General features: G+C 49.8%; 106 protein-coding genes, 8 pseudogenes and 1 CRISPR repeat array (1 of these 115 only partly in view). Of the genes and pseudogenes, 55 read left to right on the forward strand and 59 right to left on the reverse strand.

The genetic code is table 11. The features are described 5' to 3' along the window. The 3 genes and pseudogenes from ACM1PF_RS28815 to ACM1PF_RS28825 form a co-directional block, all read left to right on the forward strand. Positions 1-137: the final stretch of a (2Fe-2S) ferredoxin domain-containing protein gene (locus tag ACM1PF_RS28815; protein WP_416669649.1), read on the forward strand. Its footprint begins 253 nt before the window's first position; the window shows 137 of its 390 coding nt (coding positions 254-390); the start codon falls outside the window, past its left edge; its stop codon occupies positions 135-137. A gap of 236 nt (positions 138-373) precedes the next feature. Continuing rightward, on the forward strand, positions 374-625 hold the full coding sequence (locus ACM1PF_RS28820; RefSeq protein WP_416669651.1) for a UPF0175 family protein: 252 nt from the start codon (positions 374-376) through the stop codon (positions 623-625). After that, a pseudogene (locus tag ACM1PF_RS28825) lies at positions 622-1,111 on the forward strand (DUF3368 domain-containing protein). The gene ACM1PF_RS28820 and the pseudogene ACM1PF_RS28825 overlap by 4 nt, the downstream one beginning before the upstream one ends. 163 nt (positions 1,112-1,274) lie before the next feature. Here the strand turns inward: ACM1PF_RS28825 and ACM1PF_RS28830 are convergent. The 3 genes from ACM1PF_RS28830 to ACM1PF_RS28840 form a co-directional block, all read right to left on the reverse strand. Further along, positions 1,275-1,655, reverse strand: a complete 381-nt coding sequence (locus tag ACM1PF_RS28830; protein WP_416669652.1) for a type II toxin-antitoxin system VapC family toxin — start codon at positions 1,653-1,655, stop codon at positions 1,275-1,277. Beyond that, the gene (locus ACM1PF_RS28835; RefSeq protein WP_416669654.1) at positions 1,655-1,927 is read right to left on the reverse strand and encodes a hypothetical protein; all 273 of its coding nucleotides are present in this window, start codon (positions 1,925-1,927) and stop codon (positions 1,655-1,657) included. The genes ACM1PF_RS28830 and ACM1PF_RS28835 overlap by 1 nt, the downstream gene beginning before the upstream one ends. A gap of 111 nt (positions 1,928-2,038) precedes the next feature. After that, positions 2,039-3,304 carry an MFS transporter gene (locus tag ACM1PF_RS28840; RefSeq protein ID WP_416669656.1) on the reverse strand — a complete coding sequence of 422 codons (1,266 nt, stop codon included), beginning with the start codon at positions 3,302-3,304 and terminating at the stop codon, positions 2,039-2,041. A 126-nt stretch (positions 3,305-3,430) separates the two neighbouring features. Here ACM1PF_RS28840 and pds point away from each other — a divergent pair, with 126 nt between their 5' ends. The 4 genes from pds (at position 3,431) to ACM1PF_RS28860 (ending at position 7,643) form a co-directional block, all read left to right on the forward strand. Next, entirely contained in the window at positions 3,431-4,861 is a 1,431-nt protein-coding gene (gene pds / locus ACM1PF_RS28845; protein WP_416669657.1) for a 15-cis-phytoene desaturase, read from the forward strand. Between the two features lie 210 nt (positions 4,862-5,071). Beyond that, positions 5,072-6,001: a 15-cis-phytoene synthase CrtB gene (gene crtB / locus ACM1PF_RS28850; protein WP_416669659.1), complete on the forward strand. Its 930-nt coding sequence runs from the start codon at positions 5,072-5,074 to the stop codon at positions 5,999-6,001. Between the two features lie 508 nt (positions 6,002-6,509). Further along, positions 6,510-7,217 carry a hypothetical protein gene (locus tag ACM1PF_RS28855; protein ID WP_416669660.1) on the forward strand — a complete coding sequence of 236 codons (708 nt, stop codon included), beginning with the start codon at positions 6,510-6,512 and terminating at the stop codon, positions 7,215-7,217. Between the two features lie 18 nt (positions 7,218-7,235). Then, a complete protein-coding gene (locus ACM1PF_RS28860) occupies positions 7,236-7,643 on the forward strand; it encodes a hypothetical protein (RefSeq protein WP_416669662.1) in 408 nt (135 codons plus the stop codon). Positions 7,644-7,680: 37 nt separating this feature from the next. Here ACM1PF_RS28860 and ACM1PF_RS28865 read toward each other — a convergent pair whose 3' ends face one another. The 4 genes from ACM1PF_RS28865 to ACM1PF_RS28880 all read right to left on the reverse strand — a co-directional run bounded on the left by ACM1PF_RS28865 (position 7,681) and on the right by ACM1PF_RS28880 (position 9,511). Beyond that, on the reverse strand, positions 7,681-8,610 hold the full coding sequence (locus ACM1PF_RS28865) for a DUF5996 family protein (protein ID WP_416669663.1): 930 nt from the start codon (positions 8,608-8,610) through the stop codon (positions 7,681-7,683). Positions 8,611-8,737: 127 nt separating this feature from the next. Continuing rightward, the gene (locus ACM1PF_RS28870; protein WP_416669665.1) at positions 8,738-8,983 is read right to left on the reverse strand and encodes a helix-turn-helix domain-containing protein; all 246 of its coding nucleotides are present in this window, start codon (positions 8,981-8,983) and stop codon (positions 8,738-8,740) included. A 24-nt stretch (positions 8,984-9,007) separates the two neighbouring features. After that, a complete protein-coding gene (locus ACM1PF_RS28875) occupies positions 9,008-9,238 on the reverse strand; it encodes a helix-turn-helix domain-containing protein (RefSeq protein WP_416669666.1) in 231 nt (76 codons plus the stop codon). A 21-nt stretch (positions 9,239-9,259) separates the two neighbouring features. Then, the gene (locus ACM1PF_RS28880) at positions 9,260-9,511 is read right to left on the reverse strand and encodes a helix-turn-helix domain-containing protein (RefSeq protein WP_416669668.1); all 252 of its coding nucleotides are present in this window, start codon (positions 9,509-9,511) and stop codon (positions 9,260-9,262) included. A 184-nt stretch (positions 9,512-9,695) separates the two neighbouring features. Here ACM1PF_RS28880 and ACM1PF_RS28885 point away from each other — a divergent pair, with 184 nt between their 5' ends. Beyond that, positions 9,696-9,956, forward strand: coding sequence for a hypothetical protein (locus ACM1PF_RS28885; protein ID WP_416669670.1), 261 nt, complete (start codon positions 9,696-9,698; stop codon positions 9,954-9,956). Between the two features lie 98 nt (positions 9,957-10,054). On the opposite strand, the gene ACM1PF_RS28890 is transcribed toward ACM1PF_RS28885, so the two are convergent. Then, positions 10,055-11,314, reverse strand: a complete 1,260-nt coding sequence (locus ACM1PF_RS28890; protein ID WP_416669671.1) for an aspartate aminotransferase family protein — start codon at positions 11,312-11,314, stop codon at positions 10,055-10,057. Between the two features lie 445 nt (positions 11,315-11,759). Beyond that, complete coding sequence (locus tag ACM1PF_RS28895) at positions 11,760-12,170, reverse strand: acyl-CoA thioesterase (RefSeq protein ID WP_416669673.1); 411 nt, start codon at positions 12,168-12,170, stop codon at positions 11,760-11,762. 337 nt (positions 12,171-12,507) lie between these two features. Here ACM1PF_RS28895 and ACM1PF_RS28900 point away from each other — a divergent pair, with 337 nt between their 5' ends. Continuing rightward, positions 12,508-13,797 carry a glutamyl-tRNA reductase gene (locus ACM1PF_RS28900; RefSeq protein WP_416669675.1) on the forward strand — a complete coding sequence of 430 codons (1,290 nt, stop codon included), beginning with the start codon at positions 12,508-12,510 and terminating at the stop codon, positions 13,795-13,797. Positions 13,798-13,829: 32 nt separating this feature from the next. On the opposite strand, the gene ACM1PF_RS28905 is transcribed toward ACM1PF_RS28900, so the two are convergent. Then, on the reverse strand, positions 13,830-14,900 hold the full coding sequence (locus ACM1PF_RS28905; RefSeq protein ID WP_416669677.1) for a fatty acid desaturase: 1,071 nt from the start codon (positions 14,898-14,900) through the stop codon (positions 13,830-13,832). 465 nt (positions 14,901-15,365) lie between these two features. Here ACM1PF_RS28905 and ACM1PF_RS28910 point away from each other — a divergent pair, with 465 nt between their 5' ends. Beyond that, complete coding sequence (locus tag ACM1PF_RS28910) at positions 15,366-17,891, forward strand: sigma 54-interacting transcriptional regulator (protein WP_416669679.1); 2,526 nt, start codon at positions 15,366-15,368, stop codon at positions 17,889-17,891. An 82-nt stretch (positions 17,892-17,973) separates the two neighbouring features. Here ACM1PF_RS28910 and ACM1PF_RS28915 read toward each other — a convergent pair whose 3' ends face one another. After that, entirely contained in the window at positions 17,974-18,531 is a 558-nt protein-coding gene (locus tag ACM1PF_RS28915) for a hypothetical protein (protein WP_416669681.1), read from the reverse strand. A 323-nt stretch (positions 18,532-18,854) separates the two neighbouring features. Here ACM1PF_RS28915 and ACM1PF_RS28920 point away from each other — a divergent pair, with 323 nt between their 5' ends. The 4 genes from ACM1PF_RS28920 (at position 18,855) to hisIE (ending at position 22,963) form a co-directional block, all read left to right on the forward strand. Next, positions 18,855-19,622 (forward strand): PspA/IM30 family protein, encoded by a 768-nt coding sequence (locus tag ACM1PF_RS28920; RefSeq protein ID WP_416669683.1) that lies wholly within the window; start codon positions 18,855-18,857, stop codon positions 19,620-19,622. 1,426 nt (positions 19,623-21,048) lie between these two features. Next, entirely contained in the window at positions 21,049-21,753 is a 705-nt protein-coding gene (locus ACM1PF_RS28925; protein ID WP_416669685.1) for an acyltransferase, read from the forward strand. A 166-nt stretch (positions 21,754-21,919) separates the two neighbouring features. Further along, positions 21,920-22,258, forward strand: coding sequence for a thioredoxin (gene trxA, locus ACM1PF_RS28930; RefSeq protein WP_416669687.1), 339 nt, complete (start codon positions 21,920-21,922; stop codon positions 22,256-22,258). Positions 22,259-22,312: 54 nt separating this feature from the next. Beyond that, positions 22,313-22,963: a bifunctional phosphoribosyl-AMP cyclohydrolase/phosphoribosyl-ATP diphosphatase HisIE gene (gene hisIE / locus ACM1PF_RS28935; RefSeq protein WP_416669689.1), complete on the forward strand. Its 651-nt coding sequence runs from the start codon at positions 22,313-22,315 to the stop codon at positions 22,961-22,963. Between the two features lie 12 nt (positions 22,964-22,975). On the opposite strand, the gene ACM1PF_RS28940 is transcribed toward hisIE, so the two are convergent. Further along, positions 22,976-24,007: an adenylate/guanylate cyclase domain-containing protein gene (locus ACM1PF_RS28940; protein ID WP_416669691.1), complete on the reverse strand. Its 1,032-nt coding sequence runs from the start codon at positions 24,005-24,007 to the stop codon at positions 22,976-22,978. A 340-nt stretch (positions 24,008-24,347) separates the two neighbouring features. After that, on the reverse strand, positions 24,348-25,022 hold the full coding sequence (locus tag ACM1PF_RS28945) for a DUF3120 domain-containing protein (protein ID WP_416676841.1): 675 nt from the start codon (positions 25,020-25,022) through the stop codon (positions 24,348-24,350). Between the two features lie 454 nt (positions 25,023-25,476). Here ACM1PF_RS28945 and ACM1PF_RS28950 point away from each other — a divergent pair. Then, a pseudogene (locus ACM1PF_RS28950) lies at positions 25,477-26,312 on the forward strand (undecaprenyl-diphosphate phosphatase). A 56-nt stretch (positions 26,313-26,368) separates the two neighbouring features. Here the strand turns inward: ACM1PF_RS28950 and ACM1PF_RS28955 are convergent. Together ACM1PF_RS28955 and ACM1PF_RS28960 are read right to left on the reverse strand one after the other, a co-directional pair. Continuing rightward, the gene (locus tag ACM1PF_RS28955; RefSeq protein ID WP_416669693.1) at positions 26,369-27,262 is read right to left on the reverse strand and encodes a succinate--CoA ligase subunit alpha; all 894 of its coding nucleotides are present in this window, start codon (positions 27,260-27,262) and stop codon (positions 26,369-26,371) included. 32 nt (positions 27,263-27,294) lie between these two features. Then, positions 27,295-28,536: an ATP-grasp domain-containing protein gene (locus ACM1PF_RS28960; RefSeq protein ID WP_416669695.1), complete on the reverse strand. Its 1,242-nt coding sequence runs from the start codon at positions 28,534-28,536 to the stop codon at positions 27,295-27,297. 422 nt (positions 28,537-28,958) lie between these two features. On the opposite strand from ACM1PF_RS28960, the gene ald reads away from it, so the two are divergent. Both ald and ACM1PF_RS28970 read left to right on the forward strand, forming a co-directional pair. Next, positions 28,959-30,044 (forward strand): alanine dehydrogenase, encoded by a 1,086-nt coding sequence (ald, locus tag ACM1PF_RS28965; RefSeq protein WP_416669697.1) that lies wholly within the window; start codon positions 28,959-28,961, stop codon positions 30,042-30,044. Positions 30,045-30,235: 191 nt separating this feature from the next. After that, a complete protein-coding gene (locus ACM1PF_RS28970) occupies positions 30,236-30,832 on the forward strand; it encodes a glycoside hydrolase family 24 protein (protein WP_416676843.1) in 597 nt (198 codons plus the stop codon). Positions 30,833-31,074: 242 nt separating this feature from the next. On the opposite strand, the gene bioD is transcribed toward ACM1PF_RS28970, so the two are convergent. From bioD to ACM1PF_RS28990, 4 genes are all read right to left on the reverse strand, one after another. Beyond that, the gene (gene bioD / locus ACM1PF_RS28975; protein ID WP_416669699.1) at positions 31,075-31,782 is read right to left on the reverse strand and encodes a dethiobiotin synthase; all 708 of its coding nucleotides are present in this window, start codon (positions 31,780-31,782) and stop codon (positions 31,075-31,077) included. Between the two features lie 189 nt (positions 31,783-31,971). Next, complete coding sequence (gene ftsZ / locus ACM1PF_RS28980) at positions 31,972-33,261, reverse strand: cell division protein FtsZ (protein ID WP_416669700.1); 1,290 nt, start codon at positions 33,259-33,261, stop codon at positions 31,972-31,974. A gap of 273 nt (positions 33,262-33,534) precedes the next feature. Then, positions 33,535-34,413, reverse strand: a complete 879-nt coding sequence (locus ACM1PF_RS28985) for a cell division protein FtsQ/DivIB (RefSeq protein WP_416669702.1) — start codon at positions 34,411-34,413, stop codon at positions 33,535-33,537. 343 nt (positions 34,414-34,756) lie between these two features. Next, on the reverse strand, positions 34,757-35,287 hold the full coding sequence (locus ACM1PF_RS28990; RefSeq protein WP_416669704.1) for a hypothetical protein: 531 nt from the start codon (positions 35,285-35,287) through the stop codon (positions 34,757-34,759). A gap of 72 nt (positions 35,288-35,359) precedes the next feature. Between ACM1PF_RS28990 and ACM1PF_RS28995 the strand changes: the two genes are divergently transcribed. From ACM1PF_RS28995 to ispD, 3 genes are all read left to right on the forward strand, one after another. Continuing rightward, positions 35,360-35,485 carry a hypothetical protein gene (locus ACM1PF_RS28995; protein WP_416669706.1) on the forward strand — a complete coding sequence of 42 codons (126 nt, stop codon included), beginning with the start codon at positions 35,360-35,362 and terminating at the stop codon, positions 35,483-35,485. Between the two features lie 396 nt (positions 35,486-35,881). Continuing rightward, complete coding sequence (gene cimA / locus ACM1PF_RS29000; RefSeq protein WP_416669708.1) at positions 35,882-37,504, forward strand: citramalate synthase; 1,623 nt, start codon at positions 35,882-35,884, stop codon at positions 37,502-37,504. Between the two features lie 202 nt (positions 37,505-37,706). Beyond that, complete coding sequence (gene ispD, locus ACM1PF_RS29005; RefSeq protein ID WP_416669710.1) at positions 37,707-38,399, forward strand: 2-C-methyl-D-erythritol 4-phosphate cytidylyltransferase; 693 nt, start codon at positions 37,707-37,709, stop codon at positions 38,397-38,399. Positions 38,400-38,480: 81 nt separating this feature from the next. On the opposite strand, the gene ACM1PF_RS29010 is transcribed toward ispD, so the two are convergent. Further along, positions 38,481-39,767 (reverse strand): PrsW family intramembrane metalloprotease, encoded by a 1,287-nt coding sequence (locus tag ACM1PF_RS29010; protein ID WP_416669712.1) that lies wholly within the window; start codon positions 39,765-39,767, stop codon positions 38,481-38,483. A 455-nt stretch (positions 39,768-40,222) separates the two neighbouring features. On the opposite strand from ACM1PF_RS29010, the gene ACM1PF_RS29015 reads away from it, so the two are divergent. Next, positions 40,223-40,570, forward strand: coding sequence for a hypothetical protein (locus tag ACM1PF_RS29015; protein ID WP_416669714.1), 348 nt, complete (start codon positions 40,223-40,225; stop codon positions 40,568-40,570). Positions 40,571-40,644: 74 nt separating this feature from the next. Here the strand turns inward: ACM1PF_RS29015 and ACM1PF_RS29020 are convergent, their stop codons facing one another. Both ACM1PF_RS29020 and ACM1PF_RS29025 read right to left on the reverse strand, forming a co-directional pair. Then, positions 40,645-41,376: an LmeA family phospholipid-binding protein gene (locus tag ACM1PF_RS29020; RefSeq protein WP_416669716.1), complete on the reverse strand. Its 732-nt coding sequence runs from the start codon at positions 41,374-41,376 to the stop codon at positions 40,645-40,647. Between the two features lie 227 nt (positions 41,377-41,603). Further along, positions 41,604-41,963, reverse strand: a complete 360-nt coding sequence (locus tag ACM1PF_RS29025; RefSeq protein WP_416669718.1) for a Lin0512 family protein — start codon at positions 41,961-41,963, stop codon at positions 41,604-41,606. A 110-nt stretch (positions 41,964-42,073) separates the two neighbouring features. Here ACM1PF_RS29025 and ACM1PF_RS29030 point away from each other — a divergent pair, with 110 nt between their 5' ends. Then, entirely contained in the window at positions 42,074-42,775 is a 702-nt protein-coding gene (locus ACM1PF_RS29030; protein WP_416669720.1) for a Uma2 family endonuclease, read from the forward strand. Positions 42,776-42,791: 16 nt separating this feature from the next. Here the strand turns inward: ACM1PF_RS29030 and purF are convergent, their stop codons facing one another. The 3 genes from purF to ACM1PF_RS29045 all read right to left on the reverse strand — a co-directional run bounded on the left by purF (position 42,792) and on the right by ACM1PF_RS29045 (position 47,407). Beyond that, positions 42,792-44,333 (reverse strand): amidophosphoribosyltransferase, encoded by a 1,542-nt coding sequence (gene purF / locus ACM1PF_RS29035; RefSeq protein WP_416669721.1) that lies wholly within the window; start codon positions 44,331-44,333, stop codon positions 42,792-42,794. Between the two features lie 239 nt (positions 44,334-44,572). Next, on the reverse strand, positions 44,573-46,972 hold the full coding sequence (gene purL, locus ACM1PF_RS29040; RefSeq protein WP_416669723.1) for a phosphoribosylformylglycinamidine synthase subunit PurL: 2,400 nt from the start codon (positions 46,970-46,972) through the stop codon (positions 44,573-44,575). A gap of 186 nt (positions 46,973-47,158) precedes the next feature. Continuing rightward, on the reverse strand, positions 47,159-47,407 hold the full coding sequence (locus ACM1PF_RS29045; protein ID WP_416669724.1) for a hypothetical protein: 249 nt from the start codon (positions 47,405-47,407) through the stop codon (positions 47,159-47,161). 318 nt (positions 47,408-47,725) lie between these two features. Between ACM1PF_RS29045 and ACM1PF_RS29050 the strand changes: the two genes are divergently transcribed. Continuing rightward, a complete protein-coding gene (locus ACM1PF_RS29050) occupies positions 47,726-48,733 on the forward strand; it encodes an Rpn family recombination-promoting nuclease/putative transposase (RefSeq protein ID WP_416669726.1) in 1,008 nt (335 codons plus the stop codon). 12 nt (positions 48,734-48,745) lie between these two features. On the opposite strand, the gene ACM1PF_RS29055 is transcribed toward ACM1PF_RS29050, so the two are convergent. Then, a complete protein-coding gene (locus ACM1PF_RS29055) occupies positions 48,746-48,979 on the reverse strand; it encodes a Pepco domain-containing protein (protein WP_416669727.1) in 234 nt (77 codons plus the stop codon). A 35-nt stretch (positions 48,980-49,014) separates the two neighbouring features. Between ACM1PF_RS29055 and ACM1PF_RS29060 the strand changes: the two genes are divergently transcribed. Continuing rightward, on the forward strand, positions 49,015-49,818 hold the full coding sequence (locus tag ACM1PF_RS29060; RefSeq protein WP_416669728.1) for an SDR family NAD(P)-dependent oxidoreductase: 804 nt from the start codon (positions 49,015-49,017) through the stop codon (positions 49,816-49,818). A 118-nt stretch (positions 49,819-49,936) separates the two neighbouring features. On the opposite strand, the gene ACM1PF_RS29065 is transcribed toward ACM1PF_RS29060, so the two are convergent. From ACM1PF_RS29065 to ACM1PF_RS29090, 6 genes are all read right to left on the reverse strand, one after another. After that, the gene (locus ACM1PF_RS29065) at positions 49,937-50,821 is read right to left on the reverse strand and encodes a M56 family metallopeptidase (protein WP_416669729.1); all 885 of its coding nucleotides are present in this window, start codon (positions 50,819-50,821) and stop codon (positions 49,937-49,939) included. After that, complete coding sequence (locus ACM1PF_RS29070) at positions 50,822-51,241, reverse strand: BlaI/MecI/CopY family transcriptional regulator (protein WP_416669731.1); 420 nt, start codon at positions 51,239-51,241, stop codon at positions 50,822-50,824. Positions 51,242-51,553: 312 nt separating this feature from the next. After that, positions 51,554-52,147 carry a protoporphyrinogen oxidase HemJ gene (hemJ, locus tag ACM1PF_RS29075; protein ID WP_416669733.1) on the reverse strand — a complete coding sequence of 198 codons (594 nt, stop codon included), beginning with the start codon at positions 52,145-52,147 and terminating at the stop codon, positions 51,554-51,556. A 403-nt stretch (positions 52,148-52,550) separates the two neighbouring features. Next, entirely contained in the window at positions 52,551-52,775 is a 225-nt protein-coding gene (locus tag ACM1PF_RS29080; RefSeq protein ID WP_416669735.1) for a DUF2811 domain-containing protein, read from the reverse strand. A 1,162-nt stretch (positions 52,776-53,937) separates the two neighbouring features. After that, positions 53,938-57,457: a CRISPR direct-repeat array (repeat unit 37 nt; unit sequence GTTTGAATCAACCAAAATCCTTATCAGGGATTGAAAC). Positions 57,458-57,595: 138 nt separating this feature from the next. After that, entirely contained in the window at positions 57,596-57,796 is a 201-nt protein-coding gene (locus tag ACM1PF_RS29085; protein ID WP_416669737.1) for a hypothetical protein, read from the reverse strand. A 413-nt stretch (positions 57,797-58,209) separates the two neighbouring features. Then, on the reverse strand, positions 58,210-59,082 hold the full coding sequence (locus tag ACM1PF_RS29090) for an inositol monophosphatase family protein (protein WP_416669739.1): 873 nt from the start codon (positions 59,080-59,082) through the stop codon (positions 58,210-58,212). A 169-nt stretch (positions 59,083-59,251) separates the two neighbouring features. Between ACM1PF_RS29090 and ACM1PF_RS29095 the strand changes: the two genes are divergently transcribed. The 4 genes from ACM1PF_RS29095 to ACM1PF_RS29110 all read left to right on the forward strand — a co-directional run bounded on the left by ACM1PF_RS29095 (position 59,252) and on the right by ACM1PF_RS29110 (position 63,011). Then, on the forward strand, positions 59,252-60,601 hold the full coding sequence (locus ACM1PF_RS29095) for an FAD-dependent oxidoreductase (protein ID WP_416669741.1): 1,350 nt from the start codon (positions 59,252-59,254) through the stop codon (positions 60,599-60,601). 183 nt (positions 60,602-60,784) lie between these two features. Continuing rightward, positions 60,785-61,753: a sodium-dependent bicarbonate transport family permease gene (locus tag ACM1PF_RS29100; RefSeq protein WP_416669743.1), complete on the forward strand. Its 969-nt coding sequence runs from the start codon at positions 60,785-60,787 to the stop codon at positions 61,751-61,753. 4 nt (positions 61,754-61,757) lie between these two features. Beyond that, positions 61,758-62,069: a P-II family nitrogen regulator gene (locus ACM1PF_RS29105; protein WP_416669744.1), complete on the forward strand. Its 312-nt coding sequence runs from the start codon at positions 61,758-61,760 to the stop codon at positions 62,067-62,069. 231 nt (positions 62,070-62,300) lie between these two features. Further along, positions 62,301-63,011, forward strand: a complete 711-nt coding sequence (locus ACM1PF_RS29110; protein WP_416669746.1) for a carbonic anhydrase — start codon at positions 62,301-62,303, stop codon at positions 63,009-63,011. A 155-nt stretch (positions 63,012-63,166) separates the two neighbouring features. On the opposite strand, the gene ACM1PF_RS29115 is transcribed toward ACM1PF_RS29110, so the two are convergent. Continuing rightward, on the reverse strand, positions 63,167-64,039 hold the full coding sequence (locus tag ACM1PF_RS29115; RefSeq protein ID WP_416669747.1) for a helix-turn-helix domain-containing protein: 873 nt from the start codon (positions 64,037-64,039) through the stop codon (positions 63,167-63,169). 188 nt (positions 64,040-64,227) lie between these two features. On the opposite strand from ACM1PF_RS29115, the gene ACM1PF_RS29120 reads away from it, so the two are divergent. The 4 genes and pseudogenes from ACM1PF_RS29120 to ACM1PF_RS29135 all read left to right on the forward strand — a co-directional run. Beyond that, complete coding sequence (locus tag ACM1PF_RS29120; RefSeq protein WP_416676845.1) at positions 64,228-64,617, forward strand: MAPEG family protein; 390 nt, start codon at positions 64,228-64,230, stop codon at positions 64,615-64,617. 587 nt (positions 64,618-65,204) lie between these two features. Next, positions 65,205-65,390 (forward strand): annotated as a pseudogene (locus ACM1PF_RS29125) (response regulator transcription factor); the annotation flags it as partial. 52 nt (positions 65,391-65,442) lie between these two features. Continuing rightward, a complete protein-coding gene (locus ACM1PF_RS29130) occupies positions 65,443-65,610 on the forward strand; it encodes a DUF1427 family protein (RefSeq protein ID WP_416669749.1) in 168 nt (55 codons plus the stop codon). A 134-nt stretch (positions 65,611-65,744) separates the two neighbouring features. Further along, positions 65,745-66,011, forward strand: a pseudogene (locus ACM1PF_RS29135) (transposase-like zinc-binding domain-containing protein); the annotation flags it as partial. 7 nt (positions 66,012-66,018) lie between these two features. Here ACM1PF_RS29135 and ACM1PF_RS29140 read toward each other — a convergent pair. Further along, the gene (locus tag ACM1PF_RS29140) at positions 66,019-67,188 is read right to left on the reverse strand and encodes an IS630 family transposase (RefSeq protein ID WP_416669750.1); all 1,170 of its coding nucleotides are present in this window, start codon (positions 67,186-67,188) and stop codon (positions 66,019-66,021) included. A gap of 37 nt (positions 67,189-67,225) precedes the next feature. Here ACM1PF_RS29140 and ACM1PF_RS29145 point away from each other — a divergent pair. Then, positions 67,226-67,650 (forward strand): annotated as a pseudogene (locus ACM1PF_RS29145) (IS1 family transposase); the annotation flags it as partial. Between the two features lie 73 nt (positions 67,651-67,723). Here the strand turns inward: ACM1PF_RS29145 and ACM1PF_RS29150 are convergent. From ACM1PF_RS29150 to ACM1PF_RS29225, 16 genes are all read right to left on the reverse strand, one after another. Next, on the reverse strand, positions 67,724-68,419 hold the full coding sequence (locus ACM1PF_RS29150; RefSeq protein ID WP_416669751.1) for a stage II sporulation protein M: 696 nt from the start codon (positions 68,417-68,419) through the stop codon (positions 67,724-67,726). A 658-nt stretch (positions 68,420-69,077) separates the two neighbouring features. Further along, positions 69,078-69,689 (reverse strand): hypothetical protein, encoded by a 612-nt coding sequence (locus ACM1PF_RS29155; RefSeq protein WP_416669753.1) that lies wholly within the window; start codon positions 69,687-69,689, stop codon positions 69,078-69,080. 123 nt (positions 69,690-69,812) lie between these two features. Further along, positions 69,813-70,190 (reverse strand): hypothetical protein, encoded by a 378-nt coding sequence (locus ACM1PF_RS29160; protein ID WP_416669754.1) that lies wholly within the window; start codon positions 70,188-70,190, stop codon positions 69,813-69,815. 20 nt (positions 70,191-70,210) lie between these two features. After that, a complete protein-coding gene (locus tag ACM1PF_RS29165) occupies positions 70,211-70,480 on the reverse strand; it encodes a hypothetical protein (RefSeq protein ID WP_416669756.1) in 270 nt (89 codons plus the stop codon). Positions 70,481-70,607: 127 nt separating this feature from the next. Continuing rightward, the gene (locus ACM1PF_RS29170; protein WP_416669758.1) at positions 70,608-71,363 is read right to left on the reverse strand and encodes an SDR family oxidoreductase; all 756 of its coding nucleotides are present in this window, start codon (positions 71,361-71,363) and stop codon (positions 70,608-70,610) included. A gap of 70 nt (positions 71,364-71,433) precedes the next feature. After that, positions 71,434-72,225 carry a CPBP family intramembrane glutamic endopeptidase gene (locus ACM1PF_RS29175; protein WP_416669759.1) on the reverse strand — a complete coding sequence of 264 codons (792 nt, stop codon included), beginning with the start codon at positions 72,223-72,225 and terminating at the stop codon, positions 71,434-71,436. A 28-nt stretch (positions 72,226-72,253) separates the two neighbouring features. Further along, the gene (locus ACM1PF_RS29180; protein ID WP_416669761.1) at positions 72,254-72,988 is read right to left on the reverse strand and encodes an SDR family oxidoreductase; all 735 of its coding nucleotides are present in this window, start codon (positions 72,986-72,988) and stop codon (positions 72,254-72,256) included. A gap of 68 nt (positions 72,989-73,056) precedes the next feature. Then, positions 73,057-73,695 (reverse strand): nuclear transport factor 2 family protein, encoded by a 639-nt coding sequence (locus ACM1PF_RS29185; RefSeq protein WP_416669762.1) that lies wholly within the window; start codon positions 73,693-73,695, stop codon positions 73,057-73,059. Positions 73,696-73,811: 116 nt separating this feature from the next. Further along, positions 73,812-74,720 (reverse strand): NmrA family NAD(P)-binding protein, encoded by a 909-nt coding sequence (locus tag ACM1PF_RS29190; RefSeq protein ID WP_416669764.1) that lies wholly within the window; start codon positions 74,718-74,720, stop codon positions 73,812-73,814. Positions 74,721-75,158: 438 nt separating this feature from the next. Beyond that, positions 75,159-76,100, reverse strand: coding sequence for an AraC family transcriptional regulator (locus ACM1PF_RS29195; RefSeq protein WP_416669766.1), 942 nt, complete (start codon positions 76,098-76,100; stop codon positions 75,159-75,161). Between the two features lie 68 nt (positions 76,101-76,168). Beyond that, positions 76,169-76,360, reverse strand: a complete 192-nt coding sequence (locus ACM1PF_RS29200; protein ID WP_416676944.1) for a hypothetical protein — start codon at positions 76,358-76,360, stop codon at positions 76,169-76,171. A gap of 76 nt (positions 76,361-76,436) precedes the next feature. Then, positions 76,437-77,996, reverse strand: coding sequence for an alpha/beta hydrolase (locus ACM1PF_RS29205; RefSeq protein ID WP_416669768.1), 1,560 nt, complete (start codon positions 77,994-77,996; stop codon positions 76,437-76,439). 166 nt (positions 77,997-78,162) lie between these two features. Further along, the gene (locus ACM1PF_RS29210; protein ID WP_416669769.1) at positions 78,163-78,903 is read right to left on the reverse strand and encodes a CPBP family intramembrane glutamic endopeptidase; all 741 of its coding nucleotides are present in this window, start codon (positions 78,901-78,903) and stop codon (positions 78,163-78,165) included. Between the two features lie 291 nt (positions 78,904-79,194). Then, positions 79,195-79,632, reverse strand: coding sequence for an RDD family protein (locus tag ACM1PF_RS29215; RefSeq protein WP_416669771.1), 438 nt, complete (start codon positions 79,630-79,632; stop codon positions 79,195-79,197). A gap of 134 nt (positions 79,633-79,766) precedes the next feature. Further along, positions 79,767-80,384, reverse strand: coding sequence for a TetR/AcrR family transcriptional regulator (locus ACM1PF_RS29220; protein WP_416669772.1), 618 nt, complete (start codon positions 80,382-80,384; stop codon positions 79,767-79,769). A 386-nt stretch (positions 80,385-80,770) separates the two neighbouring features. Further along, complete coding sequence (locus ACM1PF_RS29225; protein ID WP_416669774.1) at positions 80,771-80,890, reverse strand: helix-turn-helix domain-containing protein; 120 nt, start codon at positions 80,888-80,890, stop codon at positions 80,771-80,773. Here ACM1PF_RS29225 and ACM1PF_RS29230 point away from each other — a divergent pair. Beyond that, positions 80,859-81,035, forward strand: coding sequence for a hypothetical protein (locus ACM1PF_RS29230; RefSeq protein WP_416676945.1), 177 nt, complete (start codon positions 80,859-80,861; stop codon positions 81,033-81,035). The genes ACM1PF_RS29225 and ACM1PF_RS29230 overlap by 32 nt on opposite strands. Positions 81,036-81,147: 112 nt before the next feature. On the opposite strand, the pseudogene ACM1PF_RS29235 reads toward ACM1PF_RS29230, so the two are convergent. Beyond that, positions 81,148-81,480: pseudogene (locus ACM1PF_RS29235) on the reverse strand (SDR family oxidoreductase); the annotation flags it as partial. Positions 81,481-81,541: 61 nt separating this feature from the next. Between ACM1PF_RS29235 and ACM1PF_RS29240 the strand changes: the two are divergent. From ACM1PF_RS29240 to tnpC, 4 genes and pseudogenes are all read left to right on the forward strand, one after another. Continuing rightward, positions 81,542-82,072 (forward strand): transposase family protein, encoded by a 531-nt coding sequence (locus ACM1PF_RS29240; protein WP_416669776.1) that lies wholly within the window; start codon positions 81,542-81,544, stop codon positions 82,070-82,072. Next, entirely contained in the window at positions 82,045-82,317 is a 273-nt protein-coding gene (locus ACM1PF_RS29245) for an ISL3 family transposase (RefSeq protein ID WP_416676847.1), read from the forward strand. Before ACM1PF_RS29240 ends, ACM1PF_RS29245 begins: the two co-directional genes overlap by 28 nt. Next, entirely contained in the window at positions 82,314-82,685 is a 372-nt protein-coding gene (locus ACM1PF_RS29250) for an ISL3 family transposase (protein ID WP_416669778.1), read from the forward strand. Before ACM1PF_RS29245 ends, ACM1PF_RS29250 begins: the two co-directional genes overlap by 4 nt. Positions 82,686-82,879: 194 nt before the next feature. Then, a pseudogene (tnpC, locus tag ACM1PF_RS29255) lies at positions 82,880-84,375 on the forward strand (IS66 family transposase). Positions 84,376-84,563: 188 nt separating this feature from the next. Here tnpC and ACM1PF_RS29260 read toward each other — a convergent pair. The 4 genes from ACM1PF_RS29260 to ACM1PF_RS29275 all read right to left on the reverse strand — a co-directional run bounded on the left by ACM1PF_RS29260 (position 84,564) and on the right by ACM1PF_RS29275 (position 88,291). After that, positions 84,564-85,418, reverse strand: coding sequence for a DUF547 domain-containing protein (locus ACM1PF_RS29260; protein ID WP_416669780.1), 855 nt, complete (start codon positions 85,416-85,418; stop codon positions 84,564-84,566). Between the two features lie 107 nt (positions 85,419-85,525). After that, on the reverse strand, positions 85,526-86,911 hold the full coding sequence (locus ACM1PF_RS29265; protein ID WP_416669782.1) for a hypothetical protein: 1,386 nt from the start codon (positions 86,909-86,911) through the stop codon (positions 85,526-85,528). After that, entirely contained in the window at positions 86,908-87,660 is a 753-nt protein-coding gene (locus tag ACM1PF_RS29270; protein WP_416669783.1) for a glycosyltransferase family 2 protein, read from the reverse strand. The genes ACM1PF_RS29265 and ACM1PF_RS29270 overlap by 4 nt, the downstream gene beginning before the upstream one ends. Before the next feature lie 49 nt (positions 87,661-87,709). Continuing rightward, positions 87,710-88,291: an NADPH-dependent FMN reductase gene (locus ACM1PF_RS29275; protein ID WP_416669785.1), complete on the reverse strand. Its 582-nt coding sequence runs from the start codon at positions 88,289-88,291 to the stop codon at positions 87,710-87,712. A 1,523-nt stretch (positions 88,292-89,814) separates the two neighbouring features. Here ACM1PF_RS29275 and ACM1PF_RS29280 point away from each other — a divergent pair. Beyond that, on the forward strand, positions 89,815-90,015 hold the full coding sequence (locus ACM1PF_RS29280) for a hypothetical protein (RefSeq protein ID WP_416669787.1): 201 nt from the start codon (positions 89,815-89,817) through the stop codon (positions 90,013-90,015). Between the two features lie 133 nt (positions 90,016-90,148). On the opposite strand, the gene ACM1PF_RS29285 is transcribed toward ACM1PF_RS29280, so the two are convergent. Continuing rightward, positions 90,149-91,207 (reverse strand): potassium channel family protein, encoded by a 1,059-nt coding sequence (locus ACM1PF_RS29285; protein WP_416669788.1) that lies wholly within the window; start codon positions 91,205-91,207, stop codon positions 90,149-90,151. 336 nt (positions 91,208-91,543) lie between these two features. On the opposite strand from ACM1PF_RS29285, the gene ACM1PF_RS29290 reads away from it, so the two are divergent. Further along, positions 91,544-93,349 carry an ABC transporter ATP-binding protein gene (locus ACM1PF_RS29290; RefSeq protein WP_416669790.1) on the forward strand — a complete coding sequence of 602 codons (1,806 nt, stop codon included), beginning with the start codon at positions 91,544-91,546 and terminating at the stop codon, positions 93,347-93,349. Between the two features lie 109 nt (positions 93,350-93,458). On the opposite strand, the gene ACM1PF_RS29295 is transcribed toward ACM1PF_RS29290, so the two are convergent. Then, on the reverse strand, positions 93,459-94,919 hold the full coding sequence (locus ACM1PF_RS29295; protein WP_416669792.1) for an ABC transporter substrate-binding protein: 1,461 nt from the start codon (positions 94,917-94,919) through the stop codon (positions 93,459-93,461). 367 nt (positions 94,920-95,286) lie between these two features. Here ACM1PF_RS29295 and ACM1PF_RS29300 point away from each other — a divergent pair, with 367 nt between their 5' ends. The 4 genes from ACM1PF_RS29300 (at position 95,287) to ACM1PF_RS29315 (ending at position 101,669) form a co-directional block, all read left to right on the forward strand. After that, on the forward strand, positions 95,287-97,647 hold the full coding sequence (locus ACM1PF_RS29300; protein ID WP_416669794.1) for an NACHT domain-containing protein: 2,361 nt from the start codon (positions 95,287-95,289) through the stop codon (positions 97,645-97,647). A 26-nt stretch (positions 97,648-97,673) separates the two neighbouring features. Beyond that, a complete protein-coding gene (locus tag ACM1PF_RS29305) occupies positions 97,674-98,417 on the forward strand; it encodes a cupin domain-containing protein (RefSeq protein ID WP_416669796.1) in 744 nt (247 codons plus the stop codon). 548 nt (positions 98,418-98,965) lie between these two features. Beyond that, positions 98,966-101,083 (forward strand): metallophosphoesterase family protein, encoded by a 2,118-nt coding sequence (locus ACM1PF_RS29310; RefSeq protein ID WP_416669798.1) that lies wholly within the window; start codon positions 98,966-98,968, stop codon positions 101,081-101,083. A 160-nt stretch (positions 101,084-101,243) separates the two neighbouring features. After that, the gene (locus ACM1PF_RS29315; RefSeq protein WP_416669800.1) at positions 101,244-101,669 is read left to right on the forward strand and encodes a hypothetical protein; all 426 of its coding nucleotides are present in this window, start codon (positions 101,244-101,246) and stop codon (positions 101,667-101,669) included. Between the two features lie 39 nt (positions 101,670-101,708). On the opposite strand, the gene ACM1PF_RS29320 is transcribed toward ACM1PF_RS29315, so the two are convergent. Further along, complete coding sequence (locus ACM1PF_RS29320) at positions 101,709-101,891, reverse strand: DUF1328 domain-containing protein (RefSeq protein ID WP_416669801.1); 183 nt, start codon at positions 101,889-101,891, stop codon at positions 101,709-101,711. A gap of 264 nt (positions 101,892-102,155) precedes the next feature. On the opposite strand from ACM1PF_RS29320, the gene ACM1PF_RS29325 reads away from it, so the two are divergent. Then, complete coding sequence (locus ACM1PF_RS29325; RefSeq protein WP_416669803.1) at positions 102,156-102,632, forward strand: host attachment protein; 477 nt, start codon at positions 102,156-102,158, stop codon at positions 102,630-102,632. Here the strand turns inward: ACM1PF_RS29325 and ACM1PF_RS29330 are convergent. Next, a complete protein-coding gene (locus ACM1PF_RS29330) occupies positions 102,629-102,943 on the reverse strand; it encodes a carboxymuconolactone decarboxylase family protein (protein ID WP_416676849.1) in 315 nt (104 codons plus the stop codon). The two genes, ACM1PF_RS29325 and ACM1PF_RS29330, sit on opposite strands and share 4 nt — an antisense overlap. Before the next feature lie 549 nt (positions 102,944-103,492). On the opposite strand from ACM1PF_RS29330, the pseudogene acsA reads away from it, so the two are divergent. The 10 genes and pseudogenes from acsA (at position 103,493) to ACM1PF_RS29380 (ending at position 113,349) form a co-directional block, all read left to right on the forward strand. Beyond that, positions 103,493-105,243, forward strand: a pseudogene (acsA, locus tag ACM1PF_RS29335) (acetate--CoA ligase). Further along, on the forward strand, positions 105,244-106,257 hold the full coding sequence (pdhA, locus tag ACM1PF_RS29340; protein ID WP_416669805.1) for a pyruvate dehydrogenase (acetyl-transferring) E1 component subunit alpha: 1,014 nt from the start codon (positions 105,244-105,246) through the stop codon (positions 106,255-106,257). It begins immediately after the preceding pseudogene. Further along, the gene (locus tag ACM1PF_RS29345) at positions 106,254-107,264 is read left to right on the forward strand and encodes an alpha-ketoacid dehydrogenase subunit beta (RefSeq protein WP_416669807.1); all 1,011 of its coding nucleotides are present in this window, start codon (positions 106,254-106,256) and stop codon (positions 107,262-107,264) included. The genes pdhA and ACM1PF_RS29345 overlap by 4 nt, the downstream gene beginning before the upstream one ends. After that, a complete protein-coding gene (locus ACM1PF_RS29350) occupies positions 107,257-108,498 on the forward strand; it encodes a dihydrolipoamide acetyltransferase family protein (protein ID WP_416669809.1) in 1,242 nt (413 codons plus the stop codon). Before ACM1PF_RS29345 ends, ACM1PF_RS29350 begins: the two co-directional genes overlap by 8 nt. A 37-nt stretch (positions 108,499-108,535) precedes the next feature. After that, complete coding sequence (locus ACM1PF_RS29355; RefSeq protein ID WP_416669811.1) at positions 108,536-108,787, forward strand: acyl carrier protein; 252 nt, start codon at positions 108,536-108,538, stop codon at positions 108,785-108,787. A 47-nt stretch (positions 108,788-108,834) separates the two neighbouring features. After that, a complete protein-coding gene (locus tag ACM1PF_RS29360; protein ID WP_416669813.1) occupies positions 108,835-109,569 on the forward strand; it encodes a helix-turn-helix transcriptional regulator in 735 nt (244 codons plus the stop codon). Positions 109,570-109,766: 197 nt separating this feature from the next. Continuing rightward, the gene (locus tag ACM1PF_RS29365) at positions 109,767-110,744 is read left to right on the forward strand and encodes a C1 family peptidase (RefSeq protein WP_416669815.1); all 978 of its coding nucleotides are present in this window, start codon (positions 109,767-109,769) and stop codon (positions 110,742-110,744) included. A 220-nt stretch (positions 110,745-110,964) separates the two neighbouring features. Further along, the gene (locus ACM1PF_RS29370) at positions 110,965-111,282 is read left to right on the forward strand and encodes a protease inhibitor I42 family protein (protein ID WP_416669817.1); all 318 of its coding nucleotides are present in this window, start codon (positions 110,965-110,967) and stop codon (positions 111,280-111,282) included. Positions 111,283-111,405: 123 nt separating this feature from the next. After that, the gene (locus ACM1PF_RS29375; RefSeq protein WP_416669819.1) at positions 111,406-112,749 is read left to right on the forward strand and encodes an alpha-amylase family glycosyl hydrolase; all 1,344 of its coding nucleotides are present in this window, start codon (positions 111,406-111,408) and stop codon (positions 112,747-112,749) included. A gap of 18 nt (positions 112,750-112,767) precedes the next feature. Beyond that, positions 112,768-113,349: a hypothetical protein gene (locus tag ACM1PF_RS29380; RefSeq protein WP_416669821.1), complete on the forward strand. Its 582-nt coding sequence runs from the start codon at positions 112,768-112,770 to the stop codon at positions 113,347-113,349. Positions 113,350-113,351 lie beyond the last annotated feature (2 nt).

The raw sequence follows: 113,351 nt of genomic DNA on the forward strand, positions 1-113,351 counted from the left end.
TCGTCTACCCTGAAGGAACTTGGTATTGTCACGTTACACCGGAGGTTTGTGAACGCATTATTCAGGAGCATTTATTGGAAGGCAAACCCGTTAAAGAATTTATGTTTGCTTGCAACCCATTATTAAAAGCTCTGTAATCACATTTACTATACAGGCTAACAACCGCGCTGCACCGGAACTTGTCAACATGTCGGTTGAGTTGCAAAGGGTGTCTGCGTCCGGTGAGCGCGACCGTTAGCTGGCTCCGCTCAAAGTCTTGCACTTCTCCTTGAAAACTGTCGGCTGGGGAAAAATATGCTTGAGGGTAATCAGTAGGTAGACAACCTCAGCCGCCAAAACCTTAAAATTAAAGGTAAGTGCGTGAGGACAGCCAATGCAAATTACCCTAAACCTACCTGATAGCCTCAGCCAGTCCGAAAGCTTTAACCAAAGCGACTGGCTCCGGGAAATTGCCATTGCCTTGTTTCAGCAAGAACGGGTTTCTCTTAGCCGCGCCAGCAAAATTGCTGGAATAGAAATCATGGACTTTCAGAAGTTGCTGTCCGATCGCGGTATCTGTGTTCACTACGATGTGGAAGACTTTGAGCAGGATGTTCAGCACCTGCGCGATCGGGGCTGGCTGTGATCGTTGTCAGCGATACCTCCGCCCTTTCCAATCTTGCCCTTATCGATCATCTCTGGGTGCTAGAAGCCATTTACCAAACTGTAATAATTCCTGATGCTGTTGCCAGTGAATTAGCAGTCGCCAGCAATCCCACTATTTCAGCCATTCTCAAACTGGACTGGATTCAAACCCGATCCCTTAGTAGTTCTCAACTTGCTGACCAACTGCAACAAGAACGGGGCTTAGATGCTGGAGAAGCAAATGCTATAGCCTTGGCACTTGAGCTACAAGCTGATGATTTGCTCATTGATGAACGTTTGGGACGGCAAGAGGCTGTTCGACTTGGGCTATCTATCATTGGTAGTCTGGGTATTCTGCTCGTTGCCAAACAAAAAAGCCTTATCCTTCAAGTTCAACCTGTTATGGATGCGTATGATCAACCAAGCTGGTTTTCGCGTCAGCCCTCAGCTATATCAGCGTGTCTTAGTCCTTGCTCAAGAACCTTAGAAAAGGAACAGCCAAAACAGTCAGTGAAGAAATTCAGCGCCTCTTCAATCCCCTCTTGCTGTCTATGAATCTTAATACTCGTTGGTCATCTCCTGTAATTTCTATTTATCCTCCTAACCTCCACAACGCCGCTGGAGCCGCCAGAGAGACGATCGCTTCCGGTTCAGGCTTCTTCGTTTTGCAGATCGAGTGGATCATGCAATGACAAGCCAGAAATCCACTCAAGATCCTGGCGGTTGTGAGTCACCAATGTCAGGTTATTAACGATAACTGTACCAGCAATGAGAGAATCGCCTAATGTCATTCGACGTTGTTGCCGCAGTTCGACGGCTTGTATTGCAATCTCATCAGTAAGCGGAAGCATTTCAGATGTTTCAAAGAACTCAACAAAAAACTGTCGTGCCTCATCAGTCAGACGGTGATAACCCAACACTTCCACATAGCTAATAATTGATACAAAAGGTGCATTGTCCCGGATAAACTGACGAATTGCACCCTGGTTGGGATAGGCAGCATAGATGATGATGTTGCTGTCAAGTAGCATTATTCCCGTCCGGGCAGTGGCCGATCTTGACGGGTTTCTCTTTGCCACCCGATCGGATCAATGTCATTTAGAGCAATATCGATGAAAGGGTCGATCTGAGACAGCTTTTCTAGAGCCGCTGCCATGGCTTGTCCCCGTAAGGCTTTGCTCGAAGGTGATGAGGCAATGGTTATATAAACCTCAGTTTCAGAGGGAAGTTCGGGGGGAGGATCAAGCCAGGTGATCTGACAACCCTGAAGAATGGCACGATAGATTTGATGCTGAGTAGGCATAGGAATCCCTCTGAGCAGGACACGCTCCAACGTTGGTTTTATCGTAGCTTAGAGCAGATCTCGTCGGCGTGATTGGAACCAGTGGAGTGGAGTCTGAAGATAGAAAGCACACTACCGATCGCCCATCCTCCTAATCCCCGCAAACCGCCGAAACGCAAACCCACTCACCCCACAACCCACTCCCCCCAGCAGCGCAAAGATTGTGCTGAGCGGTAACACCTGAATCAACGGCTGCACGCCTGCCCCACCCAACGTCATACCCCCATCAAACCCCGCCAGGAAAAAGCTGTAGATTCTTCCCCGCAAAGCCGCTGGAGCCGCCAGAGAGACGATCGCCGACAGGACGGGAAACAGCGTGCCAAATCCCAAGCCGTAGATGATTGACCAGAAAATTAAATACTCCGGCAACTGCGACAGTCCAATCAGGGCACTGCCAGAGCAAAGAACACCCAGGCTAACAATCCAGCGTTGGGAAATCACATTGCCCCAGCGACCCAAACCAAACCGCACCAAAATCGCCACAAACGCATTCAGGCTGTAAAACTGGGCAGCATTGGGAATAAACAGGGGCAAAAAAGTCACCACTCCACCATGCAGGAAAGATCCAATAAAGAAAACGAAGGTCGCTTCCCGGACTGGAAAACTGAGAATATGCTTCCAGGGAAAATCAGTGGAAGGGCGGGTGAGCCTTGCCTCAGACGCTTGAATTTCAGAGGGTTGAATTGGGGAGGTTTGAGTTGCAGATAATTCACCCCTAGCGGACTGGACTTCAGATTGAGCCGATTGAGCCGATCGCACCATCAACCAGGGCAACGGCAAGCTGATCACAAACCCCACCACCGTCAAAATCAACTGCATCTGAACCACCGCCTCAAACCCACCCGTCGCAAACGCTGAAGAACCCATTAAAGGCCCCAACGAAAAGCCGATCGTATTCGACATCGCCAGATACCCCAGCATGGCAGTCCGACGATGGGGCGGAACCAGATCTACAAGCATCGTTTGGGAAGCCGTGGCCAGAGCTGCCTGACTGATGCCATGCAGGACTCGCACGCCCATCAGCCATAGAGGGTTAGGCGACCAGAGATACAGGGGCAAGATCCCCAGCATGATCAGTAGCCCCAACCACAGCACAGGTTTGCGACCCCAGCGATCGAGCAACATCCCAATCCAGGGACGAAAAAACAGGAGTCCTGCCGCCAATGCCCCCACCACCCATCCAACGGGAGCCGTTTCTCCCCACCGCTGGATTAAATACAGGGGTAAAACGGGAAATAACACGGTCACCTGGGTAAAAAACAGCAGCATTCCAGCGCAGATGCAGATGACCCAGAGGCGATTTTGCCAGGGGGGAGAAGAGAGGGGAACTAAGGGCATGGGATTTTGGTTAGATTAATGTTCTCCGCGCTGCATTCAAAAATTTATTCCTCGAAATGTAACAGAATGCAACATATAATATGAAGAACACATAAACAGTAAAAACTGCAAAGGGTAAAGCATTACATGCGAGTTGCGATCGCTGGAGCAGGACTGGCAGGACTTTCCTGCGCCAAATACTTAGTGGATGCCGGACATACGCCGATCGTCTTTGAACGGCGGGATGTGCTGGGCGGTAAAGTGGCAGCCTGGAAAGATGAGGATGGAGACTGGTACGAAACCGGACTACACATCTTTTTTGGGGCATATCCGAATATGCTGCAACTTTTCAAAGAGTTGGGAATTGAAGATCGGTTGCAGTGGAAAGATCACACCATGATCATGAACCAGCCGAACAATCCGGGGGTCTACTCTCGGTTTGATTTTCCTGACATTCCGGCTCCCTGGAACGGCATTGTGGCGATCCTGCGCAACAACAATATGCTGACCTGGGAAGAAAAAATTAAATTTGGCATGGGTCTGATTCCAGCGATGGTGCGGGGCCAGAGCTATGTCGAGGAAATGGATCAATACTCCTGGACAGAATGGCTGCAAAAGCACAGCATTCCAGAGCGGGTGAATGATGAAATTTTCATTGCCATGGCCAAGTCGCTCAACTTCATTGGGCCCGATGAAATTTCCTCAACGGTGATCCTGACGGCCATGAACCGCTTCTTGCAGGAGCGATATGGTTCCAAAATGGCGTTTCTGGACGGGTCGCCCACCGAGAGACTGTGCCAGCCGATCGTCGATCACATCACGGAGCGGGGCGGTGAAGTGCGGCTGAATGCGCCCCTGAAGGAAATTCTCCTCAACGAAGATGGTACCGTACGGGGATTTCTGCTGCGGGGGCTGAATGGGGCTGAGGATGAAGTCTTTACTGCCGATGCTTACGTCTCTGCCATGCCCGTCGATCCGTTCAAGGTGATGCTGCCTGCGCCCTGGCGAGAAATGGAGTACTTCAAAAAGCTGGACGGACTGGAAGGGGTTCCGGTAATCAACCTGCACCTGTGGTTCGATCGCAAGCTGACGGACATTGATCATCTGCTGTTCTCCCGCTCTCCCTTACTCAGCGTCTATGCTGACATGAGTAACACCTGCCGGGAATACGAAAACCCCGATCGCTCGATGCTGGAATTGGTTCTGGCTCCGGCAGCAGATTGGATCAATAAATCCGATGAGGAAATCGTCGCGGCCACCATGGAAGAGTTGAAAAAGCTGTTCCCAACTCATTTTGATACCGATCAGCCTGCGAACCTGCTGAAGTATAAAGTAGTGAAAACGCCGCGATCGGTTTACAAGGCCACTCCAGGACGGCAAGATTTTCGTCCTTCCCAGGTGACTCCGATTGATAATTTCTTCTTGACGGGAGATTACACCATGCAGCGATACCTGGCCAGCATGGAAGGAGCCGTATTGTCTGGTAAGCTGACAGCGCAGGCGATCGCTCGTTGGCAACCCGCCGTTCGATCGAATGCTCCAACTCTAGCTGAAGCACCTGAGGCCTTGGCTCATTAATCCCTGATGGATTAGTTGTGATTTGATAGTTATTTGCAAATGATTTAGGAGTTTTTTCGTGATCTATCCCTCTCCATAGGAGAATAACTAACAGGCAAATGGCTGTTCGCTGGTATGGCATCACCGTTCGCTTGCGTGGCATCGCCAATTGATCCCGATTGATCACTGCTGATAGCTAATTGCTCCCGTTCACCCTCAGCTTGCAATGTAATGCTGCAATTGCCTGAATCTCCCCGTATTTCTACTTTGATTCCCTTAGACGATTCCTACGAACGCTGCCGCCAGATTACGGCGGAGTATGCCAAGACGTTCTACCTAGGAACCCTGTTGATGCCCGAAGAAAAGCGTCGCGCTATCTGGGCAATTTATGTTTGGTGTCGGCGCACGGATGAGTTAGTGGATGGCCCCAAAGCCAAGACTACCACCGATGAAACGCTGGATCATTGGGAGCAAAATCTGGAGTCGATCTTTGCCGGGCACCCGATCGATGCGGTGGATGTGGCTCTGATCGATACTCTGGAACGTTTCCCCATCGACATCCAACCCTTTCGGGATATGATCGCGGGGCAGCGGATGGACTTGTACCGCAATCGCTATGAAACCTTTGAGGAGCTAGAGCTTTATTGCTATCGAGTAGCAGGAACGGTCGGGTTAATGTCTACTGCCGTGATGGGAGTTGATGACAGCAATCGATCGGCTCCCTGGAACCGCAACCAGCCCAGCCTCAATCCTGAACCAGAGGCGATCGCCCTCGGCATTGCCAACCAACTCACCAACATTCTGCGAGATGTAGGAGAAGATGCCCGTCGGGGTCGGATTTACTTACCCCTGGAAGATCTGGAGCGGTTTAAGTACAGCGAAAAGGATCTGTTCAATGGGGTCATCGACGATCGCTGGCGGGCCTTGATGCAGTTTCAGATTCAGCGGGCCCATGCCTTCTTTGCCGATGCTGAACGGGGAATTAAGCTCCTCAGCCCTGATGCCCGCTTCCCGGTCTGGTCTGCCCTGATGCTCTATCGCGGCATTCTCAATGTGATTGAGCGCAACAAATACGATGTGTTCAGCCAACGAGCCTATGTACCTGGCTGGCAGAAGTTCCTTTATTTGCCGCTGTCCAAGTTGAAGGCAGAGGTGTTGTAGGAGTGAGGAGTGAGGAGTGAGGAGTGAGGAGTGAGGGGAGAGGAGCCGTAGGGTGAGCAGCGCCCACCGCTCTTAGGAACGCGGATTAAATAAAATCGCAAATTTAATCTCCAGAAGGGGCGCACTGCTGTGCGCCGGTACAGAAAAAATCGGAGTTATTTAATTTGCGTCCCTTAGGTAGTCTCGTTCCAAGTTAGGCGTGTTATCAGGCTAGGCTACGAGCTACAAACCCTGTAGGGGTAAAGTGCCTGTATCCGGTGTCTTCAAGTTCATCAAGGCAAAACAGAAAACAGCATAGGGTGAAGTTTTCTCAAAGGAACCTGAGCTAATCCGGATTCAGCCCATGATCCCAGGTAGTCTATAGCTAGGGAAATTCAATAAACTGGATTTTTATGGGGAAGGCATCTGGCTCGCCCAGTCCGCGCAACAGAACCCTGATCGCAGAACCATTGTCCAGATTATTGCATCCAAAATTCCAGGATAAGTAGCTCTCACAGCCGATCGCCCAATGGATAACAAAGCAATATTTGACTACTGGCACGATCAGGTTCGGCTCAAAAACTATGACTTAATTGCCGCGCCTGGACATATTCAAACCCAAGAACTCCGACACGAATGCACTAATTACGACGCGCTTTGGCGGAGTTCTGCCGTTCAGCGGTTGGAGGAACCGGAGCGCAGCAAAATCATCGCCATCATCAAATACGAATGTACTGCCAGGGTTTTGCAGCATCGCGCAGGTCTGCTCCGCGATCGGGCCCATGAGCTGGAAGCGTCCTGCTATGAACGGGAGCAGCAAAAATCCAAATTAATCAGCATTATTCAGGCACTCCAGGAAAAACTGTTTGGCAAGGATAAAGAAATTCAGCGACTGGAAACCCGCATTGCCTCCCTGGAAGTGGAAAATGAAGCCCTGCGCGCTGAAGCAGAAAATGGTAAAGCGGAAGCTGAATTGCGGGTAGAACTGGAACAGCTCAAGAAGCAGTACGAGGCAGTTCAGAAGCGCAGGCAAGAATTAGCCAAAAACAACCAGAGTCTGGGGGGCAGAGTTGCCCACACGAAACGGTATAAGCAACAGCGGGATGAAGCCAGAGCGTTGGTCGAGCAGCAGCAGACTCAAATTGCTACTTTGACTCAAGAAAATCAATCCCTCCAGGCTGAGGTTGAACGTCTTTATCAGGAACTCATGCGATCGCAGAAATCACCAATGTCCTGATACAGGGCATTTAACCAGATGATGAAACTCCAGGAGCTAAAAGCTAAAGTCTACGAGCTTGCTGAAGTCAGTACCACTCTGCAACTCAAGGCAAAATACGAGGCGATTCAGACCCTTGATATGCGCCGAAAAGCCGCCTGGGAGCAAGCACTTGTCATTGTTCAAGAGCAGCAGGAACAGCAAAGTGAATTTGCCCAGTGGCTAGAGAACCCGCCCGAAGAATACAAAACCCTATTTGCAGAAATTACCGAAGCTTCGCAGAAATACGATCGGAAATCGGCAGAGACAAGACAGCTTGCCCAGGAGGTGCTGTCGATCGCCAATAATCTGGAAGAGTTGGCAGAAGACTGCCAGGATGAAGCCGAGCAATTGGAGCGAGAAGTGAGAAGAACCATTCAAATTTCAGAGCGAGCCAATCTCAACTGATCCCAATAATGGTTATTTATCAGACCATGCCTGAGTCCTACCTTTTGTACTCCAACGCAGCCCGATCCCAATTTGCCAGGTTCGCCGCTGCCTCATAACTGGTTTGCAGGAATGAAAGTAATGCAGCATTGGGATCATTTGCGGTTCTGACGGCTTCATAGGGTAGGACGAATTCCCCCAGCCCCTCATGGTAGTACGCTGCTGCTGGCTCGATCGCCGCTGTCGAGAACCCTTCCGGGGCTGGATAGGCATAGGCATAGAACGCAGCCTCACCCAATCCGGTTCCAGCCCAAAAGCCTGCACTCGATACCTCATGGGAATAGGCATCCTCCATCACTCGATCGGGGCAGTTGGGAATCCCGCCCGGATGCTTGGGAGCCGATCGTCCTGAGAAGCGGGTTACGGCTAGATCAAACGCGCCCCAGAAGAAGTGAACCGGGCTGACCTTGCCCAGATAGCTTGCCCGAAATTCTGTAAAGACGCGGTTCGCCTGCACCAGAGCCTGCCAGAATCGATTCATGGCATCGGCATCATAGCTGGCATGTTGAGTGTCCTGGGCAAAGGGAATGGCAACTTCGACCTCGACGGGTCGGGCAAAGATCTCAACCTGAATCCCTAATGCATCAAGGGCAGCCATGATCTTGCGGTAGAAGTCGGCAACGGACATGGGTTCCAACGGGAAGGACTGCTCGGTGGCTTGAGTGGTGGTGATGTGGAGGGTGTGGTTAATGAAATCAAAATCGATCGCAAAGGTATCGCTGCCGTAGGGAATGGGTGAGGTGGTCAATCCGCTGGTTGTCACGTAAAGGGCTGACCCCCAGGAGTGATTGATCCAGGGGCTAAGTTCTAACCGAATTTTGCCGACGATCTGAGTCCACAGGTGAACGGTGGTACAGGTATCCATCCAATCGGACAGCGGTGGCAAGGTGGGCCAGGCGTTGTCCGGTGTTGCGGTGCGATCGAGCATAATGTGCCCTTTTGTAGTGATAGAGGTTTGCCCAGTCCTGAATAATCTCAGCCTAGCGTATTGCCTGCAATATTCTACAAACGCTGTCTTAAATCACAAGTGGCAGCACTGGTGTTGCGATCGCCACTCATCCCCGATCATCATCCTTTCCTGCCCCGTAAAGATACATTTTGACAAATTCATCAGCAGCATCTGGATTCAGCTTTGCTAAACCCGCACGAATGTCTGGTACAGCTTCTGCTAGAGGATCACGTTCTCCGCTGACCCATCGACTGATGTTAGAGCGATCGATTCCCATCATGACTGCCAATCGATTTTGAGTGATGTTGTAATGCTCTAGAACTTGACGAAGCGCCCTGCCTGCCTTTCCCATACCACCCTATAAGCTCGCCTTTCCCTAAACATCAGGCGTGTAGAAAAATAACATTACAAAGGTTTCTGCCGCTTCGGGGTCGAGTTTTTCGAGGGCAGTTTTTATTGCAACCACTGCATCTCCTGAAGGATCGCGTGTTTCATTAACCCACCGATTAATGTTGGATGAGGTTGTCCCCATTGCAATAGCCAACTGGTTTTGGCTATTGCCATAGGTTTCTAGAACTCGCTTAAGTGCCCTACCTGCTTTACTCATTGCCAATCTTCCGATCGCCACTCACCCCCGATCGTCTTCTCCTACAACCTCAGACGTGTAAAGGTAGAGTTTCACAAAAGTTTCAGCCGCCTCAGAATCAAACTTTTCCAGGGCTGTCTTGATGTTGAAAATGGCATCTCCTGAAGGATCACGAGTTTCATTGACCCAGCGATTGACGTTTGACGAAGGAACTTTCATCTCGATCGCCAATCGAGTTTGGTTAATACCATAGGCTTCTAGAACCTGTTTCAATGCCCTACCTGCTTTACTCATGCCCTAAATCGTTTGAGGGGCTACGATGAATTTGCCGATCGGTATTGCCAATTGGCATTTTTGATATGAAAATAGAGTTATCAGTAACAACGTAATCAATAAACAAGCAAAAGCCAGTGCGTAGCAGCGACCAACTCCTCTGCACTGGCTCAATCCCCAATTTGCACTGGAGAATAGGACTATTATGACGTATCGAGAGCGAATTACGCCCTGGATGATCGTGCGTTTGTTGCCCAAAATGCAGCGCGTGGTGGTGGGACGGTTTCGTAGACGAGTGGATGCCGAGGGACATCTGCGATTTCTGCGGCAACATATCCCAGAGGGTGAATTTCGGATTGTGTTTGATTGCCCCTCCCCTGAATCCGATGAACTGGACGAGTGGGATCAGCGGGATGGGCCAAATGAACCGGATCTCAACCCAGAAATTCGGCTTTCAGGGTTTTGAATGATCAGGATGGTGAATACGTGAGCTGTGCGGTAGTTCTACTTTGCAGACAGGGCAGGCAAAATGCCCGCCCCACCCGTCGTCTCATCTGACCAGTTCTATGTCAGAGTAGCCAATCCCTGGCTTACCGCAGCTAAGGCCTGATCGATTTCTGCCTCACTAACCGTTAGAGGTGGCACGAAGCGAACGACCTTCGGGCCGGCTGGAACCAGTAGCACCCCTGCTTCGATCGCCGCCTTCACCACATCCGCAGAAGTCAACTCAGCCTCTGGACTCAGCACTAAGCCGTTGATCAGTCCCCAGCCCCGCACTTCTGCAATTAGCTTGGGATATTGCTCTGCCAAAGCCCGTAAGCCCGATCGCAACTGTTCGCCCCTTGCCTGCACATTGTCCAGCAAGTTCTCCTGCTCCAGGGTGCGACAAACCGCCAGGGCAACTCCCGTCGCAAAAGGATTGCCGCCGAAGGTGCTGGCATGATCACCAGGCTGGAAGACATCGCAGAAGGACTTACAGAGCATCGCCCCGATCGGAATACCGCCACCTAACCCTTTTGCTGAGGTAAAAATATCGGGTTCAATGCCCAGATTTTCGTAACCCCAATACTTCCCGGTGCGGCCCATGCCCACCTGCACCTCATCGGCAATCAGCAAAATTCCCTTCTCATTGCAAATTTCGCGGATGCGCTGGAAGTAGGCTACGTCTCCCGGACGGACTCCCCCCTCACCCTGAAGGGCTTCCAGCAGGATGGCAGCTACCTGCCGCTCATTTTGATCCAGAATACCGATCGCCTCTTCTAATGCCCCAATGTCGTTGTAGGGGACGTAGTAGAACCCCGGCATCAGGGGATTGAAGTTCTTCTGGTACTTTGGCTGTCCAGTGGCGGTAATGGTGGCCAGAGTTCGCCCATGGAAGCTGGCATGGGCCGTAATGATGACGGGACTCTGAATCCCCAGTACCGTGTGGGCATACTTCCGGGCCAGCTTAATGGCCCCTTCGTTGGCCTCTGCCCCAGAGTTACAGAAAAAGGCCCGATCGGCGCAGGAATGTTCCACCAGCCACTTCGCCAACTCGCCCTGTTCCTGGGTGTAGTAGAGATTAGACACATGGTGCAGCTTTTGAATCTGCTGGGTGACGGCTTCTACCATTGCCGGGTGAGCGTGACCCAGGGTGCAGGTAGCAATCCCAGCCACAAAGTCTAGATACTCTCGCCCATTGCTATCCCAAACTCGACAGCCTTCACCCCGATCGAGCGTAATGGCATAGCGTCCATAGGTGGACATCACGTAAGTGTCAAAGTCTGTCGGGCTAAATTCCGACGGTGATGTAGTCGGCAGTTGGACAAGGGTTTCTGGACTCACTAGCTACTCCTCCAAACAGGAAATGAAAGGTACTACTCTGGCAACGCCCCTAAACCAGTGCCCCGAAGTCAGGGTTTTAGAGCGCGTGGCAATGTCAAAAGTGGTTAAAACGGGTGAACAAAACAGGGTAGACAATCCTATTTTCTAATCTCTGATATCTCTAATGCCTCTAATTTCTAATTTCAATGTCCTTTTTTGATGTCCTGACTGGAACCCCAACTGGAACCCCCAGGATAACTGATTCTAAATCATGGTTCCCATGGGTTTACAGGAAGGTGGATCGTCAGACCCGCGATCGCCTGGAGAAGCCATTCTCTCATCAAGATATCCCCATCATAGAAAAATCTCAATTTCACGCAGACAAGTTTTGGAGAAATGTCAGGGTTTAATCATCAAGAACGGGCAAAGTTTTGGGTTCCTGGGGTTGGAGGGATCAGTCCGTCCATTATGTCGATCGCTGGAGCCAGCGCAAGATTTCTGGTGGGAAGGGGACGCGGGTGCGGGTCGTGGTGTCGATGCAGACGTGCAGAGTGGTGGCGGTGCAGGTCTGGTAATCAGGGTTTTCCAGAGCCGCGATCGTATAAGCAATTTGAAATTTACTGTCCGTGAGTTGAGTGGGCACAACCTGAATGGTGTACAGTTCCCCGCAAAACATCGGCTTCGTGAAGTCGATCGCTGCATGGACAATCGGCAGGGCGATCGATCGTTGACCAAAAAATTGCTTCAGGTTAATTCCGCTATCCGCCAGAGCCGCTTCATAGGCTTCATGGCACATGGACAGCCCATTAGCAAAGTACACCACCCCTGCGGCATCGGTATCGTGGAAGTAGATTGTGCGCTGATAAACGAATGCCATGAGAATTCCCCCTTACCCCGCAACCTCGGATGCTCATCTCGTTTTGGGAGTGATAGTCATCCATAGTTTACGCTCCTTCATTAACAAAAATTTACTGTGCAACACTAGAGGAGAGGCAGCTTAACGGTTTTTCAGGTTGCAATCCCTTGATAGACTTTTCATTGATTGACCATTGGCTGACTCTTAAGTCAGGGCTTTGTTAACGGATTGATTCGGATTGTGCAAACAATTGTGACATTTCAATTGATTTTTTATTCGCTCAATGATTAGCAGTTAATGGAAATTCTGATTCGCAGGAAACCTTAACTGATTCGTAAAACGCGCTTTGGGAGGAAGAATGAACGTAATTGTTGTGGGTCTGAGCCATAAAACCGCTCCGGTTGAAATTCGAGAAAAACTCAGCATTCCAACGCCACAGATGGAAGCGGCGATCGCCCACCTTCGCAGCTATCCCCACATCGAAGAAGCCACTATCCTCAGCACCTGTAACCGCTTAGAGGTCTATGTGGTGGTGAGTGAAACCGAGCCTGGGGTACGAGAAGTCACGCAGTTTTTAGCGGAACATGGCAAATTACCCATCCATCAACTCCGCCCCTACCTGTTCATCTTGCTCCACCAGGATGCGGTGATGCACCTGATGCGGGTGTCCGCAGGGCTGGATAGTCTGGTGCTGGGAGAGGGACAAATCCTGGCCCAGGTGAAGCACACCCATAAGGTCGGGCAGCAGTACAACGGCATTGGCCGAATTCTGAATCGGTTATTTAACCAGGCGATTACCGCTGGAAAACGGGTACGAACCGAAACCAGCATTGGTACGGGGGCAGTGTCCATCAGTTCAGCCGCAGTCGAGTTAGCCCAACTGAAGGTAGACAATTTAGCAACCTGTCAGATTGCGATCGTCGGAGCTGGGAAAATGTCCCGCCTGGTGGTACAACACTTGCTATCTAAAGGCGCACTCAAAATTTGCGTCATTAACCGATCGCTGGAAGGGGCAAAAGATCTGGCTGGACAGTTCAAAGACGCTAATCTCCAGCTTCATACCATGTCAGACATGATGCAAGTACTGGCAGACTGTGATCTGGTATTTACGGCAACAGCCGCCACTGAACCTCTGCTCGATCGCGCTAAGTTGGAGGCAACCCTGGCCCCTGGACAAAGCCTGAAGCTGTTTGATATTTCCGTACCCCGTAATGTTCATGCGGATGTGAATGATCTACCCGACATCCATTTGTTCAACGTGGATGACCTGAAGGCAGTGGTGGCCCAAAACCAGGAAAGCCGTAGACAAATGGCCCTGGAGGCAGAAGGAATTTTGGATCAGGAAGTGGAAGCCTTTGAACTGTGGTGGCGATCGCTGGAAACGGTTTCAACGATCAGCAGCCTCCGGGATAAGGTGGAAAGTATCCGCACCCAGGAGTTGGAAAAGGCTCTGTCTCGGCTCGGCTCTGAGTTCGCCGAAAAGCATCAGGAGGTGATCGAGGCGCTGACCCGTGGCATTGTCAACAAAATCCTGCATGACCCGATGGTGCAGCTGCGGACTCAGCAGGATATTGAAGCCCGACGACGGGCGATGCAAACCCTACAGACGTTGTTTAACCTGGAGGCTTCCAACGAACTGTTGGGCTAGTCCCAGATTAAACAACTCAGGTATTGACTACTCTATGGGGCGATCGTTTTGCCTCTGCCCGTTGGAACCAATCCCGCTTCTCGGAGCGTTTGGTAAGCCGTTTCAGGATGGTAGAGGTGACAGCGATCGCCAATGTTTTTCATTAGCTCCCAGTTAAACTGACGAATTTTCAAGTACTGTCCCCAGTTCTCGGACAAGCTCTGGTGGGCCAACCTGAGGTTATAGGACGGGATCGCCACTGAGATATGGTGCGGAATATGCACATTGATGTCATGGCACAGGATTTCCACCCACTGGGGATAAGTGCAATGAACCGTTCCGGCAAGCTGCGCCTCCACCTCATGCCACTCGGAGGCAGGACGAAACTGAATGTCAGAACTGGTGTGATGAACCAGCGTGAAGGTACTCATCCAGAAGTGATACACCAACCAGGGCATCAACCAGAACTTCACCAGGCCCCACAGCCCCGTTGTGGCAATCAGCGTGGGAAAGAAAACAGCAGCAAAGAGGGCGACCACCGTAATCGAATAGCGAGCCTTGTGGCGATCGCGCGCATGAAACCGAGACAGGTCGAAATGGGAAAGCCCCCAGTGCGCAATGGAACCCATCCACCAGAACCGCCCCCGAATTGCTCGATAAAATTGCCGCACGAACGGATGGCTGACAACATAACCGTCGATCGTCCAGGGATCCCAGGCGTTGTCAATCTCCAGTTTGTTGGTATGGCGATGGTGATGATCATGGAGAATGCGCCAGCAGTGAAACGGATAGATCAGCGGCAACATCATCAGATGTCCAACTAAATCATTGACCCAGCGTCGTTTGGCAAAGGAACGATGACCACAATCGTGGGCAATCACAAACCAGCCAGTCAAAGCAGTTCCCGTCCAGAGCCAGGCAAAGGGCAGGAAAAACCACGGTAACAAAAAAATTGCCCCGTAACCGATCGCTACAGCGGCAATACTCAGGGCAACCGATGTCCAGGCTTTGCGGCGATTTTTTTCAAAACAGGACTTGGGTAAGGTCTTAAGAATATCTTTGAGGTGAAGATCTGTGATGGGTAGTGTAGATACTGACAAAGGGGGTTCTGAGGTAGCAGTCATGAATCGAATCAGTTCTCCGAAAATGAGAAGTACAAGCACACAAAAAGCCCCGCTGTCTTGACGATCGATATCGCCACGAGCAGGGACGCTGCAATGTAGCAATGCACAGATGATGAAAGGAAACCATTCTACGCAGGACGTATGCTTCCCTTGAATGCCTTTCCTGACGAGATGGCTTTACAAACTTTTACATTTATAGCATGGGACGGTGGTACAAATGGCAAGATTGGTCTTGAATAGAGCGATTTGAAACCCGCGATCGCGTTAGTTGGGAGAAATGCCAACTTTGCTGCCTGCCCACTCTCAGCAGGCAGGGGCGTAACTCCGCCATACATCTAACCCCAAGCGTTTTCGTTACCAAACTTAATCCTGTTTTACGGAAGACTCGACATAGGCTGGAGAGGATGCGATCGACTCCAGGCGAGACAGAATCATTCTGCCAGTCGGAAGTCGGAAGGGGAAACAATGGACAGCTTAGAGCGTGTGCAATGGTTGAAGCAAAACACCCCGCTGGGGTCACTTTCAGAACCTGTGCTAGAGGCGATCGCCACCCAAATTCAGGAGGAGAGGATCGGCGAAAATCGTCGTTTGGTTCTGGAAGACACCCAACCTGCTGCCCTGTACATCCTCCGTTCCGGTCGCCTGGAAGTGTACCGCACCAGTCCCGATAGCATTGCCAGGGGTGCCAGCAGTTTACTCCCTGGATCAGTCCTGCATTTGCGGGAATTATTGCTGGATCAGCCCACGGAGCAGACGGTGATTACCCTGAATGACTGTGAGTTTTGGACTGTTTCACGGGAAGCCTTCACGGCTCTAGTGGAGCAATACCCGGAAATCAGCCGCACTTTCTCCCGCCAGCTCGCCGCTGAATTGGAACAAGTCACCTCACAGTTAGCCTACGAACAGGAACGACAAACGGCTCTCCGTCCCTATCTGGTTCCCAAGGTCAAACAGGGTATTGTGGGTTCCAGTCGCTATGCCGTGCGATTACGGCAGTCCATCAAAAAAGCAGCCACCGATCGCCAACCCGTTTTAATCTTTGGCGAACCCGGATTAGGTAAAGATAATATTGCCGCTTTGATTCACTTTGGTTCTAACGATCGCAAACAACCCCTGGTCAAAATTAACTGCGATACGTTGCAAACCAGTGGAGCCGAATTATTTGGGCGATCGGGCGGCAAACCGGGTATTTTGGACTGGATGGGTCAGGGGACGTTAATGCTCAACAACGCCCAAGACTTGCCTAAGGAATTGCAGGAGAAACTACTGCAACTGTTAGAAACCGGAGATTATGTTCCCGTCAGCCGAGAGGGATCGCCTCCACCCCAACTACGCCACACTGAGGCTCGGATCATTCTGACCGCAGAGCGCAATCTGCCAGAATGCCAGAAGCGGGTGACGCACCTGATTAAAGTTCCGCCGGTTCGCGTTGCCAAAGCTGACATTGCGGCCCAGGTGAATTACTACATCAGTTTATACTGCCGCTCCAGGGGGGTTTCTCGCCCCAGCGTTGCCCCAGAGGCAATTCGGCGATTACAGAGCTACGACTTTCCCGGTAATCTATCGGAGCTAGAAAGCCTGGTGGAGCGGGCGATCGTCCAGTCCAACCAGGCTCCAGTTCTCACAGAAGAAGTCTTCTGGTCAGCCAGCACCAAAGCCAGGCGATTTCGGGTCAATCTGCTGAATCTGTACCCCAAACTGCGGCAGTTTCTCCGGAGTCCCTGGTGGCCCGATCGGATCAACTATGGGTTCACCCTGATAGCCTTTGCGGCGATCGTCACGATCCTGTTCGTTGGGCCCCAAACCCGCGATGCCAATGTGGGCTTAAATCTGTTCTGGGCCTGGTGGTGGCCCGTGGTGCTGATTCTGTTTCCCTTTCTGGGACGGATCTGGTGTGCGGTCTGTCCATTCATGATCTATGGCGAATTAGTGCAAACTATTTCCCTGAAGCTGGTTCCCCGCAAGCTGCGATCGTGGCCCCGACAGCAGGCTGAACAATGGGGCGGTTGGTTTTTGTTTGGACTGTTTGCCCTGATTTTCCTGTGGGAAGAACTGTGGGATTTGCCCAATACCGCCTATTTATCAAGCTGGTTATTGTTGCTGATTACGGCAGGAGCTATTGTTTGTTCCCTGATTTTTGAACGCCGATTCTGGTGTCGTTATCTCTGTCCGATCGGCGGCATGAATGGACTGTACGCCAAGCTCGCCATGATTGAACTGCGGGCCCAGCAGGGAATTTGTGCAGCAACCTGTACCACCTACCAGTGCTATAAAGGCGGGCCAGAAAAGGGGGAAGGCCAGGAAACCGGAGGATGTCCCATCTACTCCCATCCCGCCCAATTGCAGGACAACCGGGACTGTGTGCTCTGTATGACTTGCCTCAAAGCCTGCCCCCATCGATCGGTGGAGCTAAATCTGCGCCCTCCTGGAATTGAACTATGGACATCCCATACCCCTACCCATTACGAAGTTGCCCTGCTATTTCTGCTATTCGGCGGCATCTTTCTGCATCGCCTGCCAGAGATTAACCAGATGACTGGATGGGCATTCGATCTGGAGCATTTTGGGATGCATGCTGGGGTTTCAATCCTGGTCTTACTCGTTCCGGGAATCCTGGCCTGGCTCGTGCATGGGTTGATTCGTTTAGGGAGTCGATCGCTCAAACCCAATCGCTTCATTGAGTTATCCTACGGCTACTTACCCTTAGTCCTAGGCGGTACCCTAGCCCACTATCTCCGATTAGGACTCACGGAAGCGGGGCGTATTGTGCCCGTCACCCTGGCCACCTTTGGCATGAGTGGAGTCAGTGCGCCAGTGGTGGTGGCTGACCCAGCCGTCATTGCCTTCCTTCAGGGGACAACCCTGGTCATCTCGACCTTCCTCAGCGTCATTCTGACCCAAAAGATTGCCCGTCAATCTTTTCTTACCCTCTTGCCCCAGCACTTAGCCACCCTGGGATTTACGATCGCCCTCTGGCAATTAATTGTTTAGCCATTAGGGCATGCGGAAAAATAACGTACCCGGAACGTACCTGGTAGGGCGCACAGCAGTGCACCCTTACAACAGTCATGGTTTAGTCATTCCACAACCGCTCCAACTGATATCGCCATGCCCCCAACACCTTCTCTCGCTGTTCTGCCCCCAAACTCATATCCCCCATCACCCCCTCCTCATACAGCCGATCGAGGGTTTGGAGCGTGGCTTCCAGGGTTTGTCCCTGCTGTTTCGCTGCATCGATAATTTGTCGGATCTGGGTTTCCGCCAGCAGACTAAACACACCCGACAACCCTTGCTGCTGAAGCGTTACCAGCCGCACGATCGCACTCCGAAGATCCTCTTTCGTCAAAGTTTCGCGGTTATGCTGATACACTCCCCAAAGCAGTCCTTGAAACAGGGCATAGCGGGTTTCCTGGGTTTCATCAAAATTTGCCTCCAGGAATTGCTGCATAAATGGGAGTGCTTCTTGCATTGGGGCAATGGTCACCAGCGATCGCAGCCAGGATTTATCATCTGAAAGCAGTACCAGCAATCGAAAACTATCAATTTCCACCTGCCAGGCATCGGGAGCTTTCACCTGCACCGCATCTGGGAATAGCTCAGTTAGCGTACTTGTAATCTCTTCAGGAGTCATGAAACGTTGCTGCACTGCGTCTGATACCTTCAGCCTATCACTACCGTCTCTCACTGCAATCTGGCGCACGACGGGTTTCCCTGCGAGACAGGCGATCGCGCTGAACCGTTTTTAACTTTTTCTGCCTTAACAGTCCCTTGCTGCAATCCGTAGAATAAAAATAGGGTTATTCCCGTTTGAAAACCTTAACCGATAGATTCTAGGAGGCTGAACAGTAGATATGCTAAGACTAGATGTGCTGGGGCAGTAGCAGGGATCAATGTTCAGCTTCCCAGAATACGTTAGCCGCTTCTTCGTAAACCCCAAGAAGGAAAAACAGAGTCATGGGATTATTTGACCGTGTAAGCCGGGTTGTTCGCTCAAACTTAAATGCAGCCGTCAGTGCTGCCGAAGACCCAGAAAAAGTGCTTGAGCAAGCCATTATTGATATGCAGGAAGACCTGGTGCAGTTGCGTCAGGCTGTCGCTACGGCGATCGCTAGCCAAAAGCGCGTGCAGCAGCAATACACTCAGGCACAAACTGAAGCCGAAAACTGGCAGCGACGGGCCCAACTTGCCCTCCAAAAGGGGGATGAGAATCTGGCGCGGGAAGCCCTGAGCCGCAAGAAGACCCAATCGGAAACGGCGGCTGCCCTGAAAGCACAGCATGACCAACAGTCTGCCACTGTAGATACCCTCAAGCGGAATCTGATCGCCCTGGAAGGCAAGATTTCCGAAGCCAAAACGAAGAAAAATATGCTCAAGGCACGGGCCCAAGCCGCCAAAGCTAATGAGCAACTGCAAAAAACGGTTGGCAATTTGGGAACCAGCAGTGCCATGTCGGCCTTTGAGCGCATGGAAGAAAAGGTGATGCAAATGGAAGCCCGTTCCCAGGCATCGGCAGAATTGGCGGGTTCAGACTTAGAAAGTCAGTTTGCTGCCCTAGAGTCGGGGGGCGATGTCGATGCGGAACTGGAAGCAATGAAGGCTGCTCTGGTGGGTGGTTCTGCCCAGCAACCCCAACTGTCTCAATCCAGCGAAACCACTGCTCCCCAGGATGCTTCAGTGGATGACGAACTGGAAGCATTAAAGGCACAGCTTGATCAGTTGTAAATCTAATGTAGATTCTGATGTCAGTTTGATGTCAGTCTGGAGAAAGACTGCCAGGAAAGCACTCAGAATGATTTAACGTCAGTCAAATCGGTGCAACTGGAAGCCAATCGATGGGTGCATTAGGAATCGTTTTACTGCCATTGAGGTTGCTGCTATTGACTCAGTGGGCAAGGCCCGGGCTGATGCACCCTGGTAGATAGATCTCGGCAGTCAATACACCCACCTTTTGTAGTACAGGCTTCCAGCCTGCGCGGGCAAGAGTCCCGCTCTACGGTTGCTAATTCACGGGTGTATCCCACTTTTGCATTTGCATGACGATCGTTCACTGGCAGGCAAGGCTTCGGCGTGAGCCCAGTCGAATGCTGCCTGCGCTACGGAAATCGATCAATTTCAACGGGATGCTCCCAAATTCGCGCCCGCTCTATTAGCTGATTCAAGCTAGTCGGATATCTTTATTTGAGCAAGTATTTAATTTTGAGCAAGTGTTTAAACTCACATAGGTGGGTGTCATTGCAACCGTTCTGTTTACAAACCCTTTAGGCAGACTTTATCTAAGCTTTATTTGGAAGCATTGAAACTACTGACTTTGAGCCATTTGCAAAATTGACAGATAAACTTGACTGCTTTAAGATTTAGTGGTGTGGCTAGCTAAAGAAGGTTGCCCACAAACGGAATTTTAGAATCAGTGATTTTGGCACTATGGGCGTGCGTACGGAAGCTAACGGAAGAACTTGGCTATTTAGAAGCCGCCATAGTGCTCGCGGTAGCAGATACATAACGCCTGCTCGATCCGGTTCTGGTACTGTCGTTGGAGTTGGCATGGTTGGAGTTGGGACTACTCCCCCGTAGCAGCAAAGTAGCTTGATTTTTCTGCTTTGTACAAACAGGTGCTCATTTCTCCCTTCTTGAAGTGAGAGTAGGATTTGGATTGAGTTTAACGCTCTATCTCTACCCGTTGTTCATGCACTGTTTTTCTAGCACTCATCAGGTTTAAAGCGAAATAGGTTTCAATGAATTGCTGCCATATCCATTAAGGCAGTCTACGAATGTCTGTTCATCAAGATGGTGATTTTTGTCATCAAGGCATTCGGCATCCACGTAGCATTCTGTTAGTTTAGGTCGATCGATGTATTTCACTGCATCAATCATTCGTCATTAGCATAAATCAGTATTGCAAGTATTCTGCAAGCTTTGGCTGACCCATGGAGTCGCCTGTTTTATTTAATGAACGCTGCTTCTAACTGCGGTGAATTGCGCCTAATTTTGGCGTTAAATCTCAATCTTGCTAAAACTTTCACACCTGAGATAGTTCATTGATACCCATCTATTTATATCGCCAAGCAGAGGATTGCATCAGCCAAAACTCGCTGGGTAGAGAGACTCAGTTTCTGAATTGTCAATCTGTATCAAGATGTAGGTCATAACTATGAGTAATGTAACTATTTCACGCGCTCAACTTCGGGCCCAGCGCAAAATGGTCTACCTGACTGCTTTGTTTGGTTCCATTCCAATGACCTTTGGCAAGCGATTGCGCCGAATTATTTATCCCTCTCTCTTTAGAAAGTTTGGTCATGGTGTAGAAATTGAACCAAATGTTCAGTTTGTTCGTGCTCAATCCATTGACCTGGGTGCTTCTGTCTCAATTTGCAGTTACACCCTACTAAACTGCTGGGATGGTGGTGAATTGAGTTTGGATGACTTGGTTCGACTTGACCAGGGGATTCACATTCAAACCCTTGGGGCAACCATCAGTATTGGGGCGCGAACTTACATGGGCCCCTACGTCTGCATAGCTGGGCCGGGCAATATCTCGATCGGTAAAGATTGCTTGATTGCCTCCCATACGGGAATCTATGCCAACAATCATATTTTTGTTGATCCCAAAACTCCCATCAATCTACAAGGATTATCGTCTAAGGGCATTACGATCGAGGATGATTGCTGGCTGGGTTCCGGTGTCAGGGTGATTGATGGAGTGACGATCGGCAAAGGCAGCATCATTGGGGCAGGAGCCGTGGTGAACAAAAACATTCCGCCCTACTCGATCGCCGTTGGTGTTCCCGCCAGGGTGGTTGGCACCCGCGATGCACAAACCTCTAAGCAGGAAGCGATCACACAGACGATCGCATAGACGATCGCATAGAGGTCAAACCGGGTGACGGGAGGGGTTTTATGAGGGTGCATCTAGCTGGCTCCAGATGAATCATCGAAAATCTGGACTGATTCGTCAGCTAGAAACTGTAAGCTAGAGAGTGAAAAGCTCTTAGTTTTACGATTTCTGACTTACCTCTCTGACCATGAGCAACACTGTTTTAACGATTAACGACTCTGAGTTTTCTACAGAAGTGCTGGATGCTGCACAGCCTGTGCTGGTTTACTTTTGGGCATCCTGGTGTGGCCCTTGTCGGTTGATGTCACCGATCGTGGAGTCCATTGCCTCTCAGTATGACGATCGGTTGAAAGTGGTCAAAATGGAGGTTGATCCCAATCCTGAATCGGTGGCGAGCTATAGCGTGGAGGGAGTTCCAGCCTTTCGCATCTTCAAAACGGGTAGTGTGGTTGAAGCGTCTGAAGGGGCAATGAGTCGGCAAAAGCTGCAAGAATTTGTGGATGCTCACCTATCCTCAACGGTCTAAACCTGCCGCTAAACCGATCGTCTTCCTCACCATTCCATTTGTCAGGTCAAACTCATGTCAACTTCCACCTCTACCCCTTTCGATACCGCCATTCCCCTCGATCGGATTCAATACAATGCCCAGGGGCTAGTGCCTGCGATCGTCCAGGATCATCTAGACGGTGCAGTACTGATGATGGCCTGGATGAACCGGGAATCGCTGCAAAAAACCCTGGAAACCGGAGAAACCTGGTTCTGGAGTCGATCGCGGTCAGAACTCTGGCACAAGGGAGCAACCTCTGGTCATTTGCAGTACGTCCGGGCGGTGCGGTATGACTGTGATAGTGATGCCCTGCTGATTACGGTGGAGCAAATGGGGGATGTGGCCTGTCACACGGGGGAGCGAAGCTGCTTTCACCAGGTAGAAGGCTCGATTCAGGCTCCTCCTGCGGATACCCTATCTCAGGTGTTTGAGGTGATCTGCGATCGCCGGGATCAGCCCAACCCCGACTCCTACACCTGTAAGCTATTCAACGGGGGAGATAACAAAATTCTCAAGAAGATTGGCGAAGAAGCCGCCGAAGTGGTGATGGCTTGCAAGGATGATGATCCAGAGGCGATCGCCGGAGAGGTGGCCGATTTGTTCTATCACACCCTCGTCGCACTGGCCCATCACAATGTCGATATTCGATCGGTGTATCGTAAGCTGCAAGAACGCAGACGGTGAGAAGGATTCCTCCTACTCACCATTTTCGATATCCCATTCACCACTGCCCTCCTCTTTGCCCGAAACCAATTGCAGGAATGTCTCTAACTCGCTAAAGGTGCCCGCATAGGTAATGGTGGGAGTATCATAGCCCTTAAGATTCACGCTCTCCTGCTTGAACAGATGGGTTTCCACCCCCGATGCGGTCAGATACTGGTAGGTGGTTTCACCCAGGGCCACATCAATTCCAATCTGCTTGGTGGAAGACTCCAGGCGAAAAGCCGCATTCACAGTATCGCCCAGGGCGGTGTAGTCTGGGCGATCGCCCGTTCCCGTATTGCCCACCATGGCGTAGCCCGTATTTAGCCCAGCTCCAATGCGGAGAGGAAACGGTAAGGGATAGCGTTCGTGGAGTTTACTGGTCATTTTATTCAGCGCACTGAGGGCATGGGCAATCCGCACCATTTCTTCCTGGCTGACTCCCTGGGCTCCGTGAATCCATACAGCCATCACCGCATCCCCGATGTACTTATCCACCCAACTGCCGTACTCGCGGATAATATCTCCGGCACAGCGGAACCAGGTGCCGATCACCTCGGACAGTACCTTTTCATCGATCTGACGGGTCATCCCCGTAAAATTACGGATGTCCACCACCAGAACTGAAATTAAGCGACGTACGTGCAGCGTTGCCGTTGCCGTAAATTCCTGAGAATCGCCCCCGATCGAAGACGGATCAGTGTTCTGCTCAACATTAGGCGTATAAAATTCCAGTTCAGTTTGCCCAAAAGTGAGCCGATCGCCGTTATGAAGCGTGACCGGAACGCTAACTCGTCGTCCGTTCACGAAGGAACCATTACGGCTACCCAAATCAATTAAGTAGAATTCCCCAGTTTCCATGCGTTGCAGCATGGCATGGTTGCGGGAGATCCAGCGATCCGGCAGAACGAAATTATTATCGTCCCCCCGTCCAACCGTCCAGCAGTTGCTGCCGATCAGAGAAAGAAAACGATTGCCCGAATCTGTGCGTAGGATCAAATGAGGAGTGGATTGTACTGTCACCACAGGCTAAGAAACCATATGTTTCCTGAAAGTGCATCCCGACGTATCTCGTCTAGAAGAGAACAGTTCAAATGAATGCAGGCATACAACCACGAATTATAGAAAGCTTCTGCTCAACCTGCACTCCACACGAACCTTTAATTTTCTCTAAATTAGCCGATGATTTTAAACTGACCCGGATGGATGTCCACCCTTGTCGGTTTAAATTCACCTCCAATCATATCCTTGTCCGCCTCGGATCAGCCATCAAAAACGACCAGTCTTCTGCTAAAAAACTGGTCTAAAAAGATACAGATGGATGCAACGTCGCCCAAAGTGAAGCGAAAAATGAGAGCAACGTGGCTCAAGCGGTTAATGCCACCAACCAAAACAACCCATCTACCAGAATCGTACTGAGAACCGCTCCTGCAAACGTCCATCGGTGTAGATGCACCGATCGCAAGGGTAAGCTTCCCACAATCAAGAGAAACAAGCCCAGTCCGATCGCCCAGCCCGTTCCCCAGGGAGTCTGGATCTGAGCCACGGCACTCTGAAAGATCGGTCGTACCAGGTCAGGTTCAGCCAGCATCAACTGTCGCCAGTGGGGAATCAGGTTTACTAAGTAGAAATACACATCAGTGATCGTGGTTCCTAACAATGATCCCAGGTAAAACCAGTTGCCAATTCGCCCCTGCCCTCTCAACAGCCCAAAAATTGCAAACGGCAGCCCGATCGCCTCGATCGGTAGATGCCACAACGGTTCCCACCGCAGCCAACCCCAGTAGACGGAGCCGGCCAACCAGGTCCAGGTAAATCCCAGCAGCAGATCACCCCAGATGTAGGTGGTAGGGCGCGATCGAAGGGTTAAACTGAGCCAAAGCCATCCTCCCGTCAAAACCAAACTGAGCCAGGGAAATACGCGCACCAAGGGAGCCTGGAAAAAGACAGGTACGGAAACCAAAAGGGCCGCAGCCAGAAAAATTGCCCAAGTCTGCCGCAATGAGAACCAGCCCCAGGGAGACCGATTAATCTCCTCCATAGACGCTGCCAGCCCTGCATAGGACTCTTCCGCATAAAGCGGCTGATCGTAAAGCTGCTGATCCGGAAGGGAGTCCTCAGAAAATGAGCGGCGGGTAGATGGCATTAGGGATTCTGAGAGGGGTAGAGCTTTAAGCTGAGATGAGGTTGGGGATAGGGGTTGTTGGAACAATGGCTTTGAAGACAACTGTTTTGAAAAGGGCGTGTTTGTTAAAAAAAACAAATCGACAAACAAAGATATCTGATAATTACTTTACCTTTTTTAACATACCACACCCTTATCCCCCAGGGGGGTATTTTCTAAAAACTATCCTAACGATTTTGGGGTTTACCATAAAGGTTTTCTAAAGTATGGGCTGGACAATGGGCGAATTTATGGGCAAACTCCTAAGCTGTAAAAGAATTTCAAGCTTCCAAACCCGCACCAACCCTTTGCGGACTGTTGACATTTATCAATCGAGGCTGACGTGGAACTTATTCAAGAATTGTTTCAAGCGTTCGTTCTGGGGATTGTCCAGGGAATTACGGAGTTTTTACCGATTAGCAGCACTGCTCACCTGATCATTGTGACCAAAGGCTTTGGTTGGACGGGGCTGGTGGGCAAAAGTTCTACGTGGATGCGATTCAGTTTGGCAGCGTTATTGCTGTGATTATGTATTTCTGGGCCGATATTCGCCAAATTCTCTCAGGTGGCTGGGAAGCGTTTCAGCAGCGAGATTGGCAGCGCGATGAGTGGAAAATCCTGGTGGGGATTGCGATTGGGACGCTTCCAGTGCTGATTGTTGGGTACTTAATCAAGGACATTGTGCCTGAGAGTCCCCTGGTGATTGCGGTGATGTCGATCGTCATGGCGTTACTGTTGGGGTTGGCTGAGAAGATCGGCAGCCACAAGCGTAAGTTTGATTCCCTCAAAATTTCCGATGGGGTGTTGGTGGGTTTGGGGCAAGCGCTGGCTCTGATTCCGGGCACATCGCGCTCTGGCTCAACCTTAACAACGGCCCTGTTTCTGGGGCTGGAACGGCAAACGGCAGCTCGGTTCTCGTTTCTGCTGGGGATTCCCGCGCTGACGATCGCCACGCTGTATCAATCGCTAAAGTCGTTTGAAAGTGTGGATAATCTCCTGGTGCTGCTGATGGGGTTGGTTTCCACCTTTATCTTTTCCTACCTGTCGATCGCCTGGCTGCTGCGCTATCTACAGCGTCAAAGCAACTGGGTCTTCGTCTGGTATCGGCTGGGCTTAGGGGCAGTACTGTTGATTGCCCTGGCGACGGGCTTTTTTCAAGAAGGGTAAGTAAGGGCGCACAGCAGTGTGCTCCCTACTGGGTACGTTATTTTTCCGCATTCTCCCTACCGCTTTTTCCCAATGGCTTTTTTCACAAGATTGGGAATTTGCGAGGGGCGATCGGCGACGGGAATTTTGGCCCGTTTGAAGGCGGCTAGTTTACTTTCGGCCGTGCCAATGTCTGCCCCCATACCCGCCAGGGAAGCAATAATGGCTCCAGCGTGGCCCATCAGTTGCCCTCTAGGAGCTGTACGTCCGGCAATGTAAGCAATTACAGGCTTATCGATCACTTCTGCGACGTAATGGGCTGCTGCTTCCTCGCTGTCACCCCCAATTTCCCCTACCAGGACAATCACTTCCGTTTGCTCATCTTCTTCGAGAATCTGAAGCCACTGCTGAAACGACGATCCCAAAATCCGATCGCCCCCGATCCCCACAGCGATCGACTGCCCTAATCCTGCCTGACTCAACGCCTGTGCAATTTCATAGGTCAGGGTTCCACTGCGGCTCACCAGACCAACTGCACCAGGAGTATAAAACTGGGGCGGATGGGTGCCCAGGGAAATTTTGCCCGGCACAATGATCCCTGGACTATTTGGCCCCACAATCAGGGTTTCGGTGGCTTCTGCCTTGCGGATGAGCTGAATCGTATCCAGGGGTGGTACACCCTCGGTGATGATAATGATTTGGCGAATTTCTGCGGTAATCGCTTCTAGCGCAGCATCCAACACAGTGTAAGGAGAGGCAAAAATCAAACTGACATCGATCGGGCCGGCCCGGTTCAGGGCTTGTTCCACCATGTCGAAAACTGGAACTCCATCCACTGAAGTTCCACCATGCCCTGCGCTGACCCCCGCCACAATTTGAGTGCCGTATTCCCGCATGAGTGCAGTATAGGCAGCACCCAGCGGTTCAACGATGCCCTGAATTAGGACTCTACTATCAAAAGTCAGGTTCATAAGATGCAATGAGGAGGTTGAAACGGTAAAGGCTATTTGCGGGTGGGTTTCGCCAGGGCGATCGTTTGCGTAATGGCTTCATCTAGCGACTCGATCGCCGAAATCTCTAATTCAGCCAGGATGGCCTGAGCCGCAGCAAATTCTTCCCCCATCAGGCGTACCACAATAGCAGGTGCAGGTGCCCTAAAGGGTTGTTTCAGGCAGTCGGCAATGGCTTCAGCCACAGATACCGCCGAAATCACGCCGCTCAGGATGTTGATTAAAATCACCTTTAGCTCCGGACGTTGACGCATGAGATATAGACCCTGCTCAATCCGATCGTGTAGTGCCTCCAGCGATCGACCGTAGTGTTGCTCTCCCCCCAGATCCACGAAGCCCAGGGGCTTACCTTTGGCGGCACAGATCAGGTCAAGCGTAGTCATGGCTAATCCGGCACCATTACAAATCACGCCGATGTTTCCGCCTAATTCCACCAGTTTGAGCGGTATTGCGATTGCCTCAGGTTGAGACGCACCGTTAGGAAGTGCGTGATCCTTCTCTCCGCCAGGATGGGAATCAGGGGCATAAAGATGGAGAGGAGCAGTCGATGGACGGGCAGATGGATCAAAGGTGGCAAACCGGGGAGAGAGCTGAACGAGATCAGGATGTCGTCCCAGAGCTGCATCGTTGACAGCCACCTTGCCATCCAGGGCCATCAGTTTTCCGGTGGGGCTGACGGCCAGGGGATTGATTTCTACTAAATCCAGATCCTTCTGGCTAAAAAGGGTATACATTTTTTCGACAATCTGGCTGACCGACTGAATCAGCTCTCCCTTTAAGCCCATCTGCACCGCCAGACGACGAGCATAAAACGGTGAAAAGTCCTGTTCCACCACCACCTGCTGCACCTCCGACAGGTTGGCTTCCACCGCCTCACCCCCCAGTTGTGACCCCAATAGCAACGGTCGCCGGGTGGAGGTGTCTAACACAACCGATAAATAAAACTCGCGGTCTGCCTCATATTTGGCCTCTGCCAGCAGGACAGATGGATAATTTCCCATAATCGGCAGATGAAAGATGGATTGGGCCGCTGCCATTGCATCGATCGTATTGGTGACAAACCGAATTCCGCCCGCTTTGCCTCGCCCTCCGGTATAAACCTGCGACTTCAGCACAACGGGATAGGGAATGTCGAGTTGCTTCAAATCCCTGGGCTGATCAATCCGCTGCGATGGCAGCACTGGGATCCCCATCTGTCGAAATAATTCTTTTGCTTGGTACTCTAGCAGTTCCATGATTTATAAGTATCAGTGGGATACACCTGGAGAGCAAATAGGATACTGGATTCGGGTTAAGAAAGCATCAAGAGGACAGCGTGAGATGGTTTCCGATACGCCCCAGTTACCCTACTCAGTTGCCATACCCAATTGCTATACCAGTTGCCATACCCAATTGCTATACCTGATTGCCATAACAGTAGCAAGTTTAGGAGGGAGAAAATGGTGAAGAACAGCGATCGAATTCTCATCCTGTCACCTTCTGTTAACAAATTTGCATACAAAGTGCGGAAGATTGCATACCATTGGGTTGATACCATTGGGTTGGCTGGCAATTTTATTGATATTTATTGATAGGCAATCTGTAGTCAATTTACGAACCGGTGATTAGGCTGGTAGAGAATTTAGAGAATTGCATTAGTGGGCGATCGAGGTAGTGCATGGAAATTGGTGTGCCAAAAGAGACAAAGGATCAGGAATTTCGGGTTGGGCTAAGTCCAAATAGCGTCAGAGGTTTGTGCGATCGAGGGCATACCGTATTTGTGGAAACCGATGCTGGCATCGGCGCAGGCTTTACCAATGAAGATTACCTGCAAGCCGGAGCCAAGATTGTACCAGACCCCAAAGCTGCCTGGAATCGAGAAATGGTGGTCAAGGTGAAAGAACCTCTCCCGCCGGAATATCCGTTGATCCAGAAAGAACAAATTTTGTTTACCTACCTGCATCTGGCAGCGGCCCGTTCCCTCACAGAACGGTTGATCGAGTCTGGCGTGACGGCGATCGCCTATGAAACCGTTGAACTACCCAACCATAGCCTCCCCCTGCTCACCCCCATGAGCATTATTGCGGGTCGGCTCTCGGTGCAGTTTGGGGCGCGGTTTCTGGAACGGCAGCAGGGAGGGCGAGGCGTATTGCTGGGGGGTGTACCGGGAGTGCAACCGGGAAGAGTCGTGATTTTAGGCGGAGGAGTGGTAGGAACAGAAGCGGCCAAGATGGCGGTGGGATTGGGCGCGCAGGTGCAAATTTTGGATATTAACCTGGAACGGTTGGCCTATCTAGAAACGCTGTTTGGCTCCAGGGTCGAACTGCTCTACAGCAATACCCCCCAGGTGGAAGGCACAGTTCCTAATGCCGATTTACTAATTGGCGCGGTGTTGGTTCCAGGACGAAAGGCTCCAACCCTGGTATCGCGTGATCTGGTGGCAAAAATGCGCTCCGGTTCGGTCATTGTGGATGTGGCGGTGGATCAGGGTGGCTGTATTGAAACACTGCATCCCACCTCGCATACGAAACCCACCTACGTCGAGGCAGGGGTCGTCCATTATGGAGTGCCTAATATGCCAGGCGCGGTTCCCTGGACTGCAACCCAGGCGTTGAATAACAGCACCTTTCCCTATGTTCTGAAGCTGGCGGAGCACGGAATTGCTGCCCTGGAGAAAGATGAGTCGTTAGCGAAGGGCCTCAATGTCCAAAACCATGCGATCGTTCATCCAGCAGTCCGCGAGGTATTTCCAGATTTAGCGTAATCTTTCTATAATTAGACGCTACACCTATCATAGAAAAAGGTTCAACCCGCAAATCTTAGAGATCTGACATTCATTAAGCTAGGTACGTTGTGTCTCCTAAAGCAAACGAATCCTCTACGTCCGATCGCACGGAACGCCAAAATACGGACTCTTTCTGGTGGAGCATTACCCTCGCGGTGATCGCCTGGTTTTTGCTCACTCTTTCCCCGGATTTAAGCTGGTTCCGCAATTTGCGATCGCCGATCGCTCCACCCGAATGGGACTACACACCGACTCCCCTGGTGATGCGAGGCGGTGATCCCCATATTCGCGCGCTGATGCGAACGATCTCCGCCAGCGAATCCAACAGTCCTCGCCCCTATTCCATTCTCTATGGTGGTCAGCACCTGCAAGACCTGAGCCGCCATCCAGATTTGTGCATCACGATCGTTTCTGGCCCGAATGCGGGAGACTGTACCACTGCTGCTGGACGGTATCAAATGCTGACTACCACCTGGTATAGCAAGGCGAAGGCCTATCATCCCCGCAGTCCGTTTTTATTCTTTAGTCAGGACTACAGCTTTGAAGCCGAGTACCAGGATGAGGTGGTTTACCACTGGCTCAATGATCCCTCTGCCTGGGGGGTAGACCTGGCTGAACTCTTGCGCGATGGGCAAATCCACGAAGTTCTGAGAATCCTATCTCCGACCTGGACCAGTTTGGGTTACGGCATTGAAACGAATTCAATGTCTTCTTTTCTGCCAGAAATTTATCAGGAGATGCTGGCGGAGGAACTGCGGGGGAGTTAGGGGAGTGAGGAGTGTTCGCGGAGCGTGGGCGCAGCCCGTAGGAGTAGGGAGTGAGGAGGCGAAGATAGTTCCATAGCGCAGGCATCTTGCCTGCGATCAGAAATAATCGTTGAAGAACCGTAGATTCTGCGTTTTGTGGTGAAAAATTTTGATATCGGGTGAGGCAATCGTTTGAGTTGTTGCCATCTATGAGAAACCTCTATGCAAGTAAGCATAGAAAATTGAATGACATAGAGCTGAGATTAATACAAGGGCATTAATCGCTCTACCTCCAGTCCGGATGCGATCTGCGTCAGCTTACTCAGGTCTGTTGTCCGATCGACATGGGGCAAGCAGCCCAGAATGGGTTTATTCGTTAGTCCTTGAATTAAGTCAACATTGGCCCAATCCTCAATTTCATGGCGATGGCAGGGTTGAACGCAGTTGAGGATGATTCCCTTCAAATTCACGCGCGAATGCTTGGCCAGGGCCACATGGGCAACCGCCTGGGCGATCGCTCCTGGCCCAACCGGCACAACCAGTACAGTTGGGAGTCGCCAATCCCAGGCCAGATCAGCCCAGGTCGCCTCATTGGTAAGGGGTGAACCCAATCCACCCCAGGAGTCAATCAACACGAACTCCCGCTCTTGAGTTAAGCGTTCCAGGATTTGCCACAATCGCTTCAGGCTGACGCGCTCCCCCTGTTGCTGGGCGGCGATCGGCGGTGCTAGAGGAGACTGAAAGTGTAGGGGATTAATGGCTTCTGGAGACTGATCCAACGTAAACCAGTCCGTATAAAGTTCCCGTTGCTCACCGCACTGAACCGGGCTGAAAAGACCAAGGGACTTTGAAGAATATCGTTGCCAGTAGGACGCCAGGCTGACCGTTAGCAGGGTTTTGCCCACCCCTGCATCAGTTCCTGCAATCAGTAATGCGTTCAAGCTATCTCCCATCCATCGCTCTGAATTCATCCATTTTCGATCGTACGCTCTAATCTGCCTCTCCCATCCAGTTCAAAGCGGATAGGGAATCAGGCCATTGCAGTCAAAGCAAAATTTACAGGCAACAGCAATCCGCCGGACTGCCATTCCTGTAAAGTCAGTAGTTTGGCTCCAATCAACGCAGCCAACCTCCATCTCAGTCAATTGCACCCATTCATCCTAGCGTGGGGGGGGTCTCCGACGCTGTAAGAAGTCTGGAATATCCAGGGCAGGTTTGCTACGCGGCTCTGGAGCGGGTGTAGGGGGAGGAGAAGCGGGTTGAGTTGGCGGCGGTGGTACTGAGGAGGGAGTCCGCTTCAGAGGAGAAACTCGGGTAGTTTGGGCAGCGGGAGGTTCCGCCTGAGCGGTGAATCCAGTGGCAATGACCGTGATCCGAATTTCTCCCTGCAAGCGTTCATCTAAAACCGCACCAAAGATAATGTTGGCGTTGGGATCAACCGCTTCATAGATAATCTCTGCCGCTGCGTTCACCTCATGCAGGGTCAGGTCGTACCCGCCGGTAATGTTGAACACAACTCCTCTAGCTCCATCGATCGACGACTCCAGCAGGGGAGAAGAGATGGCCGCCGTTGCCGCTTCCCTGGCCCTCGACTTGCCTGAACCAATGCCAATCCCCATCAAAGCCGATCCCGCATCTGCCATCACCGCCCGAACATCGGCAAAGTCCACGTTGACCAGACCCGGAATGGTAATGATATCGGAGATGCCCTGAACCCCCTGCCGCAGAATATCATCGGCAACTCGGAAGGCTTCCTGCACCGGCGTTTGCTCTGAAATGACGGAAAGCAATTTGTCGTTGGGGATAATAATCAGCGTGTCTACCCGACTCTGAAGGGCGGCGATACCCTCATCCGCCTGATTCATCCGCCGTTTTCCTTCAAAGGTAAAGGGACGAGTCACCACCCCTACCGTCAGGGCCCCAGCTTCTTTTGCGACTTCAGCGACGATCGGAGCAGCCCCAGTACCCGTGCCGCCGCCCATGCCCGCTGTGATAAAGACCAGATCGGTTTGCTCCAGGGAAGCAGCCACTTCATCCCGAGACTCTTCCGCGGCCTTTTGCCCGATCGCCGGATTGCCGCCAGCCCCTAGACCGCGCGTTAACTTTTGTCCAATCTGCAAGCGATTATGGGTGGAAGCGTGTTCCAGGGCCTGAGAGTCGGTATTAATCGACCAGAACTCAACCCCTGACAAATCGCTGGCAATCATTCGATTAACGGCATTGCAGCCGCCACCACCGACTCCAATAACTTTAATCTTGGCTACATTACTTGGCACAATATCGTCACTCCTGGTTTCCTCTGCCAGTGCCCCTTTCGCATCACGAGGCTGACCCAAGTGTATGCCAGAATTCGTAAAAGGATTCGTAGTGTTCATCGGTGGCGAGAGATCAACTGATTCTCCATCTGGAGAGTTTGTGTAGGTAGATACTAATCTACTATTAAGCGTCATTGGAATTTAGAAACCACTGATACAAAGACTCTTTTTAACCTTGGGTAACTCTAGTCAACTATAGGCTAAGTTGCCTGAAAAACCAAACAGATGTTGCACGCTGCTTAATGGTTCAATTTCAACGAAAATAATTCGATCGCAGCAAACTTTTATAAAAAATAAAGGTTAGGAATTGGGACATTGCATTCCAAGCCTTACTTATCGTTAGAGTTAGAGTTAGAGTAATCATTTCGCAAATTGGGTAGTCTACAAAGTTAGAGCAGTGACTTTGGGTTATTCATCAACCGCAGGACGTATTCCCTCTATATCAGTCATTTCAATTAATGGATGTTTAGGATTTCTTAAATCAATGTAAGCCACTTGATCGAGGTCAACCTGTTCGGGTAACTGCCTCATCTGATCAAGAACTTGCAACTGTTCAGCCAGCCGAGAACTATACGCTCCAAAATCGACCATACCCAGTTCCGTGTGTAAAACCAGATTGCTTGGATTACGCCAATCAATTTCCGTGATTTTAACGGGACTGCGGCTCACCTGTTGATAGAGATTTGCCCATTGCGATCGATATTCTTCCCGCATTCCAATAATTTTCAAATCGGGTAATCCCTGAGAGGAATTGAGCGAGACATAAACCTCGAAGGGGATCACGGCTCCCTCTTCGTCTAGCAGAACCGCTTGCTGTTGGGACGGTTGACCCTGCTGGGCTGGGGAAGTTTGATTCGATGGAGCGGGCATTGTGGCGATCGGACTGGCAAAGTAGGCCACTGCAACCGGATAGCGTTCTTGAATTCGTACCGTTAGCCCAGGCGGAAAGAGGTGGCGAACGACAGTCGCAGTGGCGATAGGTGCTTCTGTTTCCAGGTGATGGGCAATTTTCTGAGGCTGAACCAGCAGAATGGATTGGGGGTAGTCGATCGGCAGAATGGAGCGAATGTTTTCTGAGGAGAGAACCTGATTTCCCTCGATCGCCACCTGCTGAGGGCCGCGCAGCATCCAGTCCAACTGAGATAAGCCCCAAATCAGTCCGCCCGTGATCCCAGCCATCGCAACCATTTGCCAGGTTGATTGCAGTGTCCGCACGCGCCGCTGTCGCCGGAGTTGTTGCCGCCGACTAGCGAGTTCGGATTGAGAAGTAGACGAAATTTCTGCCATAGCTCCGGCAAGGGGGGGTGGCAAAAGCCCTAAGAACAGCAAACTAGAAACAGCAAAGGAAACAGGAGTGTATCACAATAAGGCAGCTTATTCTACACTGCTCGATTTCCCCCAAATTGCGACATTCGCGTTACAAAATTTGAAGCTCCAGATCACCTGGATATAGTTGAAGCCGCAGCAAATCTTATTAGATCTTTAATCTACCGCTGAAGAACAGCTTACAATTGCTCGCGCCGTGGGTCAGTTTGAGCATGATTCTGAAATCTAAATCTTTGAGTGAATCCCTGAATATCTCCTTTTCCTTGCATAACCCTCTTATCAGGGATGAATCGGAGAATCAGGATTATCCGCCGCAACCACAGGGCAAATTTGGTCTTGTATTGGCAACTGCCAGGGTTAACTGGTAGGCGTTTCTGCCCTGCGCCCGACTGTTGAGCCGTAAATAGTAAGTTCCAGAGGGTAAGCCTTGATAGGCCCGTTTCAGCGTTTCCCCCGATCGCACCCGTTCCGACAGGCGATTTCTGCCCAGAGACACCAATTGTCCTTGTTCGTTCAAAAGGGAGCCAACGATGCTGGCTTGAGAGCGGTTTCTAAAGGTTAAGCGGAGATTGCTGAGTTCATTCAGCGTAAACCGAAAAAAGTTGGCGTTCTGCCGTCCGACGTTGGCCCGGACAGTGCGTCTGCCAGGAAATAGTCCCAGGAGCCGAGCCGTTCCTAAGGTTCGCCCGATCGCTCGCAGGGGTTGGGCAGAGCGGGTGAGGGAAGGGAGATTGAGAGAAGGAGGTTGAATCAGGCGAGAGGTAACCGCCCCAGCGATCGCTGGCAGATTGCGGGACACAGGTGTTAGCGATGAAAAATGATCTTGAGTCAACATAGGTCGTTAAGGTTACGGGAGTTCGATCGAGTTCCTGAGGATGAGTCCTGAAAGTGCTTGTTATTCTAATCCATGCATCGGAGCATCACTAGCCCTTCCCAGCAAATTGCCCATGATTATAATGCCAAGCCATCCCCAGAATTTCTCCAACGCAACGATACTCTCGGTGACGAACAGCAAAACCGCGATCGGGCATGAGAGAATGGGAAGACTATTTAGTTAATTTGTCAGTCCATATTGGTCAATATTTAATCTTTGGTGATCTACTGAAGATCTTTAGTGATCTAGTAGACCTTGGCGTGAGGTTAGCTACCGTAGAGCGGGTATCCTGCCCGCGCAGGCTAGAAGCCTGCCCTACAGATGGTAGGCATATTCAAGCCGCAGTGATCTAGTGATCTATAGAAAGTGATCTACTGAATATGTGCAGCTTCGGGATTGTCCAGCTCGGAGATTGTCCAGCTCGGAGATTGCCGTATTGTTGATTGGCTGCCATTGGCGATATCTTGGTTGAGTTCAGAGTTGAACTGAATTTTTGCGGTTCTCCTGTGTAATTTCAGTTTTTCATTCGTTTTCCATAACCCTCTAAATAGATTGATGGCTACTCAACAGACGATTTGGATCTACGACACAACGCTACGAGATGGGGCGCAACGGGAAGGTTTATCCCTTTCCCTGGAGGATAAATTGCGAATTGCGCGTGAGCTAGATCGTCTGGGAATTCCCTTCATTGAGGGTGGATGGCCAGGGGCAAACCCCAAGGATGTCCAGTTTTTCTGGCAGATTAAAGAAGAACCTTTGACCCAGGCGGAAGTGGTGGCCTTTTGCTCAACTCGCCGTCCTGGAAAATCAGCGGCGGATGATTCAATGCTGCAAGCGGTGTTGGCAGCTGGAACCCAGTGGATCACCCTGTTCGGCAAGTCCTGGGATTTGCAGGTGACGGAGGGCTTGCAGACCACCCTGGAGGAAAACCTGGCGATGATCCAGGACACGATCGAATTTTTCCGCAGTCAGGGTCGTCAGGTGATCTACGATGCGGAACACTGGTTCGACGGGTATAAGCAGAACCCAGAGTATGCCCTAAAGACCCTGGAAGCAGCGATCGTCGGTGGAGCAGAATGGTTAGTCCTGTGTGATACCAACGGTGGAACCCTACCCCATGAAGTTGGGGCGATCGTCCGGGAAGTGAATCAATTCGTCAATAACCTCACCCCTGCGGCTCCCAAAATTGGCATTCACACCCACAATGATTCTGGGACAGCCGTGGCCAACGCCCTGGCTGCGGTGATCGAAGGAGCCAGAATGGTGCAGGGAACTATCAACGGCTATGGGGAACGCTGTGGTAATGCGAATCTCTGTACCTTAATGCCCAACTTGCAGCTTAAATTGGGCTACGAGTGCGTTCAGCCCCGTCAACTGGCTCAACTCAGCGAAATCAGCCGTCTGATCAGCGAAGTGGTGAATCTGGCTCCCGATGATCATGCCCCCTACGTCGGACTTTCTGCCTTTGCCCATAAGGGGGGGATCCACGTCAGCGCAGTGGAGCGCAATCCGCTGACCTATGAGCATGTTCAGCCAACTCAGGTGGGTAATCGACGACGGATTGTGATTTCCGATCAGTCTGGATTAAGTAATGTCCTGGCAAAGGCCCGCAGTTTTGGCATTGATCTAGATAAACAAGACCCAACCTGTCGGCAAATTCTGCAACACCTGAAAACGCTGGAAAATCAGGGCTATCAGTTTGAAGCGGCGGAGGCTAGTTTTGAACTGTTGATGCGAAAGGCATTGGGACAGCGACCTGAATTCTTCACCATCAAAGATTTTCATATCCATTGCGACTTAATCCGCAGTGATGTAGATATCTGGAATAGTCAATCCCTGGCTACGATTAAAGTTACCGTCAATGGCCGGGATATTCTGGAGGCGGCGGAGGGCAATGGCCCTGTTTCAGCCCTGGATGCAGCCTTGCGCAAAGGCTTGATGAACTTCTATCCCGAAATTGCTGCACTGCATTTGACGGACTATAAAGTACGGATTTTGGACGGGCGGGCCGGAACCTCTGCAAAGACACGGGTGCTGGTGGAATCCAGTAACGGTCATCAACGCTGGACAACGGTAGGAGTGTCTGAGAACATTATTGAGGCTTCCTATCAGGCGGTCGTGGAAGGGTTGGAGTATGGTTTGATGCTCCAGAGTCAGGCGCAGACGGTTTTGACTTAGGACTGAGGACTGAGGACTGAGGACTGAGTAGAAGTAGGGTGGGCAGTGCCCACCAGTCCATGAGGGTTTTGAGGGCTACGGGTTGAGGTCTGGACACTATTTGGGGTCTAGGCGATTCCTGTAGGGCTGAGTGTGGGCGAGGTCTGTAGGACTTTGGGCGGGTTTCTGCGGGGTAATGGACTGTTGGAGGTGAGGAAGGGGCGTGTATCTGTTAATTCCGGCCGCTGGATCAGGGCGGCGTATGGGGGCCAGTCGAAATAAATTACTGCTACCGTTGCTGGAGCAACCGCTCCTTGCCTGGACGTTGATGGCGGCGAAACAGTCTGAGTCGATCCACTGGATTGGCATTATTGGTCAACCAGCAGACTGGCCAGACTTTAAGGAAATTGTGGCTGATCTGGGGCTGACCAAGCTGGTGCATTTTATTCCAGGAGGAGCAACGCGCCAGGAATCGGTCTATCAAGGGCTAAAGGGATTGCCTGCTATTGCTGAACAGGTGCTGATTCATGATGGAGCCAGGTGTTTGATTACGCCGGATTTGTTCGATCGCTGTACTACGGAACTGGAAACCTGCGATGGGTTGATTGCGGCTGTTCCCGTTAAAGACACGATCAAGGTCGTCCATTCTGACAGTCAGGTGGTCGCCAGCACCCCCGATCGCAGTAAGCTATGGGCGGCCCAAACACCCCAAGGATTTTCGGTGGAGAAACTGCGGCAATGCCATGATGAAGGACTGCGCCAGGGTTGGGAAGTTACGGACGATGCAGCTTTGTTTGAACAGTGTGGGCTTCCAGTCAAAATTGTCCCTGGGGAAGAAACCAACTTGAAGGTGACAACGCCAATTGATTTGACGATCGCAGAATTTATCCTGCGGCAAAGGGGAACTGAAGCTTAGGATCGTGGATCAAATAACCTGTAATCATTCTGCCTTGTTGACTGGGCGGGCAAGATGCCCACCCCACAAGAATTTCAGAAGCTATTTCCCACGCCATTCTGCCTGTTCCATTGCCTCCTGCATCTGCTGGCTGCGGCGCAGGTAACTGACAAACAGCACGATCGAAAAGCCAATAATGAATGGCCCCAGCACGCTGGCTGAAAAGGTATTGTACAACCCGTGGAGAATCGCTGCGATCGTGACACCAATAAACAGGATTGCGCCCTGACGGGACGGGTTGATTGCAGCCAAACCAATGAAGTAACCGACAATGCCGGCTAAGATGGCGTGAAACAGGGGCAGGGAAACGAACCGCATCGTATTGGCAGCCACATAGGATCCCAAGCCAATTTCTCCTCGTGATAATCCAAAGGCATAGCGCAACGAATAGGCGGCTCCTTCGGCGATCGCAAACCCTAGACCCGACATGGCTCCATAGAAAGCAGAAGTCTGGGGATCAGTAAGTTTTCGAGGACGCAAAAGCAGCAGGTAGACTGGTAACGCCTTGCAGATTTCCTCCAGTACGCCCACCCCCAGCGTGAAGCCAACCATCCGAGCCAGTAAGCCTCCACCGACGGCTTGATACAAATTGCTAAAGGGCGGAAATCGCTGCAACAACAGCAGGGTAGGAATCCCAATGAATGTCGTAAATAGCATACATTTCAGGGTGTTTCCCCAGGAAAATTCCGGTGGGCGAATCAGATGATAGAGCACCACACCCCAAATCGATGCATAGTAAATCCCCAGCAGCCAGGCCGTCTGAGCCAGGGTTGCCTGTTCTGCAAAGAGGTTAACCAGGAGGGGAAAGACCCCTAAAAACAGCAGCAGGCGAACGGTGGTACTGCGGTAAAGCTCAGTGCTGAAGACATCCTGGTAGGGAAGGATAGTACTGAAGCGAAAGCTGCAGAGGGACTGCCAGAAGTTTTGGGGATTGGGTTGACTGTACTTCACGATCGCCCCAGAGGATTTGACGATCGCTTTGGAGGGCTGTCGGCTGGGGTAGGGGGGTCGATAGGGCAGGAAGGAAGGGGGAGGGGCAGGGAGGGATAATTCCTGAACCCAGGCAGGTCTGGTTTCGGTCTGCTGCTGTCCGTAAACTTTGACACAATCCAGGGAACGAATCTCCAGTCCACTAATTTGCTGCTGCAGGAAGCGAACAAACGCTTGTTTTTCTAAAGGACGATCGGACGTGAGTAAAATTTTGAGACACCGATCCTCGCGTACAACCCGAACCGTCACCCTTCGCGGTTGGAGCTTGCGATTCAACAAAAGGGCGATCGCCTCTGGATCGCCTTGTCGAGCTAGATTTAGCAAATCGGATTGGAGCATAACCGATGCTTCACTGCACCAGATTGAAGGTGTACTCAGAATATCCCACTGGTTGCTCGCATCGAGTATCCCGTGAGTGCATTGAACATTGGCGTTAACCAGATGGATTAACCAGACTGGGGTAACTGGACTGAATGGGTGAGCCAGCCACGATCCCACCTGGGGATCTTTGCCTCAGACTCAATGAGAGTTTACCAAGAGCGATCGTTCAAACACAATCTTTCCCCTGACTGGCCTCTTTTGATTGTCTGACCTCTGCCGTCACTTTTCTTCGCCCCTGGCTTTATACCCTGAGTCAGATTCGGCAACCCTAGCAAGATGGGAAAATATGTTTAAATACATCGTCATACGACCTGACTTTTGTTAGTATTTTTCAAACATTTTCAATCGATCGTTTCATTAAATTGCCAATTAATTGGCGTTTTGTAGCTTAAAAAACAGAATAGAGATCACTTATGGAATACTCGTTTGAACTCGTTGGCGTATCTCCTGTTTTATCGTTTTTTAAGCATCAACAGGCTGTGCAACGGCGACAACATACGGGTGCAGAATATTTAGGAACCTACCGTTGTACCCTCGATGCATTAATTGAGTCGGTTGAAGAGATGCCCTTGCGAAATCACTGGAATCTCGATCGGGTTGTGGATACGGTCATCAACTTTTGGCTTAACAATAATGAGAAGGTTTCTCACTGGAAAAAACGTTTAGAAGACGCTAGATCAGACAACTTGCTCGTCGCTAGAGTTGCTGACCTCGACTCACTCAAAATTGAGTTTGAAACTTTGCTGAAACCAGAAAGTTGAGTCTCTGTCCCTTCCTGATGCAGGCAAGATGCCTGCGCTACGGGGGTTGGCTGCCTATCAGCTCCCGATTCCCATCACGGCATTACCTGAATTTGTCCCTGACAGATCAGTTCCTCGTGGTTGAGGGTGAGTTGCTGAAGGAAAACTTCTGCACCAAGATCAATCTCAAAGGTTTCCAGGTGCGGTAGGGGTTGCCCTGTTTCTGCGTCAGGGTGCGTCAACCATTCCGGCTGCAAAAAGCGGATCTTCTGTCCTTCGGCAATCTGGAGCTGAGTGCGGAGGATGAAGAGGGTAATTTGTTGAGTTGATGTCGATCGCAAATTTGCGCTTAAAGTCAAATAGTTTTCACCAATTTTCACAGCGGGCGATTGAACGGCGATCGGTGGTTGCAGTCCAGATTGTAGTTCAACCGGCAAATCAGCCGTCAGCCCCGATTGCAGCAACAGCATGACTAATTCACTCAAAGCCTCTGCCAGCAAAGGGGAATTCATGGAAGCATTCAGATCGGCTTGATGAACGATCGTCTCTATCTGTACGGGAATCGGTTCCAGCAAGCGCAACGGTTTTCCCCGCACCACCTCTTTCAAGTTCACCCGAATGGTTTCACCCACCAGATGAATATAGCTGAGGGCAATTCCCTGATAGATCACTTGCTGCGCTGCGATCGTCACTTTGGGAATATTGCCTGACATGAGTTGGCGATCGCCCCCTTCAATCTGAAACTGTAGGGTTTCAACGGAATTGACCTGCGATCGGAGCCACAGCTTCACGGCTGGCGAAAGCACTTTACTAATTAATCGGCTCACGTTTCACTCCTCACTCTTTAAAGCATTGAGTCGATCGAAACTCCTGGGTTGACTGGGCGGGCAAGACTTCGGCTTGAGCTCAGTCGAAACGCTGCCCACCCCACAAGAGTTGTACGTTAAAGTATTTCTGCTTCCCGACTCCGCTTCCCGACTCCTCACTCCTCGCTCCTCACTCCTCACTCGTATGAGCGATTTAACTCTCTGTACGGGCGGTTTGCAAACCGCCCCTACTCCACCCAAACCGTCACCGCCGCCACCGCAATCAACATCTCATCATTCTTATCATCCAGAGATTCGATCGCCCGTCCCTGCACCACCATGCCGCCTGCTTCCAGGGTGAGGAATTTTTGCCCGAAGGGGAGGACGGCTAGCACTTCATCCTGTCGGACTTGATCGGCATAGGGTACGGCAACCTGAACTTCGACAATCATTTCGTCGGGATGGTTCAGTCCAGCGACTTCCCAAATTCCAGGTAGGGCATTATGGGCGATCGCATTTCGGACGGCGCGGGCAGCCGCAACGGTGGGGTCTTGTCCATGCTGGTCAATTCCCATGCCCATTTCAATGACAAAGCGTTTACGGGTCATAGCAATAGATAGGATAGTTCAACAATTATGAGGAACGGTGGCGAATCGGGCAACGGTTGGGATGGGAGCAACGGATAGAATGAAGGGTACAGTCAAGAGGCTTGTAAGCAATGACGAGCTATCCACCGATCGATTCAGGCTTGGAGGTCGATCGTCGCTTTCCCGACAGTGATGGTCAACCGATGGCAGATAATACGGAGCAGTTTCAGTGGATTGTTTTAATCAAAGAAAATCTGGAAGTGCTGTTTGCCGATGATCCGAATGTATTTGTGGCAGGGGATCTGCTGTGGTATCCGGTTCCCTCGCAGCTCGTGTCTCCCACTGCTCCAGATGTTATGGTGTCGTTTGGAAGACCGAAGGGCAGGCGGGGTTCCTACAAGCAGTGGCAGGAAGACGACATTGCCCCACAGGTCGTGTTTGAAATTCTTTCGCCCAGCAATACCAAAGCAAAGATGGATCTCAAGCTGGAATTCTATGAAACCTACGGGGTTGAAGAGTATTACCTGTACGATCCGGAAACCTTCCGGCTAGAAGGCTGGCTGCGGCAGGGAGAACACCTCAACAAACTCTGGCAAATGAACGATTGGGTCAGTCCGCGTTTAGGAATCCGGTTTGACACAACCAGCCAGAGAGAGTTGGTGCTGTATCGTCCGGATGGTCAACGGTTTTTGACGACCATTGAACGGGAGCGGCAGATGACGCAGGAACGCCAGCGAGCTGAGCAAGAGCGACAAAAAGCCGAACAGTTGGCAAATTATCTGCGATCGATTGGGGTTGATCCCGATAATCTACCAACTGAACGTCCAGAGTGACCAAACTCTAATCCACCTAACTCTTGAGGACGGCTGGGGCGGGAGCTTTGGCAGGGGGTTTTTCCAGCATCAGCTTCGATCGCTTCACCCGATCAGGAACAGCGATGGGATAATCCCCCGTGAAGCAGGCAGAGCAAAAGCTTTCAGTGTCCGTTTCGGTGGCTTTGAGCATTCCTTCCCAGCTCAAATAAGCCAGAGAGTCTACGCCAATCTGCTCCGCAATTTCTTCTACCGATTTAGTCGCTCCGATCAACTGATCCTGGGAATCGGTATCAATGCCGTAGAAACAGGGATGGGTGACGGGTGGGGATGAAATTCGCATATGCACTTCCACTGCCCCCGCATCGCGGAGTGCCTTGACAATCTTGCGGCTGGTGGTGCCCCGGACGATCGAGTCATCCACAATCAGAATCCGCTTGCCGGCCAGCACATCCTTTAAGGGGTTCAGCTTCATCCGAATCCCCGATTCCCGCATGCTTTGAGTCGGTTGAATAAAGGTACGCCCCACATAGCGGTTTTTAATCAGTCCTTCCGCATAGGACAATTCCGACTCCTGGGAAAAGCCGATCGCCGCTGGAATGCCCGAATCTGGGACACCCATCACCAGATCCACATCTGCCGGAGATTCGATCGCCAATTGCCGACCCAGGCGCAGCCGATAGCTATAGAGGCTTTCCTCATTCATGACGCTGTCGGGACGGGCAAAGTAAATCATTTCAAAAATGCAGAGCTTCCGCTTGGTTTGGGGTGCCCAGTGGAAGGAGGATAGCCCCTCTTCAGTGATCCATACTAGTTCCCCATGCTCCACATCCCGCAAATATTCTGCCCCGATGATATCCAGACCGCAGGTTTCGGAAGACAGCACATAGCGGGGGGGGGCAGTGGGGGTATGACCGGGAAGCATCCCAATCACCAACGGACGAATGCCATTGGGATCACGAATGCCCATTATGCCGATCGGAGTGCCAATCACCAGGCTAAAGGCTCCCTGACAGCGATGCAGCGCGCTAATTGCTCCTTCCAGCCAGCCCTTACCACTGTTGACTTCTTCAGCGATCGCATGGGCAATCATTTCTGAGTCAGTGGTCGTAACGAGCTGAACATCCGATCGAAGCAACTCTTCCCGCAATTCTGGTGTGTTGACCAGATTCCCATTGTGGTTCAGAGCCAGTGTACCCAGGCGAGTCTCCAGTACGGCCGGTTGAGCATTCACGACCCGGCTTGATCCAGTGGTGGAATAACGAGTGTGACCGACGGCCAGGTATCCGGGCATATCCTGCAAAATGTGCTCATTAAAAACCTGAGACACTAAGCCCATGTCTTTGTGCAAATGCACCTGATCCACATCAAACGAAGCAATCCCAGCCGATTCTTGCCCTCGGTGCTGGAGTGCGAACAAACCAAAGTAGGTCAACTTTGCCACATCTTCGCCTGGGGCATAAACCCCAAACACGCCGCAAGCTTCTTCCGGTTTGTCCGGTCGAGATAGATCAGGTTGCTCTGAATCTAGAAGTAGGGTGCGATCGACAGGCAGATGAGAGTCAGAATTCGGCATCATGAGAGCGTTATTTTCGTCGGGTAAAGGATCGGCGTGAGTGTGTGAGAGGCTAATGGGTAATCAGTAATTGCTAATGGAGTAATGGGGGCGGTTTCAGGGATAAGGAAATCGAAACAGAGCGATAACTGAGATAGATTAACGTTTCTTTAAGATTCCACTCCCTAACAGTAGCGTGAACTGTAGGCGATCGACTAGAAAACTGTCACAAAATCCAAAATCTCAAATCCAAAATCCAAAATCTAAAGATTTAACCGACGTTCAATGGCATTCGACCAGCGATCGGTCATTGTCTCGATCGTAACGTTGATTAACTCCAGGTTACTAGTCGTAGAAACCCGCAAGCTTCCTCCCGTTTCCGTCACCACTCCTAACTTTTGCCAGTGTTCTCCCAACTGTTCAGTCAGGTAAGCTTCCCAGGCTTCTGTGCGATCGGGTGCCACCGACACCAAAATCCGCGCCCCACCTTCCGCAAACAGCAGCGAATCCCAGCGGAATGAAATCGACTCCCGGCTTCCTATCTCCACCCGAACCTCCGCCCCTCGATCGCCACTAATACAACACTCCGCCAGTGCAACCGCCAATCCGCCCTCTGCACAATCATGGGCAGACTTAACCCAACCCTGCCGAATTCCTTCACGACAGGCAGACTGCACCTTTCTTTCCAGATCAAAATCGACGATCGGGGGCATTCCGGCAACGGTATGGTGGAGGGTTGCCAGGTATTCGGAACCGCCGAGGGTAGGGGCGATTCGCGAATCGCCCCTACTGAGGACTGAGGACTGAGTGAGAGGAGTTCCGAGGAGGTAAATCGGGTCGCCTTCGGTTTGCCAGCCTTGTCCGCAGGTTTGGTGAATATCGGGAACCAGTCCGACCATGCCGACCACTGGAGTCGGATAAATTGCCTGGGGGTTGCCCGCTGCATCCAGGGTTTCGTTGTAGAGGGACACGTTGCCTCCTGTCACCGGAGTGGAAAATTCCTGGCAGGCTTCCGCTAATCCCCGGCAGGCTTCTGCCAGTTGCCAATAGCCGATCGGTTTTTCAGGACTGCCAAAATTCAGATTGTCTGTGACTGCGAGTGGTTCTGCTCCGACACAACTCAAATTCCGCGCCGCCTCTGCCACTGCCATTTTTGCCCCTTCATAGGGATGCAAATACACATATCGGGCATTGCAATCCACCGTCGCCGCCACTCCTGTCCGGCAATCTAATTGCTCTACTGCTCCTCTCTCCTCTCTCCTCTCTCCTCTCTCTCCTACTTGAGGACGTAACCGCACGATCGCTGCATCGGACCCTCCCGGAAACAGGACGGTATTGTTCATCACTTGATGATCATACTGGCGATAAACCCAACGTTTTGAGGCGATCGTGGGTGTGTCCAATAGCGTGAGTAAAATATCGTTCCAGGTGTATGATTTACCGTCGATTTCAATTCCCGTTTCAGTGCAGTTTGGTAATTCTGCTTCTGTCCATTGCCATGCTTTCTGCGCGTAAGCAGGCGGTTCGCTGGGCAGTTCTCGGTGGTAAATTGGCGTGTTGTCTGCCAGGGCAGTCGCCGGAATTTCAGCAGCAATTTCCCCTTGAAATAGAATACGGACGATCGGTTCTGTGATCACGGTTCCGGCAACAACGGCATGAAGTCCCCACCGTTCAAAAATGTCGATCAGTTCTTGCTCTCGTCCTTTATGGGCCACAAACAGCATCCGCTCCTGGGATTCAGACAGCAAATACTCGTAGGGAATCATGCCCGTTTCTCGTACCGGAATTTTATCTAGATCCAGTTCAATCCCAACGCCCCCTTTCGCGGCCATTTCCGAAGTCGAGCAGGTGATTCCAGCGGCTCCCATGTCCTGGGCCGCGACAACGGCTCCCGTCTTAAAGGCTTCCAGACAGGCTTCAATCAAAGACTTTTCCAGGAATGGATCACCGACTTGCACCGCAGGGCGATCGTCCATCGATTCGTCCGTCAGTTCGGCACTGGCAAAGCTGGCTCCCCCCATGCCATCCCGTCCGGTGGTAGACCCCACATACAGCACCGGATTACCAATCCCTGCCGCCCCCGATTTCACAATATCCGGGGTTTCCATCAGTCCCAAAGCCATTGCATTAACCAACGGATTTCCGCCATAGGCTGGATCAAAGTACACTTCCCCCCCAACGGTCGGCACTCCAACGCAATTACCATAGTGAGAGATCCCCTCCACCACACCCCCAAACAACCGCCGCGTCCGGGCATCTTCCAGAGAGCCAAACCGCAGCGAATTAAGAATGGCGATCGGTCTTGCCCCCATCGTAAAAATGTCGCGCAGAATACCGCCGACTCCGGTGGCTGCCCCCTGGAACGGTTCCACTGCCGAGGGGTGATTGTGGGACTCAATCTTGAACGCCAACCGCAGCCCATTGCCCATATCTACCACACCTGCATTTTCACCCGGCCCCACCAGAATGCGATCGCCCGTGGTGGGAAACTGCTTCAGCAAAGGGCGCGAGTTCTTGTAGCAGCAATGCTCCGACCACATCACCCCAAACATCCCCAGTTCTGCCTGGTTGGGATGCCGTCCTAAACGATGCACGATTTCCTCATACTCCTCAGGCTTCAAGCCTTCACTGGCAATTTCTTCCGGCGAAAAGGGCGCAGACATAGGTTGGATGGGTGATACAACAACGTTTATTTTAAGGGATAGGAGAGTGGGTGAGGAGTGAGAGCGATAAGTAGTAGATTGGGCGGGCAAGATGCCCACCCCACAAGTAGGGGCTGCACTGCTGTGCGCCCCCAACCGCCGTGCATCCCCAACTGCTGTGCGCCCCCAACCGCTGTCCATCCGGACTTAAAGCGTCATCGATCGCACGTAGATCCGCATGATTTCGCCGGGTTCTTTGCTGGTAGCCTGCTGGATTTGCGAGAAGGGTAGAGGTCTTGACCAGTCTTCCACTCGACAGAAATCACACTGATACAGACGGGCGATCGTGATTTCTACATCATTAGGTTGACCAATCATCAGAAGTTTTACCGATCGCCGGGCAGGGGAAATCAGCCGATCGCCCACAGGAGGCTGACCGAAAAATTTGGCGGACATCGTTTGTGAATCTCCTTATGTTCCAGGGTTTGAAGAAACCCTAGAGACTAGCCCTCGTTCAGACAGGGCAAGCGGAAGGCATCAGGTGTTATCATTCACCCTAGCCTGGACTAGCTTGAGTAGTCTGGGTCAGGAGATCGAGCGTTTTGCTTGCCCGCGGACGCTCGACCTCCGTTAGAGAATTCGTCTCCAGGTCGTCCAACTGCCCTCCAGGTCTATGCAACCCAAAAGACAGCCATAGCTGAAGAGATTAGCATCAATCGATCGAGCAAATCAAGTCACAATTGTTACTATTGCGATCGATTTTCGTTCAGCTTCATGTTCGATAACATCTCTAAATTCCTGATTGAGCAATTCCCCGAAGACTTCGCCTCCTGGCTGATTGGAGAACCGATCGCCCTGAGCGAACTCAGTCCCTCGGAACTGTCCCTCGAACCGATTCGTGCCGATGCTCTGATTCTGCTGCAATCGGATAACATCGTCCTCCACTGCGAGTTCCAAACCAATCCTGATCCCACCATGCCGTTTCGGATGGCAGACTATGCCCTGCGAGTCTATCGCCGGTTCCCCCAAAAGCAGATGGTGCAAGTGGTGATTTACCTGCGAGCAACGGAGTCTGAGTTAGTGTCCCAGACCAACTTTACGGCCAACAACCTGCGCCATGAATTTCAGGTGGTACGACTCTGGGAGCAACCCACTGAGGTCTTCTTTCAGCGACCCGGACTCCTCCCCTACGCCGTTCTCAGCCAGACAGACGATCGCGTGGAGGTACTCCAGCAAGTGGCAGAAGCGATCGAAGCGATGGGCGATCGGAACCAGCGAAGTAATGTTTCTGCGGCGACAGGGATTATGGCTGGATTAATATTGAATCAAGACACCATTCGACGAGTGCTACGGAGGGAACTGATGCAGGAATCTGTTGTTTATCAAGAATTGAGAGAAGAAGCACGCCAGGAGGCGCGGCACGAAGTCAGGCAGGAATTACAGGCATTAAGAGAGAAAGCGCGACAAGAAGCAGAGGAAGCTCTACAAGAGGCGCGACAAGAAGCAGAGGAAGCTCTACAAGAGGCGCGACAAGAAGCAGAGGAAGCTCTACAAGAGGCGCGACAAGAAGCAGAGGAAGCTCTACAAGAGGCAAAACAGTCTGAGGTCAATCTGGTGCTGCGGTTACTGGCTCGTCGGGTGAATCAACCTGTACCGGATGCGATCGTGCCTCAGATTCAGGCGTTGTCGTTTGCTCAGTTGGAAGAATTCGGTGAAGCGTTACTGGATTTTACGACTCTGGCGGATGTAGAAACATGGTTGAATGAACACGCCAGTGAATAGATAGAGTAATGCTTATGGATGCGATCGTTTGAACTTCAGCTTGATGGCTCCGCGATTGCTGAGGGAACCGCCATTACCCAGGATACTGACCTGTCCCTGAGCATTCATTTCGACGGAAAGTTCGACTTCATCCAGAAAGAACCACAAGTTACCGCCTGGCTTTAAGAAACAAAATTTGAGAAGCCGTAAACTATCCTTTCGGCAGAGTGATAGCCCCCAAGGACTCAATACTATAGTCAGTAACATTAACAATTGTAAAGTTGACTCAGGTATACGGTGCTATGGACTTTGGAATTCAAGGACGGGTTGCGGTAATTACTGGGGGGGATTCAGGGATTGGTCTTGCCACTGCCAAATTATTGGCTGCGGAGGGAGTCAAGATTGTTCTGATTGACAAGACCTCAGAGAAGCTGCAACAGGCGGTGGATGAGATTAAGAAGATCGGTGAGGCGATCGCAGTTCAGGCGGATCTGGCGAATTTAGCAGATGTGGAAGAAGCCCAACAGCAAATCCTGAAGCGGTTCGGTGCTGTTCATATCCTGGTGAATGCAGCGGGGATCACGGGAGCGCAGAAAGAGTTTTTGGAACTGACCGATGAGGACTGGTATGAAACCCTGGAAGTGGATTTCATGGCAGCAGTGCGAACCTGTCGGGCGTTTATTCCTATGATCCGTCAGGCGGGTTGGGGACGGGTGGTTTTGATTGCGTCGGAAGATGCAGTACAGCCCTATGTGGAAGAGATGCCCTATTGCGCAGCTAAGGCGGCTATTCTTAATTTGGCAAAAAACTTGTCCAAAGCCTATGCCCAGGATGGTATTTTGGTCAATTCGGTTTCGCCAGCGTTCATCGCCACTCCCATGACGGACAAGATGATGGAACAACGATCGCAGAAATTGGGCGTTAAGTTTGACGAGGCGATCGAGAGCTTCCTGGAAGAGAAGCGGCCGCATCTGGTCTTAAATCGACGGGGTAAGGCGCAGGAAGTGGCTGCGGTGATTGCTTTCCTTTGTTCGGAACAGGCGAGTTTTGTGACTGGATCAAATTATCGGGTGGATGGCGGTTCGGTAGCAACTGTACAACAATAAGGGGGCTGCGACAGATATAACGCTGCTTTTGTCCAAACTCCCTGCTACCTCTTTTGCCACAGAATGCTTGATCTGCCAGCCACTCAAGGAGAAGATTGGGTGTTTATTTCAGTCCAACCTATGTGTGAAACAGCATCGTCAGTAGGGGGGTTAATCCCAATAGCAACACGAACCACACCAACGGTTGGCTGATTTGGGGTGAAGGAGCGTCATCCAGCAGGGCATCCACTCTTTCCTCCAGCCGATCGATCGAGGTGGCATGACCAAAAGCAGCGCAATAGTCAGCATTTTCCAGGGGATGCTGCACCACCAGGAGTAAAGACTCTGCCAGTAATAAGGGATCAACCGCCTGAGCAGCCCAGCGATCGGCGCGGAGTTCTCGCAATAGCAGAAGTTCTTGCCAGAGGGTGCCCGTGCGGGGAAGCCAGGCAGTAATTTGGCGCAACCAACCCAACCAGAAAAACCAGAAAGTATCCCGGTGGTGACGATGGGCTTGCTCGTGGGTAAGGACGGCAATCAGTTGCTCGGAGGACAGAGTATTTAATAGTCCCTGGCTGACGACTAGTTCTGGATGCCAGAAGCCTACTTGTGCTGCGAACAAACTGGGACTGTCCAATAGCCGAGCCTTTAATCCATTCAGCTCAATTTGAGGATAAGACCGGAGTTGCCGCACCGATCGCCATCCCTGGAGCAAGGATTTCAGCAACAGTCCTCCAGCTAAACCCAAAAATCCGATCGCCAGAGAATACCCCACCCATCCTACGGGTAGCCCCAGCATATGCCCCTGGGTTCCCATGCAAAGAACGGCAGTTGCAGTCGTTACCAGCAGGAGTGGTGGCAGCAGGAAGGCGGTGAGGGGACGTTGCCAGGGAGTCAGGAGGGAGTCTAGAGCTGGAAGTCGGGCTTCTGCCGTGAGCTTCTGCCGTACGGAGGGGGGAGTCGCTTGGATAATACGGAGGGTACAGGCGATACCGATCGCCAGCAGCATGAGTGTGATGTGCATTTATTGTTCCTCCCTGGCTTGACGAGCTGCTTTGAGGCGTTGGGCGATCGCATCGAGTTTGTCTACACTGGCGCGATCGAGGTCATCGGCGAAGGCAGCAATAATGTCAGGATTTCCTACTGCCAGAAAACGACGGAGTTGATCGTGGGCGTGGAGCATTTTGGCATCTTTGCAGGAAACCAGAGGCCGCCATTGAAACGCTCGATCGTCTTTACTGCAAGTGAGCCAGCCTTTCTGTTCTAATCGCCGCAGCACTGTTGTCACCGAAGCATAGGCTAATTCTCGATCGGGATCTGCCAGGATGCGATCGTGGATTTCTTTGACGGTAGCAGAGCCAAGTTCCCAAATAATGCCCAGGATCTCAGTTTCCAGGGGGCCGAGGGATAACTGTTTGGGGGTGTGATCGGGCAGGGGAGCCATGCGAGAAGTGGGATGAATGAACTACAAATTTAGTGTAAGGCAGAATGAGAATTTTCCTGGTAGGCAGGTAAGTGCTGAGTTTAAGAAAAAAGGCAGGCAAGATGCCTGCACGACGGAGGTTTGGGTAAGATGCCTGCACGACGGAGGTTTGGGTAAGATGCCTGCGACATGGGAATAGGTAAGAGATCTGCAATAAAATGGCATCCCAAGTTTGCCAGAAATCTGTTGTAGGGGCCCACAGCGGTGGGCCCCTACCAGGTACGTTCCGGGTACGTTATTCGCATACCCCTAAATTCTTAAACTGGGCTGCAATTAAGCGGATCCGGCTTTCATTTCGCCAGTATCTGTATTCAGGGCAGCTTGCTTTTCCTTGTCCAGTCTGCGTTTGCGGGCATAAAGCTGGATGATGGCTCCCATCGCTACAATCATGGCGAAAATTCCCCAGGCAGCCGGAGCAGTGGGGAAATTGTTCTTAAAGACCGCTAATAAAACGATCACCACCAGAAATACGGTGGGTGCTTCATTTAACCAGCGAAGTTGTTGTCCGCTCCACTTAAATTCGCCCTTTGCCATTTGCTTCATCAAACGAGCGCAGTAATGGTGATAGCCGATCAGCAGGACAACAAAACCAAGCTTGGCGTGTAGCCAGGGGTTTTTAAGGGTGTCAGGAACCATGATCAGCATTGCCACTGCCATTGCCACCGTCAACACCATTCCAGGCGTTGTAATGAGCTTATAGAGCCGTGTCTCCATGATCTGATACTGCTGTTGAAGAATGGTGCGGGCTGGTTCGGGTTGTTCGTTGGCCTCAACGTGGTAAACGAATAGGCGCACTAGATAGAACAAGCCAGCGAACCAAACCACTACACCGACAATGTGAAATGCTTTGAACCAGAGATAGGTCATGGGTTACGTCCTCTACAGTCCAGCCCTCATTTTACCGAATCGTTGTTCGTCATAAACCATTACGTAGCTAAGAGTAATGAAGGTTAAAACTTAATAATCGGTAAGGTTTGTCAAGGGCAATGGATGGAGAACTGGCAAGCAGTGGCATGGCGCATTCGTGGATCGTACCTCTGCGATCGTTGTTAATCATTCACTCATGTTGGTCATTCAGTTGATCACGGCTGAGATGATTCACAACGAACCACTCTTAATCGATCACGATAGATAACAATAGATCAATAGATCACGGTTGAACTGCGCCCAACATAAGCCTTCAACAGAGTCGGATGACGAATGGTGATACGGAGGGCAGCACGCTGGTTATAGACCAGGCAATCCAGAGATCCTCCGGTTTCCCAAATCATCAAACGGCGTGTTTGAACAAAGTGTCCAAATAAACGCGGGCGGCCCGGCGATAGCTGCGAGAGGCATCTGGGGTGTTACTGCTGCCGTTCTGCAAGAGAAACAATGACAGGGCAGCACTAAAGAGGCGATCGTGATCCCAATCGGGATGGGTTTCTAGGAATCCAACCAAAGATTCGTGCAGTTCTTCGGGAATCTCTGCCAGGATGCTGACCATTGCGTTCATAGGAATCCTCTACTCTATGCGGTATTTCACAGGTGATTGTTGGAAGCCCCTCTACAGAGCGACTGTAGTGCAATCTTGATGCCCTAGCTTAGTCCAGAAAAGACTAGCTGAAGAATGCAAGATTACGATTTCAGCCCAAATCTACGCCAACCGAGTCCATGCTGCCCCGATCGCCTCAGATATGGCTTGAAAGGGGTTTTTATGGCTCTGATGAAGGCGCACTTCATGAGTGGGTCGCATCATTTTGGCTATAGGTAGGCGGGGTTGTCAATGCCGAGAAATTATGGCACGTCATTGGGATTTTGAACCGCTTCACGAAAAAATCAATTGTTGAGGTTTATTTTTGTTACATTCCTTAACACTAACTCAGCAAGTTGGCGGGTTTGGAGTATTCCCCAAAAATAGAATAAAGCCCCGTCCTTGCGTTTGAGCCTGTGGAAAACCTTAGGGATACCTGTGGAAAACTGATGGGGGGCTGTGGAAAAATTGTGGAAAGGTTGTGGAGAACCCAATTTTTTATTAAAATTTGTAAAATTCTGGGGCGTACTAGTCCCCTTTATGGATTGAAAGACAGGGAATGGCGTGGGTTTGCTGAGCGAGACTGGTTTAGCAGTAGTTCATCAAATAGATTCTGAGAAGGGACTGTCGATTGGCGATCGCTGATTGGCATCGCTGGCTAAGGGGTTACCGTGTACACAGATCTTGGCTGAGAGGCTCAAACCCTGATAGATCCCCCTAAATCCCCCTTAAAAAGGGGGACTTCTAATCCGGTTCCCTCCTTTTTAAGGAGGGTTAGGGAGGATCAAACCCAGTCGTGGCTAGAGCAGATGACTTGTGTGTACACCGTAGGGCTAAGGGGGGCAGGATCCAGTTTCTGGTTCGGCAGGATCATCAGAAATCGATCGCGTTTTGGGCACGAGTGGGTAGATGGGGAAGGGAAAATCTGCCTTTGGGGGCTGAATGGCTGATGGGGAAAGGGAATGGCAGGTTGGTTAGAACATTGCGATCCGCGCGATCGTGTAGATGGGTTATGATTCGTGCGATTGACTGGCGCAGATGGGGAAAATAATGATGACGATCGCGGTGAGGGGTGCTAGTATTTGGGCAGTTCGCGCAACTGAACCTCGAAAACTAAATACAGTGGGCGATCGGGCTACCCGCAGTTTGAATCAACCAAAATCCTTATCAGGGATTGAAACCTCTGATTCAAGAGCAATGTATTAAAATCCCTATTCGTTTGAATCAACCAAAATCCTTATCAGGGATTGAAACCAGCTTGTTATTCAGCCAACCATACTTAGGCGGAAGTTGGAGAGTTTGAATCAACCAAAATCCTTATCAGGGATTGAAACTACAGACCCAAACACAAGCATAGTTACCTCTCAAAGTTTGAATCAACCAAAATCCTTATCAGGGATTGAAACTCGAGCAGGTTTGATTTCAGGTTCAATCTCTACCGTTTGAATCAACCAAAATCCTTATCAGGGATTGAAACTTAACAGCCAAAATGCTGAATCGACTGGGCGAGAGTTTGAATCAACCAAAATCCTTATCAGGGATTGAAACTCGATTTCCTAACTTGTAGCGATCGGTTTTTGGATCGTTTGAATCAACCAAAATCCTTATCAGGGATTGAAACGAAAGATCGTTTCCTGGTGTTACCCACTCAAACCGGTTTGAATCAACCAAAATCCTTATCAGGGATTGAAACTGTACCGTGTCTCTCGCCCCATCGCCTCTCGCTTCGTTTGAATCAACCAAAATCCTTATCAGGGATTGAAACAGTCACTCCAGGGCAAGATGCGATCGAGCTTAAGGTTTGAATCAACCAAAATCCTTATCAGGGATTGAAACGGCGGGTAGTATCTCCCAATTCTGTTGTGGACTGACGTTTGAATCAACCAAAATCCTTATCAGGGATTGAAACTCGTGGCCAGGCATGGGTTCGTGGTGATTTCTTGAGTTTGAATCAACCAAAATCCTTATCAGGGATTGAAACTTTTGTCGCTACCGCTAAAAAGTGGCGATCGGATGGTTTGAATCAACCAAAATCCTTATCAGGGATTGAAACAGCTTTAAGGATGCTCAAACATTAGGAGCGATCGGTTTGAATCAACCAAAATCCTTATCAGGGATTGAAACTACAGTACGGCTCCTATGGTGGTCGTTCCACCTCGAGTTTGAATCAACCAAAATCCTTATCAGGGATTGAAACAGATACGGTCTACGATACTCAATCTGGCACCGCTCGTTTGAATCAACCAAAATCCTTATCAGGGATTGAAACATCGCAACAACGTGGCCATTCCTCAGCCAGGCTCTACGCTGTTTGAATCAACCAAAATCCTTATCAGGGATTGAAACGTTTTAGCAATTCTTGCTTTTGGTCTTCTAGATCCGTTTGAATCAACCAAAATCCTTATCAGGGATTGAAACCTTATTTGGGATTAGGCTCGATCGCCACTGCCGATACTGGTTTGAATCAACCAAAATCCTTATCAGGGATTGAAACTTCGTTATCGAACCAACCTAAAACCCGATCGCTCAGTTTGAATCAACCAAAATCCTTATCAGGGATTGAAACCACCCCGAATACGTTGAACTCTCAAACCCTGATGGTAGTTTGAATCAACCAAAATCCTTATCAGGGATTGAAACGAGATCGTGCGGGTCGTGTGTGACCTGGAAACTTGGTTTGAATCAACCAAAATCCTTATCAGGGATTGAAACAGCCCGCTCCGCGTGAGCCTACTAATACTGATTTGGTTTGAATCAACCAAAATCCTTATCAGGGATTGAAACCAATCCAGGAATCAATCAAAACATCCAAGTCTTCAGTTTGAATCAACCAAAATCCTTATCAGGGATTGAAACGAGAGCATCGATCGCAGACGTTGGTAAACCGCATGTTTGAATCAACCAAAATCCTTATCAGGGATTGAAACATCTATCATCCAATTTCCAGTGCGGACGACCTGCATGTTTGAATCAACCAAAATCCTTATCAGGGATTGAAACGTCTGGGTACTCTTACCAAGGGTGGGAAATCTATCGTTTGAATCAACCAAAATCCTTATCAGGGATTGAAACATGCCGTTTGTATTCCATGAAACTGCACAGCTTCGGGTTTGAATCAACCAAAATCCTTATCAGGGATTGAAACTTAACATTTTCCGGTGCATATCATCTCTGGGATAGGTTTGAATCAACCAAAATCCTTATCAGGGATTGAAACATCTCAATGGGCATTGAACGAATGGCAACGGCTGGTTTGAATCAACCAAAATCCTTATCAGGGATTGAAACGAGATTGAAGCGGTGAAGATGCCAGGGGGCAAGGTTTGAATCAACCAAAATCCTTATCAGGGATTGAAACCTACGGGTTCCACACCTTCGCCGATTCCTGACACTCGTTTGAATCAACCAAAATCCTTATCAGGGATTGAAACGAGTTGTATGTGGGGAACGCAACTGATTCAGCCTCGTTTGAATCAACCAAAATCCTTATCAGGGATTGAAACAGAAGCCGATCGAGCAATACTCACTATCGTGACGCTAGTTTGAATCAACCAAAATCCTTATCAGGGATTGAAACATTAATCTGGTGATCACGATCGAGCAGATAACGAGGTTTGAATCAACCAAAATCCTTATCAGGGATTGAAACATTACAAGCCAAAGGAAGAAAAACCGCAAAAGAAATGTTTGAATCAACCAAAATCCTTATCAGGGATTGAAACCTGTCGCCTCAAAGCTTCGCCCAGCTCCTATCTTGTTTGAATCAACCAAAATCCTTATCAGGGATTGAAACGAAGCATTGTTGCGTGGGATTAGTAATGCCATTCCGTTTGAATCAACCAAAATCCTTATCAGGGATTGAAACGGGAATGATGCATCGAAAGAAGTCTATCACACTTCCAGTTTGAATCAACCAAAATCCTTATCAGGGATTGAAACTAAAAATTGGCTGAAGAGGATTAGAGTAAGCAGGAGAAGGTTTGAATCAACCAAAATCCTTATCAGGGATTGAAACTCCTGTGTCTCTGCTGATTCTTCTCAATTGATTAGTTTGAATCAACCAAAATCCTTATCAGGGATTGAAACCTCTCCGTCCGATTTCTCCAGTGCCTATAGCGACTGTTTGAATCAACCAAAATCCTTATCAGGGATTGAAACTTCGCTCCCCCTGCTTACTCTAATCCTCTTCAGCCGTTTGAATCAACCAAAATCCTTATCAGGGATTGAAACCTGAAGAGCGGTAACGTTTTCATTGGCTTGAGCAGGTTTGAATCAACCAAAATCCATATCAGGGATTGAAACAAGACCTGGAATCGAAACAGAGTGAGTCATTGTGGTTTGAATCAACCAAAATCCTTATCAGGGATTGAAACCATGCGTACAACACGCTGAAAGCCTGCAACGCTGCCATGTTTGAATCAACCAAAATCCTTATCAGGGATTGAAACAGCCTACAACAGATTGGGGACAAGCTTTACTTGCAGTTTGAATCAACCAAAATCCTTATCAGGGATTGAAACATGTGTGGCTACTCGGAATGCTCCGCATGAAGCAAAGTTTGAATCAACCAAAATCCTTATCAGGGATTGAAACCTTGAGAGATGGCAGCAATAGCAGAAATACGACAGTTTGAATCAACCAAAATTCTTATCAGGGATTGAAACTGAACATCAAAGCCATTCCAGAAAATTCGTAGGTTGAGTTGAGGGACGCAACCCAACGCAAATCACTGTCCCTGTTGGGTTTTGCTATGCTCAACCCAACCTACAAAAAAGATTTGTCAGTCAACCAGCTTCACGCCTTCAACGCACCAGGACGGTCATGTATTTCCCAGTGGCAAAGGGGGCAGGGATGATCGGGGTGAACTGAACCCGATCGGTTGCCAGTTTTCTGACATAGCACTCGTTCATGGTGAAGATGACCTGATCTCTTGTACCGATAATCCAAATTTGTACCCGTTCGTCGTGAGCGATGGGCAACAGTTCGTTGAACTCTGAAGACATATTTAGTTCCTCGCTGAGATGATGTAAGGGAAGAAAAGCTTAAGGTGTGGGGAATCGTTCCAGGAACAACCCCCAGACTCCTTACTGAAACAGCGAGGCGATCGATTTTCGATACGATGATCTACAATCAGCACAGCCTAGCTCTCTGGTTTGTACAGAGAGTCAGGTTAGCTGGTTAGGGTCGTTGGCTGCTTCCCTAATCAGCGTTACACCTCACCTTAAGCCGGTTTTGGGTTGACTGGCTCTTTCGGAAAAACAACCAGTATCGCAACAGCATAAGGGATACGCTAAGGAAGATCAAGCGTATTCAGTCACTTTTTTTGAGCGTTGAAAAGATCTGACGAGGGCATCCCATTGGATTTGCATCACCGATCGCTCATCGGCAGGCAGGATGCCTGCGCTACGGAAATCGATTAGTTGGTGTCAGCAGAATGCTTCTCGATCGCCGTCACCAAATCCTGATGAACCGTTGTTGAACTAGCAATAATCAGACCTGGAGCCTGATACTTCTGGCACTGATCCAACGGCGGTAGCGGACTACCATCATGCAGGGTTGCAATCCCCCCCGCTTCTCGGGCGAAAAACGCCAGTGCCGCCCCATCAATAAACTGACCTTTGCGAATCACCACCCCTGTCAGCTCTCCAGTGAGAATCCCGTTGACATTGGGAATCTGCGTCGTTTTGGAATAATCCGTCGCCACACTAATCACAGAATAGCGATCGATCAACAGCGGAGCCAGACCCGCCATCTGCCAACCCAGAAAAATTGGGGCATCAGACGGCTGAATCCGCAACGGTTGGCAATCGTCCAGAGAATCCTCCAACTTGCCCTGCCAGCAGCCCTGGCCCCGCAGCGCATAGCAGTAGGTCTTTTGCGCCGGCGTAACCGCAATCACCGCTTCAAAATCATCCCGATTCAGCACCCCAAGGATAATCTGATAGTTAGAATGACCATCCAGGTAAAACTGCGTTCCATCGATCGGATCCAACGTCACCAGGTAATCATCCTGCTCCCCCAGATCGATCGCCCGAAAGTACTTCGTGTTATACGATCGCTCATACTCTTCCCCATAAAAGCGAATACTGGGAAACGATCCCAGCAGCGCCACCTCAATAAAGGTTTGCACCGAAAGATCCGCATCACTGAGAGCCGCGCCAAAGAAATTATCAGCCGCTTTGTCAGGCCGGGCCGCAATATAGGGCTGAACTTGATGGGCGTAGGCCGCCGCAACCCGGAGGGCGGGCAACAGGGTTTCCAAAATCAGGCGAGGAGTCGGGTGAGCCATGAGTTAAATAAATCAAAAAGAGAGCAAAAGCAGCATAGCGTACCCAGCTCAATCATGAAACTACAAACAAGTTAGCCCAACTGGAGGAAGAATTCCGTCGTTTTACAGACCTATGCTAAGGCACAATGGGATACGTTAAAAACGATAGTAAATACCTCAAGGCTCTGGAATGACTAATCAAATGTATGACGTTGTAATCGTTGGGGGTGGCGTGGCTGGTTCCGCCCTGCTGTATGCATTAGCTGCATTTACCGATCTCAAGCGGATCGCCCTGGTTGAAAAGTATCCCCAGGTTGCATCGGTGAATTCCAGAGCCACCAATAACAGCCAGACGATTCACTGCGGCGACATTGAAACCAACTATTCCCTGGAAAAAGCCCTGAAGGTGCGGCGATCGGCTCAAATGTTGGTGCGCTATGCCGAACAGTTACCACCCACCGAACGGGATCAGATTATTCACCGCTTCCCAAAAATGGTGATTGGCGTAGGTGCAGAAGAATGCGCCGTTTTGCGTCAACGATACGAAACCTTCAAGCCGCATTTTACCCAGATGCAACTGCTGGAGAAGGATGAAATTGCCGCAGTGGAACCCAGCGTCGTTAAGGTAAATGGGCACGATCGCCCAGAAGAACTCGTTGGGCTGGCAGTTTTAGGAGATTACACTGCCATTAACTATGGTGTGTTGTCTCAATCCTTTGTAGAACAGGCCCAGGCAACCAGCGGTAAATCCGTCGATTTGAAATTGGGATATGCAGTCCAGGCGATCGAACCTGTGGGAGCCAATTACCGGGTGACAACTGAGAACGAGACTTTGACCGCACGATTTGTCGTTGTTTCCGCCGGGGGACACAGCTTGTTGTTTGCTCATCGGATGGGTATTGGCCTGAATTATTCCTGCTTACCCGTCGCTGGCAACTTCTACTTTACGCCTCAAGTTCTGAACGGCAAAGTCTACACGGTACAGAACGATAAATTACCCTTTGCTGCGATTCATGGTGATCCCGACATTACCGTCCCTGGCAAAACTCGCTTTGGCCCTACCGCCTTACCCCTCCCCCTGCTGGAGCGCAACAACCTGAAAACGGTGATCGATTATCTGGAAGTGCTGAAACTCGATCGCACCGTTGCGGGCGTACTGTGGGATTTATTCAAAGTATCCGACATTCGCAACTACATCTTTAAGAACATGGCCTTTGAAGTGCCCCTGCTCGATCGCCGCCTGTTCCTCAAAGATGCCCGTAAGATCGTCCCCTCCCTGCAACTGGAAGACCTGGAATTTGCTCAGGGAGTGGGTGGTGTGCGCCCTCAACTGATCGATCGGGAACAGCGTCAACTCATCCTGGGACAGGCAGAAATCGACCCTGGCAACGGGATTTGTTTCAACATCACTCCCTCCCCTGGCGCAACTACCTGCCTGGGCAATGCGGAAAAGGATGTGTTAAGAATTCAACAGCATTTGGGCTGTGAAGTCGATCGCTCCTGGTTTAATGCCGAGCGCGTTCTGGTGGCACCCCGCTAAACGCAGAGTGCTCAAACTGTGAGAACGAAATAACGGGTTCTGAATCATCAATTCCTGAGAACTGCATCATTTCATTGACAGGGGGTGACAGGACACGATACATCATGGTTCTACCGTTATATTCGTTTTTCACAATGCAAAGTTTTCTGAACTTTCAGCGATCTCAGCCTCAGGAGGGATGACATGGATGCAAGCTTAATCGTGTCCAATATCCTCAATCCCCCAGTGCTGTTTTTCTTTTTGGGGATGGCGGCTGTTTTCGCCAAGTCTGACCTGGAAATTCCCGCCCCCATCCCTAAGCTCCTATCGCTCTATCTATTGTTTGCGATCGGCTTCAAGGGTGGCGTTGAGTTGATCAAGAGCGGCGTGACTCAGGAAGTTGTGTTCACCCTGCTCGCAGCCGTGCTCATGGCTTGTATCGTGCCGCTCTACACCTTCTTCATCTTGAGGCTCAGGCTGGATACCTACGATGCAGCGGCGATCGCAGCCACCTACGGATCGATCAGTGCCGTCACCTTCATTACTGCCAGTGCATTTCTGAGTGAACTCAACATTGACTTTGATGGCTATATGGTTGCCGCCCTGGCTTTGATGGAGTCTCCGGCGATCATTGTGGGGTTAATTTTGGTGAACCTGTTCACCGCAGATGAAAAGCGAGAATTTGTCTGGTCTGAAGTCCTGCAAGAGGCCTTTCTCAATAGTTCAGTCTTTTTGCTGGTCGGTAGTCTGCTCATCGGCATGTTAACAGGAGAGCACGGCTGGGAGGTCTTGGAACCCTTTACCCAGGGACTGTTCTATGGCATTTTGACCTTCTTTCTGCTGGATATGGGACTGGTTGCCGCCCAAAGAATTAAAGACTTGCAAAAAACCGGCGTTTTTCTGATTTCGTTTGCCATACTGATTCCTATACTCAATGCAGGCGTTGGGTTGCTAATTGCTCGATTCATCAACATGCCTCAGGGGGATGCCCTCTTGTTCTCCGTTCTCTGCGCTAGTGCGTCCTATATTGCTGTTCCCGCAGCGATGCGGCTGACTGTGCCAGAAGCAAATCCCAGCCTGTACGTTTCAACTGCTCTAGCGGTGACGTTCCCATTCAACATCATTGTGGGAATTCCGCTTTATCTGTACGGAATCAACCTGTTGTGGAGGTAATCCCATGCATCTGGCTAAAAAGATTGAAATCATCGCTAATTCCTTTGAGTTAAGCAAGATTCTGGAAGGATTAGATAAGTCTGGGGTTCATGGTCATGCGGTGATTCGCAATGTGGCGGGCAAAGGTCTGCGCGAGGGGAATGAAGACCTGGATATGACCATGCTGGACAACGTTTATATCATCGCCTTCTGTATGCCTGAACAAATTAAAGCGGTGGTAGAAAATGTGCGTCCGGTGCTGAATAAGTTTGGTGGAACCTGTTACATCTCCGATGTCATGGAAATTCGTTCGGTCAAGTGTGTGGCTTCACTGTAAAGCGAAGATTCAATTCGGGCGCATCCCGTCGATGTGGGCAATCCCCATCCTACGAAACTCTATCCATTTTGCATTTCCCTTTAATAATCTGGAACTCTTGTGGGGTGGGCATCTTGCCCGCCCAGTCAACGAAGCCGCATCATTGCACAGGTGATTTAATCGACGATCCTAACTTTAAATCTGAAGCATTTAACTTTGGAGCATTTAATCATTAGTTTGGAGAATCTAATCATGAATGATGACAATCCTCGCATCGATCGCCGCAATTTTCTGATGGGATCGATCGGAACATTGGGTCTGGCGGCAACGGCCAGTCCGTTATTTGGGCGGATTCAATCAGCTCAGGCGGCTGAACTGCCCCTTAGTTCCCTCAATCCTGATGAAGCCCTCCAGAAGCTAATGGACGGTAATCAGCGCTTTGTTCGCCATCAACTTCAACACCCCGATCAAACCGAAGCACGGGTGCATGAAGTGTCCCAGGCTCAGCATCCCTTTGCCACGGTTTTAAGCTGTGCCGATTCGCGGGTGCCAGCAGAAATTGTGTTTGATCAGGGGATTGGCGATATTTTTGATGTGCGCATTGCGGGGAATATTGTCACACCAGAGTCGATCGGTAGTATTGAATACGCCGTTGCGCTGTTGGGAACGCCCGTCTTGATGATCCTGGGTCATGAACGCTGTGGAGCGGTGACTGCGGCCGTACAAAATACTCCCCTGCCCGGCAAAATTGGCACCTTCGTTGAAGCCATCCTGCCTGCGGTAGAACGGATCAAGAATCAGCCTGGAGATGCTGTCGATAATGCAGTCACAGCCAATGTGCAGTATCAGATGGAATTGCTACAGCGATCGTCCCTGATCACTGAACGAGCGGAATCGGGGCAATTAAAAATTGTTGGGGGTCGATACGATCTGGATACAGGAACCGTTCAGATCATTGCTTAGAAACGCAGATTTAACAACCTGAAATTCCTGTGGGGTGGGCACTTGCCCGCCCAATTAGCGAAGTCAAACGTTGTACAGGTTGTTTAACCCCTGATCCTTAGAGCCTTGTACCAACGTTCCAACCGCAGCAAATTGATCGGGCTGAGAAACATGATTTAGCCGACTCTATAGGCACTGGGCGTTAATCCTACCAGTTGTCGAAACTGTTTACTTAAATGGCTATGACTATTGAACCCGCACAGCAAAGCAATTTCCATGATTGAGTGATCCGTTTGTTTCAACAACTGCTTGGCCCGCTCAACGCGCTGCTGAAGTAAGTATTGGTAGGGAGCCATCCCCATTGACTGCTTAAACAGATGACTAAAATGAAATTGGCTGATACCCACCAAAGCTGCTAAATCCGCCAGTTTGATGTCCTTGTCCAGATGTGCGTGGATGTAGTCTATGACCTGGAGGAGTTGATGCTGGGGTAAGCCGCCCTGACGAACAGAACAACGAGGTTGAGTCGTTGAATACTGCCGGAGTAGATGCACGGCCAGCACATTTGCCAGCGAGTCAATATACAGCTTTCCCCCTGAGCTTTCTTGTTTAAGTTCAGAAAATAGCATCATGCCGATCGCTTCCAGGTGGGGATCGCGTAGCCGGAATTCAGAGAGCAATTCAACCCGATCGCTGTCAAGTTCAAGGGCTTCTCTGGCAACAGATTGAATAAAACGAGAGGCAATCCGAATTTCTAAGTAATGATCATCACTATCCCAACGGGCAAAGACCGGCGTTCTTGCAGTCGTGATGGAGATATCGCCTTTTCGATACAAGCCACTGTAGGTTTTTCCGCCCCTGATGTGGAGTAAGCGAACGGGACGAGGTGACAATGACAAACAAATGGAGTGTTCATCGCTGTGATGACAGCTTCCCTTCCCTGCCGGATGCTGAAATTGCTCAACCCGAATATTTTCCCAGCCCTGATGTTGGCTGGACAAGATCGGCAAATAGGTTAATTCGGCCGAACGGATGGCAGGAGGCTTCATGGTGCAAACCCAATTCATCTAGCTATAATTGTATTCACTTTTAGAACACTCCTGGTCAAACGCTGAAGAATCGATCGCAAGATTTTGGTAGTCTCCTCAAGAATTAGATAGTTGCGCACGGACGAGTTGCATAGACTGGAATGGTGATTGTCCAGGAAGACATATGTGTGATCTATCTTCCTATTGCTATGTCTGTCCCGCTCTGGGGATTAGTCATTTTCATTCTATGGACGATCGCAGTTGTCGTTCTATTACTGACCGTGCGAATTCGTCATTTGGCAGCAGGTGGTTCTCCCAAGGATTTTGGTACAGCCAATGATGAAAGTCTGTTATGGCGGCTATTTCGAGTGCAGGCAAATCTGGTCGAAAACCTGCCGCTCTATATTGGCGTTGTGTTTCTGCTAACCGTTCGGGGTGTTTCTGGTTTAATCATTGATGCCCTAATTGTTGTTTACATGGTTGCACGACTGATACACTCAGCCATTCATATGGCGGATCTCAATCCCGTGTTCCGACTGATGAGTTTAGTCATTCAGCTAGCCTGCTTGGTTGGTTTAACAGCTCTAGCCGTTTTCTAATTCATCTAGTTCAAAAGAGGCTGCTTGAAGATTCCAGGTCATCATTCTCAGGAGGCTTTACTCACCCTTTTTGTCAGGGGCGGAATCGCCAATTCCCTGGCGAAACTTGCCCCTACTTGTCCCTACTTGCTCCTACAGTAGAACAATCTCACCAGGCAGTCAGTGATGATTACTTCGGCAACGTGATAGCTCAGTCGTTTCTGTGTAGATGGACTATTAACAATCCGTAACAGATGGATAGCTTGACTTTCTAAAGAAATAGCTTTAGAAATATGATAAGGCAAAGTCATTTCGACTACGCCAAGTCAGATTAATGTCTGGTCGAAGCAGGATGGCGATCGGCTAAATCAATACTCACGGAACCAATGCCCCTGGAGATACCCCTATCTCCACTATCCTGATTGTCGTAACCGCAAATGAAATCTATCCGACCAGGTTAATGACAACATGACTTGATTACAACATGGCTTGTTCTCAGGAATAGAGCAGTGAAGAAAAACATGATGTCTATATACAAGCTGGAGACTGCCAAAATGCAAAAGACAGCACCACATTTAGTGACCATGCACCACAGTCACTCGATTAACCTTTCTGACCGCGAATGTGAAGTTTTAAAGCTTATTGTTGAAGGGCAAACTAATCAACAGATTGCCTCCCAACTTTACCTGAGTATCAACACCGTTAAGGCTCATGTCAGAAGCATTTTCAACAAAATGGGAATCAATCATCGTGTCCAGGCAGCGGTCATGGCGCTGCGCCACGAACTCATTTAGAAAAAGTCAGAAGAAGTCAGAAGAAATCAGAAGAAATAGCAAGGATTGAATAATGAAAGAAGCTGTCCTTTCACTGGTTGCCGGTTGGATGGTTGGTGTTTTGTTTGGTTGGTTAAAACTACCATTACCCGCACCACCGCTGATTGGATTTGTTGGAGCACTGGGAATTCTTTTTGGTGCCTGGTCGATCGAGCAATTCAAGAGCTTTTTGCTTCCCTGATTCCAGAGCTAAATTTCTCACCTGTCACAATGAGCAAACCTCCTTCGTCTAGATCAGTGAGTGCTTCACATTGAAGGAGTGAGAAATGAAAATTTGGCGTTGCATAATTAAAAGATGATTTAGAGTAATCTGCAATGCAATGTCCAGAGTGTGGGGCTACTCATATCCGTAAAAACGGTAAGAGGAAAGGTAAGCAAAATCACATTTGTGTCGCTTGTGGTCGTCAGTTCATTGATACCTACGACCCGCATCGAGGGTACTCAGACGAGTTCAGACGCGAATGCATCAAGATGTATCTCAACGGCTCTGGGTTTCGAGCGATCGAACGGGTCAAAGGAGTACACCATACCACGGTCATTACCTGGGTGCAGCAGGTCGCAACGCGCCTGCCGGACGCCTATTGCAACTTCAGGAGACCTTTTTTGCAAGGGGTTCTAGCAAGGGACATTCAAACCAGTCACACACTCTGGTCTTTAATTCCTGTACACTCAATTTCTGTTGCGGTTCTACAATTGCTCGTTTTGCATGTATCCACTTCGGTTCAATCGCATTCAACCAGGGACTCTTTACTGGTAACTGACACACGATCAATCGCACTCCCTTTCCAGTTTGTTTGACTTGTGCATTATGTTGTTTAATCCATTGCTGGACTTGTTTAGAGACATGCCAGCTCGCATTGTCCCAGACCAACGGCATGACTCGTTTTCCCATCTCGCTCACTTGAGCCGTGACCCACTCTAAAAATTGACAGGTGATCTCACTGACCGGGCGCTGCTCGACAAAACGCAATAACATTTGCGCCTCTGCTCTCAAGTAAATGCCATAACAAGCAATTGCCTTCGGCTCAGTTTCAGCTTTGTCAGCTGTCTTCTCCACCAACTGCAATGGCTGACCCTCCTCACTCCAACTGTGCATCATTGGATCACGCAGCCGACTCCACCACACCTCGTCGAGAAATCCTACCACCCAATCTGGGTTTTGCTCACTCATCTGGATCAAGCGGTCGCGTTGCCGCTTTTTTAGCTCATACTGCTCATCGGGAGAAACAATCCAGGCTTTAGCTCGACGCCAGCTAATCCCCATTGCTTTGAGTGCTTCCTCAATCGTGGTACGGCTCACCTGATGCTCGGTGAGACCTTGCTCATGAGCCACCTCTGCTAGCAAGTCCAACGTCCAGGTGGAACGAGATTTGCCATAGTGCCGAGGATTGGCATGCAGCAACTGATGTAACTGAGCACGCTTGTCCTGATCAAAGATGGGTTTGACCGTTTTAGGGCGACTCGATTGGGCTTGCAAACAAGCTAATCCCTGCTGATGGAAGGCACGTATGGTATTGCGAACAGTCTGAACACTGCAACCGACCGCAGCAGCAATTTCTCTGGCTTGAGTTCCTCGGGCACTGGCAAGCAGAATTTGGCAACGGCGTAGGGTAAAGGCATTTTTAGATCGCAATCCCTGTTCGAGGGCTGTTTGCTCAGTCTCACTCAAGGGACGCACGTATAGGGGGGGAAGCATCAGGACAATCAGCAAATTAAAAGTTGTTAATCCTAGCGTAACTTCTGCTCTCACCAATTGCACAATAGCTTCGGTGAAGTCACACTATGCACCGGAAACGCCCCCCGAAGTTGGAGAACTCGACGAATTGGAAACCTTTGTCGGCTCAAAAAAAACAAGATTTGGCTATGGACAGCCGTTGACCACTTCAAAAAGGGAATTTTAGGCTGGGTTCTGGGTGACCATAGTGCTGAAACCTTTGTCCCGCTCTGGCAGACTGTGGCGGACTGGAACTGCTATTTCTACGTCACTGATGGGTGGTCGGTGTATCCCGGCTTCATTCCCGATGGCGATCAGATTGTCAGCAAAACGTATATGACTCGAGTTGAAAGTGAGAACACTCGCTTGCGGCACTATCTGGCTCGACTGCATCGCAAAACGCTGTGCTACTCCAAAGCCGTAGAAATGCTGGCTCACTCTGTTCGGTTGTTACTTCACTACCTCAGGTTTGACGATGTTCCAGTTCCTCCGAGGTTCATCTCTTGATTCAGCAACGCCCGCTCACCATTTTGTAAAACCCTTCAAAATTAGGTTTTGTAGGCAGTGCCCACCTTATTGGCTACAACAACCATTGGGTTAGCGGATGAACCAGGTAGCGGAGCGAGAACGCCTCCCAGATTGCGCCGACGATGAACAGTGGGAGCGTGGACAGACTCAGCCAACCGATCTGTTTCAGCCCACGAACGTAACCCTGACGATGGTTCCGAGTGCCGATGGTTGCGGGGCGAACCCAAGACCGACCAAGGATGTATGCGCCAAACATCAGGAGGGCGTAAGCTTGGAATTCGATGAGTATCGTCAGCGAGTGCGGGATCAGTGCCACCGCCATAATCTTGGTAGTCGGAACCATAACTAAACCGAGAGTGAACGTCTTATACGCAAACATGGCGATGCCAGCAAAGGGAACGATCAGCGAAGGGAGCACGATCCACAGCGCGCCGGTCGTGAGGTTGACTCCCAGGATAGTCAGCGAGAACAGCCAGGGGTTATTGAATAGCGATCGGACAAGATCCGCCGTTCCGTTGTCTTCTTGGATGGCTACCTGAGTTGCGTTCAGGTTGGGGAAGACCATCGCCGCTACCAACCCGATGATGACTAAGCCATACACAATGGCGTTGATAGTGAAGTAGGCGCGAAAATTACTGCGAATAATCTGAAAGGGTTTGCGAAGAGATCGCCGAAGCGGGTGTTTGGCACTGGGAGTAAGTGGTTGTTGTGGAGACTGGTCTTTGGTAGCGATCGTTTTGCGTGACATGCTTTAGCTCCGATATTTGGTGATGGATGCAGTGATGCTCAAGAGTGAAAACCACCGCATCCGTGGTCATAAATCGTCTGCGATCGTTTCGCTTACTTCACCTTCATCCCCGTCCAGTGAGTGCCATATTCGAGCACCGCATACCAAGAGAAGCGAGTTTTCCCAGTTTGGGGATTGAGTGCAAGAAGGATTAAGTCCTGTGAAAGATATTGCATGATGAATTCCTGATTGAGGTATGTTGCGGTTCCTTCGGAGTTTCGTCTCGACGCTAATTGCAAGTTTGATGCCGAAAGGTAAGGACCTTAAGCGGCTTTTGTCCATGTGCCTGTGCGAATGAACCTCCGAGCAATCCTGTAGCGATCGTTGGTAATAGTAGTTGTAGGGTGCCGTTAGGCGAAGCCGTAACGCACCTTTCCGTAAGGGTTTGATGCGTTGCGCTGACGCTAACGCATCCTACGGTTAATTAGGTCTGTCTACTTAGCGATCGTTGGTAATAGATGGGTGGTGATAGCCACTTATCCTTATCGCAAAGGTTTTGCCCCTACTGTGTACAAGTAAGGATGAGGGATGAGGGTTGAAGTTGAACTTGCTCATTCCTTGCTTATGAGAACTTTACCGATTGCTGCCTGTTCTACATTAATCTTTGTGCTGTATTGCCCTACCGGAGGTGATAACGCAGCAGCCATTGCAGACAAATTCCGGTAACGATGCCGTAGCTTAGCCAGCCTGCCCCATAGCTCAATGCTGTCGTAAATGGTGGTGGTAGTAGCCCTGGCAAAATGTACGCGACAGTTAAGCTACTTGCTCCTTTCAATGCACCTCCTAAAGCGCTGACCAAAATCCACCATTCTGCTTTACGGACAAATCGTCTCAAAATCGGAAACTGAGCCGTGCCAAAAATAGCCAGTACAATCGGCTCATAGACCAAACTAATCCTAAAAATACGCCATATGCCCAGCGTGACTAGGAATGGAATAAGCGGATCAAAAAGGGGTGTGATGTAAGAACTCACCAGCGTTAGCCCAAAAGTCCATCCCAGTGCGCTAACCACTATCCACCAAAAGGCTTTAGGCATGTACTGGCGCAAAACGAGCCATTGGGCTGGGCCAATCAACAAACCTGAAAATATGGTTGCTATAAACTGAAATCCTGACTCTTCCAGTGCTCCAACGATCGCCCCCGCAATTGTAGTAGTCAATGTCCACCAGAGCCACAGGCGAGGAGCGATCGCCAATTGTCGGGCTTCATCTTGCCATTCATGCTGCTCCATAATGCTCACTCCAGAGTTGAAGTGCAACTCTATATCTGTACTATTCGGCTCAACTCGTATGAGAGCGGTTTTTATCAACAGAACTATAAATCGAGCGATTCGGGGATTTGCAGATTGTCATCCCTAATTTTCAGGATTCACTCGCCATGTAATCACAATCATTTCCACAAATATTAAGACGACTAATAGCCGCGAAAACGCTTGTAAAATGGCTTCCATTGTCCAGTTCTGACTCTGAAGCTCCCAGATTGTCACAATAATGTTCACTCCAACCACCAACCAGGGTAGAATGACCAACGAATTCCGTCTGCGATAGGAGCGGAGCGTCGCCTCCCGCCAAAATGGGAAGGTACTGAAAATACAAACAAGGTAGGATGCTCCTGCACTGACGAACAGGCTGGTTTGAAGACCCGAAGGCAGGTTTGAGTATCCCAGTGCGATCGCCGTTAAACAAACTCCCAGCGCGAGGTACAGGAAAGTAAACAGGGTAAATCGTTTCATTATTTCTTCTCCAGTGAGGCTTATTCTCTGTACCAGACACGCACACATTGAAAGCAGTTGATTGCAAGACCCTGACTGATCATCACTGGGTGGAAAGCATTACTGGTCGTCACGCCGTAGACATCATCACTGGTGCCTTCGATGCGATCGGGTAAAACAACAGTTTCAACATTGATCACCTGTATCGTTGTACTTGCAATCCACTGATTGACAGCACTCACAACCTCCGAGAAGGATTCATACTCGGAAGCGTCCGCCGAAAGGTCCCCGTTCAGTAATTCGAGGCGCAAAATCTTTGAACTGAATCATCTTATTCACCATCTAAAATTGCAGTGCTGACCATCTCTTGAAGAAGCGATCGCAGTTTGATTTGTTGATGGATCAATTCACTGTGATTCCACGATCAACAATCAAAAATCAACTCACTGTATATCCGCCATCGATCGCCAAAGGTTGTCCTGTAATGTATCTAGCAGCATCAGAGCAGAGAAACACAACCGCTTGAGCAATTTCCGTTGCCTGACCAATCCGACCCATTGGAACCATAGACCCAAGATCATCGAATGTGATACCCATTTGCTCAGCGCTACGAGCCATGAGGTCAGTCGCAATCGGACCCGGATTGACAGCATTGATCCGAATGCCCTGTTTGGCATAATCGAGGGCAGCACATCGCGTCAGTCCCATCACCGCATGTTTGCTGGCAACGTAGGGAGAGATTCCTGGAAGCGCAACGAGACCATTCGTAGATGAATTGTTCACGATTGCGCCTGAACCTTGGGTCAGCATGTGCTGAATTTCATATTTCATACAGAGAAACAGCCCTCGCGCATTGACCGACATAATCTTGTCAAAATCCTCGATCGATTGTTCATGCAATGGTTTAACAGCCAGATCAATTCCAGCATTGTTAAAAGCACAATCGAGTTTGCCGTAGGTGGCGATCGCTTTTTGCACCAACTCCCGGACATCCGCCTCACTCGATACATCGGATTTCACGAACAAGCATTCCGCCCCAGTCTCGCGAATCAAATTAGCTGTTTCTTCACCTTCTACACTGCGTATGTCCGAGAAGACCACTTTGGCTCCCGCAGCACCGAATGCGATCGCGGTTGCTCGACCAATTCCCGATGCGCCACCAGTGACCAACGCCACTTTATCCTGAAGTATCATTCTATTTCTCCTAAAATCAAGTCCGGTTGTTCTCTCTTGAAATCATCGTGAAATTGCCTTGAAAAAAAGCTTAGACAAATCTTGCCAGCAAAAAACTAAAAGCAAAGGAAAAGGCATGAAAGCTGATATGGGCTAACATTGCAGCCTCAAGCGAGTATTGCCAAAAGAGCCAACCAAACGCAATACCAGCAATCCCATTGAGTAATATCGCTCGGATAATCACAAGCGGAGTGAGGGGAACGATCGCGGCAGTCGCTGGCAGGTGTAATAGTCCAAATACCAACGCGGCTAGAACGATCGCACCTTGATAAATTCCTTGGCTCGGCATTGTAACGCCTTGTTTTAGACCTTTCCACGCAATCCAAACAAGCAGCGACATTAAACCCCAGCGCATCAAAATTTCCTCAGTGATGCCGCCATAGGACATTGCTGTGAGCAAATTCAACCCACTTCGTTCTGTATTATTGGCTGCCTGTAGCGCTTCAGGTAGGGCAGGTCGCATTAACCGATCGAGCAACAGGAGAGCGATCGCCACTGCTGCACCCACACCCAAACTCCATTTCATCTCAACGGCAAAAGATGGAGACTTAGTGGTATGAAACACCCAATGATCAATCAAATGGGAGTGTAATCCAACGCGGTAGGCACAACCAATTCCGATCAGAATGCTGATTGCCAGTAAAACTGCATACTGTAGTCCTTGCAGAAGCATTAAAATCCACAATGGAGGCACTTTTTCCAGTGCTTCTGGAGACAGTTTCGCTAACTGTTGCTCGATTAAAGGAATAGACGTGATCGTGAACATGACAATTCCCACACTGCCCAATACAAATAAAATCCCGAATTGTTTCAGAATTGCCATTGGTTTACTCTCCAGATGACCCGTCCTATTAGCTCATTTGTCCAATCGGTCGAACAATGATTTCATTCACATCTACCTCTGCGGGTTGCTCGATCGCAAAGGCAATCGCCCGTGCGATCGCATCTGCTGGAATCACTGCCCCACGAAATTCCTCCACCCACTCCGCTGCTTCAGCATCCGTGATTGTGCTGGCAAGTTCAGTTTCCGTCACTCCAGGCGAAATCACCGTAACCCGGATGTCGGTCGATTCTTGCCGCAGTCCCTCGGAAATCGCCCACACTGCAAACTTAGTGGCGCAGTATACGGCTGCGGTTGGATAGACGTTGTGCCCGCCGATTGAGGAGAGATTAACAAACTGCCCTGATCGTTGCTGCTTAAAGAGAGGTAGCGCAGCAGCAATCCCGTGAAGCACACCGCGAATGTTCACATCAATCATGCGGTTCCATTCATCGATCTTTAGTACCTCTAGCCTGGAGAGCGGCATCAAGCCTGCATTGTTCACCACAACATCCAGGCGACCAAATTTATCCTGGGCAAACTCGACAAAGGCTTGCATGTCTTCGAGGTTGGTGACATCAAGGGTACGGTATTCTGCTTCGCCACCCTGAGAGCGAATTTCGGCAGCGATCGCTTCCAGTCGATCGGTGCGCCGCGCTCCTAATATAACCCGTAAACCCTGATGAGCCAGCAATCTAGCTGTTGCTTCACCAATACCGCTACTGGCTCCCGTAATCGCAATAACTTTGTTCTTAACAGTTGACATGATGGTTATTCCTTGTAGGTGATTAAAGCTGATTGGTAGTTAGGCTGCATTGACCAGGGCAACCAGCACTAGTTTCTCGGTGAAACTCTTGTCCATAAGTCGTTGAACACTTGCATATCCAGAAAGGCGATCGCTTCGACTGCTTTGCCGTCCTGCATTCTGAAATACCAGGTGTAGGTGTTTTGGTAAGGTCTACCATCTCTAGCAGTTGCCTCCCCATCCCACAGCACGATCACCATATCGCCATCTGCCCAGATGCCGCGTACGGTTGGCACGATTGGGGTTGATAATCGAGCACTGGTGGGACTGACGACTTGATCGAGTAACGCTTGGCGGCTGTAAGTGCCCGCCGTTTCACCCGTCCCCGTAATTGTCCAGGTGGCATTTGGAGCGAGCAAATCAAAGACGCTGCCAGTTCCGTCTCGCCAGCCATCAAAATACTGCTGGACAATTTCCTTATTGCGCTGTTCGATCACCTGAGTCTCTACGTCTGCTTGATGTGGCTGAGTTGCCTGAGCCAAATTTACAAATGCTGGAAACTGATCGAGGGCAGGCGATTTATTCAATGCGGTCGAGTCATGACTTGACTCAAACGCAGCCACATTCGACTGAAAACCTGCCTCATCCATGCGAGCTTGCGTCATCGCCGGAGCCGCTAGCAGCCCAATCAACCCCATACCTATCAAAACCTGACCCAAACGATGCATCTTCTTTAACCTCCTGAAGTTTCCATAACAAAGTAGCTGTTTCGCTCTCATGTCCGTTGAATTGTTCGGTGTCCCTTTGGTAAGACATTTTTCGTTAAGTCTTTGTGCGCGAAATTCTAAATCAGGCTTTGCTCTTTTACAGCTTCGGCGGCGAAAGCTTCGATTGTCGTTTGTCCTTTGCGAGTTTCAGTGCCGTTGTTTTCAAAAACGATATGACCGGAATTAAAGCCGCGCAGCATCTCGCACCAAGCGTTAGCGGCTTCAGGCGAAAAACCGAAACTGGCAATTGTCGCCTGCCACTCACTTTCGGGAAGGGCAACGGCTTGCACGTCGCGCTTGAGTGCGGCAGCAAAAGCAGCAGCAACATCGTTGGGCGAATAATCCGCCGCGCTATGCAGTTCAATGATGCGTTTACCTGTCCAATCTTCGGTCAACGCTTCGGCGGCAGCGCGTCCGATGTCGGCGGTAGAAACCATTGGGAGTTTACGGTCTAGCGGACTGTAAAAACTCGGCAAAATGCCTTTTTCAGCGGCAACCGCAGCCACGCCGTTCCAGTTGTCCATAAATCCCGCCGCCCGCAGAAACGTAACGGGAATCGCCAGATCGCCGAAGATGTGTTCCAAAATGTAAGTTGTCATGATGTTGCCTGTGCCAGTAGCGTGCTGCGAGCCGATCGAAGACAGCAAGACAATTTTTTGCACATTGGATTGCGCGATCGCTTTAACATATGCTGCACCAATGTTTTTGGCTACGGTGAACATATCGGCAGCCTGATAAGCAGGCGGATTCATCGCATAAACGGCGATCGCGCCGTCTAACGCCTTGGCTATCGCACTTGTGTCAATGACATCAGCGAAAGCAACGTCCGCGCCTTTTGCCCGCCAAGCGTCCGCGCTTTTGTCCGGGTGCTTCACAGTTGCGCTTTGCGCTAATCGCAACACGACGCGCACCGACAGGTTCTTTTCAAGCAACGTATCGGCAACCACAGAACCCGTTTGTCCGGTCGCGCCAAATACTACAAACATAAATTTCCTCCTGAAATGTCGAAACCAATTTTGCTAACCGAAGACACCTAACGTCACAGTTCAACGGCAGGTTCTACTTTTGATAAGTCCAATGATTAATGTTCAATTGTTGTTCTCTGTTGATGGGGTTATCTTTCTCGGTAAAAAACATAGCCGCCGTGATAAAGAACGCTGTCACGACTGGTTTGCGTTCTGAGCTACAAAACCGTAGTGCAGATGTGTCATTTCCAACTGTCGAAACTGATCGTGTGCAGCCTTGACAACTGCAAAGTCTGCGGCTCGATCGACAACATCTAATTGCAGGAGCAAGATCTAATCGCCGAACCGCAGCTAGAGAAGGTTGTCGTCGAATAGTTTCATCCTATAAGTACGAATTAGGAGTTTGAATACCCAAACCTTACCGATGTTTGCCTAATCCTCTCAAAAGATGCACAGCATTCAAGATACCCGTAGCCGTTCTATATCTCGAATGGGCGGTGCACCAAACATGCGGGAATATTCGCGGCTGAATTGCGACGTACTCTCATACCCAACTCGATAAGCCGCTTGAGTGGCATCGATCGCCTCGGCAAGCATCATCTGTCGGGCAGTTAACAGTCGTAATTGCTTTTGATATTGCAGCGGACTCATGGATGTGACAGCTTTGAAGTGACGATGGAACGATGCAGCCGACATATTCGTCTGCTCTGCTAGCTCCTCAACCCGCAGCGGCTTTGTAAAATCAGCTTTAATCTGTTTAATCACGTCAGCAATGCGCTGCATATTACTGCCAGCGGTCGCAATCTGACGCACCACTGCACCTTGTTGGTCGGTGAGCAAACGGTAATAGATTTCGCGAATCATCAACGGTGCTAGAAATGAGATGTCCTGTGGTGTATCTAACAGCTTTGTTAACCGGATAACACAATCGATTAAAGATGGCGCGGCATCGCTGACACACCAGCCTCTGACAGGGCTTTGGTTCTGACTGATACCCAGCTTTGTTTGAGCAATAATCTCACAGAGTTGTCCTGGGTCTAGCTTCAGCTTTAAGCCGAGATAGGGCTGATCAGGGGTTGCTTCTACCATACAAGCACTCAGCGGCATGTCCACCGAAAGAATCAGATACTGAGCAATCCCATACTGAAACGTTTCCTCATTGAGTGATACTTTTTTTTGACCCTGCACCACAATGGAGAATAGGGGTTCGCTAACTTCCTGGATGGTGATGGAAGAGTTGCTTTGTCGGACAAAGAACAAAGGATCGATCGCGGTTGAATGATAACCCTCTCCCCTGCCATCAGTATGCTGATCGGCTAATGCCGCCAGCTCTGCACATTTGGCGACTGCCACGGACTGCTGCGCTGACAAAGTCTCTTTACAAGAAGAAATGCTGATCATGTTTCTGTGATTGAGTGTCTTGATTCCTTTACTGGTGAGTGTGTGCGACATTCACGGAACAATTGCAGTCACGCGAATTTCAATCCGCATCGTTGGCAAATCTCGTCCGCGAGCGATTCGGGAATTTGCAGATTGTCATCCCAGCCACCTTGACCGGATGTCTCCACGCGATCGCCAATTTTTACCGCTTGCGAGTAATGCAAGTTATTCAGCATGTATTCCCCATAGCCGGGGGTGATAAAAAACTCGGGCTTATTCATGGTGTTTCTCTGTTCAGTACCGTTGTTGATAGGGGCAGTAGGGGTTTCTAAATCCTTAGTTTTGGCGCTGGGGTAGCTAGAGGACGCAGCGATCGCCCTCTGCGGGAAGTTCAAGGTCGATCAGGTAGTTGGCGACGATCGCATTGACACAGGGGCTGGTGCCATCCATGGCGATGGTGTGCTGCTCTCCCTCAACGGTGAGCACGGTGCCGCCCACGGCTTCGGCTAGACTGGCTCCAGCAGCGTAGGGGGTGGCAGGGTCGCCAGTAATGGAGATGATCAGCGTGTCGGGTAAACCCTCAACGTTCTGAGCATGGGGGAAGCCGAGGGTCGGCTCACTGGGCCAGAACTCGCAGGCGTCGCGGGTGACGCCCTCGACGGGTCGTCCGGTATCAAGAAAGGGGCTCACGTCGAAGATCTGGCGGCGCAGTTCTGCCTCCTGCTCAGGGGTGCGGCGCTCCTCGTCGTTACAGTTGATGGCGAGCTGGGCATCGACCAAGTTGCTCTCCAACCCTTCAACGATAAAGTCGTCACTGAGAGCGAGGAGTTTGTCGCCTCGTCCCTCGTTTTTGAGCTGGGCGATGCCGTCAATAATTCGCGGCCACGCCTTGGCATTGTAGAGCGCCCCGAGGACGCTGCCAGTGCCATACAAAAAATCCAGGGTGCGCCCCTCGCCCGCTGGCACGGGGTTATCGATCAGCGGCTGGAACAGATCTTGGAACACAGCGGTGGCCTGCTCGGGGTCGGTGCCCAGCGGACAGTCTGATCTCTGGGCGCAAAACTCGGCCATCAGATCAAACGAGCGCTGGAACGCAGCATGGAGCGCTAAGCGGCGTTCCGCGCTGCCCTGCCGAGGGTCGAGCGCACCGTCGATGACCATCGCCCGGACGTTCTGCGGGAACATCTCAGCGTAGACCGCGCCCAATCGGGTGCCGTAGCTTCGCCCCAGGAAGGTCAGCTTTTCGTCGCCGAGGGCGGCGCGGAGCACGTCCATATCCCTGGCTACATTGCGGGTGCCGACAGCAGCAAGCACCTGCTCACCACCCGACCCATTGGCGCACTTCTCCATCAACTCGCGGGTGTCGTCGGCACTCCATTCTCCCGACGTACCCAACAGCGTTGTCTGGTTCTCGCCCCGGTCGTTCTCTTCGTCGGTGAAGCAGTTGATGGCCGGGGTCGAGGCTCCGACCCCGCGAGGGTCGAACCCAACCAAGTCGAACCGTTGAACCATGGGAGTCTCTTTCAGAGCCACTGCGGTGAAGGGGGTTTGAAGCGTGCCCGAGCCCCCAGGCCCGCCAGGGTTGAGCACCAGAGAGCCGATCCGTTGGTCTGGCTCACCCTGGGCCGGTAGCCGCAGTACTGCGATTTGCATGGTCTCACCCTCAGGTTCGTCGTAATCTAGCGGTACCTCCAGGCGACCACATTCAAATGGATCAACGTACACTTGTGCCTCGGTCGCAGTGGTCGCAAAGCTTTCGCAGGAGCCGAACGTCAGCTCCTGGTTGTAAAATCGCTCCAGTTCCGCCCCTGGCTCCTGGGCTGACTGTGTCAATGCGGCAGGTGCCCCAGCGAGGACAATCAACATCGCTGCTGTGCCTGTCAATAAGCGCCTGACGTAGGTCTTGGGAACGCGCATAATTCTCCTCCTAATGGAAGCTGTTGGTCTTGAGTCGTACGTGAGTCGGTCACGATTTCGTGAGCTGTTAGAAGAAATTTGAGACATGGTGTTTAACGCTTTAACTGTGGCGAAGATTCCAGATCACCCAACCCCTGTTCGTGCCCGGCGGGCTTGAGGAGATGCCTCAGCCGATGAGGGCCAGCACGGCATGAACCGTCAGGTGGGCGATCATGGCGGACTCTAGCCCGTAGCGCCAGAATAAATACCCCGCAACTACTGCAAACAAAGAATTTTGGATCAGCAAGAACCCTAGCAGGGCTGGGGTTAACGGCAGTTCTAGGGCGATCGCAGCGGGCAAGTGGCCCACGGCAAACAACAGGGATGAGACGGCAATGGCGACGACCACCCATCGAATCTGGGGTTTACCCTGGCGCTGCTGCCCAAATTGCCAGCCCAGCCATACCAGCAGCGTCATCAGTCCCCAGCGGATCAAAATTTCTTCGGTGATACCGCCGTAGAGAAATCGCACCAGCAGCGGCGTGGGCTCAGCCGCTCCATAGGCGGGTGGCAGCAGCGGGCGAGACAGCAGGGCGATCGCCGTCAGCATTGCGCCGCTGATCAACCCACCCACCACGCCGGGCAACAGTTGAGGAACCATGGCTTTCTGCCACGATCGCCCAGCGGCCAGCGCCTCTGCCCCCGGTGCCATTAGCTCTAGCCGATGAGCCAAGAGCACGCCTATCAGCACCGCCACCGACAGCAAAACCGTGGGCTGCACCAGCACTAACAGCCTGACCACGGCGGCAGGTGGGGCACCCTCTGGAAGCAAGGGCAACGGCACCAACACCAGGGATATCACCCCAGCCATGCCTGCCAACCACAGCAGCCCAAACAGTCGCAGCCTAGCGTTTCTATGTTTAACCATGGCTTTATCCTCAACGTCATTCCAGAACGGATTGAGTCCTCACGCTTGAACATGCTGTCAGCGATCGCTAGGACTAAGGGGGAGGTTCACGACCATCCCAATCTCGCTGGTTGACTGACAAAAGTTTAATGAAGACCTCTAAAGCTCTACCTATGAAAGGGCTTCATTCTTAAGTAAGCAGTCGTTCCTTTGGGCAAGTTGGAAATCTCTCTATCAAAGATGATTTGAGCTTTACAAAGGATGTATGGATCGCTAGCTCTTTTGTCGATTTGCTCTTTGAAATTGTCCGAACTATTGCTTCAGCACTACAGTATTAAAAATCTTGTCGTGCCATGTCTTCTGTTCTTTATCCACAAAAAACCAGAGATAGCCTAACCCAAAGATCAGCCCACTTAGGAAATACCCCAACGAGCCGCGCAGACCAGCCATCAAAAAAGACAGCGAATGTCCATCGGGCTTAACGACCCTGATGTTCATCATTCCCATGCCAATTGATCGATCTCGCTGACTCCAAAGGTAACCAAAATATAAAAAATGCCCAAATGTAGGAGCGAGGGAAAATACAATCACACTCGGAGCCACAATTAAATTTGGCACAGGTATTCCGCTATCAGCGTAAGCTCCGATGATCGCTCCAATAGCAACCGCTGCTAGTGAATAGATGATTGAGAGAATAGCTTGATCAATCAACCATGCAGCAGCCCGATGTAAGAAGGTCGCCTTATTCATCTTTATGTCCTCAAATGTTTTCCACAATTGTCTGAGCAAAATACTCTGAACAGTCTTTGCGGATGGCTGGAAGGAATTTGAGACATGAGGATCAACTCCTTTACTCTTGTTGCTGATTTCAGTTGTCAATTGGTTTAAGGATCGACAGGATCGCCGACCGCCCCACCTGTAGCTGTATGCACGGCGCGGGCCATCTGCCCAAGCGTGTTGCCAAGCGAGGTGGGATCGGCTCCTGCCATCAGGGCCGTACTGACGTCTTCACTGATGACGCGCACGACTGCGGTGGCTGCGGCGGCGTGCAGTCGCACCTCGATATCGTCAGGCGATCGCCTCAGGCGATCTGCGAAAATCTCGACCAGAGCGCGCTCTATTCGGTCGTTGGTCATCAGCCAAGCCGTCCGCAGATCCGGCTCTTTTTCGGCCAGCACGGTCATCTTGATCACAGCCTGATCAAAGGACTGCTGATCGGGATCTTTAGTCCGATTCATCGCCCACTCCATAAGGTGATCTTCCAGGGAGACATCCCGAGGCCAGCGGCGCAATAGCGCCACAAACTCCTCGCCATCCTGCGCCAAGACCGGCTCGACACAGCTCTCCTTGTTGCGGAAGTACCGCCAGAGGGTGCGCACCGAGAGACCCACGGCAGCAGCGATTTGCTCGCCGGTCGTGGCCGCGACGCCTTGCTCCCAGAACAACCGCGCCGCCTCCCGCGAAATCTCCAGACGTATCCGCTGCTGCCGCTGCTCACTCATCCTCCCTGGCTTGCGCTCGTTCTTCGTTGTGTCATTGGTACCATCACTCCCCACAGCAGTCTTCCTTTCAGGAATCTGTCATTAAGTGACAATATAGCGCTTGGTGACGCTATCGACAAGAGGTTGCTTCACTAATCAGCACATTCAATTTGAGCCAATAGCTATTCAACCTCTGGAAATGCTGTCAGGGAATGACATCTGAGAGACTCCGCCACAATCGGCAGGGGTGAGGTCACCCCCGCAACAGCCACTGCCAGCGTGATTGTTAGGCGCTGTTTATATACTTTCCGTACAGGTTGCCTTTGTCTTAGCCAGCTTGAGTGTAGTGAGTTCCAACACTCAACTTCTTTCAAATTCTTACGGTGATTTACCAGATTCTTAGGTCGCTAGCGCACCTGTTTAGGAGTCAGTCCAGTGAGACGCTTAAACAGGTGCGTCAGATGGCTTTGAGTGGAGAAACCGACTTGTAGAGCGATGTCTGCGTTGGCGCAGCCTGTGCGCAGCACGTATCGCCAAATCCGTTTTCAACAGCATCACTTTTGCCTGTTCTACGCGCTGCTGAATCAGGTACTGATGGCAGGGCTGATACATCTCCTCAAACCCTTGCCTGATCTTCGTATCTATGTGTTTTGCCGCAGTAGAGCCAAGTAGACCTGTGTAAACTTCGCGATTTGAGGCTCTATAAGTAGCTCAATCTGGAACTGATGCTCTGAATCAGTTAATTGGCTAACATGATTTGTCTATTGATTAAAGTTGATTTGAGCTAGAGAAACTGCCCCCCGGAGACTTCGATTCTCTGTCCAGTCATCCATCGATTCTCTTCCGACAGCAACAGCGCGATCGCCCCTCCAATATCATCGGGTTCACCCACCCGACCTAAAGCAGTTTGGGATGTGATGTACTTATTGATCTCTGGATTGTCCCGCACGACACTGCCCTCGGTGGCGATCGCTCCTGGAGCGACTACATTCACTGTGACTTGCCGCTGTCCTAGTTCCTTCGCTAAGGAGCGAGTCAGAACCTCGATCGCGCCCTTCATGCTGGCATAGATCGCTCGTCCTGGGCTTATGGTGCGGGTCAGAAACGATGAAAAATTGGCTCTTCCGGATCCGGGGTGAAAACCGTATAATAGAATACTTTTAGTGGGAGTTTCGCCAATGGACTTTCATCTTGATGCATTGCTGAATTTTCCTCATGTTACGGTTGAAAGTTGCACTCAACAAAGCAATGAAGTGTACTTAAAGCTGCGCTTGCTCAATGAGGAAGCTAACTGTCCCCACTGTCAGACATTGAGTTCAGGGGTTCATCAAAATCGAGCGATTTTAATCCGGGATTTATCAATTTTTGGTCAAGTCACTTACCTGAAAGTTCCTCGTCGTCAGTTTTATTGCCGTGATTGTCAACGTTATTTCACCGAAGCATTGACATTTATGGATGAAGGACGTCAGTATACCCGACGATATGAGGAGCATATTTATCAGCAAGTGCAACTGTCCAGTATTGAACAAGTTAGCCGAGTAGAAGGATTAAGTTTTGACCGGATTCAAGGAATCTTTAAGCATCAGTACGCTCAGAAAAAAACTCTGGATGGGAGGGAGTTAAACAGGTCGGAATTGATGAAATCAGCAAGCGTAAAGGGCACCAGAACTTTGCCACAGTTATCGGGGACATTGAAGCCGGGAAGTTAATCGAAGTGATAGACAGTCACCAACAAGAAGACATTATCGAAGTGCTGGAGCAGCAGCCTTTGGAGGTACGAGAGCAGGTTGAGGAAGTGAGCGTTGACATGTGGGGAGGATTCCCGAAAGTAGTTAAGAAAGTGTTTCCCAACGCAGTAGTTGTAATTGACCGCTTCCATGTCATCAAAGCAGTGAATACAGAATTAAATCGGATCCGCCGACAGGCACGTATATTAGACCGAGGCAGCAATTGAAGAACGGAAAGGATCTAACTCCAGAAGAAACGAAAAGGTTAGCATCGTTGTTGAAAAGGTCAAAGCGATTAGCAAAAGCCTATCAATGGAAGGAAGAGTTTCGTGCTATTTATGAGCAGTCATTAACTGTTGAGGAAGGGAAACGTCAGATCCAGGAGTGGTTGAATAAAGCCCGAGCCGTTTATAGTGAAGCAATTAAAACGATCCGTAATCACTTGGATGGAATTAGTAATTATTTTCGGAATCGGACGACTAGCGGTGCAATGGAGGGAATCAATAATCGAATTAAGCTGATTAAACGGCAAGCCTATGGCTTCGTAAACTTCAACAATTTCCGAGAAAGGCTATTAGCTTGCTTTTCTGATTAAAAAAAGTTATCACCTTACTAACGGGAGAACCCTTCTATCTGGTTCCCTCCTTTTTAAGGAGGGTTAGGGAGGATCAAACCCAGTCATGGCTAGAGCAGATGACTTGTGTGTACACCGTAGCTTAAAAGTATCCGTACACAGGGTAAAGCAGAAAGAGTGAGCGATGTGAGGGTAAGTCTGCTAGGCTAAAACGCATGGAATCCCCGAATGCCTTTTTAAGCGAAATTTCAGCAGAGGACTGGGCCAACACACCGGAGAGTGTCAAGCAGTTGGTGCAGCGTCTATTGGAGCGTATTGAGGCATTAGAGGCAGGCCAGCAAGCGTTACAAGAGCAAATTCAGCGCAATTCCAAAAACTCCTCGCAACCGCCTTCGCAAGACCCTCCGAAGGGATTCAAGGCTACCCCGAAAAGAAAAGTGGGAAAGCGCGAGGCGGACAACCGGGACATCCGGGACATTCGCAGGAACTTTACCCGCCGGAACAATGTACGCGCATTGAGGATCACTACCCTGAGGTGTGTTGCGAATGTGGACATCGCTTGAGAGGGAAAGATGCCAATCCGCAACGGTGTCAGATCGTAGATTTGCCACCGTTACAACCGATTGTTTTGGAACATCGCTTTCATGCGTTGGAGTGCCCCCAGTGTGGGGTAAGCAGCCGTGCCTATGATGGCGAGATTGTGGATGGTTGTCGCTATGGGGAAAGGCTGTGTGCATTAGTCGCACTGTTGAGTGGAGAGTATCGTCAAAGTCACCGGATGGTGGTGCGGCTGTTGAGTGAATTGTTTGAGATTCCCATCTCCGTGGGCAGTGTCGGACGCTTGCGGCAACAGATGAGTGAAGCGATTGAGCAACCCGTCGAAGCGGTTCATCGCTATGTGCAGCAGCAACCCGTTGTTGGGATAGATGAAACGAGTTTGCCTCAGGGTAACGCCGATGGGAACAATGGCAAGGGGAAGCGAGGCTGGTTGTGGGTGATGGTAACCCCGTTGGTGTGCTATTTCCAGGTGGCGTTAAGCCGCTCTCAAGCCACCGCTCAAAGCATCTTAGGAACTGATTTTGCTGGGATTGTCAACAGCGACCGCTACAGTGCTTACAACTGGTTAAACTTGCAATGGCGACAATTGTGTTGGGCGCATCTGAAACGCGATTTCACCAAAATTGCCGAACGGGGTGGGGTGAGCCAGACCTTGGGAGAGCAACTTCTCCAACAGCAAGAGAAATTATTTGAGTTATGGCATCGGGTGCGAGATGGAACCTTAGCACGCCCCCAATGGATAGAAGCCGTAGCACCCATTCGACAACGGGTGAAAGCACTGTTGGAAGAAGGAGCGGCTTACCCAATTGGGACCAGAGAAAAGACACCTTTGGCAAAGACGGTGCGAACCTGTCAGCAGTTACTCAAAGTAGAACCTGCTTTATGGTTATTCGTCACAACCGTTGGAGTAGAGCCAACCAATAATGCAGCAGAACAGGCGATTCGTCCAGCAGTGTTGTGGCGACGGTGTAGCTATGGCTCCCAAAGTGAGGCAGGCAGTTTGTTTGTCGGACGAATGATGACGGTTGTAGCAACGCTGCGGCGGCAAAATCGCCATGTCCTCGATTATCTCACCGATGCTTGCTATGCCAAGCGTCGGGGCTTGCCTGCCCCTTCTTTACTTCCGCTTCCCGACCTACAGCGATCCTCCTGACTACCTTGCTAACCCTGTGTACGGATACGCTTAAAAAGGGGGATTTAGGGGGATTGTGCGATGCCCACGCTGCGCGAACGAACGCAGGCGTTGCCGTGAATGCAATCCATTTTCGATCTACTGAGTATGGTTAAGGTAAACTAACTTTGAAATGCTGAGCCCCTACTCCCCTGGGGCTTCGCCATTCCCTATTCCTGACTGTTCAATGCCCAGTCATAGTCTAAATACTTCACATCATAACTCCCTTGCCGCAAGTAATCTCGATCGCCTGAATTCACATAGTTGCTAACAAAGTTTAGAGCCGATCGCTGCTTTTCATTACCGGCAAATTCTGCTGTTTGATAAGCAGGAATCCAGTCTTCCCCAAACCAATCAAAAATCGCAGAGATAGAGACAGTATTAGTGTTGCGATCGATTTGTAATCCATGAGGACTGTTGATCCATTGGCGAGTTTGCTCTTCAAGTTGCGTATCTAGTTTCTCTCCGGTATAAGGTTCAAACCGTAGAGGTGGACAACTGATGGCAGTACAGTTGAGCGCAGCATGGATGCGGGGTTCCTGGTAATCTTTACGCAGGGTGTCGTGCTCAATTCCATCCAGAGTTTTAGATTGCCCTGCGATTCTAAATCGACGAATTCTCCAAACACCAGGAATGTCTCTGATACTGGGTTTGATTGGATCTTGGTCAATAATAGATTGTAGGGTAAACGAATTATAAGCATTAATTAAAAATGCAATTTGGTCAGCCTCGCCCCAAGCTGCAAATTGAGCAGGAGAGACTTCTCCTAATGCTTGATTAAACGCTCTCAGTTTTTCTGAGTTTGCTTGTAATCCTTGATAATCTACAAACCCGTTCTGATCCACATAACGCTCTAATACTTCAGCATAGGTTTCATAACGCATGGGTTCCGATAGGACGGCAACGGCCTGGCTGCCCTGAACGCTTTGTTGTTGGGCTTGCGAATCTGAAAATATGCCTGAACAACCCGTGAGGATGACCAGAGCCGGTAAAAGAAGCGTTACGGGTTTGAATTTTGCCATCATCACTGTCCTCATCGCTACTAAACCTGGATAGAAAAATCAGTCAGATGTATTATGCCTGATCAATCTGAAGACTAAATGAGGATAGCCTGGAAGATCGCTGAAAATTTTCATCGTTGTACGGATGACCATACCCAACCGAGTATGAGCGGCAACCACAGAACCAGGCGTTCTGTAGGAGATAAGAACCAATCTGGATCGCCCATAGCAGCACGATGAGGCAGCAAGAAATAAATCAAAGCAGAGATGCTAACCAGCCTTACTCCCAGATTATTGGTTGCAGCCGCAAAAGGAATTATCCAGGTAAAGTACCAGGCATGAATAATCGGCGACAGCATTAACAATGCCAACAAGTAGTTGGTTGTGAAATTTAGAAAAGATTTCGATCGCCACAATAACCAAAGAACAGTTGCTCCCAGGGGAATTGCGTAGATCCAATTTGTCTGTTTAGAGGATTGCCACAGCAGCCCTGTCAAATAGGGAATGAGTTCAGCACTACGACCATGGGAAACAAATACTGATTCCGTTGGAATGAGGGGGCAGGTAGTGTCCTGACAAAAGGGAAGAACGCTGAGTATCAGAGGCATTCCACCCCAGAGCATGACCCATCCAACCTGTTTCAAGCGAGTTTGCTTCCATGCTTGCCAGGATAGGAAAACCAAAATGGGTAGCGACATCCATTTAATTGCAACACTGATTCCAACTAAAAGTGCCGTTTGGCTCCACAAAAGCGGCTGATTAGATGGAGCAGGGTCTTGATTTGGCGAATCTTGATTTGACGAATTTTCATCTATCACGTTTTGATGGGGCGATCGACTGCTTGCATTCAGCCCGTCAAAACTAAACCAGGCAGCAACCAGCGGGAAGATAAACCAACTATCGTAATGGGCAGCACCCGCGAATGAATATAAAATTAGAGGGTTCCAGGCATAGAGCAGCGCAGAACGATCACCTAATCGGCGGCTGAGTAACCAGCAGATAGATAGATCTGCGAAAACGAATGCAAGCTTGAATATGAATACTGTTGGTTTGATGGCTGCTAATACTCTAAAGCTAAGTTGAGCGATGGGCGGATAAATGGCAGATACATCAAGGTGATTAATTTGTGACCACCATTCAGTACGGTAAGAGACTAGCTCGATCGCATCGGGTGCGAAGTGATAAGGACTAAAACCGAGGGTTTGAATATATCCTTCCCATAAGTAACGCCACACATCGTCTCCAGGATACATGGGCAGGAGCAGCAGCCTGGTGAGAAGTGCAATGCCCCAAAACCAGTAGGTCGGAACCCAGCGTAGCCCCCAGGACAGAACATAGCCTGCGCTCATCATACTCATACCCACGCTAAAGGGCACAAATGCTTCGGGTTGCCGGAAATCTCCGTTGGGCATGAGCCAGAGACAACCCAGCAGGAGCATACCCGAACTGAGCCAGAGCCGAGGAGAGGAAGCAGCAAGGGGGACAGCACGGAAAAGTCCAGACAATAGGTGGTTCATCGCAAGAAGGGGGCTGTTTTGAGCAATTGTTTATGGAGCTGTTTAAACAAACGTCGCCCATACCAGTACCCCAAAGTACTGAGGATCACGATACCTGCTTTGAGGCTGCCAGAAATTGTTCCAGAGATTTTGGACTGTCCACCCTGCCTGGGGCGGTAGTGCACGGGAAGCTCGCAGATGCGTAATCCGAACTCAACTGCCCGCACTTGCATTTCTACTGTCCATCCCATTCCCCGATCGCGCATTTGCATCTGATCTAGGGCACAACGACGGATTAGACGTAAGGGCCCTAAATCGTGATAGCGATAATGCCAGCCGCACTGAATCAAGTCCGTGGCCAGACGATTGCCAAAAATTTGTACTGGCGTTAAGGCAGCCCGCCCCGCAACGGTCGCCCGGCGATCGCCCAAAATCAAATCATAGTACGGTCGTTTCTCCAACAGCTCAGGGAGTTGGGTTAAATCATCGCTCCCATCTCCATCACAAAATAGAATCCAGTCAATGGATGAAGGAAGTTGCTGCAACCCTTTCCAACAGGCCTGGCCATAGCCCAATTTAGGTTCAGAAATCACTTCTGCCCCAGTTGTGCGGGCTTTCTCTGCGCTGCGATCGGTGCTGCCATTATCAACAACCCGAATTTTGGACAACCCCAAAGTTTGCAGGGTCTGAATGACCTTTGCGATCGTCGCTTCTTCATCTCGAACCGGAATCAGAACTAAAACGCGATCTAGCTCATAGTGGTTTGCCACTCCTTTCTCCTATACCCCACACCTTTCAATACAAGTAAAAGCTAGAAAATTAATAGGGAGTTCCCCGTTCTGTTCTTTGTCGTTTTAAAGCTTCTTCATACCATTCCAACTCATCCAAAAAGCGTCCAACCCTTTTTCCTAAGGACTCATCCTTTAAAGAACCATCATCATTGAGCACATCAGAAATTTTAGAAATTGAGAAAATGCTGGAAATGGTTGGCATTCCCATTTCTGCAAGAAAAGCGCGAAGTTGAATCGCTGCCCTGGCCCCACCAAAGCCCCCAACCGAGTAAGACACGATCGCCGCCGGACGAAAAAAGTATTCCTCCAGGTAATGATCCATCAAATTGCTGAGTCCCGGTTGAATTGAGTGGTTATACTCACCCGAAATAACAACAAACCCATCAGCAGTTTTGATGTGTTCTGCCAATTCTGCCATTTTTTCGGGAGCCTGCCCCTTTTCATACTCTTTGTACATTCGGTCTAGAATACCAAAGTCATACTCGATCGCATCAGCAAACACAACATTATGCTTTCGCTCCTGAAGCTGATTGATCATAAATTTAGCTGCTTTGATACCCTGTCGATCTCGTCGGTAGGAACCGTAAAAAACGATCGTTTTGAAAGACATACAAATTACTCCATTTAATCAATTTTTTTATTGTTTGTTTCAACGTTATGCTAGAGCATCTTTAGAGATTTAGCAAAACCTGCCATTTTTCTCTTATAGAAATGCCCCCTTCTCAGCCTTAAGAAAGGAGCTTAAAAAGAAAGGAGCTTAGACGAATACTGAGCTAGTTGCCCAAAGGCAAAAAGACCTATTACTTCGGCAACATTTAAGAATGCCGGTAGGGTGGGCAGCACCCACCAAGGAGCTTTGAAAGCTGATTATTAGCCTGGGGGTGGGCAGTGCCCTACTACTGCACAAAGGCAAGAAGACCTGATTATGAATTTAAACCTCCAGGCCCATTCATAAAACTGTCTTCGGGAGCATGTCACTTTTGTCGCCCTCACCCTAAATCCCTCTCCCAAAGGGCGAGGGACTTCGATCCGGTTCCCCTTCTCCCAAGCGGGGAGAAGGGGTTAGGGGATAAGGGTTAGACTTGCAAACATGACATACTCCCCTGTCTTCGAATCTATCGCTGAGGCTGACCCTTACAGGATCATGGGTAGATTCATTGGATTGCAGTTCTCCAACCGATCATGCAGTAATGCCAAGTACAGCGGATAAACCAACGATCGGTAAACCAACTTTAAAAAGGCGTTTCATAAGAATGTCCTTCTTAAATTCTGCGACAAGAGTACTTTTGCGAACTCTAGCTCTGAGTTACTGCGTTACTGATTCTTCACTTAAATATCCATCAGGTGAAGCATAATCGGGCAGCAAAAAGACAGTTTTTTCTTAATTCAAGAATTTTCATCTTTATCACTAGATCGATGATTCAGCGGTTGGGAAATCGTTGAAAAAACTATACTTTTGTGATCTGCTTTCCTTAACGACTGATCAATCTCGCATCTTGTCCTTGACTTCAATTTTTAATTTAGTGCTTCAACCTTAAAATCCCCTGAATGTAATCTAAGCTACAAATTAGTTTTTGCAAAATAAATACAGCGAGGAGAATCAAATACCCAATTGGGTGTATCCCACTGTTGCATTTGCACGGCGGATCGTTCCCTGGCAGGCAAGCCTTCGGATCTCGGCGTGATCTCACTCGAACGCTCACTCGAACCGTCGAACGCTCAGTCGGACGCTGCCTGCGCTACGGAAATCGATCCATTGGCATCAATGGGATGCTTCCACAAAATTGAAACTATTAGGCAAAAAAGTATCTGAATACGCTTGTGTTGTAGGCGCGTATCCTTTATGCTGTTGCGATACTGGTTTTTTCACCCGAACGAGCCAGTCCACTCAAACCCGCTTAAGGTGAGGTGTAACGCTGATTAGGGAAGTGTCCAGCAACCCTAACCAGCTAACCTGGCACTCTGAAACAGACAGAGGGCAAGGCTGTCTGATTGTAGATCATTCCTGTTTGTGATGGGTCTACGATCGACAGCCTCGCTGATGCATGACGGAGCTTGGGGAGTTGTTTCTCTGAAACCTGCTTCCCACACCTTAAGCTTTTCTTCCCAACAAACATCAGCGAGGAACAGAATATGTCTTCAGAGTTCAATGAACTGCTGCCCGTTGCCCAAGATGAACGGGTACAGGTTTGGATTATCGGTACGCGGGATCAGGTGATTTTCACCATGAATGAATTCTACGTGCGCCGGATTGCCACCGATCGAGTTCAGTTCACCCCAATTATTCCGGCTCCCTTTGCCAGTGGGAAATACATGACCGTTCTGGTGCGGTAATTTTCATTCCTGGAAAATTCTCAAACAGCAAGGGCGATTCACGAAAAACAAGGGTGATTCACGAAAAATAAGGGCGATTCACGAATCGCCCCTACCTTGTGGGGTGGGCATCTTGCCCGCCCAGTCAACCAATTCAGTCGATCGAATGGATCTGCCGAAACGCCATCACAATCAACGAATCCTCTTCAGACAATCTCTGAAACTGCCTTTGACTGGGGTTCAGCAGTATCTCCTCATTTCCTCGCTTAATTCCCAGCAAAAGCACTGGATTATCCGCATGGGATTCGCTGTACTCACTGATCCATTCTCCCAGTTCCGGAAAAGACTTGCCCAACAGGTGAGTTGGATAGCATCCGGGTTCAATAAAATAAAATTCATTGGAGCCATCGGAATAGGTGAGTAACTGCTGATAAACCGCAGACATATTTTTGAACACCGCACTCTGGGCAATAATGCCCGCCGAATAATCCCGCGCCGAGATCACCTCATCTACCCCTGCCTCCATCAAGTGCCGATGGCGATCGAGGTTCACCAATTCCCCAATCACATGAATCTCTTTCTGGCGATCGGGGGTTTGCTCCAGGTGTTTGACCGCCAGCGCAATCAGGGCATTCTTCTCATCTGGCCCTTCACTCGCTTCATCGGCCAGTAAAATCACAGATTTGGACTGGGGAGCCTGAAACTTTTCCAGCGTGTCATGGTGGGTGGGATCAGCCTGGATAAAGTACACATGGTCTTGATCTTTAAAGTCCTCCTGATCTTCGACCACCGAAGCAGAAATGACCACAATGTCTTTGGGATATTCCTGATTGGTTTCCAGCAGTTGATTCACAATGGCAGGGGCCTTGTCATTCCAGTTGCAGATAATAATGTGATCGTTAAATTGCTTCACGGCATTCTCCTGTTGCAGGGCCTGTGCGACAAAAAAGGATGAAATTTTACCAACAATGGCTCCAAAGGCAAAGGTGCTGAAGATCAACAGGAGCAATTGCACCACCCGACCGACGATCGTTTTGGGTTTATCCGGATACTCCCCCATTAAGGTAATGAGGGCGTTCTCCAAACTCTCCCAGGCAGCCGCTCTGGAGGCAAAGGTTCCCTCACTCCACAGCAGTAAGGTAATGAGTCCCACCAGTAGCAAAACTAAGGCAGATGCAAATATAAATCTCAGACGTTTATTTTGACTTTGCATTCCATCATCCCTCACCCCTCGCCAGCCAAATTCACTTTAGCGTAGGATTAGTCCGGCTGTACCAATCATTTTCCCTGCCTGTACGGTTGGGGGATGCGGCAAAATAACATACCCATTAGAGGCACACAGCGGTGCGCCCTTACAAAAGTTTCTCAATTATTCCGTTTAAGCGGCAAAAAACTCCCGCTAGGAGCCAAAATTGTATTCCGAATCAGGAAAATTTGCGATAATCTACTGGATAAACCGTCCGTCCTGCTTATTGATAGGGAAGACATCCAATGGGCTGATTCTTGGTGATTCTTGTTGATGATTAAGGTTGACCTGAACCGTTATCCTATGCAAATTTCCCTTCAGCAATATCGATCGCTCCTATTCGATTATTTAAAGCCACAACGCGATCGGGTTTTCTGGTTAACCATCACCCTACTCAGCAGTATCGGCTTACAAATTCTGAATCCCCAATTGGTCGGTTATTTCATCGACACAGCCGTTAACGGCGGTTCAACCCCTGCTCTGGTGATCACTGCCCTGCTATTTATTGGAACCGCACTACTGATCCAGGTTCTAACTGTTGCCGCAACCTACTTTGGGGAAAACGTCGCCTGGACTGCAACCAATGCCCTCCGCGCCGATCTGGTCGAACACTGCCTTCGGTTAGACCTATCCTTTCACAAATCTCGAACTCCGGGCGAATTGTTGGAACGCATTGATGGAGATGTCACAACTCTCTCCCGCTTCTTTTCCCAACTCGTGATTCATGTACTTGGTAATGGTGTTTTGTTGTTCGGCATCTTAGTTGTACTGTTTCTTGAGGATTGGCGCGCTGGATGCAGCCTGAGTCTCTTTAGTATTGCAGCATTAGTCCTATTACTGAGCCTTCACTCCTTTGCGGTTAGCCCCTGGAGAGAGTATCGCCAAATTGGTGCAGAATTTTTTGGTTTTTTAGGTGAACATTTAGCAGGACGAGAGGACATCCGGGCAAATGGTGCGGTGAATTATGTCATGTATCGCTTTTACCAGATTTTGCAACGCTGGCTACCCATTTACCAGAAAGCCCGGTTTGCCAGTACAGTCCTGTGGGCCACCTCAGTCGGTCTGTTTACCACCGGAAATGCGATCGCCCTTGCTGTAGCAGCCTACCTCTGGAACCAGAATGCAATCACCATTGGCACTGCCTATTTAATTTTTCACTATACCAATTTACTCAATCAACCGATCGAACGGATCCGTGAAGAACTAGAAGAATTGCAACAAGTCGAAGCCAGCATCCATCGGATTCAAGAATTACTTCAGACCCAGTCTTTACTCCACGATGAAGGCAATTCCTCTCTGTCCGGTGGTGCCCTATCTGTTTCATTCAAACAGGTTTGGTTTAGTTATGCAGAGCCGGGAAATAGAGAAGCGGCAATCAAGAACAGAGACAATCATGACTCCTCCACCCATTCCCCCCTTCCCACGCCCCAACTCCAAAACCTCTCCTTTCACCTACCCGCCGGACAAACCCTGGGCATCCTCGGCCATACCGGCAGTGGCAAAAGCACGATCGCACGGTTACTTTTGCGGCTTTATGACATTCAATCCGGTGAGATTCGCTTAGATAATATCCCGATCGCTCAGGTTCCGCTTTCTGAGTTACGGCAGCGGGTCGGATTAGTCACTCAGGATGTCCAACTGTTTCAAGCAACCGTTCGGGATAATTTAACCTTTTTTGATGCACGCATCCGTGATGCTGATGTTCTGGAAACGATCGCGACGTTAGGATTAACTGAGTGGCTCCGTTCCCTAGCCAATGGACTGGATACCCAACTCGGTGCAGGCAGCAGTGGACTTTCTGCCGGACAAGCTCAACTACTGGCCTTTGCCCGTGTATTTCTGAAAAATCCAGGTTTAGTCATCCTTGATGAAGCATCTTCGCGGCTCGATCCCACCACCGAAATCCAAATTGAACGAACCATCGATCGACTGCTGCAACACCGCACTGGCATTATCATTGCCCATCGCTTATCTTCCGTACAACGAGCCGATCAAATCTTGATTCTAGATCAGGGGCACGTTGTCGAGTGGGGCGATCGTTTGGCTCTGCAAAATGATGAACAATCCCGGTTTTCAGCATTACTCAGGAATGCAAATTTAATCACCTGAAATTCTCGTGGGGTGGGCATCTTACCCGCCCAATCCAATAGGTAGAATGATTGTCAGGTCATTTAATTCCCGATCCTTCGAGCCAAAAGTGGCGATCGATCGGAGTCGTTCATTGAGAAACAGGTTGTGGCACAGAAATCGATCGAAAGCGATATTCTCCTGGACGATCGGATTCAATCTGGATCAAAACAGGCGTAAGACGGCGATCGCGGGTATCCAGAAACCGCACTGAATCTCCTGAACCTGCTGCTAGAAAATGGGGAGATTGTAAGGCCTGTTGTAAACCCCTGCGCGTACCACTCTGCTGTAAGCCCGCAATGACTGCCCGCGTTGCATCATAGGCCGTTGCCGTGCGCCAGTTAACCGTTGCTCGCCAGAGCCGTTGGGCCTGTTGCGCAAAGCTTGGATAAGCATCCGGACTCCAGGGAGCCACCAGCACCAGTCCTTCCACAGCCTCTTGTCCCTCTTGTGTCGTTTTTTGTGTATAGAGAGACGGACTGCTGAACAGGGCTAACCGTCCATCGTTGGCTTGTGCCACCTCAATTGCTGGATCAAGAAAGTTAATGCTAGGGCCCAGATACAAACTATTTGCACCTTGAGCGATCGCTCTGCTGATGGCCATCTCGGCATCGAAGGCAGGAGAGGCAAAATTACACAAATCATTTCCCTGGGAATCCAGTACATTGACGATCTCTCCTCCACGGGAGGTTAATGCATCAATAAACCCATTGCGAAAGACTGCATTATCTGGAGCAGTCGCATCATAGCAAATCAATGTTTTGGGAGACTGAGAACGTTCTGCTACCAGGTCAGTAACCAGGTAATCCACTAGGGTAGAAGCCATCGATCGCGCGGTTGGTACTGCACGAAAAATGTAGTCGCCCACTCTGGATACATCTGAATCAAACGTTGTGGGAGAAATCATCACTAAACCATGCTCTTGATAGATTGGCGCAGCTCCCAGCGAAGCATCACTCGTATTACTACCAATCACCGCTAGAACGTTCTGACGATTAACCAGGTTTTCAGCAATTTGTCGCGTCAAACCAGGATCGTTATTATCATCAATGATTTTAATTTCTATGCCAATTCCATTCACGCCATCGTACTGATTCATTTCATTTTGAGCATGAGCAACTCCCCTTAAAATTTCCTGGGCAATGTCGAGAGCTTTGCCAATCGGGACGCTGGTAGCGATCGTATAGGTTTGGCGACGTTCTGCCCGTAGCCGAGCATTGTTGAGATAAATCAATGTCTCAGGATCGTTGGGATGAACTTTCAGTGACTCCTCAAACCATTGCACCGCCCTCGGATAGTTTGCGGCTGCAAATGCAGCAATCCCTTCCTGTTTGGCCAGGGTTGTCACCGCTCCAATTAGCTGACGCTCTCCGGTACTCAAACGATTGGACAGGTCTTCACCCACAGAAATCGGTTCTGTTGCCCAGCTTTCATCGGGTTGCAGCGGCAAACGTGGGGAAATCCAGGACCATAAAATGCTGAGAACTCCCATTGTCACCAGTAGCGCAAGCAGTAGCTGGCTGAAGCTCTCTTGAGAATTTTTAGAGGACATATTGTTCCTTTAATGGATGCAAATAATGGATGCAAAGGGCGAAATGATAGCACTCGAAGTGGCGGCAACGCATTTGACAGGAGTTAGGATGCTCACCAAAAGTTTGGATATATCCCAGGTCGGCGTTGTCCACCGCTTCAATCCAGCTTCAATTCAGGCTCAATTCAGCGAAAGCTCATTTATATGATGAGTAAATCCTATTTTAGGCGCGATTAAATGTCAAGTAGGGAGGAAAAAGTGTGGTTTACATAGGAATAAGTCACCGCAATTTCCTTGATATGGTTGAGTGAAGTTAGAGTAAGGTATAGATCAAATCTGCTTTATCCCGACTGTTCGCTCTGGCAAACACCTGTACCCTGATTGCATCATGGCAAAACCGTCACTGATTCCATCCCAGTTAGGCATTCAAATAGCAAACCAGGCCTTGACTCGCACTGGTTGGACTAAAGAGGAACTCAGAAAGCAGGTGGGTTGCAGCAAACAGCCGATCACTCATTTTTTTCAAGGAAAACCGATCACTCAGTCACTCTTTATCCAGATTTGCGATCGGCTTGGCTTGAACTGGCAGGAGATTAGTGAGCTGCCAACCTATGATGCGCCGATATATTCTGTCCATGATCTGGTGAAAACCAAGCAACTCCAACCTCAGGAGACCCATCCCCTGAGTCAGGGAAAACTAGATGAGCGGGTGCAAGCCCTGCGGCAGACAATCTATACCAATGTACGAGAAAGGTGCGGTACGATTCGAGTCCTGGATATGTCCCATCCAGTTGAAGTGGATGATCTCTACATCACTGTCAACGTTCTGCAACAAATCACTGGACGACGGCATAAACGGCTGGATGAACTACTCCAAAAATGTGACCTGGAGGAATTCGATCGCTTTGGGTTAGGGCAGGTTGAAGAAGAAAGGGTGCCGGGAATGGCAGCCGTCCGTCAGTACAGGAAATTAATCATTCTAGGTAAACCGGGAGCTGGTAAGACTACTTTTCTCAAACATCTCGCCATTCAGTGCAATGAGGGGTACTTTGAACCCGATCGCCTCCCAATCTTTGTTACTTTAAAGGACTTTGCGGAAGCAGAACATCAACCGGGCTTGCTGGAATATATCAGCGAGAAAGCACTGCATTACAGTACCCTACCGATTGCAGAAAATGTTTCAACCGAATTGCTTGCAGATTTTTATACTATTTTCCAGGCAGGCAGAGCCTTAATCCTCCTGGATGGACTGGATGAGGTGCGGGCAGAAGATCATCACCGCGTGATCAAAGAAATCCGTGATTTTTCTGAACAGTTTTGGAATAATCCATTTGTCATGACCTGCCGAATTGCTGCATGGGAATATACCTTCGAGAAGTTCACAGAAGTGGAAGTGGCTGATTTTGACGAGAATCAAATTGCCGCCTTTTTAGCCAAATGGTTTAAGGGAAAAAGCACGAGCTTACAACAATTCCTGAAATATCTGCACCAAAATCCCAGAATCAAGCAACTTTCGATGAGTCCCCTCCTATTGACCCTCGTTTGTTTAGCCTTTGAAGAATCGGGAGATTGCCCCAGTAGTCGATCGGAACTTTATAAGGAAGGAATTGATGCACTACTAAAGAAATGGGATGCAAAACGGGGAATTCAAAGAGATGGAATCTACAGAAATCTTTCTGCACAACGCAAAGAAGATTTACTAAGCTATATTGCTGCGATTACATTCAGGCAAAAGGATTACTTCTTTAAGCAAACGAGTATTGAACGGTATATTACTGACTATATTCGTAACTTACCCAGGTATAGCCTCAATGCTGAAGAACTTCAACTGGACAGTGAAGCGATTCTGCGATCGATTGAAGCGCAGCATGGTTTACTGGTAGAACGAGCAAAAGGGATATACTCATTTTCCCATCTGTCCTTTCATGAATACTTTGTTGCCAGGGAAATCGCCTACAACACTCCTTCCCTTGACGTAGCGATTCAAGAGCTATCCCATAATGTAACCCACAAACGGTGGCGGGAAGTATTTTTGCTCCTGACTGAGATGTTACGAGATGCCTCATCTCTCCTGGTTGCAATCAAGCAGGAAATCGATCGGATTCTAGCGACATCGGAACCATTGCAAAACTTTCTGGCTGAAATTTGCGATCGGGCTGAGGCTCCAGAGTTTGCCTTCTGTAAACCTGCGGCAGTTCGTGCCTTTCTCTTTGATATTGATTTTGAGATCGATGAAAATCGAACGGTTGCCCTCCACCTGGATCGATCGGCTAATTTACTGGTCTGTGCCAGTTTCCTCACTCGAATGCTAGATGGTATTACGCTGAATGATGCGATTGCAATTGCCCAGAATTATGATGCCAAACAGCCTGATGTCACCAAACGGATTTCTGCTGCGAGTTCTGCTAATTCAGTCATGATGATCGCCATTAAAATTGCCCTGGAGTCCAGATGCCTGGAAGCAGATGCCCGAAAAACGCTAAAATCCCTTTTGCTGCGGCTGAAACATGATGCTAATGATGAAACCCTGAAACAGGTTGCCGATACAGCAAGAACTGTCGCCAAGACCCGTTATCACATTGGTCAGGGATGGCAGTTCAGCCCTCAAGAGCGCGGATGGATGAAACAATACTACAATGCAACGCAACTTTTAGTAGAATGCCTCCATACCGATGGTTGTATGATGCCTCCAGAGGCACGACAACGCCTTGAAGCGACTTTGTTCAAACCCCTACAAAGTCCCACCTAAAACCTGCAAAGTGATTCCATCAACCCATGATCACAAAACCTATGATCACCCTCAAGACCTATCCACTGCAACCCAAAATTTTTGAAGATTTTAGCCAAGGCTCCTTTCCCTTATTGCTTCAGACCTGGCAGGATCACCCCATTGGGCTATCGGATGTTGGCACTCACTTTGGTTTTGTTTATCAGGGCTTTGCCCATTTGTCTTTTCGTGGAATGCACGGCACAGAAAGCTATCGTTTGCGCGCAGGTATGTATTTTTCGTTACCGGGTAAAGGGGCGATCGGGAGTGCTGCTTCCTCTGGCATTGTGTTCACCCGTCTCAATTATCGCGGCATGTTTAGTTTGGGCGGGCCGATCGAAGCGCAGGGTCGTCTGGCTTACATTGATGGAGGCACCAGCAGCTTACTCATTCCCCCCGTCTTGTTGGGGGATCCCTGCTTAAATGTGATGTATTTCCCTCCGCACGTTGACCAAACCCTGCATACCCATCCCAGCGATCGAATAGGTATCGTTGTGGCGGGAGCGAGCATAATGAAAACACCGCAGTCTGCAATCCCTGTTGAATCGGGAACAATTTTTCTGATTCCAGCTCACTATCCCCATAAATTTTGTACCAGTGACAGCCCATTCACCGTGGTAGTTTTCCATCCAGACAGTGATACAGGCTATACCCACACAAACCATCCTATGTTGCAACGAACGATGGTGGATGGTATCAGTGCCGCAGAATTGCCTGAGATTCAAACCCGCCTGAGATTCAAACCCGAATGAGGGGCGATCGCCCTTAATGAAATCGTCATTGATGAAGCTGACCCCTTCCAGTCGGGATGGGCAGGGTGTCTGTGTCAGGATATCGCCCCCTTCACCTCTCTTTAACTCTGGACAAAGATCCTCTACCGCAGCAATGTTAAGCAGTAAGTAAAATCTTTTTTCAGATTGCAAACTATATCACTATCCCGTGTTGCACTCGTTATACTTGACGTAGAGAGGCAACCCGTGAAGTTACTTATCAAGAAAGTATCATAAAGTTGATAGTCCTTCTTGGGTCAGTACAGAATGGCAGGAACCAAAGCGTTATAGATTTCACTCATTGCCTCTCGATTGATTCAATGAATACAGGGTTTGCAAGCATCTCCAGGGAAAGCCAACGCTACAAGGGTTGTTCCCATTGGATTAGGGCGTTCCCATTAGATTAGGGTTCTTTCCAACCTGCAATTTTTCAGGGTTTTAAACGCATCACTTCATGCCTGACAGCATCAGTTTTAGCTGTCAAAAATTTTACTACCTGAAGACTGCTATTAGAATTTTTATTTGAAGCAATGAATACCTTACTGAACCTTCAGTCCCTTGGCAATGACTATTCCTTTGCCATCATTGCCGATCCACAATTGACAAACCAAAAGGATTACTACGGTAACTGGGGAAAACATCCGAGCGTGAATTACCGGATGTATTACCAGACCATTCAAAAAATTAATGCCCTGCGACCCGCTTTCGTAGTGATCAACGGTGATTTTGTTAACCAGTACTCGATCCCATCCCAATATCGCAACTTTGTTCGTATGACGAAGTTGATTCAAGTCCCCGTTGTCCTCAACTACGGTAATCACGACGGTGCTCCCCCTTTTACCCAATTCTTTAATGCCCAGCAAGAAATCAGTGGTTCCCAGGCCTTCTACCAATCCTTTAATGCAGGAAAATGGCACTACATCGTCTTACCGGCCATTCCCCACGAATACGATCCGGAACCCATGCTGAATTGGTTAGCAAACGATTTGCAAGCCAACCAAACCAGACCAACCGTAGTATTTTCCCACTATCATTACCTCCCGCAGGGATTAACTCAACTTGAGTATTACGCTCAAAATCCGCTCAAGTTGCGGAACAGAATTTTAGATCAAGTTCTGCAATACGGTAATGTCAAGTATTGGTATACAGGACATGTTCACAACGGTATTCAAACATCGGTTAAAACGGCATGGGAATACCGGGGATGCAAGTTCATTACCGTTCCTACCACCACCCTTGCCAGAAATTTTGGTGAAGAGTATCCCCTTTTCAAGCAAGGTCTGAAAAAAGGCGGCTACTTCATGATGGTAGAGGTAAACGATGAAACAGCCACCCTAACCGGTCGGCGAGCTGAACAACCCAATATCTTCTTTTACCCCGATCGCTTCCCCACCTTTCAGCCTCAGCTTGAACCACGATGGCTAGAACCAGTTCCCACCTTTAGCCCTCGCTTGTTTAGCAATGGCAGCTTTGAAACGGGTCTACAAGGTTGGTACAAGGTTTGGCGCTATCAAGCCGATCGGCAACCTGGATTCATTACCCGCAGCAACCCAAGCCGCAGCACAGCCGGGAAGCGTTCCCTTGAGTTGGCGGTGCGGGAAAAAGGACAAAACTGGTCTCAAGATGAGCTGACCGAGGTGTATCAAATGGTGGGAGTTCCTGCCAACACTTTTCCAGTGCTTCAGCTCAATTATCAGGTGGATCAACTCAGCGAAATGGGCGGAGGGTACATCCGGCTCCATGCTTACCAGGGTACAGCCCACCAATTCACGATGATTTTTTATGTGGGACACGATGGCAAAAATATTCCCGCACTCCACATCGGTAGGATCTTCCACCTAACCGCCACCGGAGAAGTGGGTGGATTGAATCGGTTAGTGACTCAAAAGCAAGTCATGTTTTGGAAATTGAACCAGCAGGATAAAAAGTGGCATGATCTCAAAGTTGATATTCGCAAGCTATACCAGGATGCCTCCCAGGTGCTGGGGCTGCCTAAACCGTTTCAAGTGGACAAACTCTTCCTGGGGTTAGGAGCTTGGAATGGTTCCATCCCTGACTCAAAAACAAGGCTGTTTTTTGATCGGGTGCGTTTGCATTGGAGAACCGTGGCCTCTAGCTCACGTAATGATGGCGATCGCCTACCGATTAATCAACGGATCTATCGGGGACGATTTGTTTTAGGTTCTCCAGGTGGTAATCGGCGCAGTTCGGCAAGCGGATTGCATCCAAATCCGGCAAAACAGCAATCCCTTCCTCTCGCGGCCACTCAAACGGCTTTATCCGCAGGGGCGCGATCGGTGAAACGGGAATTGCCTGTCCTCAATCCATCCAACCCAGATCCATTAACGGGTATGAGTCAGGTTGAGTCCCTTGTGTCCAATGATTCAAACCTGTCCTCTCCGATCGAACATTCCATCCCCCTAGCAGTGGATGATTTTACATTCCACAATCCTTTCGCCAGCAATATCCCTCTGACTGGATTGGAGCCTAAAAACAACAGTCTGGAGACAGATGATTTCAGGCTTGGGTTCTCATCAATTACCCAAAGTTCAGACCTGTTTCAAAGAGGCACGACTGGAACGCTGAGTCACCAGATTGTGATTGCACCATCCCCAACCAACCTTGGCTGGCAACCAGACCTGTGCTAGGTTTGCAGGCAATCACCATTCCCACTGAACTTTGAGGACACTTCATCGTTGCCTCTACTTTCCCCCAGACATTACAGGTTCTGCATTCATTGATTTTTATGACTAAAAATGCAATAGTCTGTAAATATCGTTGAAACTTCTATAAACCCTCCCAAAGTCTATGGTTGACATAGATCTGATTGACACGATCGTGGCTGAAATTGGTGCCATCACCGTAGAAAATGACAAGTTTCGCCAAGAGATCAGCGTACTCCGGGAGGAGGTTGACTCGTTGAAGGAGCGGGCTGCTAATGCTGACCTAAATTTTGATGCGCTCAAACAAGATGCTGAAAAGCTCAGAGCAGTCTTAAAGGAACTACGCGCTAACGCTGCTCAGTTAAGAGCGAATGCAGCACAGTTGAGAGCTGATAAAATACAGTCCCTGGCGGATGAAAAGCAGGAAGCAGCAGATCGCATCTTACACCAGGAGGGGGCTTCCGAAATTGCGTTTTCTGCTCAAACTGAAGCAGATAAAGTTCAAGACTGGGCAAATCGTGAGCAGACTCAAGCTGATATAGTGCAGCAGCAAATCGATGAGTCACAGTAGGGTGTTTAGGTGAAGATAAGTTGCTATCTGGTTTTCCTCTTACAAGGCGATACCAATCCCCAGGGCGATCATCACAAACATAACTAGGGCGATTGCCAGAAAAATTCCAGACAATACGAAAGAGACCGTTCTTGCTCCACGAGCCAGTCCAGAAAATCCCAGTGCTCCAGCAATAATCGAAATGATCAGAGCGATCGTTGACCAGGTTAGTAAATTCATCATCCAATGCCTCAACGCAGTATGCTGCAAAAGTAGCCTGGCGTTAGGCTTTTCCGCTTCCTGCTAAAGAAACATAGAGGTTTACGAAGGATTTTGTCGCAAAAGCGGCAATAGTTCTTGTATTGAACTCATTATGTTTAATTTTTACGCAATTCCTGTCATAGAGATTTACGAAAACCACCAGGAATTTTAAGCTTTATTCGAGATTGTGTTTTAAAGCACTCAACGGTGTAGGATGCAGGTATCCAGAGTGTCTGGAGAGAGATTATGCAAAGATACATTGTGGCTGTTGTCAACAGCGCTAAGGCAAAGCTTTTCGTTTTGGAACCCATTGAGTTCCCTGTAGATGAACCCAGTCCTAAACTGGTTGCGATCGACGAACTTCACAACGCTAACCAAACCCTGCATGGTGAGGATTTGTGGTCTAGCACGAAGCCCGGACGCAATCGCGGAGTCGCTGGTCAAGCCCACGGCTACGATGATCATCGAGACAAGCATCGCGTGGAGTTTGAACGTCGATTTGCCCAGGAAATTGTGAACAGGCTGGTTCAGATTCGGCAGTCTACCCAGCCCCACCAATTGATTCTGGTTGCAGAACCGCACATTTTGGGAATTATGCGTGGTGCATTAAGTGCGAATTTACCGAAAAACCTGAAGATTAACGAACTGGCTAAAGATTTGTGTCAGCTAAAAGCCCATGAGCTGCAAGATTATTTAGAAGCCAAAGGTTTAATTGCCACCTAAAGTAGTTCTTCAACGGCTTCCATCACGTGGGTAGCATACATTAACGCCGGGCCACCCCCCATGAAGATGGCTACGCCCAACATTTCCACAATTTCTTCCTGGGTTGCCCCTGCTTTGAGGGCAGAACTGGTATGAAAGGCGATGCAATCGTCACAGTGGGTGGCCACAGCGATCGCCAGCGCAATGAGTTCCTTCGTCTTCGCATCCAGTACCCCCTCCGTTGAGGAGGCTTTGTTAAGGGCGTAGAAGCTTTTCATCACATCCGGCAGGGCATGGGATAGTTTGCTGGTGTAGCTGCGAATGTGCTTCATTTGCTCGGTACAGGAACGGCTATTGTGCGGGGTGGTCATGGCAGTTCTCCTTTGTCCATTGTCTGGATTAATTATCTAGATGAATGACCTGGATTAATTGTCTGGATGAGCTGATTTATCTCGCTCCAAAATTATTGTAATCAGCAAATGTGAGGAAAAAGTGAGGAAAAAGTGAGGAAAAAATGAGCGCAGCAGGGAATCAAAGCATGAACATGGAAAAACCGGAATTGAACAGACCTATCTATGGATTAGTGAAATAGGGTTGTATTCACATATCTACAGGTTTTCCTCACAAGTTCCTTACTTTTAGGAGTTAGTCTAGACTTATATAAACGACTCCTTTATTGTCCTGTTGTACGGTGCGATCGTTCCCTGTAACGATGATTTGAGCTTCTGAGTCAACCTTTTAATTCCCTGATCTTTACTTAGTTTTTCACCATAATTACCAGGATGCAGTTGATTTGAGCCTTCTCAAAAATGAACTGTATCCATTGAGAGTGAATAAAAAATTGCGGGTGCATAAAAAATTTATTCAAAACAAGGTGAACAATGGACTACAAACCCATTGCAAAATCGAGTGCGTACCAACTCCCGCCCAATCTGTTGGACTACGAAGTGGCCCAGTGCACCTTCTCCTGGGCAACGCTGGAGCAGGAACTGCACGGATCGCGCCGCCAGGGACTCAACATTGCCGATCTGGCGATCGATCGCCACGCTGCGGGAAAGCGGGCCCACCAAACTGCGTTGAGATTTATTGATCAGAATTGGCACATTCGAGATTTTAGTTACCAGGACTTGCAGAAAGAAACGAATCGCTTCGCTAATATTCTGGATCAACTGGGAGTTGGCAAGGGCGATCGCGTGTTTGTCCTGTCCGGGCGGATTCCCTCGCTCTATATTGCCGCATTGGGAACATTGAAGCATGGCAGTGTGTTCTGTCCCCTGTTTTCAGCCTTTGCCCCGAACCCATCTTCCAGCGTATGGAACGGGGAGATGCCAGAGTGCTGGTCACAACGCCCCTACTCTACAAACAAAAGATCGCCCAACTGCGCGATCGGCTGCCCCACCTCCAACACATTCTCCTGGCAGATGCAGAGGATCATTTCAGCGATACCGTCTGGTCGCTGCCCAAATTGATGGCCGACGCATCCCCGGAGTTTGCGATCGTCCCGACTGAGCCGGAAGATATGGCCCTGCTCCACTTCACCAGTGGCACAACCGGAATGCCGAAAGGAGCAATTCACGTTCACCAAGCCGTTTACCAGCACTATATGACGGCTAAATACGTGCTGGATTTACACCCAGAGGATATCTTTTGGTGTACTGCCGATCCGGGATGGGTCACGGGCACATCCTACGGCATTATTGCCCCCTTAACACACGGAGTCACCAGCATTGTCGATGAGGCTGAATTTGATGCCGATCGCTGGTATCGCATTTTAGAAACCCAAAAAGTTACGGTCTGGTATACAGCTCCAACCGCTATTCGTCGTTTAATGCGAATGGAAATTGAACCTCAAAAACAATATGACTTGAGCCATTTACGATTGATTCAGAGTGTGGGAGAACCCCTAAACCCAGAGGCGGTGGTGTGGGGTGAGGAGAAGCTGGGATTACCAATTCATGACAACTGGTGGCAAACGGAAACAGGCGGTATTATGATCGCCAATTATCCCACAATGGAGATTCGCCCCGGTTCAATGGGTCGTCCCGTCCCTGGCATCACAGCGGCGATCGTACGACGGCAGGCCGATGGTACGGTGGAGGTGATTGATCAACCGGGCATTGATGGAGATCTGGCCCTTAAACCGGGCTGGCATTCCATGTTTCGCGGCTACTTGCACGATGAAGCGCGCTACCAAAAATGCTTTGTCGGGGACTGGTACATTACCGGCGATCTGGCTACCCGCGATGCCGATGGCTATTTCTGGTTTGTGGGACGGGAAGATGACATCATCAAAACCTCCGGGCATATGGTCGGGCCGTTTGAGGTGGAAAGTGCGCTGATGGAGCATCCCGCCGTGGCGGAAGCCGGGGTCATTGGCAAACCCAATCCCATGATTGGCGAAGTGGTGAAGGCCTTTGTCGCCCTTAAACCTGGCCATGAACCCAGTGATGCCCTGAAGCTGGAACTGATTGGCTTTGCCCGTCGCAAACTGGGAGCGGCGATCGCCCCCAAGGAACTGGAATTCCAGGACAGCCTGCCTAAAACTCGTAGCGGTAAGATCATGCGGCGATTGCTGAAGGCGCGGGAGTTGGGTTTACCGGAAGGGGATTTATCAACTCTGGAGGTGGGTTAGATGAGGAAGAAAGGGGCTGTCAAACCAGATGCGTCCCCCGATGATGCCTCCCGGCATCTTTATGAACTGCTCCAGCAAATGCTGCGGATTCGACAATTTGAAGACAAGTGTGCGGAACTGTACAGTACCAGTAAAATTCGCGGCTTTTTGCATCTCTATAACGGTGAGGAGGCGGTGGCAGTCGGGGTGATGCAGGCCTTGCAACCCGGCGATGCGATCGTGGCAACCTACCGGGAACACGGACAGGCGTTGGCGTGGGGCATTCCCATGAGCACGGTTATGGCAGAAATGTATGGCAAGCTGGGGGGCTGCTGTCGGGGACGGGGGGGATCAATGCACCTGTTTGACAAAGAGAAGCGGTTTTATGGCGGCAATGCGATCGTGGGGGGTGGACTCCCGTTAGCGGTGGGACTGGCCTTAGCGGACAAAAAACTGGGGCGATCGCGGGTGACTTGCTGCTTTTTCGGCGATGGAGCCGCTGCGGAGGGAGAATTCCATGAGGCGATGAATTTGGCAGCCCTGTGGCAGGTTCCAGTCCTATTTGTTTGTGAAAATAATCAGTATGCGATGGGAACTGCCCTGAAGTATTCCCACTCAAATATCAAGCTGGCTGAAAAAGCAAATAACTACGGAATGGCCAACCTCGTCGTGGATGGTATGGATGTTCTGGCAGTGGAAGATGCAGCGCGCAAAGCGGTTCAGCAAATTCGCAACGAGAGCCAGCCCTTCTTTTTAGAATGCATTACTTACCGCTTCCGGGCCCATTCGATGTTTGATCCAGAGTTCTATCGGGACAAAGCAGAAGTAGAACAATGGAAGCAACGCTGTCCGATCGCCGCTCTCTCCCAACAAATGAGGGAAAAAGGATACTTAAGTGATGCAGAATGGGAGGATCTGAATCAAGAAATTGACGCAGAAATTGCCGATGCGATCACCTATGCTGAGACTTGTGATTGGGAAGCCCTGGAAGACTTAACTCGCTTCGTTTATTCCCCTCAGGAGGCAAGCCCATGAACACCAGCGTGAATGGCTCGCAAACGGTGCATTTAACCTACCGGGAAGCTGTACGGGAAGCAATCCGGGAAGCCCTGCAAAAGGACGATCGCGTTTTTCTCATAGGGGAAGATGTCGGCCACTATGGCGGTGCATTTGGCGTGAGTAAAGGACTGCTGCAAGAGTTTGGCAGCGATCGGATTATGGATACGCCCCTGTGTGAGTCGGGTTTTACGGGAGCTGGAATGGGTGCAGCTTTGGGAGGGATGCGACCCATCATTGAGGTGATGACGGTCAACTTCAGCCTGCTGGCAGCAGATCAAATTCTCAACACAGCAGCCACCTATCTGCACATGTCCGGTGGATTGTTCAATGTGCCGATCGTCATTCGCATGGGGACGGGCGGAGGCAAACAACTGGCCGCGCAGCATTCCCACAGTTTAGAAGGTTGGTACGCCCACATTCCCGGCATTCGGGTACTGACTCCTGCCGTCTTAGAAGATGCCCGCGGCATGCTCTGGACAGCGTTAGAAGATCCTGATCCGGTGCTGATTTTTGAAAATACGTTGCTGTACACGATGGAGGGGAATCTATCGGCTCATCCAAAGCCCGTTGATATCGATCGCGCCAAAGTGCGGCGAGGGGGCAGTGATGTAACGCTGATCAGCTACAGTGCCAGTTTATTTAAAGCATTAGCAGCCGCAGAAACCTTGGCGCAGGATGGCATTGAAGCAGAAGTGATTGATCTTCGAACACTGCGCCCTCTCGATGAAGATACTTTTCTCAATTCCGTTCGCAAAACCCATCGGGCAGTCATCATTGACGAAGGCTGGCGCAGTGGCAGCATCTCGGCTGAAATTAGTGCCCGAATTATGGAAAAGGCGTTCTACGACCTGGATGCCCCCGTGGAGCGCATCTGTGCGGCGGAAGTGCCCATGCCCTACGCCCATCATCTGGAGCAGGCGGCATTACCCCAACCGGAAACGATCGTCCAGACGGTGAAAAGGATGGTGGCGAGACATGGCTGATTTCTGTATGCCCAGCCTGGGAGCGGACATGAAAACGGGAACGCTGGTGGAATGGCACGTTCAACCCGGCGATCGGCTTCAACGGGGAGACATTATTGCCGACGTGGAAACCGACAAGGGCATCATGGAAATTGAGGTGTTTGAAGACCTTGTGGTGGACGAGCTATTGTTGGAACCCGGCACGAAAGTCCCCGTTGGCACTGCAATGGCCAGGATTCATGGGGCGACAGACAAAGAGCCAGTGGTGACTCAGGCACCTAGCCCAGAGCCATCCTCCGTTGCAGAGACTCCACCTGCCAAACCGATCGCTGCGTCGGAGCCACCCTCTACCAACGGCAAACGATTGCGGGTTTCTCCGATCGCCCGTAGATTAGCCGCAGAACTGGGAGTCGATCTGAATCAAGTCAAAGGAACTGGCGCAGGAGGAGCCATTCAGGAACAGGATGTGCGAGCAGCGGCGGCACAGGTGAGTAAACCAGAAGTAACCATTGCAGCCCAGGTAGCCCCACCACCGATCGAACCTGCCGTTGCAGAAAAACCGATGGTCAAACCTCCCACTTCAGCCGAGTTTCAGGCGGGGATGCGTCGGGCCATTGCAGCCGCCATGTCTCGCGCCAATCAGGATATTCCCCACTATTACCTGGAAACTCCCATTGACATGAGCCATCCGCTGCAATGGCTGGAGGCAGAAAACCAGAAGCGATCGATCCGCGATCGAATCTTGCCCGTCGTGCTGTTAATTAAGGCGACTGCGAAGGCCCTGACGCAAGTTCCGGAACTGAATGGCTACTGGCTGGAGGAGCGGCTGCAAGTCCAGGAATCTATCCATATCGGTTTCGCCATTTCGCTACGGCAGGGAGGTTTGGTGACACCCGCCATTCACCATGCGGATCTCAAGAGCCTGGATGAACTCATGGCAGCAATGCGGGATTTAATTGAACGCACCCGCAGTGGACGCTTACGCAGTTCAGAACTGACGGATGCCACCATTACCCTCACCAGCCTGGGGGATATCGGGGTGCAAAAAGTGTTTGGGGTGATCTACCCGCCACAGGTGGCACTGGTCGGTTTTGGCAAAATTACCGAACAACCCTGGGCGGAACGGGGAATGCTGGATGTGCGCCCTGTGATCACAGCAACGTTAGCAGGGGATCATCGTGCCACCGATGGCATTATTGGAGCCAAATTTCTCCAGATATTAAATGCTCAATTACAGGCGGTAGAAACGCTATAAATTCTATCAATCCATTTCACAAGCAGGCGATCGCACCATGAACACCTACGAAAGCCAAACCAAAGCAACGGTTCTCCAACTTCTGAGCAAGATTGCTCCTGAAGCAGATCTGGATACATTAGAAGAAAACGAAGAAATTCGTCAAACTCTAGGGATTGATTCCTATGATTTCCTGAATTTTATGATTGAAGTCAGTGAATCTTTTAGCATAGAGATTCCTGAAAGCGATTACGGCAAACTCAACACCCTGGCAAACATTATTCAATATATTGAAGCGAATTCAACCTGAATTTTTCCTGATAAGGTACTCTCGCTGCATTTTAAATCGTAATTCTAATGGTAATTTCTAAACCTCCCAAATCCAAAGCAAGTGAAATTCCACCTGAGGATTCCACTGAACGACAAGCAACTTCGTTGCACCCCACTTATCTCAAATTTACAAAGTGCGATCGTTGCCTCTTCAATTTCCTGCATCAGCACTCAACTCAGTTAGAGCAATCCAGTCTTCCATCGGTTCCTGAACCAATCCAGCCGCACTGTCAACCCCTCTTCGAGCAAGTTGGCTGGGTAGTTTTGACGATCGATGGTCAGGTAAAATACATGACTCCCCGCGCCGAACAGCTCATCCACCAATACTTTCTGATCCAAACTTCCCAAACCTTACCCCCTGCTTTAATTCGCTGGTTCAAGGATCAAATCACCCAACCCCAATGCCCCAAACCCATCCCTATTTCTGGCTTCCCCTTACACCTGGAACAAACTGAACACCAGCTCACGATTCGCCTCATTCCCAGTCCGATCGAAACCCACTATCTACTCCTTCTGGAAGAACAAGAACCGCCCACTTTTTCGATCGCGTCCCTGGAATTACTTGGACTGACGAAACGGGAAGCCGAAGTGCTGTTTTGGATTGCGAAAGATAAAAGTAATGCTGGAATTGCCAAAATATTAGGGTGCTGTGAAGGCACAGTCCGAAAACATCTGGAAAATCTTTACAAGAAACTGAGGGTACAAACTCGGATCGGTGCAGTCATGATTGCTCTAGAAAAGCTGGGGTTAATTAAAGGATAAATTGTTGCAAAGTCGTCATAGTTTCATACGCGGATGATCGTATTGTCGCTACGGTTTATTCCAAGGAATACTTAAACCAAGGGTTACAACAGAGTTTATCCCATTTATGCAAAATCCAAAATTGGGACAAGCCCTGATCCTTTCTCTTGAATTATGTAAGATACTGCCCATTTTTTCTATTTATAAGGAGATTGAACGTGACAGGTATACTGCATCCAATTCAACCCGTAGCAGCAGACATTCCTCCCAGAAACTTTGAAGCAGAAACCCTCGATTCAAAAGACAATATTATTACTGTTGGAACAGGTTGGCTGCCGGAGTTTCCAGATCTGAGAGACTATACTGAGCAAAGCAAAGATATTCCTTTGATGGCAAACGAACTGCATCTCTCAGCCGCTCAGACCCAGGCACCGAGCCAGGTTGACTTAAGGGCATGGTGTTCTCCAATTGAAAATCAAAGCAATCTGGGTTCCTGTACTGCCCATGCCGCAGTTGGTATGGTCGAATATTATCAACGGCGGGCTTTCAACGAATTTATTGATGGTTCTCGCTTGTTTGTCTATAAAACAACTCGAAATCTGTTGGGCTGGCGTGGAGATACTGGAGCCTATTGCCGTACCACTATGGCAGCTCTGGCGATGTGCGGTGTCCCGCCTGAACGGTTCTGGCCCTACACCACTGTGCAAAATCCAGGTCAGGCTGGCGATCGAACCTTTGACGATGAACCAGGCAGTTTCGTTTATTCCCTGGCTGACAATTATGAAGCCCTGCGCTACTTCCGTCATGACCCTGTTGGAACCGATCGGAATACCACACTGAATCGCGTTAAGGCTTGGCTGGCTGCTGGTGTGCCTGCAATGTTTGGGTTCTATGGATTTAACTCCTTCAACAGAACGAATGTCCCTGGAGGCATTCCCTATCCCTGCCCTGGTGAAGCCGCTCAATGGGGACATGCTATTTTAGCAGTGGGGTATGATGATGCATTTGAAATTACAAACACTCAATGCAATAAGGTCACTCGTGGCGCACTCTTGATTCGCAACTCATGGGGAGCGGGTTGGGGAAGCCAGGGCTATGGCTGGTTACCTTACGAATACGTGCTCCAGGGTTTGGCAAGTGATTTTTGGTCGATGTTGTCCATGAATTGGGTCAACACTCAACAGTTTGGCTTATAGAAATAGTTGGGCTTCTCTACAGAATTCGTTCCGTAGAGAAGTGCTGTCTTGAGATGGGAAAAATCAAGATCGCGCTATGAACCTTAAAACAGTTAATTGGAGACGATTGATCCGGCAACTTACGGCACTCTGGGGAATCGCTTTATGTATGATTGCCGTAGAGGCAACTGCTATAGGTTGCACAAACCCTTCTTTACCAGAAACTTCTGAGATATCATCCATGATTGTGATCCACCAGTCCGATGCCGGACAGACGTTTACTGTACAGGTTGGAGACCGGATTGAAGTATGGCTCGAGGAAAGACCATCAACAGGTTATAGCTGGCAATTTGAGACAGACCACAATAGGTTTTTAGTTCTGGATTCCTCCTTTCATGGTGATAGTACAATTCCGGGTGGGAATGGAACACGCCGATTCCAACTTGAGGCTATAGCACCCGGAGAAAGCAGTATTGTGTTTCGATTAATTCAACCCTGGGATAATGGGGCAGAAGCGATCGACCAGTTTCAAATCACAGTGCGCGTCATTGGAAACTAAAACTCCTCGAATAATCAATTCACCAGAATTGAGACTGTCGTGTTTTGACGTTGTATATCCTCATTTATTCATTCTGTAATTCTGTAATCTCTAAATCAATTTATTGAACCTGACATTATTCCTATGCAATTTAAAGATTTAATCTTATCGAAACCACGACCCGATAGCTTAAAGGATTTTGATTTACCTCGACGCGAACGATACTTTCCTTCATCTACAGATTGGAGAAATGAAGTTCTATATTTCCTGTTACCCGATCGCTTTAGTGATGGACAGGAAAACCAGCGTCCCCTCTTAAATCGACAGCAACTGAATCAATTTCGACCCAATCTGCCGAATGGAGAAGCCTGGCGATTTGACAAATGGGCTAAATCAGGAGGCGATCGCTGGCAAGGCGGAACGCTGAAAGGATTAGCGTCCAAGCTGGATTATTTAAATCAACTAGGAATAACCACGATCTGGGTAGGGCCAATCTTTCAGCAACGGGGGCACCTGAATAGCTATCACGGGTATGGGATTCAAGATTTTCTGGAAGTCGATCCGCGTTTTGGAACTCGCCAGGATTTAGTGAGTCTCGTGAATCAAGCCCATGAAAGAGGGCTACGTGTCATTCTTGATATCATTTTTAACCATTCAGGCTGCAACTGGATCTACGCTTCTGATACCCCTGGCGGTCAATGGGAGCCTCCCTATACATTGGGCTGGTATCAGTTTGGGGCATGGCTAAATGCGCAAGGGCAACCCATCGTTGGTGCTCCTCACAGGAATGTAGAAGGGGTTTGGCCCAGGGAGCTGCAAGAAGCAGATTGCTATACTCGGGCAGGTAAAGGTGATCTTGGAAAAGGTGATTTAAACGATCCGAATGCTGAATTCCGGCGATCGGATTTTATTACTTTACGGGATTTTCAGTTAGACTATCCTCACCTCCTGAACCATTTAGCTCGCTGCTACAAATACTGGATTGCGTTGACAGACTGTGACGGCTTTCGCATTGATACCCTCAAGCACGTCACCTATGAACAAACTCGCAACTTTTGTGGAACGATTAAGGAGTTTGCAGCGAACCTCGGCAAGAGTGATTTCTTTTTAGTAGGAGAAATCGCAGGTGGAGACTACAACCAGGATCGATACCTGGATGTCGTGGGGCAAAACCTGAATGCAGCTTTGGATATTGGCGAAATGCGGATTACTTTGAACCAGGTTGCGAAGGGACTGATGGAGCCGAAATCCTATTTTGATGGATTTGTTCCGGGCAGCGCGGTTATGGGATCGCACCGCAATATTGGACGACGGCACGTTTCGATTTTAGATGATCACGATCATGTCTTTGGTGAGAAAATTCGCTTTTCCAGTGAAGCAGCTTCAGAGCATCAGGTTATTGCTGGAGTGGCATTACAACTATTTACTCTGGGAATTCCCTGCATTTACGCAGGAACGGAGCAAGCATTGGCCTGCCGAAGGCTCTGAGCGCAAGTGGTTGCCTGAATGGAAGCAGTCCGATCGCTATTTACGAGAAGCAATGTTTGCCCAGAGCATCCCCGACAATCTGGCGTAGCGGGAGTACAAGCTCTGGATCAAAACCTACCTGGGTTTGGCCCCTTTGGAACAGCAGGAGCCCATTGCTTTAATCCCAGTCATCCTGCCTTTGTCCGCATTGCAGCCATGACCGCTATCCGTCAGCAGTTTCCGGTACTCCGCCTGGGACGGCAGTACTTACGACCGATCGCCATTCCTTTCCTGAATCTACCCTTTGGACACCATCGGCGGAGCGGTGAAATTGTTGGCTGGTCAAGAATTTTAGACGATGAAGAGGCGGTTTGCGTACTCAATAGTCATGGAACGAATAGCCGAGGAGCAAGAGTATTGGTCGATCCGAATCTCAACCCGATCGGTAGTTCGATGACCGTGATTTTGAATACCGCTGAGGCAGGTAATCCAGGCTATACCGGACCTCACAAAGTGAAATCAATGGTGACAGTCCAGCGGAAAGATGGAGCAGCATACGTTGAAATTCAATCAATTCCTGCTTCTGAATGTTTGATTCTGGTCAATCATCCTGATTTATGAAG

Origin of the sequence: Egbenema bharatensis FJBBOT/2019, from assembly GCF_048077055.1 — a bacterium.
Taxonomy (GTDB): domain Bacteria; phylum Cyanobacteriota; class Cyanobacteriia; order Elainellales; family Elainellaceae; genus Egbenema; species Egbenema bharatensis.

Bases quoted from the DNA above. Each gene is read 5' to 3' on its own strand.
- ACM1PF_RS28820 (WP_416669651.1), top strand. From the start codon at position 374: ATGCAAATTACCCTAAACCTACCTGATAGCCTCAGCCAGTCCGAAAGC.
- ACM1PF_RS28830 (WP_416669652.1), bottom strand. From the start codon at position 1,655: ATGCTACTTGACAGCAACATCATCATCTATGCTGCCTATCCCAACCAG.
- ACM1PF_RS28835 (WP_416669654.1), bottom strand. From the start codon at position 1,927: ATGCCTACTCAGCATCAAATCTATCGTGCCATTCTTCAGGGTTGTCAG.
- ACM1PF_RS28840 (WP_416669656.1), bottom strand. From the start codon at position 3,304: ATGCCCTTAGTTCCCCTCTCTTCTCCCCCCTGGCAAAATCGCCTCTGG.
- pds (WP_416669657.1), top strand. From the start codon at position 3,431: ATGCGAGTTGCGATCGCTGGAGCAGGACTGGCAGGACTTTCCTGCGCC.
- crtB (WP_416669659.1), top strand. From the start codon at position 5,072: ATGCTGCAATTGCCTGAATCTCCCCGTATTTCTACTTTGATTCCCTTA.
- ACM1PF_RS28855 (WP_416669660.1), top strand. From the start codon at position 6,510: ATGGATAACAAAGCAATATTTGACTACTGGCACGATCAGGTTCGGCTC.
- ACM1PF_RS28860 (WP_416669662.1), top strand. From the start codon at position 7,236: ATGATGAAACTCCAGGAGCTAAAAGCTAAAGTCTACGAGCTTGCTGAA.
- ACM1PF_RS28865 (WP_416669663.1), bottom strand. From the start codon at position 8,610: ATGCTCGATCGCACCGCAACACCGGACAACGCCTGGCCCACCTTGCCA.
- ACM1PF_RS28870 (WP_416669665.1), bottom strand. From the start codon at position 8,983: ATGGGAAAGGCAGGCAGGGCGCTTCGTCAAGTTCTAGAGCATTACAAC.
- ACM1PF_RS28875 (WP_416669666.1), bottom strand. From the start codon at position 9,238: ATGAGTAAAGCAGGTAGGGCACTTAAGCGAGTTCTAGAAACCTATGGC.
- ACM1PF_RS28880 (WP_416669668.1), bottom strand. From the start codon at position 9,511: ATGAGTAAAGCAGGTAGGGCATTGAAACAGGTTCTAGAAGCCTATGGT.
- ACM1PF_RS28885 (WP_416669670.1), top strand. From the start codon at position 9,696: ATGACGTATCGAGAGCGAATTACGCCCTGGATGATCGTGCGTTTGTTG.
- ACM1PF_RS28895 (WP_416669673.1), bottom strand. From the start codon at position 12,170: ATGGCATTCGTTTATCAGCGCACAATCTACTTCCACGATACCGATGCC.
- ACM1PF_RS28900 (WP_416669675.1), top strand. From the start codon at position 12,508: ATGAACGTAATTGTTGTGGGTCTGAGCCATAAAACCGCTCCGGTTGAA.
- ACM1PF_RS28905 (WP_416669677.1), bottom strand. From the start codon at position 14,900: ATGACTGCTACCTCAGAACCCCCTTTGTCAGTATCTACACTACCCATC.
- ACM1PF_RS28910 (WP_416669679.1), top strand. From the start codon at position 15,366: ATGGACAGCTTAGAGCGTGTGCAATGGTTGAAGCAAAACACCCCGCTG.
- ACM1PF_RS28915 (WP_416669681.1), bottom strand. From the start codon at position 18,531: ATGACTCCTGAAGAGATTACAAGTACGCTAACTGAGCTATTCCCAGAT.
- ACM1PF_RS28920 (WP_416669683.1), top strand. From the start codon at position 18,855: ATGGGATTATTTGACCGTGTAAGCCGGGTTGTTCGCTCAAACTTAAAT.
- ACM1PF_RS28925 (WP_416669685.1), top strand. From the start codon at position 21,049: ATGAGTAATGTAACTATTTCACGCGCTCAACTTCGGGCCCAGCGCAAA.
- trxA (WP_416669687.1), top strand. From the start codon at position 21,920: ATGAGCAACACTGTTTTAACGATTAACGACTCTGAGTTTTCTACAGAA.
- hisIE (WP_416669689.1), top strand. From the start codon at position 22,313: ATGTCAACTTCCACCTCTACCCCTTTCGATACCGCCATTCCCCTCGAT.
- ACM1PF_RS28945 (WP_416676841.1), bottom strand. From the start codon at position 25,022: ATGGAGGAGATTAATCGGTCTCCCTGGGGCTGGTTCTCATTGCGGCAG.
- ACM1PF_RS28955 (WP_416669693.1), bottom strand. From the start codon at position 27,262: ATGAACCTGACTTTTGATAGTAGAGTCCTAATTCAGGGCATCGTTGAA.
- ACM1PF_RS28960 (WP_416669695.1), bottom strand. From the start codon at position 28,536: ATGGAACTGCTAGAGTACCAAGCAAAAGAATTATTTCGACAGATGGGG.
- ald (WP_416669697.1), top strand. From the start codon at position 28,959: ATGGAAATTGGTGTGCCAAAAGAGACAAAGGATCAGGAATTTCGGGTT.
- bioD (WP_416669699.1), bottom strand. From the start codon at position 31,782: ATGAATTCAGAGCGATGGATGGGAGATAGCTTGAACGCATTACTGATT.
- ftsZ (WP_416669700.1), bottom strand. From the start codon at position 33,261: ATGACGCTTAATAGTAGATTAGTATCTACCTACACAAACTCTCCAGAT.
- ACM1PF_RS28985 (WP_416669702.1), bottom strand. From the start codon at position 34,413: ATGGCAGAAATTTCGTCTACTTCTCAATCCGAACTCGCTAGTCGGCGG.
- ACM1PF_RS28990 (WP_416669704.1), bottom strand. From the start codon at position 35,287: ATGTTGACTCAAGATCATTTTTCATCGCTAACACCTGTGTCCCGCAAT.
- ACM1PF_RS28995 (WP_416669706.1), top strand. From the start codon at position 35,360: ATGCATCGGAGCATCACTAGCCCTTCCCAGCAAATTGCCCATGATTAT.
- cimA (WP_416669708.1), top strand. From the start codon at position 35,882: ATGGCTACTCAACAGACGATTTGGATCTACGACACAACGCTACGAGAT.
- ACM1PF_RS29010 (WP_416669712.1), bottom strand. From the start codon at position 39,767: ATGCTCCAATCCGATTTGCTAAATCTAGCTCGACAAGGCGATCCAGAG.
- ACM1PF_RS29015 (WP_416669714.1), top strand. From the start codon at position 40,223: ATGGAATACTCGTTTGAACTCGTTGGCGTATCTCCTGTTTTATCGTTT.
- ACM1PF_RS29025 (WP_416669718.1), bottom strand. From the start codon at position 41,963: ATGACCCGTAAACGCTTTGTCATTGAAATGGGCATGGGAATTGACCAG.
- ACM1PF_RS29030 (WP_416669720.1), top strand. From the start codon at position 42,074: ATGACGAGCTATCCACCGATCGATTCAGGCTTGGAGGTCGATCGTCGC.
- purF (WP_416669721.1), bottom strand. From the start codon at position 44,333: ATGATGCCGAATTCTGACTCTCATCTGCCTGTCGATCGCACCCTACTT.
- purL (WP_416669723.1), bottom strand. From the start codon at position 46,972: ATGTCTGCGCCCTTTTCGCCGGAAGAAATTGCCAGTGAAGGCTTGAAG.
- ACM1PF_RS29045 (WP_416669724.1), bottom strand. From the start codon at position 47,407: ATGTCCGCCAAATTTTTCGGTCAGCCTCCTGTGGGCGATCGGCTGATT.
- ACM1PF_RS29050 (WP_416669726.1), top strand. From the start codon at position 47,726: ATGTTCGATAACATCTCTAAATTCCTGATTGAGCAATTCCCCGAAGAC.
- ACM1PF_RS29055 (WP_416669727.1), bottom strand. From the start codon at position 48,979: ATGTTACTGACTATAGTATTGAGTCCTTGGGGGCTATCACTCTGCCGA.
- ACM1PF_RS29060 (WP_416669728.1), top strand. From the start codon at position 49,015: ATGGACTTTGGAATTCAAGGACGGGTTGCGGTAATTACTGGGGGGGAT.
- ACM1PF_RS29065 (WP_416669729.1), bottom strand. From the start codon at position 50,821: ATGCACATCACACTCATGCTGCTGGCGATCGGTATCGCCTGTACCCTC.
- ACM1PF_RS29070 (WP_416669731.1), bottom strand. From the start codon at position 51,241: ATGGCTCCCCTGCCCGATCACACCCCCAAACAGTTATCCCTCGGCCCC.
- hemJ (WP_416669733.1), bottom strand. From the start codon at position 52,147: ATGACCTATCTCTGGTTCAAAGCATTTCACATTGTCGGTGTAGTGGTT.
- ACM1PF_RS29080 (WP_416669735.1), bottom strand. From the start codon at position 52,775: ATGAACGCAATGGTCAGCATCCTGGCAGAGATTCCCGAAGAACTGCAC.
- ACM1PF_RS29085 (WP_416669737.1), bottom strand. From the start codon at position 57,796: ATGTCTTCAGAGTTCAACGAACTGTTGCCCATCGCTCACGACGAACGG.
- ACM1PF_RS29090 (WP_416669739.1), bottom strand. From the start codon at position 59,082: ATGGCTCACCCGACTCCTCGCCTGATTTTGGAAACCCTGTTGCCCGCC.
- ACM1PF_RS29095 (WP_416669741.1), top strand. From the start codon at position 59,252: ATGACTAATCAAATGTATGACGTTGTAATCGTTGGGGGTGGCGTGGCT.
- ACM1PF_RS29100 (WP_416669743.1), top strand. From the start codon at position 60,785: ATGGATGCAAGCTTAATCGTGTCCAATATCCTCAATCCCCCAGTGCTG.
- ACM1PF_RS29105 (WP_416669744.1), top strand. From the start codon at position 61,758: ATGCATCTGGCTAAAAAGATTGAAATCATCGCTAATTCCTTTGAGTTA.
- ACM1PF_RS29110 (WP_416669746.1), top strand. From the start codon at position 62,301: ATGAATGATGACAATCCTCGCATCGATCGCCGCAATTTTCTGATGGGA.
- ACM1PF_RS29115 (WP_416669747.1), bottom strand. From the start codon at position 64,039: ATGAAGCCTCCTGCCATCCGTTCGGCCGAATTAACCTATTTGCCGATC.
- ACM1PF_RS29120 (WP_416676845.1), top strand. From the start codon at position 64,228: ATGTCTGTCCCGCTCTGGGGATTAGTCATTTTCATTCTATGGACGATC.
- ACM1PF_RS29130 (WP_416669749.1), top strand. From the start codon at position 65,443: ATGAAAGAAGCTGTCCTTTCACTGGTTGCCGGTTGGATGGTTGGTGTT.
- ACM1PF_RS29150 (WP_416669751.1), bottom strand. From the start codon at position 68,419: ATGTCACGCAAAACGATCGCTACCAAAGACCAGTCTCCACAACAACCA.
- ACM1PF_RS29155 (WP_416669753.1), bottom strand. From the start codon at position 69,689: ATGGAGCAGCATGAATGGCAAGATGAAGCCCGACAATTGGCGATCGCT.
- ACM1PF_RS29160 (WP_416669754.1), bottom strand. From the start codon at position 70,190: ATGAAACGATTTACCCTGTTTACTTTCCTGTACCTCGCGCTGGGAGTT.
- ACM1PF_RS29170 (WP_416669758.1), bottom strand. From the start codon at position 71,363: ATGATACTTCAGGATAAAGTGGCGTTGGTCACTGGTGGCGCATCGGGA.
- ACM1PF_RS29175 (WP_416669759.1), bottom strand. From the start codon at position 72,225: ATGGCAATTCTGAAACAATTCGGGATTTTATTTGTATTGGGCAGTGTG.
- ACM1PF_RS29180 (WP_416669761.1), bottom strand. From the start codon at position 72,988: ATGTCAACTGTTAAGAACAAAGTTATTGCGATTACGGGAGCCAGTAGC.
- ACM1PF_RS29185 (WP_416669762.1), bottom strand. From the start codon at position 73,695: ATGCATCGTTTGGGTCAGGTTTTGATAGGTATGGGGTTGATTGGGCTG.
- ACM1PF_RS29190 (WP_416669764.1), bottom strand. From the start codon at position 74,720: ATGTTTGTAGTATTTGGCGCGACCGGACAAACGGGTTCTGTGGTTGCC.
- ACM1PF_RS29195 (WP_416669766.1), bottom strand. From the start codon at position 76,100: ATGATCAGCATTTCTTCTTGTAAAGAGACTTTGTCAGCGCAGCAGTCC.
- ACM1PF_RS29200 (WP_416676944.1), bottom strand. From the start codon at position 76,360: ATGAATAAGCCCGAGTTTTTTATCACCCCCGGCTATGGGGAATACATG.
- ACM1PF_RS29205 (WP_416669768.1), bottom strand. From the start codon at position 77,996: ATGCGCGTTCCCAAGACCTACGTCAGGCGCTTATTGACAGGCACAGCA.
- ACM1PF_RS29210 (WP_416669769.1), bottom strand. From the start codon at position 78,903: ATGGTTAAACATAGAAACGCTAGGCTGCGACTGTTTGGGCTGCTGTGG.
- ACM1PF_RS29215 (WP_416669771.1), bottom strand. From the start codon at position 79,632: ATGAATAAGGCGACCTTCTTACATCGGGCTGCTGCATGGTTGATTGAT.
- ACM1PF_RS29220 (WP_416669772.1), bottom strand. From the start codon at position 80,384: ATGAGTGAGCAGCGGCAGCAGCGGATACGTCTGGAGATTTCGCGGGAG.
- ACM1PF_RS29230 (WP_416676945.1), top strand. From the start codon at position 80,859: ATGTCTGCGTTGGCGCAGCCTGTGCGCAGCACGTATCGCCAAATCCGT.
- ACM1PF_RS29240 (WP_416669776.1), top strand. From the start codon at position 81,542: ATGGACTTTCATCTTGATGCATTGCTGAATTTTCCTCATGTTACGGTT.
- ACM1PF_RS29260 (WP_416669780.1), bottom strand. From the start codon at position 85,418: ATGATGGCAAAATTCAAACCCGTAACGCTTCTTTTACCGGCTCTGGTC.
- ACM1PF_RS29265 (WP_416669782.1), bottom strand. From the start codon at position 86,911: ATGAACCACCTATTGTCTGGACTTTTCCGTGCTGTCCCCCTTGCTGCT.
- ACM1PF_RS29275 (WP_416669785.1), bottom strand. From the start codon at position 88,291: ATGTCTTTCAAAACGATCGTTTTTTACGGTTCCTACCGACGAGATCGA.
- ACM1PF_RS29280 (WP_416669787.1), top strand. From the start codon at position 89,815: ATGTCTTCAGAGTTCAATGAACTGCTGCCCGTTGCCCAAGATGAACGG.
- ACM1PF_RS29285 (WP_416669788.1), bottom strand. From the start codon at position 91,207: ATGCAAAGTCAAAATAAACGTCTGAGATTTATATTTGCATCTGCCTTA.
- ACM1PF_RS29290 (WP_416669790.1), top strand. From the start codon at position 91,544: ATGCAAATTTCCCTTCAGCAATATCGATCGCTCCTATTCGATTATTTA.
- ACM1PF_RS29295 (WP_416669792.1), bottom strand. From the start codon at position 94,919: ATGTCCTCTAAAAATTCTCAAGAGAGCTTCAGCCAGCTACTGCTTGCG.
- ACM1PF_RS29300 (WP_416669794.1), top strand. From the start codon at position 95,287: ATGGCAAAACCGTCACTGATTCCATCCCAGTTAGGCATTCAAATAGCA.
- ACM1PF_RS29305 (WP_416669796.1), top strand. From the start codon at position 97,674: ATGATCACAAAACCTATGATCACCCTCAAGACCTATCCACTGCAACCC.
- ACM1PF_RS29310 (WP_416669798.1), top strand. From the start codon at position 98,966: ATGAATACCTTACTGAACCTTCAGTCCCTTGGCAATGACTATTCCTTT.
- ACM1PF_RS29315 (WP_416669800.1), top strand. From the start codon at position 101,244: ATGGTTGACATAGATCTGATTGACACGATCGTGGCTGAAATTGGTGCC.
- ACM1PF_RS29320 (WP_416669801.1), bottom strand. From the start codon at position 101,891: ATGATGAATTTACTAACCTGGTCAACGATCGCTCTGATCATTTCGATT.
- ACM1PF_RS29325 (WP_416669803.1), top strand. From the start codon at position 102,156: ATGCAAAGATACATTGTGGCTGTTGTCAACAGCGCTAAGGCAAAGCTT.
- ACM1PF_RS29330 (WP_416676849.1), bottom strand. From the start codon at position 102,943: ATGAAGCACATTCGCAGCTACACCAGCAAACTATCCCATGCCCTGCCG.
- pdhA (WP_416669805.1), top strand. From the start codon at position 105,244: ATGAGGAAGAAAGGGGCTGTCAAACCAGATGCGTCCCCCGATGATGCC.
- ACM1PF_RS29345 (WP_416669807.1), top strand. From the start codon at position 106,254: ATGAACACCAGCGTGAATGGCTCGCAAACGGTGCATTTAACCTACCGG.
- ACM1PF_RS29350 (WP_416669809.1), top strand. From the start codon at position 107,257: ATGGCTGATTTCTGTATGCCCAGCCTGGGAGCGGACATGAAAACGGGA.
- ACM1PF_RS29355 (WP_416669811.1), top strand. From the start codon at position 108,536: ATGAACACCTACGAAAGCCAAACCAAAGCAACGGTTCTCCAACTTCTG.
- ACM1PF_RS29360 (WP_416669813.1), top strand. From the start codon at position 108,835: ATGGTAATTTCTAAACCTCCCAAATCCAAAGCAAGTGAAATTCCACCT.
- ACM1PF_RS29370 (WP_416669817.1), top strand. From the start codon at position 110,965: ATGATTGTGATCCACCAGTCCGATGCCGGACAGACGTTTACTGTACAG.
- ACM1PF_RS29375 (WP_416669819.1), top strand. From the start codon at position 111,406: ATGCAATTTAAAGATTTAATCTTATCGAAACCACGACCCGATAGCTTA.
- ACM1PF_RS29380 (WP_416669821.1), top strand. From the start codon at position 112,768: ATGGAAGCAGTCCGATCGCTATTTACGAGAAGCAATGTTTGCCCAGAG.